Origin of the sequence: Pseudomonas sp. 09C 129 (assembly GCF_002843625.1) — a bacterium.
GTDB lineage: Bacteria > Pseudomonadota > Gammaproteobacteria > Pseudomonadales > Pseudomonadaceae > Aquipseudomonas > Aquipseudomonas chlororaphis.
This window is the reverse complement of record NZ_CP025261.1, coordinates 279,544-391,855: the sequence shown is the minus strand read 5'-3', so window position 1 is coordinate 391,855 and position 112,312 is coordinate 279,544. Positions and strand designations below refer to the sequence as shown.

Here is a 112,312-nt window from a genome sequence, read left to right as displayed (position 1 = left end):
CGTGCTGCTCGGCGTGTTGCCGGCGCTGGTGGCCCTGGAGTTCCTGCTGCGCGCGGTCTTGTCGTTATTCAGCCCGCGTCGCGCGCAACTGGAGCCGCGCATGCTGGCCCACAGCGTGGTAGCCGATCTGCTGCGCTGGCCGCCGCAACCCTTGCTGGCCTTGCAGCACGAATTGCACAACCGTTTCGGCATCGACCTGCGGCAGATCTGGGCCTTCACTTATATGCGCCGCGCGTTCCTGCCGGTGCTGCTGGTGGTGCTCGGGGTGGGCTGGCTGCTCACCGGCCTGCATGAAGTGCCGTTGCAGGGGCGGGGCATTTATGAGCGTTTCGGCAAGCCGGTGGCGGTCTTTGGCCCGGGTTTGCATGCGGGCCTGCCGTGGCCGCTGGGCCGGGTGCTGAGTGTCGAGAACGGCGTGGTGCACGAACTGGCCACCAGCGTCGGCGAAGCGCCCGGCGTGATCGAACCGGCCTCCGCCGAAGGGCCGCCCCCACTGGTAGCCAACCGCTTGTGGGATGCCAGCCATGTCAACGACAAGTCCCAGGTGATTGCCAGCGGCGCCGCCGACAAGCAGAGCTTCCAGATCGTCAACATGGACGTGCGCTTCGTCTATCGCATCGGCCTGAGCGATCAGGCGGCGCTGGCGGCGACTTACAACAGCGCCGATATTCCGATGCTGATCCGCAGCACCGCCAGCCGCATCCTGGTCCACGACTTCGCCTCGCGTACCCTCGACGGCCTGCTGGGCGAAGACCGTACCAACCTGGCCGAGGATATCGGCCGCGCGGTGCAGGCCGACCTGGAGAAACTCGACAGCGGGGTGGAGATCCTCGCCACCGTGGTCGAGGCCATTCACCCGCCGGCCGGCGCCGCCAATGCCTATCACGGCGTCCAGGCTGCGCAGATCGGCGCCCAGGCGCTGATCTCCCGCGAGCGCGGCGCGGCCAGCGAGCAGACCAACCAGGCACAGTTGCAGGCCAGCATCGCCCGCGATCAGGCCCAGGCCACGGCCCATGAAGTGCAGGCCACGGCGCAAGCGGCCGACCTGCGGTTCAGCGCCGAGCAAAAGGCCTATGCCAGCGCCGGCCAGGCATTCGTGCTGGAGCAGTATTTGAGCCAGCTGAGCCAGGGCCTGCGCAACGCCAAGTTGCTGGTGCTCGATCATCGCCTGGGCGGCGCCAACGCACCGACCCTCGACCTGCGTACATTCACTTTGCCGACCGAGCCTTCGGTACCGGGTAACACCGCTCAGCCAGGAGCCGTCCATTGAGCCAGTCCCATTCCCACGATCATCAGGATCACGCCGGCCACGATCACGGCCACGGCGGCCATCACGGACACCATCATCACCACCACGGCGCGCCGGAAGAGGCGGGGCCCTTTCCCTGGCGGCGCATGGCCTGGGCGCTGTTGCTGGTGTTGTTCGCCGTCGCCGCGGCAAGCCTGGTGCAAGTGCGCTCCGGCGAAGCCACGGTGATTACCCGTTTCGGCAACCCGGCGCGGGTGCTGCTGGAGCCGGGCCTCGGCTGGCGCTGGCCGGCACCGTTCGAGGCGGCGATCCCGGTGGACCTGCGCCTGCGCACCACCTCCAGCGGTTTGCAGGATGTCGGCACCCGCGACGGTCTGCGCATCATCGTCCAGGCCTATGTGGCGTGGCAGGTGCAGGGCGATACGGACAACGTGAAACGCTTTATGCGCGCGGTGCAGAACCAGCCGGATGAAGCGGCGCGGCAGATCCGCACCTTTGTCGGCTCGGCCCTGGAAACCACCGCCAGCAGTTTTGACCTGGCCAATCTGGTGAACACCGATGCCAGCAAGGTGCGCATCGCCGACTTCGAAGCCCAGTTGCGTAAACAGATCGAGCAACAGTTGCTGAGCACTTACGGCGTGCGGGTGCTGCAAGTCGGTGTCGAGCGCCTGACCCTACCCTCGGTGACCCTGACCGCCACCGTCGACCGCATGCGCGCCGAGCGTGAAACCATCGCCACCGAACGCACGGCCATCGGCAAGCGCGAAGCGGCGCAAATCCGTTCCGCCGCCGAGCGCGATGCGCGCATCGTTCAGGCCGATGCCACGGTGAAAGCCGCGGACATCGAAGCGCAATCGCGGGTGCAGGCGGCGGAGATTTACGGTCGCGCCTACGCCGGTTCGCCGCAGCTGTACAACCTGCTGCGTTCGCTAGACACCTTGGGCACTGTGGTGACCCCAGGCACCAAGCTGATTCTGCGCACCGATGCCGCGCCGTTCCGGGTGCTGGTGGACGGGCCGCCGACACTCGGCAATAAAGCCGCCGGGTCGCAACCATGAGTTTGGTTCCACGTGGAACACATGAACTTGGCAGCCCATGGATTCAGGCCGGTCGCCTGGCGTTTCTCGCCCTGTATGCGGTGACCGTGCTGGCAGCCCTGGCCTGGGCGTTTTCCAATGTGCGGCAGATCGATCCGCAAAATCGCGCGGTGGTCCTGCATTTCGGCGCCCTGGATCGCATCCAGAACGCCGGCTTGTTACTGGCCTGGCCGCAGCCGTTCGAACAGGTGGTGCTGTTGCCCGCCGCAGACCGGGTGATCGAACGCCGGGTGGAAAGCCTGCTGCGTTCCGATGCGGCCTTAAAGGGTGACAAGGTGGCCAGTTTCGCCGTGCCCCTGAGCGATGCCCTGGCCGGTTCCGGTTATCTGCTGACCGGCGACGCCGGGGTGGTGCAGCTGGATGTGCGGGTGTTCTACAAGGTCACCGAGCCTTATGCCTTTGTATTGCAGGATGAGCATGTGTTGCCGGCGCTGGATCGACTGGTGACCCGCAGTGCCCTGGCCCTGACCGCCGCCCGCGATCTGGACACCATTCTGGTGGCGCGTCCGGAACTGATCGGGGCCGACAACCAGGCCGCCGAGCGTCGCGAACGGCTGCGTGGTGATCTGGTGCAAGGCATCAACCAGCGGCTGGCGGATCTGGCGGCGACCGGGCAGGGGATCGGTATCGAAGTGACCCGGGTCGACGTCCAGTCCAGTTTGCCGGGGCCCGCGGTCAGCGCTTTCAACGCGGTGCTGACCGCCAGCCAGCAAGCCGACAAGGCGGTGGCCAACGCCCGCACCGAAGCCGAAAAACTCACGCAAACCGCCAACGAACAGGCCGACCGCACCTTGCAGGTGGCGCACGCCCAGGCCGGTGAGCGCCTGGCCAAGGCCCAGGCCGATACCGCGACCATCCAGAGCCTGGCCCAGGCGCAACGCAACGGCACCGACCCGGAAATGCTCTTGCGTATCTACCGTGAGCGCTTGCCGAAGATCCTTGGGCAGGCCGGCTCGGTGACCACGATCAATCCCCAAGACGATTCCCGCCTGATCATTCAGGGAGCCCAACCATGACTGTTCACACCCATGCCGCCGCGCCGGCGAGCATGCTCACCTCTGCCGAACAACGTAGCGCCGCGCGTCAGCTGACCCTGGCCATGCTCGCGTTGGGGCTGCTCGGCCTGGGCCTGGTCTGGCGCTGGCTGGCCCCGGAGCAGACCGGCGTCAGCCAGTTGCTGCTGGGGTTCGCTTCGTTGCTGGTGGCGCTGCCGGTGATGCGTTCGGCCTGGTACAGCCTGCGTTACCCGAGCCTGCATGGCATCACCGACCAGTTGATCGCCCTGGCCATGCTCGGCGCCTGGGCCACCGGCGACCTGCTGACCGCGGCGCTGTTGCCGATCATCATGATCTTCGGCCACGTGCTGGAAGAGCGCAGCGTGATCGGCTCCCAGGAAGCCATTCATGCCCTGGGCCGCTTGACCCGCAGCCATGCGCGACGGGTGCAGGCCGACGGCAGCATTCTGGAAGTGGACAACGCCACGCTCAAGGCTGGCGATGTCGTCGAAGTGCGCGCCGGCGATCGGGTGCCCGCCGATGGTTTGGTGCTCTCCGGACAGGCCAGCCTCGACACCGCACCGATCACTGGCGAGTCGGTGCCGCTGGAGGCCGATGTCGGCATGCAGGTGTTCGGCGGGGCGATCAACCTCGACGGCCTGTTGCGCCTGGAAGTGACCCGCACCGGCCACGAATCGACCCTGGGCAAGGTCATCGCGCTGATGCAAAGCGCCGAGCGTTCCAAGCCGCCGATCACCCGTTTGCTCGAACGTTACGCCGGCAGTTACATGGTGCTGGTATTGCTGCTGGCGGCGGTGACCTGGTTCATCACCCACGATGCCCAGGCGATGCTCGCGGTGCTGGTGGCGGCCTGCCCCTGTGCCCTGGTGCTGTCCGCGCCGGCCACGGCGATTGCCGGGATCGCCGTGGCGGCGCGGCACGGCATCCTGATTCGCAGTTCGGCGTTCCTCGAGGAGCTCGCGGACCTGACCTCGCTGGTGGTGGACAAGACCGGCACCCTGACCTTCGGCACCTTGCGCCTGCAATCGATCGACAGCCCGCGGGAAGATCGCCAGGCCTTGCTGAACCTGGCGGCCAGCCTCGGTTCGGCCAGCAGCCACCCGGTCAGCCGCGCGCTGGCCGGCCTGGTGGCCCAGGAGCATTTCCTGGTGCTGTCGGATATTCGCGAGCGCCAGGGGCTGGGAGTGGTGGCGCAGACCGAACAGGGCGAGGCCGCCCTGGGGCGTCCCGAGTTGTTCGGCCAGCTCGGCATCGCCACCACGGCAGTGCCCGAACATGACGGACCGATTGCCGGGCTGGCGCTGAACGGCGAATTTCTCGCCTGGCTGTTGCTGGCCGACAGCGTCAAGCCGGAAGCGCGGTTTGCCCTCGACGAGCTGCGAGAACTGGGGCTGGGCCGCCAGTTGTTGCTGACCGGCGACCGCCAGAGCGTGGCCGACAGCCTGGCGCGGGATGTCGGCATCGGCGATGTCGAAGCCCAGGCGCTACCAGAAGACAAGCTCAAGCGCGTGCTGGGGGAAATCGACAGCGGTTTCCGGCCGATGGTGGTGGGCGACGGGATCAACGATTCCCTGGCGCTCAAGGCTGGCGTGGTCGGTGTGGCCATGGGCGCGGGTGGGGCGGACATTGCCCTGGCGTCGGCCGATATCGTGCTGATCGGCAGCGACCTGCGGCGTCTCGGTACCTGTGTGCGCCTGAGTCGCCAGTGCCGCCAGACCCTGCAGGTCAATGTGATCATCGGCCTGGGCTGGACCCTGGCCATCGTCGCCTTTGCCGCGTTCGGCTGGCTCGGCGCGGCGGGGGCGATGATCGCGGCGGTACTGCATAACCTCAGCACCTTGCTGGTGCTGGGCAATGCCGGGCGCTTGCTGCGTTTCCAGGAGCCATTGCTCAAGTTGTAGGGGCGTGGGCCGGGGCGGAAAAGCGCGGGTTTGAGCGTCTGGAGCTAGAATTAAACCAGGTCGAACTGTGCGCCCGTCTGGCGGTCATCTGTGAAGAGGGCCCAGCTTCCGGGACGGTCGGCTGGCTGTTCAGCAGGGATTGTTGCACTGCCGGCACTGATGAATTTCAGCTATCAGATCGATAGCCTGCTAATTTTTCAGTATGGTCTAACCTCACTCAGACGTCTGAAACAAGGGGGATAATCCATGCTCGCGCAACTTCCACCGGCCTTACAGAATCTGCAACTACCACTACGCCTGCGACTCTGGGATGGCCATGAGTTCAACCTGGGGCCGGCGCCCAGCGTCACTATTGTGGTCAAGGACCCGCAACTGGTCACCCAGCTCGCCCATCCCACTCTCAACTCGCTGGGAGCGGCGTTCGTCGAGGGCAAACTTGAGCTGGAAGGCTCTATCAGCGAAGTCATCCGGGTTTGCGACGAGCTGAGCCAAGCGCTGCTGGACGGCGAGGAAGAAGTGCTGCCAGTACGTTCCCTGCACGACAAGGCCACCGATGCGGCCGCCATCTCCTACCACTACGACCTTTCCAACGACTTCTACCAGCTGTGGCTCGACAGCGACATGGCCTATTCCTGCGCCTATTTCGAGACCGGCAGTGAGAGCCTGGAACAGGCCCAACAGGCCAAATTTCGCCACCTGTGCCGCAAGCTGCGCTTGCAGCCTGGTGAATATCTGCTGGATGTCGGTTGCGGCTGGGGCGGGCTGGCGCGGTACGCGGCGCGAGAATTCGGGGCCAAGGTCTTCGGTATCACCCTGAGCAAGGAACAACTGGCGCTGGCCAGGGAGCGGGTGATCGCCGAAGGCTTGCAGGACCTGGTGGAACTGCAATTGCTGGACTACCGCGACCTGCCCCAGGACGGCCGCTTCGACAAGGTGGTGAGCGTCGGCATGTTCGAGCACGTGGGCCACGCCAACCTGGCGCAGTACTGCAAGACACTGTTCGGCGCGGTGCGCGAAGGCGGCCTGGTGATGAACCACGGAATCACCGCCAAGCACACCGATGGACGTCCCGTGGGCCGTGGAGCCGGCGACTTTATCGAGAAGTATGTGTTCCCCAATGGCGAGCTGCCGCACCTGGCGATGATCTCGGCCGAGATCAGCGAAGCGGGGCTGGAGATCGTCGACGTGGAAAGCCTGCGCCTGCATTACGCCCGCACCCTGGACCACTGGAGTGAGCGTCTGGAAGACAACCTGGAAGCCGCCTCCCGGCTGGTGCCGGAACAGGTCTTGCGCATCTGGCGCCTGTACCTGGCCGGCTGTGCCTACGCCTTCGCCCGCGGCTGGATCAACCTGCACCAGATTCTCGCGGTCAAGGCTCACGCCGATGGCAGTCATGAGCTGCCCTGGACCCGCGACGACCTGTATTACTCGTGAAGCGCCGACGCTAGAGAATCGGTGAAATAAGCCGGGCGACCCGCATACCAAGCTGTTGCAGGCGGTGGGTTTCCCGGCTTTCTTCTTTGGCGATTTCGCGGGAACGCTCGAAGTCGAGGTTGAGCATATGTTCCACCTCCCTGGCGAAGGCTTCGTCCACGGTCAGCAACATCACCTCGAAATTCAGGCGGAACGAGCGGTTGTCCAGGTTGGCGCTGCCGATCGCGCTGATTTCGCTGTCGATCAGCACCACTTTCTGGTGCAGGAAACCCGGCTGATAACGGAACACCCGCACCCCGGCGCGTACGGCTTCGAAGGCGTACAGGCTGGACGCCGCGTAGACGATCCGGTGGTCCGCGCGCGACGGCAGGAGGATTCGCACATCCACCCCGCGCAGGGCAGCCAGGCGCAAGGCGGCGAACACGGCCTCGTCGGGAACGAAATAGGGGCTGGTGATCCACACCCGTTCGGTCGCCGCGTGGATGGCTTCGACGAAGAACAGCGAGCAGGTTTCATAAGGGTCCGCCGGGCCGCTGGCCAGCACCTGGCACAGCACGCCGTCATCGGGGTAGGTGTCCGGCAGGATCAACGGCGGCAATTGCCGCGAGGCCCAGAACCAGTCTTCGGCGAAGGATTCCTGCAGGCAGGCCACCACCGGACCGCTGACCGAAACATGGGTATCGCGCCAAGGCGCCAACGGCGGTTTTTTCCCCAGGTATTCGTCGCCCACGTTATGCCCGCCGACAAACCCCAGCAGGCCATCCACCACCACTATCTTGCGGTGATTGCGAAAGTTGATCTGGAAGCGGTTGAGCCAGCCGCTGCGGGTGGCGAAGGCATGCACCTGGATGCCGGCATCGCGCAGTGACTGCACATAGGCGTGGGGCAGGGAATGGCTGCCGATGCGGTCGTAGAGCAGGTGGATCGCCACGCCTTCGCCAGCCTTTTTCAGCAGCAGCGCTTGCAGGCGTCGGCCAAGGTCGTCGTCGTGGATGATGAAGAACTGGATCAGCACCGCCGTGCGGGCACGTTCGATGGCCTGGAAAATCGCGGCGAAGGTGGCATCGCCGTTGACCAGCAGTTGTACATGGTTGCTGGCCAGGCAGGGCATGCGACCCAGCTTGGGCATGGCCCGCAGCGAGGTGTAGGCGGCGGAGGCGCGGGCGCTCAGGGCCTCCTCGATCCAGGGGCGCCAGTTCAGCTCGTTGATCGCCTTGCGCATCTCCAGGTTGGCCTGGCGCCGGGCCTTGATATAGGCATCGAAGGTGCTGCGGCCGAACACCAGATAAGGGATAAGGGTCAGGTACGGCATGAACAACAGCGACAGGGCCCAGGCGATGGAGCCTTGGGCGGTCCTGACGGTCAGCACGGCGTGGATGGCGGCGATCAGGCCGAGAAAGTGCAGGGTGGCAATCAGATAGCCAAAAATATGTGGGCCAAAATAATCCATGGGGACAGCCTTGCTCCTGAAGATTCAATGCTGGGGTCCGTATGAAAAGCGGCGTGCCGGGCGCCTTCGGCGCTACGTGCAAACAGGCGCGACCTTGCTCGCCAACTCTTCGTTGCAGACCCTAACAGACCATGTTCGAGCATGATTGTCGCTAATTAATTCGCCATGCAACGCCGCTGCATTTTTGGCGTCTAACGGCCACTACTGTCTAGGAGTCATTCGATGAAGCTTCGTCTACTGGGTTTGGCCATGGCCGCCGTTGTCTCGCTTCCGCTGGCCGCGCAGGCCCAGATGCTGCAACCGGGCCTGTGGGAACTGACCACCAGCAACATGAAAGTCGATGACCAGAGCCTGCCGGACCTGTCGTTGATTCTCGGTCAGTTGCAACAACAGCTGACGCCCGAGCAACGGGCGCAGTTGGAGAAGCAGGGCGTGACCATGGGCGGCAAGGGCATCCGCGTGTGCCTGACGCCGGAGCAGGTGAAGTCCGACACCATCCCGCTGCAGGACCCGCAATCGGGTTGCCGCCAGGAGGTCACCGACCGCACCTCCAACCAGTGGAAGTTCCGCTTCAGCTGCCCGAAAGCCCAGGGCTCGGGCGTGGCGAAATTCCTCAGCGATCGTGAGTTCACCACCAACGTCATCGGTACCTTCAATGCCACCGGCTTCCAGCAGAAGGGCAGCATGGACACCCGTGCGGTGTGGCTGGGGCAGGATTGCGGGACGGTCAAGCCAAGAGCCTAAGAGCATCGCGAGCAAGCTCGCTCCTACAGGGGATCGTATTAAACCTGTAGGAGCGAGCTTGCTCGCGATGGCGTCTGTCGCTACAACTCTATCCGCAAGCGCTCCACCACCTCGCTCACCGCCCACCGCCCCAGGTCCTCGCCATGGCGGCTGCGCAAGCTGACAAATCCCCCGTCCTTTTCCTTGTCGCCCACCACCAGCAGGTACGGCACCTTTTGCAGGCTGTGCTCGCGGATCTTGTAGCTGATCTTCTCGTTGCGCAGGTCGGCGCTGGCTCGCAGGCCCTGGCGTGACAGGCTGTCGGCCACCGACCGGGCATAGTCCGCCTGACCTTCGCTGATGTTGATCACCACCGCCTGCCGCGGCGCCAGCCAGCAGGGCAGGGCGCCGCTGTAATGCTCGATGAGGATGCCGATAAAACGCTCCAGGGAACCGAACAGCGCGCGATGCAGCATCACCGGGCGCTGGCGTTCGCCGTGCTCGTCGATGTAGCTGATATCGAAACGTTCCGGCAGGTTGAGATCGACCTGCAGGGTGCCGCATTGCCAGTCGCGGCCGATGGCGTCGCGCAGCACGAACTCCAGTTTCGGGCCGTAGAACGCGCCTTCGCCAGGGTTGATCCGGTAGTCGATCGCCATCGTTTCCAGGGCGCCGGACAAGGCGCCTTCCAGCTGGTCCCACAGCGCGTCGCTGCCGATGCGATGGGCCGGCCGGGTGGAGAGCTTGACCGCGACGTCGTGGAAGCCGAAGTCGCGATAGATGTCGAACACCAGGGCGATGGTGCTCGCGCATTCCGCCTGCATCTGCGCCGGGGTGCAGAAGATGTGCGCGTCGTCCTGGGTGAAGTGGCGCACCCGCAGCAACCCGTGCAACGCACCGGAGGGCTCGTAGCGATGCACCTTGCCGAACTCGGCGATGCGCAGCGGCAGGTCGCGGTAGCTTTTCAGGCCACGACTGAAGATCGACACCGCGCCGGGGCAGTTCATCGGCTTGAGGGCGAACACCCGCTGGTCTTCGGTGGTGGTGCTGAACATGTGGTCGCGGTAGTTCTGCCAGTGCCCGGAGGTTTCCCAGAGGCTGCGGTCCATCACGTCCGGGGTGTTCACTTCCTGATAGCCGGCCTGGTCCTGGCGCCGGCGCATGTAGCCGATCAGTTGCTGGAACAGGGTCCAGCCCTTGGCGTGCCAGAACACCGAGCCCGGCGCGCAGTCGTCGAAGTGGAACAGGTCCAGTTGCTGTCCGAGCTTGCGGTGGTCGCGCTTGCCGGCTTCTTCCAGGCGGGTCAGGTAGTCCTTGAGGTCTTTCTGGGTGGCCCAGCAGGTGCCGTAGATCCGTTGCAGCGGGGCGTTCCTGGCATCGCCGCGCCAGTAGGCGCCAGCGACCTTGGTCAGCTTGAACGCCTGGAGGATGCCGGTGAACGGCACGTGGGGGCCACGGCACAGGTCTTCGAAATCGCCCTGGCGGTACAGCGACAGCACCTGGTCCTGCGGGATGTCGCGGATCAGCTCGGCCTTGTAGTACTCGCCCAGGCTGGCGAAGTATTCCTGGGCGTCGTCACGGCTCAGCTCGCGCCGGCGTACCGCGTGGTTGGTCGCGGCCAGGCGGGTCATGCGCGCTTCGATGCGCTGCAGGTCGTCGGGGGTAAAGGGCCGTTCATAGGCGAAGTCGTAAAAGAAGCCGTCCTCGATCACCGGGCCGATGGTGACCTGGGCCGAGGGGTACAACTCCTTCACCGCCATGGCCAAAAGGTGCGCGCAGGAGTGGCGCAGGATCTCCAGGCCCTCGGGCTCGCGGGCGGTGACGATGCTGACCCGGGCATCGCCCTCGAGCATAAAGGAGCAATCCACCAGTCGATCGTTCACCCGGCCGGCGACCGCCGCCCTGGCCAGGCCGAGGCCGATGCTCGCGGCCACCTCGTACACGGAAAGCGGCTGGTCGTACTCACGTTGTGAGCCGTCGGGCAGGGTGATGTGAATCATCGGGTGTTCCTTGGTGTTCCAGGGGAGGGTTCAGGGGAAGGGATCAGCGGGTAAAACGCAGCGGTAAACCCTGGCAGTTGTCGTACAGGCGCCCGGCGTGCCAGGCCAGCTGCCCCGATACCAGGGTGGTAGCAACGCTGTGCCGGAAACGCTGTTCGGCGAAGGGCGTCCAGCCGCACTGGGCGAGGATCGGCTGCCGGGCCACGGCGAGGCCCTCGGGCTCGGGCCTGATCAGCACCAGGTCGGCCCAGTAGCCTTCGCGCAGGTAGCCGCGATCGGGAATGGCGAACAGGTCGGCGACCCGGTGGCTGGTTTTCTCCACCAGGGTGGTGATGGGCAGCACGCCATCGGCCACCAGTTCCAGCAGGGCGGGCAGGGCGTGTTGCACCAGCGGCAGCCCGGAAGGCGCCTGGCGGTAGGGCAGCTGTTTCTGTGCCCAGGTGTGCGGCGCGTGATCGCTGCCGATCACATCCAGGCGGTTGCCGAGCAAGGCCTGGCGCAGGGCGTCGCGGTCGGCGCGGGTCTTGATCGCCGGGTTGCATTTGATCAGGTGCCTGAGGCGCGCGTAATCACGGTCGTCGAACAGCAGGTGGTGCAGGCAGACTTCGGCGGTGATGCGCTTTTGCGCCAGGGGCTGGTCTTCGAACAGTTCCAGTTCGCGGGCAGTGGTCAGGTGCAAGACATGCAGGCGAGTGCCGTGACGCCTGGCCAGATCCACGGCCAGCGACGAGGAGCGATAGCAGGCTTCGGCATCGCGGATCAGCGGGTGGGCCACGGCGGGAATCGCTTCGCCGAAACGCTCCTGCATGCGCCGCTCGTTGGCCTGGATGCTGGGCGTGTGTTCGCAGTGCGCCAGGAGAATGGTCGGCACCTCGGCGAACAACCGCTCCAGGACCTGCGGATCGTCCACCAGCATGTTGCCGGTGGAGGCGCCCATGAACACTTTGACCCCGGCCACCCGACACGGATCGAGGGCGGCGACGGTGTCGAGGTTGTCGCGGCTGACGCCGAAGTGAAAGCCATAGTTGGCCACCGAGTGGATCGCCGCCCGGCGTTTCTTGTCCTCCAGCGCGGCCAGGGTCAGGGTTGCGGGCTGGGTGTTGGGCATGTCCATGAAACTGGTGATGCCACCCGCCACGGCCGCCCGCGACTCGCTGTGGAAGCTGCCTTTCTCCGGCGCGCCGGGATCGCGGAAATGCACCTGGTCGTCGATCATGCCCGGCAGCAGCCACTGGCCCTGGGCGTCGATCTCGGTGCGGGCATTCTCGCCTTCGATGCTGCTGGCGATCTTGACGATGCGCCCATGGTCCACCAGCAGGTCGGCGTCGAACTCGCGTCCTTCATTGACCAGTCGGGCGTTGTGAATCAGCACGCTGTTCATGTTCAGAACTCGTTCTGCAGGGCTTTGTAACCGCGCACCAGATCGACGTTGGTGCGCGCCACGTCTTCGGAAAACTCCGAGGCGCTGACGCTGACCGGCGGGAACTGCGAGAGGTCGGTATTGGGCCCGATACGGGTGGTGGAGGGCACGTAGAAGCCTTGCGGCAGGTCGCGGCCATCGACCACCGAGTTGTGTCGCACCACGCTGCCATTGCCGACCGCGCAGTTGAACAGCACGCTGTTGAAGCCGATGAAGACCCGGTCGCCGACCGTGCACGGGCCATGGACGATCGAGCGGTGGGCGATGGAGGTGAACTCGCCGATGGTCACCGCCGCGCCGGATTTGGAGTGGATCACCACGCCGTCCTGGATGTTCGAATTGGCGCCGATGACGATCGGGTCCATGGCGCCTTGCTCGTTGACTTCGTCGGCGCGGATCACCGCGTAGGGGCCGACGAATACGTTCTCGCCGATCACCACCTTGCCGCAGATGATGGCGGTCTTGTCGACATAGGCCGACTCGGCGATGACCGGCAGATCGCCGGAGGGGTTCTTGCGAATCATGCTGGGGTTTCCTGTAGCGGCGCGCTGATGACCTGCACCGCGCCGTCGCGAATGGCGTTGTAGAAACAGTTGGGGCGCCCGGTGTGGCAGGCCGGACCTTGCTGGTCCACCAGCAGCAGGACGGCGTCGCCGTCGCAGTCCAGGCGCGCTTCGAGCAGGCGCTGGCGGTGCCCCGAGCTTTCGCCCTTGCGCCACAGTTGCCGGCGCGAGCGCGACCAGTAGCAGACCTGCCCGCTGGCCAGGGTCTCGGCCAGCGCCTTGCGGTTCATCCAGGCCAGCATCAGCACCTCGCCGCTGTCGTGCTGTTGGGCGATGGCGGCGATCAGGCCGTCGGCATTCCATGGCAGCGCATCGAGCACTCCGGTGAGCGGCCAAACGCTGCCCAGGGGCGCGCTTTCCAGATCGAGCATCGACAGTGGAGGGCGCTTGTTCATGGCTGGCTCAGGGCGTCGTACAGGGTGTTCAGGTTGTATTCGAACAACCCGGTGAAAGTGCTGGCTGGCCCCTTGGCGGCGAGGGCGTCGGAGTACAGGGTGCCGCCGATGTGGGCGCCGCTTTCGTCGGCGATCTGCTTGAGCAGGCGCGCGTCCTTGATGTTTTCCATGAACACCGCCTTGACCTTGGCGTTGCGGATCTGGGTGATCAGCGCCGCGACTTCGGCGGCCGAGGGTTCGCGCTCGGTGGACAGACCCTGCGGGGCCATGAAGTCGATGCCGTAGGCCTGCCCCAGGTAACCGAAGGCGTCGTGGGAGGTGACGATCTTGCGATTGCCCGGCGGCAGCGCGCCGAACTTGGCCTTGGCTTCGGCCAGCAGCGCGTAGATTCGTTTCAGGTAGGCCTGACTGTTGCGCTGGTAGTCGGCCTGGTTCGCCGGGTCGGCGGCCACCAGCGCCTTGGTGATGTTGCCCACATAGAGTTCGGCGTTCGCCAGGTTGTGCCAGGCGTGCGGGTCGGGCACGGTCTCGCCATCCTCATCCAGCGAGCGCGGAATCACCCCGCGACTGGCGGTGATCACCGTGGCCCGGGTGCCGGTGCTGGCCACCAGGCGATCCAGCCAGGGTTCGAAACCCAGGCCATTCTTGATGATCAACCGGGCCTTGAGCAGGGCCTTGGCATCGTCCGGTGTCGGTTCGTAGGTGTGGGCGTCGGCGTCCGGGCCGACCATGTCGGTGATCTGGATGTGCTCGCCGCCGACCTGGCGGGTGATGTCGGCGAGGATGCTGAAGCTGGTGACCACGGCGAGTTTGTCCGCGGCCTGGGCGGGCGACAACGACAACGGCAGCAACAGACTGAAGAGCACGAGTAGGGCGCGCATCGGGGAACACCTCATGGGGATGTGAGCAAAGGCGGGCGGCGCAGCAGACCGTGCACCGGACCGAACACCACGGACAGCAGGTACAGACCGCCCGCCACCAGGACGATGGCCGGACCGCTGGGCAGCGAGTAGTGGAACGACAGCAACAGGCCGAGCCATACCGAGAGGCAACCGAGCAGCGCGGCAATGCCGATCAGCACCGGCAGGCGCCGACTCCAGAAGCGCGAGGCGGCGGCCGGCAGCATCATCAGGCCGACCACCATCAAGGCGCCGATGGCCTGGAAACCGATCACCAGGTTCAGCACCACCAGGGTCAGGAACAGGCCGTGGGCGAGGGGGCCAAGGCGGCTGACGCTGTTGAGGAACAGTGGGTCGAGGGTGTCCAGCAGCAACGCTTTGTAGATCAGCGCCATGGCCAGCAGGCTGAATCCGGAGACCCAGAGCATGCCCTCCAGGGTCGGTCCATCCACCGCCAGGGCCGAGCCGAACAGCAGGTGCAGCAGGTCCAGGCGTTTGCCGGCGAGGCCGAGAATCAGCACGCCGCTGGCCAGGGAAATCGGGTAGATCGCGGCCAGGCTGGCGTCCTCGCGCAAGCCGGTGCGCCGGGTAATCCAGGCGGCCAGGCCGGCCATGCCGAGTCCGGCGCCAAGGCCGCCGAGCGTCAGTGCCGGCAGGCTCAGCCCGGCGAACCAGAAGCCCAGCGCCGCGCCGGGGAGGATGCCGTGGGCCACGGCGTCGCCGATCAGGCTCATGCGCCGCAGGATCAGGAACACCCCCAACGGTGCGGTGCTGCATGCCAGCGCCAGGCCGCCGAGCAATGCCCGGCGCATGAACACGAACTCGTGGAAGGGCTGCCAGAGCTGGGCGGCGGCGAGCATCAGGCCACCTGCATCTGAATGGGCTGGACGATCAGTTCATCGCTGCTGCCGAACCGGCAACCGCTGGCCTTGATCAGCAGGGTCTGGGGGATGTGCTGGCGCACGGCGGCGAGGTCATGGCAGACCACGATTTGCGTGCGACCTTGCTGCTGCCAGGTGTGGATGTGTTTCCACAGCAGGGCCTGGCCCAGTTCGTCCAGGGCGGCGTGGGGTTCGTCCAGCAGCAACAGCGGGGCATCGGCGAGGTTCAGGCGGGCGAGCAGGGCACGCTGCAATTCGCCGCCGGACAAGGCCATCAACGGGCGTTGTTCCAGGCCACTCAGGCACCAGTCTGCGAGCACCTGCTGCAAACGTCCGGCACGCTGTTGCGCGCTTTGCCGATCGCCCCAGAAACCGGCGGCTACCAATTCCTGCAGGGTGATGGGGAACTGCCGGTCGAGGTACTGCTGCTGCGGCAGAAAGGACAGGCCGCCACGGCGAGGGACCTGCAACTTGATCTTCCCGGCCAAGGGCTTTTGCAGGCCGGCGATGACTTTCAGCAGGCTGCTTTTGCCCGAGCCGTTGGCGCCGATGATGGCGGTCAGGCTGCCGGGCTCCAGCTCAAGGTCGAGTGCTGGCGTCAGCGGTTGGCCGGGCGCGCCCCAACGTAGCGATTGCAGGCTGATCATGCGAGCTCCCACTTCCAGCGGCTCTCGGCCACGGCGTCATGGGCGTGCAGGCTTTCGGCGTGCACCACGCGCACCTGGAAGGCGCGGATGCCTGGCGAACGTTGCAAGGCGAGGTTCAGGCGGCGCGCGGCGTCTTCGCAGAACATCAGGTTTTGCCCGTTGGCCAGGGCGAAGGCTTGTTCGTCGGCGCGTTTCACCGCGGTTTGCACGGCGGTGCCGAGGGCGGCTTCGGCGTCGTTGATCGCCGCCATCAACGGCAACTCGTCGAGAAAGTCATCCAGGCGCAAGTGCAATTGCGCGGTGCTGCGCTGGCTGTGGGGCGTGGCGACTATGCCTTTCGAGGAACCGAGCCAGGTCAGGATGTCTTCATGGTGCAGCGCCCGGTTGGCGAAATCATCGATGAATTGCTGCTGAATCAGCTGCCTGGAAAGTGCGGCTGAACAGGGGCACGTCGAGGAATAATGCACTTCGATTTTTAGTTCCACGTGGAACATTGCGTTTTTCAGGTGCGCTTCGATGCTCACCGGATAGGTTTTCCAGCCGGCCAACGGACTGATCAAGGCCGGGCGTTTCAGCAGCAGATCGGCATGAATTCGCAGGTAGGCACTGCTGGACAGACCGTCGTGGCTGTCGAGAAAACGTTGCAGTACCTGGCGCATCAGGGCTGGGGTGAGGTTTTCCTGTTCGAGCATTTCCAGTGCCAGATACAGGCGCGACATATGAATGCCGCGGGCTTCGCCGTCGTCGAGGCTGACGCCGGCATCCGCTGTTGCGCCAATCCGCTGGCCATCAAACAACACAGGTAAGGCAATGCCACACATGCCCACCCACTCAAGGGGCAGGGCCTGGCGTGCGGCCTGCGCGGCGATATCCGGCAGAGTCAGCGCATTCATGAGCAGGTCCATCGTTGGAAACAATTCGCCATGTTATATTATAACAATGCAGTCGATGAAACCTTTTTCCTGAACGTTTTTTCACCAAGCCTTTCGAGTACGGATGCTCCTCAATCTGCGGTGTAAGTCATGCACAGACGTCAGTTGCTCAACCTGCTGTTGGCCAGCGCGGCCTTGGTTCTGCCTTTGGGGGTATCCGCCACCCAGATTCGCAACCTGCGTTTATGGAACTCGGCCGACAAGCTGCGCCTGGTGCTCGATCTGAGTGGGCCGGTGCACTACAAGACCTTCTCTCTCAGCGCGCCGGAACGGCTGATCATCGACCTTCGCGGCGCGCAGTTCAGTGGCGATTTCAGCCAACTGGCCCTGGACAACACGCCGATTCGCTCGATCCGTTCCGGGCACTTTGGCCAGGGCGATACGCGGATCGTCCTCGACCTGGCCGAGCCGCTGCGGCTCGACAGCTTTTTGCTGCCACCCCAGGACGGTCAGGGCCACCGCCTGGTGCTCGATCTGAGCAACGCCAGCCGCGTCCCGCAGCAGATCGCGGCGGTCGCCGCTCCCGCTTTGCCGCGTGAAACACCGGCGGACCGGGCGCATCCCAAGCGCGACATCATCGTTGTGGTCGACCCGGGTCACGGCGGCAAGGACCCGGGGGCGGTCGGCGCCCGTGGCGAACGGGAGAAGGATGTGGTGCTGGCGATCGCCCAGCTGCTGGCCAAGCGGCTGAAGCGTGAGAAGGGCTTCGATGTGAAGCTGGTGCGCAACGACGATTTCTTCGTGCCGCTGCGCAAGCGGGTGGAGATCGCTCGCAAGCACAAGGCCGACATGTTTATCTCGGTGCATGCCGATGCGGCGCCACGCCTGACGGCGTCCGGGGCTTCGGTTTACGCGCTGTCGGAAGGTGGTGCGACCTCGGCCACCGCACGCTTCATGGCGCAGCGGGAGAACGGCGCCGACCTGCTGGGCGCCACCAGCCTGCTCAACCTGAAAGACAAGGACCCGATGCTCGCCGGGGTGATTCTCGACATGTCGATGAACGCGACCATCGCCGCCAGCCTGCAGTTGGGCGGTACCGTATTGGGCAGCCTGGCGGGCATCACCACCCTGCACCAGAAGCGCGTGGAACAGGCCGGTTTCGCGGTGCTCAAGTCCCCCGACGTGCCCTCGATCCTGGTGGAGACGGGTTTCATCTCCAACAGCCGCGACAGCCAGCGCCTGGTCACCGCGCGGCACCAGCAGGCGATTGCCGATGGGCTGTTCGCGGGCTTGCAGAGCTACTTCCAGAAGAACCCGCCGGTGAACAGCTACATGGCCTGGTTGCAGGAACAGAAAAAAGCCCAGGCCTGACGCGGCTCAGCCTGCTTCTGTAGGAGCACAGCTTGCGTGCGATGAAGACGCTGCGGTGTATCAGCTATACCGCGTAAGCGTCCATCGCGGGCAAGCCTCGCTCCTACAAAATGCTTTGCTCAGCAGCCGCTGATCCGGCTGCAAGTGAACTTGCCGCTGCTGCCGCCGGAGCTGGAAAAACGGTTGCGGGTGGTCCAGCCGACGCGCTGGCTGTAGCCGACCCAGGCCTCGCCGTCGGAGGCCAGGCCGGTAAAGAAGGTCAGTTGGCCGTAACGGCTGTTGGTCTGCGCCCAATAACGTTTGCCGGCGACTTCGAAACCCCGCAGATAGGTAGTACTGCCCGCGGCCGCGACGCTGTAGGCGTTGCCTTCGGCATCCACGCAGGCCAGCAGGTTGGCGCTACGGGTGCAGGTGGCCAGGGCGCTGGGCACTTGCGCGATGGCGGTGTCCGCGACCAGCAGGGACAGGCTCAGCAGCGTGTATTTCAAGGCGTGGCGCATGGGGTTTCTCGGCTGGGGAGGCTCAAGCATCCCGCCCTTCGTCGCGGGCGGCAAGAGAGGGTTGGCTTATTTGTATTGTTATACTATAACATTAAATAAAGCCTGACCCGTGACCCACCATGACTGAACGCCCGATGACCGAAGCGCAACTTCTCGCCCAGCCCGAGGCGGACTACATGAACGACGTCCAGCAGGCCTATTTCCGTGAGCTGCTGCTGGCGCAGCGCGTCGAGCTGCAAGAACGCATCGATGGCGAGTTCGAGGTGCTGCGCGAGCAGGAGCCCCACAGCGACCTCGCCGATATCGGCAGCGCCGAAGAGCAGCGTCAGTGGCAACTGCGCCTGCTGGAGCGGGAAAAGAAGCTGCTGGACAAGATCGACGAAGCCCTCGAACGCCTGGCCCGTGGCGAGTACGGCTGGTGCCGCGAAACCGGCGAGGCCATTGGCCTCAGGCGCCTGCTGCTGCGCCCCACCGCCACCCTGTGTATCGAAGCCAAAGAACGCCAAGAGCTGCGCGAACGCCATCAACGGGCGATCTGACCCAGCCACCCAGCCCCGATGAGGATCACCTGATGACCGACCGTCTTCCCGTTACCGTGCTGTCCGGCTTTCTCGGCGCCGGCAAAAGCACGCTGCTCAACTACGTTCTGCGCAACCGCGACAACCTGCGGGTGGCGGTGATCGTCAACGACATGAGCGAAATCAACATCGACGGCAGCGAAGTGCAGCGCGATGTCAGCCTCAACCGCGCCGAAGAAAAACTGGTCGAAATGAGCAACGGCTGCATCTGCTGCACCCTGCGCGAAGACCTGCTGGAAGAGGTTGGCAAACTGGCCAGGGACGGGCGTTTCGATTACCTGCTGATCGAGTCCACCGGCATTTCCGAGCCGCTGCCGGTGGCCGAGACCTTCACCTTTCGCGACGAAGCGGGGCAGAGCCTGGCCGACATCGCGCGGCTGGATACCATGGTCACCGTGGTCGACGGCATGAACTTCCTGCTCGATTACCAGGCCGCGGAAAGCCTGGCGTCCCGCGGCGAAACCCTGGGCGAGGAAGACGAGCGCTCGATCACCGATCTGTTGATCGAACAGATCGAGTTCGCCGACGTGATCCTGATCAGCAAGATCGACCTGATCGGCAGCGACGAGCGCCAGGAACTGATCGCCATCCTCGAACGCCTCAATTCCCAGGCGGAAATCATCCCCATGGTGATGGGCGAAGTGCCGCTGGCGAAGATCCTCAACACCGGTCGTTTCGACTTCGAGCGCGCTGCCCAGGCGCCGGGCTGGCTGCAAGAGCTGCGCGGCGAGCACGTGCCGGAAACCGAAGAATATGGCATCGCCTCCAGCGCCTATCGGGCGCGCCGACCTTTCCATCCACAGCGCTTTTTCGACTTCATCAACCGCCCCTGGAGCAACGGCAAGTTGCTGCGTTCCAAGGGCTTTTTCTGGCTCGCCAGCAAGCACCAGGAGGCCGGCAGCTGGTCCCAGGCGGGGGGGCTGATGCGTCATGGTTTCGCCGGACGCTGGTGGCGTTTCGTGCCGAAGCAACACTGGCCGCAGGATGCGGAAAGCACCGCGGCGATCATGCAGAACTGGACCGCCGCCACCGGCGACTGCCGCCAGGAACTGGTGTTCATCGGCCAGAACATCGACTTCGCCCGGCTCACCGCCGAGCTCGACGATTGCCTGCTGACGGACGACGAAATGGCCCTGGGCACGGAAGGCTGGCGCCTGATGCGCGACCCGTTCGGCCCCTGGCATGAAGAGGCCGCCGCCTGATGCTCTACCAACCACTGTCCCCTGTGGGAGCGCACCTGCTTGCGAAGCCGCTCCTGCGGCCAACCCTGCAAAAACCGATACGCCGCGAGGCTTGCGGCCCGGCCCCTATCGTCCTCGCCGAGGTGCTGGACGACGAGGTCAACCTGGCCCTGTGGCAGCGCCAGTTGCCGGCGCATATCGCCGATTTCGGTGCCTTGCTGCTGTCGCTGAACGAGCCGCTGGCCGAGTCGCTGTCGCTGGAACTCGACACCGAGGACGCCGAGCCGAACCTGCGCGGCCTGGCTTCTGGCTTCAGCGATCTGCAGGGCTACGATGGCTTTATCGCCGATGTCGCCTGGCTGGTCAGCGCCTTTGCCTGCCTGCTGGGCGCCAAGCGCGTCGGCCTGCGCCTGCGGGTGCTGGATAAGGCCATGTGCCCGCGTTTTCATGTCGACCATGTGCCGGTACGGCTGATCACCACCTATGCCGGCGCCGGTAGCCAATGGCTGCGCGAGGGCGCGATGGATCGTCGGCAACTGGGCCAGGCCGAGGCCGAACCCACGGATGCCGCGCTGATCCAGCAGATGGCCAGCGGCGAGGTGGCCCTGTTCAAGGGTGAGAAATGGCTGGGCAACGAGGGTTTCGGCCTGATCCACCGCTCGCCGCAACCGGCCCCCGGCGAGCGCCGGCTGATCCTCACCCTGGACTGGCTCGGCTGACCCTGTAGCTGCCGCAGGCTGCGATCGGCTCCGCAGGAGACGTGCTCTTGAGGCCCTCGGAAGGCGCTGCGCGCCTTATCGCAGCCTGCGGCAGCGGCTACGGGAATTTCGCTGCCGCGGGTTAGCGCGTAGGATCAATCACCTCCTTTCCGAGCGTTCCCCCCCATGCTGCACAACATCCCCACCCACGTCATCGCCGGTCCCCTCGGCGCGGGCAAGACCAGCCTGATCCAGCACCTGTTGGCGCAGCGTCCGGCCAATGAGCGCTGGGCGGTGCTGATCAACGAGTTCGGCCAGATCGGCCTGGACGCGGCGCTGCTGGCCCGGGACGAGGACGGTATCGCCCTGGGCGAAGTGGCCGGCGGCTGCCTGTGCTGTGTCAACGGCGCGCCGTTCCAGGTGGGCCTGGGGCGCCTGCTGCGCAAGGCCCGGCCCGACCGTCTGTTTATCGAACCTTCCGGCCTGGGGCACCCGGCGCAACTGCTCCAGCAATTGCGCGAGGCGCCCTGGCAAAAGGTCCTGGCCGTGCAACCTTGCGTGCTGGTCCTCGATGCCCAGGCGCTGGCGGCCGGCAAGCCGCTGCCGCAGGCCCAACAGGAGGCGCTGCCCAGTGCCGGCCTGTTGCTGCTGAACAAGGACGAAGGGCTCGACGCGGCGCAGCGTCAGGGCATTCTCGAGCAGTTGCCGGCCTGTCCGCTGCTCTGGACTACCCGCGGGACCTTGGCGCTGGAGCGCTTGCCTGGCGTGGAGGCTCGCGCGGGGGCTGCCATTGAGGCCTTCGAAGTACCCAAGGGATTGGCGCAGCTGCCGGCGATCTGGACCGATCCGGCCCGGCCCATCTGCCTGAGCCAGGCCCAGGAGGGCGGCTGGAGCATCGGTTGGCGCTGGCACCCGAGCCGGGTGTTCGAGGTCGGGCACGTCGAGCAATGGCTGGCGAGCCTTGATTGGCGCCGGGCCAAGCTGGTGATCCACGGTGCGCAGGGCTGGGTCTCGGGCAACGCCCTGGATAACGCCGCGCTGGACTGGCAAGCCAGCGAGTGGCGCCGCGATTCACGTATCGAGTTGATCTTCAGCGAGCCGCAGGACGTGGCCACCCTGCAACAGTCCCTGGCCCAGTGCTGCCAATAATCCAACCCCTGCTTCTGTAGGAGCGGCCGGTCGACGCTCGATTGCCCGCGAAAAAATCGTCAACGATGACGCGTTTTGCCAGGAAAAATCGCCGCTTCGCGGCTATCACGGGCAAGCCTCGCTCCTACAGGAGTGCATAGGCGGTTGGCCTTACTTGCTGCGTCCTTCGCGCCATTGGCTCAGTTCGATCACTTCGGCGCTGTGTGTCGGCACGGGTGGCGGCGCGGGCGTTGCAATCGGGTAGGGCGCCAGCTCGATCTGCGCGCTGTGGGCGCCGAACTGGGTGATGGTCCCTGCATGGCGGGTTTCGCCGGTGACGGTGAATTCGAAGGTGTAGATCCGGGCCAGGCGCCGGCGACCACTGGCGTCCCTGACGAAACCGATGCGCTTCAACGCCACGTTGCCATCCAGCAGCTCGATATCGAGCCGCGCGCAATGCTGCTTGACCCTCTCCAGCGCCCGCTCGCGCAGGCCGTGGTTGTGCCATAGCCAGGCGGCGCCGGTCGCCAGCAGCATCAGCACGAAAATGTTTCCAAGGGTCAGCATGAGGTGCGCTCCAACGAAGTCGCACCAGCTTAACTGCGTCTTCGGTCTGTCGTACAGGTTGCGTTTAGTCGCATACTGCGCGGCTCGAATTTCAATCGTTTTACGGAATGACCCGAATGAAACGTACGCCTCATCTGCTTGCGATCCAGTCCCATGTGGTCTTCGGCCATGCCGGCAACAGCGCCGCGGTGTTTCCCATGCAGCGGGTCGGGGTGAATGTCTGGCCGCTCAATACGGTGCAGTTCTCCAACCACACGCAATACGGCCAGTGGGCCGGCGAGGTGCTGTCGCCGCACCAGATCCCGGAGCTGGTGGAAGGCATTGCCGCCATCGGCGAACTGGGTAACTGCGACGCGGTGCTGTCCGGCTACCTGGGCAGCGCGGCGCAGGGGCGGGCGATCCTCGGTGGCGTGGCGCGGATCAAGGCGACCAACCCCAAGGCCCTGTACCTGTGCGACCCGGTGATGGGCCACCCGGAAAAGGGTTGCAGCGTGCCCCAGGAGGTCAGCGACTTCCTGTTGGAAGAGGCGGCGGCCGTGGCGGATTTCCTCTGCCCCAACCAACTGGAGCTGGACAGTTTCGCCGGGCGCAAGCCGCAGTCGCTGTTCGACTGCCTGGCCATGGCCCGGGCGCTGCTGGCGCGTGGTCCGAAAGCGGTGCTGGTCAAGCATCTGGATTACCCGGGCAAGCTGCCGGACGGCTTCGAGATGTTGCTGGTGACCGCCGAAGGCAGCTGGCACCTGCGTCGTCCGCTGCTGGCATTCCCGCGTCAGCCGGTGGGTGTGGGCGACCTGACTTCGGGCCTGTTCCTGGCCCGGGTGCTGCTGGGCGACAGCCTGGTGGCGGCGTTCGAGTTCACCGCCGCGGCGGTCCATGAAGTGCTGCTGGAAACCCAGGCCTGCGCCAGTTACGAACTGCAACTGATACGGGCCCAGGACCGGATCACCCATCCACGGGTGCGGTTCGAGGCGGTACCGATCGAGCTGTAACTAACGGGTTGCGCGGGGGCTTATCGCCAACAGGCTCGCTCGGCAGAAGCGAGCCTGTCTCGGACGATCAGGCGTCGGCCTTGATTTCCTGATAGCGCTTTTCCAGCTCCTGGCGGATCTGCCGGCGTTGCTGGGCCTGCATGAAGCGGCGCTTGTCTTCGCTGGTTTGCGGTTGCAGTGGCGGCACGGCGGCGGGTTTGCGCTGGTCGTCCACGGCCACCATGGTGAAGAAGCAACTGTTGGTGTGGCGCACCGAGCGCTCGCGGATGTTCTCGGTGACCACCTTGATACCGACCTCCATCGAGGTGTTGCCGGTGTAGTTGACCGAGGCCAGGAAGGTCACCAGTTCGCCGACGTGGATCGGCTCGCGGAAGATCACCTGGTCCACCGACAGGGTCACCACATAACGGCCGGCATAACGGCTGGCGCAGGCGTAGGCGACTTCATCGAGGTACTTGAGCAGGGTGCCGCCGTGGACATTGCCTGAGAAGTTGGCCATGTCAGGGGTCATCAATACCGTCATCGACAGCTGGGCGTTTCCGGGTTCCATAGCACACTCACGGGTTAAGGCAGGGGTTGCGGGGCGCACCTCTGCGGGTGCTTGGTCAGCGTTTCAAACCATCGATAACGGGACGCTGCGCCCGCGATCGCCGTCACGCGGCGATCTATCTGTTTCCATATATTGCACCGCCTTTCTGGCACAAGTCGCGATGTTAACCTTCAAAAGCCCGTCCCAAGGGCTTTTCCCGCTGGCCGGCAGGCTGCGCAACGCCCCCGCGCCGCCCGCAAGAACACGACCCCAAGGAGCCCCACGCCATGCATGCCATCAGCTTTATTCAGGACCTGGCAGTGATCATGCTGGTCGCAGGCGTGGTGACCATTCTCTTCCACCGGCTCAAGCAGCCGGTGGTCCTCGGCTATATCGTCGCCGGCTTCATCATCGGCCCGCACACCCCGCCGTTCGGCCTGATCCACGACGAAGACACGATCAAGACCCTGGCCGAGCTGGGGGTGATTTTCCTGATGTTCTGCCTGGGCCTGGAGTTCAGCCTGCGCAAGCTGTTCAAGGTCGGCGCCACGGCCTTTATCGCGGCGTTCATGGAAATCGTGCTGATGATCTGGATCGGCTACGAGATCGGCCGCTGGTTCGGCTGGAACACCATGGACTCGCTGTTCCTCGGCGCGATCCTGGCGATTTCCTCGACCACCATCATCGTCAAGGCGCTCAACGACCTGAAGATGAAGAACCAGCGCTTCGCCCAGCTGATCTTCGGTGTGCTGATCGTCGAAGACATCCTCGGCATCGGTATCATCGCCTTGCTCTCGAGCATCGCGGTCAGCGGCACCGTCAGTTCCGGGGAAGTGTTCTCCACCGTCGGCAAGCTCTCGCTGTTCATGATCGTCGCCCTGGTCATCGGCATCCTGCTGGTCCCGCGGCTGCTGGCCTACGTGGCCAGGTTCGAAAGCAACGAGATGCTGCTGATTACCGTGCTGGGGCTGTGCTTCGGCTTCTGCCTGCTGGTGGTCAAGCTGGAGTACAGCATGGTGCTCGGCGCCTTCCTGATTGGCGCGATCATGGCCGAGTCGCGGCAATTGCTGAAGATCGAGCGCCTGATCGAGCCGGTACGCGACATGTTCAGCGCCATCTTCTTCGTCGCCATCGGCCTGATGATCGACCCGCAGATCCTCCTGCAATACGCCTGGCCGATCGCGGTGATCACCGTCGCCGTGGTGCTGGGCAAGATGCTGTCCTGCGGCCTGGGCGCCTTTATCGCCGGCAACGATGGCCGCACCTCGCTGCGGGTCGGCATGGGCCTGTCACAGATCGGCGAGTTCTCCTTCATCATCGCGGCGCTGGGCATGACCCTGCAGGTCACCAGCGACTTTCTCTACCCGGTGGCGGTCGCCGTATCGGCCATTACCACCTTGCTCACGCCTTACCTGATCCGCGCCGCCGACCCGCTGTCGCTGAAGCTCGCCGCCGTGATGCCGACCCGCCTGAGCCGGGTGCTGGGCATGTACGGCGAATGGTTGCGCAGTATCCAGCCCCATGGCGAGGGGGCGCTGCTGGCGTCGATGATCCGGCGGATCCTGTTGCAGGTCGGGGTCAATCTGGCGCTGGTGGTGGCGATCTTCTTCTCCGGCGGTTATTTCGCCGCGCGCATTGGCGAATACCTGCAGGACTGGATCAGTGATCCGAGCTGGCAGAAGGCATTGATCTGGGGCGGGGCGCTGCTGCTGTCGCTGCCGTTCCTGATCGCCGCCTATCGCAAGCTCAAGGCCCTGTCGATGCTGCTGGCGGAGATGGGGGTGAAGCCGGAAATGGCCGGGCGTCACACCCAGCGCGTGCGCCGGGTGATCGCCGAGGTGATTCCGGTGCTGTCGCTGCTGGTGATCTTCCTGCTGCTGGCGGCGCTGTCTTCGAGCATCCTGCCGACCACCGAGTTGCTGGTGCTGATTGCGGTGGTGACGGCGGCGGTGGCCGCGCTGCTGTGGCGCTGGTTCATCCGCGTGCACACCCGCATGCAGGTGGCCTTGCTGGATACCCTGGATAACCACAAGGAAGACAATGGGCACTAATTGCCCGGTGATGCACAACTCAGCGGTTGGTCGCGCCAGTGTCGCCAGGCTTCGACCCAGCCCTGGTCGTGGGTGACCCCGGGCAGGCTGACGGATTGTACGCAGAAGGCTTTCGTCCCCAGCGCCTGTCGGTAGGCGGGGTAGAGGCTGGCAGGCACGCTGCGGTCGGCCTGGCCGAGCAGATGCCGTTGCGCTACCAGGGCCAGCTTGGGAGCCTGGTCCAGCGGCTCGAGGGCGCCGTGCAACGGGCTCAGCCCCAGCGTACTGACCCATAGCCGAGGGCTCAGGTTGCCGGCCAGGGTTTGCACCTGGGCAATATCGTCTCGCCGCGCGGCCAGCAACAGGGCCAGTGCCGCGCCACCTGAATAGCCGATCAGCTCGAAATCCTGATTGCCATAACGCAGCTTGAGGCGGTCGAGGGCCTGGTCGAGGCTGCGCAGTACCGCTGGGGAAAAGCGCTGGTCGGTCCAGATGGCCGCCGTGCAGTCGGCCGCGCTGACGAATTGGCAGGGGCGGGCCAGATAGACGCTGGGACGGGGATCGCTCAGCGCCAGTTGCACCATCAGCAGGTGCTGCGGACTGGGGTCGAGGCTGGGTTGGCGGGCTGTCGCCCAGGCATGGCCGTCGCCTTCAAGGTAGATGCGCAGGCGGGGTTGTTTGAATAAGTGCAGGGGCAGGCTGCTGGCGAGCGGGAAGGGTGAAGTGGGCAGGACTTCGACCTGATGGGCGTACTGCGTGCTCAGGTTTTGCAACTGAGCCATGGGCGACTGACAACCCGCCAGCAGGCTGCTGGCGAGTAGTGTCAATGCAGCGATCGACCGGGTGGCGCGACCGCTTGTGAACGTCATGCAACGGGTGGCAGTCGATCCATGCGCCTGCGCCCGCGGGGCGAAACCGCGCAAGGCCGATCAGCTTTCCAGCCAGACGTCCCGCGCCCAGTGCCATACCGATTCCCAGGATTCTTCGGTGATCAGCTCTTCTTCGCCGGACCACAGCACCACGGTGCCGTCTTCCTCGACGCAGTAGTAGTCGTCACCGTCCTGGCAGATCGGGATCAGCTCGCGCGGCACCCCCATGTCCCAGGCGGTGGCGGCCACTTCCGGCAGGTAGGTGTGGGACTGCGGGTCGGTCACGGTGACCGGCTCCAGGCTGCCGTAGACGACATCGCTCACGGTCAACAGGAACTCTTTGAAGACGAACGGGATATTGATGAACAGCTGTTCTTCGATTTCCACCAGCAGGTCTTCATCCGGCAGTTCCAGGGGAACGGGTACCGGTTCGTTTGCTTCACGGAGTTGCTCGATGACTTCTTCCACGGCCTGGGTCCTCTTAGCTCTATGGCGCGGTTTAATAGACGGCGGTTTATACAGTAGCTCGCTATAAGTGCAATCGTGAAATGCAAAACCCCGACCTGAGCCGGGGTTTTGCGATTACCGATGTGACACTGGAGAGAATCAGCCGTTCTGGCGGATACCTGCAACCAGCCAAGGCTGATTTTCGCCCTGGGCGCGCTCCATGTTCCAGCTTTCGCTGAACACTTCGCCCTGGTCGAAACGCGAGGTCTTCGACACGCCGGTGAAGGTCAGGGTTGCGATGGTCTTGTCGGCGCGGTCGTCGACGCCTTCCAGTTGCACATTGAGGTTGTCAATGTAGGTCGACTGGAAGCCGTCGCCCAGATCGGCACGTTCCTGCTTCAGGAATTGCAGCATCTGCGGGGTCACGAACTCGGCGATCTTGTCCATTTCGTTGGCGTCCCAGTGTTGCTGCAGGGACTGGAAGTGGTTGCGCGCGGCTTCGACGAAACGCTCTTCGTTGAACCAGGCTGGCGCGTTGATTACCGGACGGGCCGCGGCGGCAGGTGCAGCCGAACCACCGAAGATCGAACCGGAGGCAGGTTTTGGCTCGAAGGCTTCACGCTGCATCGGTGCGTGACCGGCTGGAGCGTACTGCTCCTGCTGCTTGCGACGACGGGCGGCGATAAAGCGGAAGACCAGGAAGGCGATGACCGCCATGATCAGGATGTCGAAGATCTGCATGCCCTGGAAGCCGTCGCCCATGAACATGGAGGCCAGCAAGCCGCCTGCGGCGATACCGGCCAATGGGCCGAGCCAGCGCGAAGCGCCGCTGGCCTTGGTGGCAGCGCCCGCGGCACCGGCAGCGCCGGCGGTCGCGGCAGTGGAACCCATGCCGGAAGAGGACGGAGCCATCTGGCTGGTCTGGTGGGTCGGCGCGGCGCCAGCGCTTTTGCCGCCACCGAAGCGCTTGGCGTTGGCGTCGAGGCTCATCGTCAGGCCGATGCACAACGCCATGGCGATGCTAAGAAAACGTTTCATAAAGGGAATTCCCATTTGTGGATGGCACGCGCGCCATGTTGCACAGGTGAAGTGTCACTGGCTAGCGGCAGAGTGTTTCGGGCTTTTGCCTGACAGCCACGGTTCAGCTTGGGTCGAGGCAAGTGGGCCCTGTACAGGTTTGTCCGTTGGGCGGATGCAACGGCTCAGTGGCCGGTCAGCCCGATTTCGCCCCATGCCGCGGGGCATGCTTCTGGTTCAGAAGCATCGCCCCGGCATGGCGAAGGAGGTCAAGGCGTCAGATGGCTTCGAGCTTGGCGTAGCCGAGCATCAGCCACTTGCTGCCTTCGCTGAAGTTCACCTGGACCCGGGCCTGGGCGCCGGCGCCTTCGAAGTTGAGGATCACGCCGTCGCCGAATACCGAGTGGCGTACCGCCTGGCCGAGGCTGAGGCCGGTGTCCGGGATCTCGCTGCCGCCGAACAGGCTGCTGGTGCTCTGCGACTGGCCACCGCCGAACGGACGGCTGACGCTGTTGGACAGGCGCACTTCCTGGATCAGCCCCTTCGGTACCTCCCGTACGAAACGCGACACCTTGTTGTAGGTCTCGCTCCCATACAGGCGTCGGGTTTCGGCGTAGGTCATCACCAGGTTCTGCATCGCCCGGGTGATGCCGACGTAGGCCAGGCGACGTTCCTCTTCAAGGCGGCCGGGCTCTTCCAGGCTCATCTTGTGCGGGAACAGGCCTTCTTCCATGCCCACCAGGAACACGTAAGGGAATTCCAGGCCCTTGGCGCTGTGCAGGGTCATCAGCTGGATGCTGTCTTCGTGCTCGTCGGCCTGGGTGTCGCCGGCTTCCAGCGAAGCGTGGCCGAGGAAGGCCGCCAGCGGCGTCAGTTCCTGGTCTTCTTCGGTGTGCTCGAAGTTGCGCGCGGCGCTGACCAGTTCCTCGAGGTTTTCTACCCGGGCCTGGCCTTTCTCGCCTTTTTCCGCTTCGTGGTAGGCGATCAGGCCGGACTGCTCGATAACGGTCTGGGTCATCAGGTGCAACGGCATCTCGGCGGTTTTCGCCGCCAGGTGCTCGATCAGCTCCATGAAGGCGCCCAGGGCACCGGCGGCGCGCCCGGTCACGCCTTTATTGGCCACCAGCTGGCGCATCGCTTCCCACATCGACACATGGCTGTGGCGCGCGTGTTCGCGAATCGCTTCGACGGTCTTTTCGCCAATGCCGCGGGTCGGCACGTTGATCACCCGCTCCAGGGCCGCATCGTTGCCGCGACCTTCGAGCAGGCGCATGTAGGCCATGGCGTTCTTGATTTCGGCGCGTTCGAAGAAGCGCTGGCCGCCGTAGATGCGGTACGGAATGCGCTCGCGCAGCAGCGCTTCTTCCAGCACCCGCGACTGGGCGTTGGAGCGATAGAGGATGGCGATATCGCTGCGGGCCAGGCCGGTTTTCAGGGCGCTTTCGATGGTTTCCACCACGTAGCGCGCTTCATCGTGTTCGTTGAAGGCGGCGTACAGGTTGATCGCTTCGCCTTCGCCGCCGTCGGTCCACAGCTCCTTGCCCAAGCGCCCGGTGTTATTGGCGATCAGGGCGTTGGCGGCCTTGAGGATGCCGGCGGTGGAGCGGTAGTTCTGCTCCAGGCGGATCACTTCGGTGTCCGGGAAGTCTTCGGAGTACTGGTGAATGTTCTCGATCTTCGCGCCGCGCCAGCCGTAGATCGACTGGTCGTCGTCGCCCACCACCATCAGGCTGTCGCCGCCCTTGGCCAGCAGGCGCAACCAGGCGTACTGCACGGCGTTGGTGTCCTGGAATTCGTCCACCAGCACGTGGCGGAAACGCTTCTGGTAGTGCGCCAGCAGGCCCGGGTGGTCGCGCCACAGGTCCAGGGCACGCAGCAGCAGCTCGGAGAAGTCGATGACCCCGGCGCGCTGGCAGGCGGCCTCGTAGGCTTCGTAGATGCCGCGCATGGTGGCCAGAAACAGGTCGCCGCTGGCTTGAATGTGTTGCGGACGCAGGCCTTCGTCCTTCTGCCCGTTGATGAACCACTGGGCCTGCCGGGCCGGCCAGCGCTGCTCGTCCAGGCCGAGGTCGCGGATCACGCGCTTGACCAGGCGTTGCTGGTCGTCGCTGTCGAGGATCTGGAAGGTCTGGCTCAGGCCGGCTTCTTGCCAGTGCGCCCGCAGCAGGCGGTGCGCCAGGCCGTGGAAGGTACCGACCCACATGCCGGCCGGGTTGATACCCATCAACTGCTCGATGCGCTGGCGCATCTCGGCAGCGGCCTTGTTGGTGAAGGTCACCGACAGGATGGAGTGGGGCGAGGCGTTCTCGACCTGGATCAACCAGGCGATACGGTGCACCAGCACTCGGGTTTTACCGGAGCCAGCACCGGCCAGGACCAACTGACGACCCAAGGAGGCGGCTACGGCCTGGCGTTGGGCATCGTTGAGGGAGTTCAGCAGAAGGGAGAGATCATCGCGCATCGGGGCATTCTAGGGGGCTGGCGCACACCGGGCAAACCAAGCTTTGGTTTAGCCGATAAAAGAACGCCGGGGACGACCGGTCGGTCACGGGCTGCAGCCGTTGGCCGGGCTTGGCTGGAGGAATTTCGCAGGGATCGGCGCTCGCGCGGATTTGCCGATTTTATGATTCCAGGCAGTTTGGTCCGGGCGGTTGCTTGTGTATGCTCCGGCGACGTTTCGGGCTCAATCATTATAAGAACACTGCCTATGACACTCAGCACTGGCCCGTCCGGACCCTCCGTGGAGCCTCGGGTTGTTCGCAAGCAATACGCCATGGAGATGGCGGTAGAGCGCACGCGCCTGCTTTATCAGGGCTCCCTGTTGCCCACCCTGTTCATGCTGCTCAACGGCCTGGTCTGCGCCTGGCTGCTGTGGAGCCCCGAGCGTTATTGGCTGGTCAGCGTGTGGATGGTCTGGTTGCTGGCCCTGGTCGCCCTGCGGGTGATCCAGGTGGCGGCGTTCGACTCGGCGATTCCCAGCCGCCAGGCGCAACCGGTCTGGCGCCGCATGTTCCTGCTCGGCTCCGCCGTCAGCGGCCTGACCCTGGCCTGCGCCGGCATCGCCCTGATGCCCACCGACAATTTCCTGCAGCAGGCCTGGGTCTTCGGCCTGATCGGCGCGGCGATCCTCTCGGCCAGCGTGGCCTACGCGGTCAGCCTGCCGGCCTTCCTGTCCTTTACCTTGCCCTGCCTGTTGCCGGCGATCGGCTACCTGTTCTGGGGCGGCGACGAGCAGCAGCGCGGCTGGGGCTGGCTGGGGTTGATCCTGCTGGTGTCGCTGAGCGTGGTGGCCTGGCAGGTCAACCGCCTGATCCAGATGGGCTTGCTGCGGCGTTTCCAGAACCAGGCCCTGATCGAACATCTGCAGCAGGCGCAGAGCCGCAGCGAACAGCTCAACAGCGAGCTGCTGCGGGAGGTCGAGCAGCGTCGCCGCGCCGAAGAGCAATTGCGCGAAGCCCAGGTCGGCCTGGAAAGCCGGGTGGCCCAGCGCAGCCTCGAGCTGGATGCGGCCAACCAGGCCCTGAGCAAGAGCGAAGCGCGCCTGGCCCTGGCCCTCAAGGCCAGCCAGCTGGGGCTGTGGGACTGGAACTTGCAGACCGACGAGGTCCATCACAGCCATATCAAGGAGCTGTTCGGCCTGGAGCCGGAGTTCGTGCGGGCGATGCTCAGCCACCTCAAGCCGCTGCTGCATCCCGAAGACCTGCCGCTGCTCAAGCGCGCGCTGGTGGAGCACCTGAAGGGGCGCACCGAGGATTACCTGGTGGAATATCGCGTGCGGCATGCCGATGGCCACTGGGTCTGGATCGAGGACCGTGGCCGCGCCGTGGAGCGCGGCCCAGGCGGGCGGGTGTTGCGCATGGTCGGCACCCGGCGCGATATCAGCGCCAGCAAGCAACAGGAAGAGCAGCGTCGCCTGGCGGCGATGGTGTTCGAGGCGGCCAGCGAGGGCATCGTGATCCTCGACCCCGATTACGTGCTGCTGGCGGTCAATCAGGCGTTCAGCCGGGTTACCGGTTACCAGATCGAGGACATGCTCGGGCGCAATGTGGTCGACCTGCCGTGCAGCCGCGACGCACGGCGGCACTTTCCGGTGATTCATCAAGCCCTCGAACAGCACGGCAGCTGGCAGGGCGAACTGGTGGAGGCGCGCAAGAACGGCGAGCTGTACCCGCAGTGGCTGCAATTGAACGTGGTGCGCGATACGCGGGGAAAGGTCAGCCATATTGTGGGCTTCTTCGCCGATCTGTCGGCGCGGCGCGAATCCGAAGAGCGCATGCGCTACCTGACCCATTACGACGAGCTCACCGGCCTGGCCAACCGTTCGCTGTTTCGCGAACGCTTGCGCGAAGCCCATCAACGGATGCGCCAGGGCGGCCGCAGCCTGGCCCTGGTGCATATCAACCTGGACCGTTTCAAGCTGCTCAACGACAGCCTGGGCCACGACATCGCCGACCAGCTGTTGCAGAAAATGGCGCGGCGGCTGGTCAACGCGCTGCCGGAAGCCGACACCATTGCCCGCTTGTCCGGCGATGAGTTCGCGGTGCTGTTCGATGCCTATGGCAGCCTGTCGAGCCTGACCCGGGTGGCCACCCGCTTGTCGGCGAAGCTGCGTTTGCCGATCACCGTGGAAGGCCATGAGCTGGTGGTCAGCGCTTCCATGGGCATCAGCATGTTGCCCGACAGCGCGCGGGAAATTCCGGCGCTGATCAGCCAGTCGAACATCGCCATGCAACACGCCAAGCACCTGGGCGGCAACAACTTCCAGTTCTACACCGCCAGCCTGCAAGCCAGCACCCTGGAGCGCCTGCAACTGGAGAACCAGCTGCGCAAGGCGGTCGAGGAGCATCAGCTGAAGGTGTTCTACCAGCCGAAACTGTGCCTCGCCACCGGCCGCCTGAACGCCGCCGAAGCCCTGGTGCGCTGGGACCATCCCGACCTGGGCCGGGTGCCGCCGGGGGACTTTATCGGCCTGGCGGAAGAGATCGGGCTGATCGGCCCGATCGGCGAATTCGTCTTGCGCCAGGCCTGCTGGCAAGCCTGCGAGTGGCAGCGCCAGGGGCTGCCGGCGATTCGGGTCTCGGTGAACCTGTCGGTGCATCAACTGCGCCAGGGCAAGCTGGTCAGCCAGGTGCGCAGCGTGCTGGAAGAGACCGGGCTGGCGCCGCACTTCCTCGAGCTGGAGCTGACCGAAAGCCATCTGCTCGACAGCGTCGAACACATCGTTTCCACCTTCCAGCAGCTGCGTGACCTGGGGGTGAAGCTGGCCATCGACGACTTCGGCACCGGTTATTCCTCGCTGAGCTACCTCAAGCGGATTCCGGTGGACTACGTGAAGATCGACCAGGCATTCATCCGCGGCCTGAGCGAAGGCAGCGCCGACGCGGCGATCACCCGGGCGATCATCGCCATGGCCCACGGGCTGTCGCTGAAGGTGGTGGCCGAAGGGGTGGAGCATCCGGAGCAGCTGGCATTTCTCAAGGAGCAGAAATGCGATGAGGTGCAGGGCTACCTGATCAGTCGGCCGGTGGAAGCCGAGGGGCTTGCGGCGCTGTTGCGGGCCGAGACCCTGTAGCCGCTGCCGCAGGCTGCGATCGGCTGCGCAGCGGCCACAAAAGGCCAGGAGTATCTGAAGTTTTTACGAATACCGGCTGCCCGGCTCCAGCAGCTACAAAGAGCAGGCAAGGCTAAAACAGTGGGGCGCAAAGGTGATTCAGTTACGCATTGAGCAGGCAAAAAGCGAATTCATGTAGTATAACTACAAAATTGCTACATCCTTGGGCGTCTGCCCCATAACAATGAGTCCAGCCCTTTGAATCTGTTGCAGCACATTGCCCAATCACGCCATCTCTTGCGCAAGTCGGAGCTCAAGGTCGCCGATCATGTGCTGCTCGACCCTGCGGCTGTGATGCACAGTTCCATGGCCGACCTGGCCCACAGCGTGGGTATCAGCGAGCCGACCATCGTGCGCTTCTGCCGCGCCATCGGTTGCTCGGGGTTCCAGGACCTGAAGCTCAAGCTGGCCCAGAGCCTGGCCGCCGGGGCGAGCTTCGGCCAGTTCGCGATTCATGAAGACGACTCGGTCGCCGACTACAGCCTGAAAATCTTCGACACCACCCTGCACACCCTGATGGAGGTTCGCGAGAAGCTCGATCCGGTGGAGTTGCAACGGGCTGTGACCCTCATGTCCCAGGCCCAGCGCGTGGAATTCTACGGCTTCGGCGCCTCGGGTGCGGTGGCGGCGGACGCCCAGCACAAATTCTTCCGCCTGCTGCTGACCGCGGCGGCCTATTCCGACCCGCATATGCAGGCGATGTCGGCGGTGACCCTCAAGCCCACCGACGTGGCGATCTGCATTTCCCAGTCCGGGCGTTCCAAGGACCTGCTGATCACCGCCAACCTGGTGCGTGAAAGCGGCGCCTCGCTGATCACCCTGTGCCCGAGCCAGACGCCGCTGGCCGAGCTGTCGACCGTCAACCTGGCGATCGACGTGCACGAAGACACCGAAATCTACACCCCGCTGACCTCGCGCATCGCCCACCTGGTGGTGATCGACGTGCTGGCGATGGGCGTGGCCATGGCCCGCGGCCCGAGCCTGGTCAACCACCTCAAGAGCGTCAAGCGCAGCCTTCGCAGCCTGCGCCTGTCGCCCAAGTCGGTAAAAGCCCTGGACGACTGAGCTGCCGGCAGCGCCTGGGTGATCATCCGGGCTAGGGCAGCGCGGCGTCGTCCTGATCCTGGTCATCGAGGTCGTCCGGCTTCACTTCCATCAGGGTGCCCGCCGCGTTTTCGCTGAGGCAGCGCGCCCGGCTCAGGGCCGCGTTGTCCGGCTTGAAATCCAGCAGCCTTTCCGCGGCCAGCAATTGCTCGTCGGCCTCCTCGAGCCGTACCAGTTCCTCGCCATAACCTTCGTAGCAAGTGTCGTCGTCCGACAGATCGTCGATGCGCCGCTGCTTGGCGCTCAGGTTGGCGTGGATCCTTTCCAGCAGATCCTGGTGCTCGGCGATCTCATCGATGATTTCATCGACTTCATCGGGGTCGGCCGCCGCGTCAGGTGCCGGCTCCTGGCTTTGACTGGCAGCGAGGGTGTCCTCCTTGTCTGGGCTGAAGACCGTGGGTTGCCCGGCAGGTGCTTCGCCGGGGAATTTTTCGTGTTCGGGTGTGGCCATGGTGACGCTCTCCAAAAGGAAACAGGAATGGGTTTGTCCAGCTGAGTGTTGCGAGGGCGATAATAGAGAGCGGGCATTTTCCGGTTGACCGGAAATCCGAGGAGGCGGTGTCCATTTTTCAAGGAGCGACAGTCGATGGTCAGGATTCCAGCGTATTTTGAAGTCTTCGAGGTGTTGTGCTGGGGAGCAGGACTGGTGACTTCCACTGCTGATGGCTTTTCCGGGCTCAGGTCCTATGAGGCTAAGCAGAAGCTGTACTTCAGGAAAAACAATGAAGTGGAGCAGGGGCTGCTGCCGGACCTGCTCAGGTACCTGGTGCAGGATGACAAGGCGCTGGCCAGTACGCTCCAGCACTATCTGAGTCAGTACGAGCATATCTTCTCGATATTGAGGTCACGCCCGATCATCACTTACCAGGATTACGCAACGGGAATAGCCCGGTTTCTGGATATCTGGGTACTGCCGCAGCTGGCCGTGCTTCTGCATCGGTTGAGCGGCAAGCTTTCTCCTCAAACGACGCTCCATCATTTCCACGCACTGCTGGTCAGCCACGGTGCCAGCGGTATACGAGCGGCTGCGGTAAAGGCCTATATAAAAAGCCTGGTTCCAGCCACGGTAGAAGCTCCGGATTTTTTCTATGCCCTGGACAAGGTCAGCGATAAATCCCATAAGAAAATCTCCACGATCAACGCTGAAGTCGAAGGCCTGAGGGCAGAGATTTCATCCAGCAAGCTGACCGCAGCAGAGCAGCAGGAGCTGCTGGACACCGTTCGTTGCGCCTATACGGCGGCGACCGCGCTGAGTCGTTTTTCCGAGATGTATGGCTCTGCCCGAATGGACTCGAAGGTCACCCTGGTAGAACGTTTTCGTTACCACTACGAAGCATTCTGCGGGCACCGCGAGCCCGATCGATTGGCTACTTCGCATATCGGGCTGTTCGATGGCTTCATTGCTTCCGGATTGCCGGATGCCAGTGGAAATGGCCATCTTGAGCGCCAGTTCGCTATCTTTTCCCAGCAAGTCGGCGCACGGTCAGTGGAGGCGTTCGAACCCTTGTACCAGCTTGTTCTGGCCACTGAAGAGGAGTACAGGGACCCCGTGGCGATCGAGCAGGCATTCTCGAAGCTGGAGCAGCATCCGGATTACCGGCTGTTCGAGGCCTTTGCGTGGCAGGCGCGTGCCGTCTTGGCATTGGAGAATGGCGAGACTGCCCGGTCCCTGGCGTTTTATCGAAACGTCTTGCCGTACTCGGACAAACAGCAGTTGGGGCATTTGGGGTTCTATGCTGCGTCTTATGTTATTGCGCTCGAGATTTCGCAGGAAAAAACCTTGCCCCACGGATGCCTGAACCCCTTGATCAACAAAAGAATTGAATCTGAACGACAACTCAGTGAGCTGCATGTGGCCCTGCCTACGGTTTTCACTCCATTCAGTGAGCCGCCTGAATGGTCGGCCCCGGTGCAAGCGGTGTTTTCCTCGATCAGGGAGTTCAACAACGATATGTTGGAGCTGACGCGAACTCCCCTGGAGAACCTGTGCAATCCCCTGAAAAAGCTCAACGAGTTCATGGGAGAGTTCTTCAGTTTGCTGGCGTCGGGAAGCGATGAGGCCCAGTTCGGCAAGCTGATCTGCAAGGCCATCAAGGGCAAGGACCGGGGGCGCTCGGTGCTGAGTATGCATACCGCGACGCCTTATGAAGTCTTGCGGGATGAAATCCTGTACGCGCAAACACTGTTCGGTGGCCTCAAGCTGTACTTTCGGCTGAACCCGCACTTGCGTTCCTATCATGAGTTGTCGGATGCCCAGAAGAAAGTCATCTTGAAGGCCTTGAGCCCGGATCGTTACCGGCATGACTCGCAGCAGGTCCGTTGATCATTGCCGGGCAGCCGCAAGCTTCATCGTTCTGTTACCCCAGTGACGTACAACTGTCATCGAGGTGGCGCATCTTGTACTCCCGTACTCGCATTGGGAGACTCGAAATGGCCCGGCCTTACGAAGAGAGCAACAGCGCAGTCAAGACCCGTCGTCAACAGGAAGACCAGCGCCGCATGGAATTTCGCCGCGCGATCGAACATCGCTGTGAGCTGCGCCGTCTGCAGCAGGAAATCAACGACTACCCCGAGCTGGACGCCGTCAATTACTGGCAGGCAGCCTCGGCAGCTTCCCGTCAAAACGTTCAACAAGCCCGCTGATCTGCACCCGTTCGCTGCGGATAAACCCCAGGAACGCATGCGCTACCGGTGACAGGCGTTTAGCCTTGGCCTGCACCAGGCACCAGCTGCGATACAACGGCAGCTCTTCGACCGGCAACTCGACGAGTCCCCCGGTCGCCAACTCAAGGTTCAGGGCGTGGCGCGTCAACAGCGCCACGCCCAGACCCGCCAGCACACACTCGCGCTGAGCCTCGGCCGACGACACTTCCAGGGTCTGGGTGAAGTGCACGCGCTTTTCCTTGAAATATTCCTCGCAGGCCAGGCGCGTGCCCGAACCCTGTTCGCGCACCAGCAGGTTGTAGGGTTCCAGGTCCTGCAGGCGCAGCGGCCCGAGGTGGCACAGCGGATGGTCGGGCGGCGCCACGGCGACGATCGGGTTATTGAGGAACGGCAGGAATTCCAGGCCCATGTCCTGCGGGACCATGGACATGATCACCAGGTCGTCGCGGTTGTCCGAGAGGCGGCGGATCACTTGGCCCCGATTGACCACCGTCAGTTGCAGGTTGACCTCCGGGTGCTGGCGCTTGAAGGCGGCGAACAGGTGCGGCACGAAGTACTTGGCGCTGGATTCCACCGCCAGTTTCAGCTGGCCCTGCAAGGAGCCCTGCATGTCCGACAGTTGCATGTCGAGGTTTTCCAGGCGCCCGAAGATGTCGCGGCTGGCCCGCTGCAGCGCCTCGGCGGCTTCGGTCATATAGAGCTTCTTGCCGACGTAATCGAACAGGGGCTGGCCGATCAGCTCTTCCAGCTGGCGAATCTGCAGGCTGACGGCGGGCTGGGTCAGGGACATTTCGTCGGCCGCCCGGCTGTAGGAGCGCAGATCGCAGACCTCATTGAAAATCTGCAATTGGCGTAATGTCATACGCATCAAGGACTTACGCATTATCTAAGGTCTCGCGCCGAGGGCTGTCGGATCAACTATAAGTCTTTGCTTATGAGCGACCCAATAATTATTGATTTTTGTTAATTCATCGACAGGAATAGTGTGGGCCTGCGACTGGCTTGAAACATTTGGTCACGCGCCGACCCGGTCGAGGGTCTGTACGAAAAGTAGGCGAGCGAAGGTCAGGCAAGGCAAAAACAGGCGAGGAAGCGGAGTTTAGGGACCTAAATGAGCATTCCGAGCCTGTTTTTAACGCAGCATGGCCGAGCGCAGCCACTTTTCGTACAGACCCAGCGGGTTGTTTGTTCCAACGGCTCAAGGGTACCTCCAAGTGATAAAAAAGATCCTGATCGCCAACCGTGGTGAGATTGCCGTACGAATCGTGCGTGCCTGCGCCGAGATGGGCATTCGCTCGGTCGCGATCTTCTCCGACGCCGATCGCCATGCCCTGCATGTGAAGCGCGCGGATGAAGCCCACAGCATCGGTGCCGAACCCCTGGCCGGCTACCTGAACCCGCGCAAGCTGGTGAACCTGGCCGTGGAAACCGGCTGCGACGCGCTGCACCCCGGCTACGGCTTCCTTTCGGAAAACGCCGAGCTGGCGGAGATCTGCGCCGAACGTGGGATCAAATTCATCGGTCCATCGGCTGAAGTGATTCGCCGCATGGGCGACAAGACCGAAGCCCGCCGCAGCATGATCAAGGCAGGCGTGCCGGTCACCCCGGGCACCGAAGGCAACGTCGCCGATATCCATGAAGCCCTGAGCGAAGGCGACCGCATCGGTTACCCGGTGATGCTCAAGGCCACTTCCGGCGGCGGCGGCCGCGGCATTCGCCGCTGCAACAGCCGCGACGAACTGGAACAGGCGTTTCCACGGGTGATTTCCGAGGCGACCAAGGCGTTCGGTTCCGCCGAAGTGTTCCTGGAAAAGTGCATCGTCAATCCCAAGCACATCGAGGCGCAGATCCTCGGCGACAGCTTTGGCAACGTGGTGCACCTGTTCGAGCGCGACTGCTCGATTCAGCGCCGCAACCAGAAGCTGATCGAGATCGCCCCCAGCCCGCAACTGACCCCGGAACAGCGCGCCTACATCGGCGACCTGTCGGTGCGCGCGGCCAAGGCCGTGGGCTACGAGAACGCCGGTACCGTGGAGTTCCTGCTCGCCGACGGCGAGGTGTACTTCATGGAGATGAACACCCGGGTGCAGGTGGAACACACCATCACCGAAGAAATCACCGGCATCGACATCGTTCGCGAGCAGATCCGCATCGCTTCCGGCCTGCCGCTGTCGGTGAAGCAGGAAGACATCCACCACCGTGGTTTCGCCCTGCAGTTCCGGATCAACGCCGAAGACCCGAAGAACAACTTCCTGCCGAGCTTCGGCAAGATCACCCGTTACTACGCGCCCGGCGGCCCCGGCGTGCGGACCGACACGGCGATCTACACCGGCTACACCATTCCGCCGTTCTACGACTCCATGTGCCTGAAGCTGGTGGTCTGGGCCCTGACCTGGGAAGAAGCGATGGACCGTGGCTTGCGCGCCCTGGACGACATGCGTCTGCAAGGGGTCAAGACCACCGCCGCCTATTACCAGGAAATCCTGCGTAACCCGGAATTCCGTAGCGGCCAGTTCAACACCAGTTTTGTGGAAAGCCACCCTGAGCTGACCAACTACTCGATCAAGCGCAAACCCGAAGAGCTGGCCCTGGCCATCGCCGCCGCCATCGCCGCCCACGCAGGCCTTTGAATGCAGCGGCAAGCTGTGAGCGGCAAGCTGCAAGTAGAAGCAGATCGGCTTTTTCTTGCGGCTTGTAGCTTGAAGCTTGTCGCTATGAGGAGATAAGAATGTCCAAGAAGATCTTTGTTACTGACACCATCCTGCGCGACGCCCACCAATCGCTGCTGGCGACCCGCATGCGCACCGAAGACATGCTGCCGATCTGCGACAAGCTCGACAAAGTCGGCTACTGGTCGCTGGAAGTCTGGGGCGGCGCGACCTTCGACGCCTGCGTGCGCTTCCTCAAGGAAGACCCGTGGGAGCGCCTGCGCAAACTGCGCGCCGCGCTGCCCAACACCCGCCTGCAAATGCTCCTGCGCGGGCAGAACCTGCTGGGCTACCGCCATTACAGCGACGACGTGGTCAAGGCCTTCGTCGCCAAGGCGGCGGTCAACGGCATCGACGTGTTCCGCATCTTCGACGCCATGAACGACGTGCGTAACCTGCGGGTGGCCATCGAAGCGGTGAAAGCCGCCGGCAAGCACGCCCAGGGCACCATCGCCTACACCACCAGCCCGGTGCACACCATCGAGGCGTTCGTGGCCCAGGCCAAGCAGATGGAATCCATGGGTTGCGACTCCGTGGCGATCAAGGACATGGCCGGCCTGCTGACCCCTTACGCCACTGGCGAACTGGTCAAGGCGCTGAAGGCCGAGCAATCGCTGCCGGTGTTCGTCCACTCCCATGACACCGCCGGCCTGGCCGCGATGTGCCAGCTCAAGGCTATCGAGAACGGCGCCGACCATATCGACACCGCGATCTCCAGCTTCGCCTGGGGCACCAGCCACCCGGGCACCGAGTCGATGGTCGCCGCCCTCAAAGGCAGCGAATTCGACACTGGCCTGGACCTGGAACTGCTGCAGGAGATCGGCCTGTACTTCTATGCTGTGCGCAAGAAGTACCACCAGTTCGAAAGCGAATTCACCGCGGTCGACACCCGGGTGCAGGTCAACCAGGTACCGGGCGGGATGATTTCCAACCTGGCCAACCAGCTCAAGGAGCAGGGCGCCCTGAACCGCATGAACGAAGTGCTGGCGGAGATCCCGCGGGTGCGTCACGACCTCGGCTACCCGCCGCTGGTGACCCCGACTTCGCAGATCGTCGGCACCCAGGCGTTCTTCAACGTGCTGGCCGGCGAGCGCTACAAGACCATCACCAACGAAGTGAAGCTGTACCTGCAAGGCGGCTACGGCAAGGCACCGGGCGAGGTGGACGAGAAGCTGCGGCGCCAGGCCATCGGCAGCGAAGAAGTGATCGACGTGCGCCCGGCCGACCTGCTGAAGCCGGAAATGACCAAGCTGCGCAATGACATCGGCGCCCTGGCCAAATCCGAAGAAGACGTGCTGACCTACGCCATGTTCCCGGACATCGGGCGCAAGTTCCTCGAAGAACGCGAAGCCGGCACCCTGACCCCGGAAGTGCTGCTGCCGATTCCGGAGGCGGGCGGCGTGACCTCGGCCGGCGGCGAAGGCGTACCGACCGAGTTCGTCATCGACGTGCACGGCGAGACCTACCGCGTCGACATCACCGGTGTCGGCGTGAAGGCCGAAGGCAAGCGCCACTTCTACTTGTCCATCGACGGCATGCCGGAAGAAGTGGTGTTCGAGCCGCTCAACGAGTTCGTCGGCGGTGGCAGCAGCAAGCGCAAGCAGGCCAGCGCGCCGGGCCACGTCAGCACCACCATGCCGGGCAACATCGTCGACGTGCTGGTCAAGGAAGGCGACACCGTCAAGGCTGGCCAGGCGGTGCTGATCACCGAAGCCATGAAGATGGAAACCGAAGTCCAGGCGGCCATCGCCGGCAAGGTCACCGCCATCCACGTGGCCAAGGGCGACCGGGTCAATCCGGGCGAAATCCTGATCGAGATCGAAGGCTGATTTTCAATCCTTCATCGGTAACTGTTTACCTCGGGGGGGCTACGGCCTCCCTTTTTTTTGCCTGTTGCCGGGGCGGCGGGGGGCAATGCGCGTGCCGCTACAGGCGGCTTGAGGGATATTTCCAGGCTGGAACGAGCATCATGTGAATGTATTTTAATGCACTTATTTCGTTCTGGATTTTGTATATCTGCATTACAATACACTTAACTGGCTTATGGCTCATTAAAAGTGCACTAAAATGCAGGTAATAAAGTGCTTCGGCTGACGTTGCAGCTCTACTGCGCAGGGGCATGGAACGACGCCATGACCCTGACCTTCGACAGGCCCGAAGAGGGCTTCGCCAGCCCCTGCCGTTTTGGTTATGTCCAGCAGTACCTGGTGGATAACCTGGAGGCTGTCGCCAGCCCGCTGGCCAGGTCGGTCAGTGCGCAGATCCCATTGGGCTGGGAATCGTGGCGGGAAGAACGAGCCCCGGCCTTTCTCTATGACCTTGCCCCGGCGGCAGCGACCGGGCGCTTCCTGCTGCGCCAGATTGGCCACGAGCGGCCGGACGGCATGGGCGTCGAGTTGTTCCTCTTGAGTCGGTCCACTGCGGCGCCCATCGGCAACCTGCGGATCAAGGAGTCGCTGGCGGGCTTGCGCAGGCGTCCGGCGCTGGGGTTTTCCCGGGACCAGGTGATCGCCCTCGATAATCGCTTTCTCGAGTACGCCCACGAGCAGGGCGCGGCGTTCGGCGGTACTGCGAGCATCGGCGGTGAGGCGCCCAAGCTGCTGCTGAGTCAAAACCGCGAGGGCCTGCTGTACCCCGATGCGCTGCTCGACGACGCCTCGGCGGCGTGCCACTGGTGGGTGAAGTTTCCCCGCAACCCGGCCACGCAGAATGACGGCGACATCCTCAGGAGCGAATTCCACTATTACCGGGCGCTGCAACAGTTGGGCATCGATACGCTGCCGGCCGAGGGCCTGGCCCTGGAAGAAGGACCCAGGCCCAGCCTGTGGATGCAGCGCTTCGACCGTCGGGTAACGCCGGCGGGGGTGGAGCGCCTGGCGGTGGAGTCGATCTATTCCCTGGCGGGGCTGGTGGGCCATGGCCAGGGCATGCGGCACACCGAGGTGCTGGGGATCCTCGCCGAACTGTGGCGAGCCACGGGCCAGGAATCGGCGATCCCCGAGCTGGTGGCGGATTACCTGCGCCGGGACCTGCTCAACAAGATCCTCGGCAACTCGGACAATCATGGACGCAACCTCTCGATCATCCGCACCGACAGTCGGGTGCAGCTGGCGCCGATCTACGATCTGGCACCCACGGTCATGGACGATGAGGGCATTACCCGGACCATCAAATGGCCCGGGCGCATGGAAGTGGCGGGTGACGTGGACTGGCGCCTGGTATGCGCGAGCCTGAAGCCGCTGCTCGACCCTGAAGCCGCCCTGACACGCCTGCGGGAGGATGCCGAACGGCTACGGGCCTTGCCGGACCTGTTGCACGCCAGCGGCTTGCCCGACGCCACCCTGAATCATCCGCGCATTCACTTGCGCCACTTGGACCGACGCCTGCAGGAGTGGGGACTGCGATGAGTACAACCCTGGAAGAACGCGGCGCGCTGATCGACAACATCCAGCAGGAGCTGGCGGCCGGCCGCTTGCCGCTTGGCGATGCGGTCAGGCGCCTGCGCAGCGAAGTCACGGGGCTGCATCAGAGCCAGTTCGCCAGGATGTGCCGGATCTCCCTGCGCACCCTGATCCACATCGAACACGGTGACGGCAACCCGACCCTCAAGTCGTTGAACGCGGTGTTCAAGCCCTTCGGTTTGCAGATGGGGGTGCTGGCCGTGCAGAAAACCAGTCGCGCCCGCTCGCTGCTCAGTGATCTCGAGCGCCTGGAAAAGGGGCCGGGTACGCCCGAACCCTCGGCACCTCACTGAGCCTCAGTCGCGCTGGGCGTAAGCCTTGCCGTAATGCCTTTCCATCCGCGCCTGGATCAGTTCCAGGCCGATCGACAGCAACCAGTAGATGATCGCCGCGGTGCTGAGCATTTCGATGTAGCGGTAGCTGGAGCGGCCGTAGGACTGGGCCAGGAACATCACTTCCCAGACGCCCATCACCGAGATCAGCGACGAGTCCTTGAGCATCGAGATGAACTGGTTGGTGGCCGGCGGGATGATGGTGCGCATGGCCTGGGGCAGGGTCACCTGCCAGAAGATCACGCTGTCACTCATGCCCAGGGCCAGGGCCGCCTGGCGTTGGCCGTGGGGCACGCCGAGGATGCCGGCGCGGAAGATTTCGCTGAGGTAGGCGCCGTAGTTCAGCGACAGGGCGATGATCCCCGCGGCGATGGCGCCCGGCACCACGCCCAGTTGCGGCAGGCCGAGGTAGATCAGCAGGATCTGGATCAGCAGCGGCGTGCCGCGAAAGAACGAGGCGTAGAAGCTGGCGATGCCAAAGGCCACGGCGCTTTTCGACAACCGGGCCAGCGCGGTGACGAAGCCCAGCAGCGACGACAGCACGATCGAGCAGAGGCAGAGGAACAGGGTCAGCGCCGCGCCTTGCAGAAACCCGCTGGGGGCCAGGGTCAGGCCGAGCAGGTTGGGCAGCTTGTCGAGGATGATCGAGAACTTCAGGTCGAAGCTCAGGAAGAAACTGGCGAACAGGCCGAACAGCACCGCCCAGGTCAGGTATAGGCGGGCGCGGAAACCGAAGAGGCGTTTGACCCGTGGCCCGGCCAGCGCTTGCGGTGGCCGGGGCGGTTGCGAAAGAGAAGTCATTGGCTGATGTCGGCGCCGATCCATTTCTGCGAGAGCTTGCTCAGGGTGCCGTCCTGCTTCAGCTGGGCGAACACTTCACGGACCTTGGCATGCCACTGGGCGTCGCCTTTTTCGATGGCCACCGAGTTGGGTTCGGCGTACAGCGGCTCGCCGGCGAGCTTGAAACGCGGGTCCTGGGCCAGGCGCGGCTGGGCCGTTACCAGGTTGGTGAGGATCGCGTCCAGGCGCACGCCAGCGCCCAGGCCGAGGTCCTGGAAGGCCACGTTGTCGGTGTCGTACGGGGCGATCTGCACGTTGTCGAACGGGTACTGCAACCGGGTGTCCTCGGCACCCTCGATCACCAGGTTCTTGTTCAGGTAGCTCTCGTAGCTGGAAGCGCTGGTCAGGCCGACCTTCTTGTCGCTCAGGTCCTTGGCGCCGTGGATACGATCGTCCTTGGCGTTGACTACGATCACCGCTGGCGAGGTGTAGTACTGCACCGGAAAGTCGAAGACTTCGGCGCGGGCCTTGCTCGGGGTCATGGAGCAGATGCAGATGTCGTAGCGGCCGCTCCAGCGGCCGGCGGCGATCACGTCCCAGGACGGCGTTTCCAGGCGCAGCTTCACCCCCAGTTTGTCGGCCACGGCCTTGGCCACGTCGACGTCGAAGCCATCGAGCTGGTTCTGATCGTTGAGGAAGGAGAAGGGCGGGTAGCTTTCCATCAGCACGCCGACCAACTCTTTTTTCTGTTCGATACGGTCCAGCGTGGCACCGGCAAAAGCCTGGCTGGAGGCAGCGAGAATCGTCAGGCCCAGGGCCAGCAGCGGTTTGAATTTCATTGGAATCCCGGGCAGAAAAAAGGTTGTTATTAACTGAATGGTGCGTATTAAATAGTTATAAGAGCGACTCAGATAGTGAGTTATTTTCATAAGCATATGAGTAAAGAGCATATGGGCACAGGCAGCAGGGTAATTCTGGATGGCGGCATGGGTCGTGAACTGCAACGCCGCGGGGCGCCGTTCAGGCAGCCCGAGTGGTCGGCGCTGGCCCTGAGCGAAGCGCCGCAGGCAGTGGAAGCGGTGCATGCGGCTTATATCGAGAGCGGTGCCAACGTCATCACCAGCAACAGCTACGCGGTGGTGCCGTTCCACATCGGCGAAGCGCGTTTTGCCGCCGAAGGCCAGGCGCTGGCGGCCTTGGCCGGTGAACTGGCGCGGCGCGCGGTCCAGGCTTCCGGCAAGCCGGTGCGGGTAGCCGGTTCGCTGCCGCCGCTGTTCGGCTCCTATCGCCCGGACCTGTTCGAGGCCGATCGCGCCGCCGAGTTGCTGGCGCCGCTGGTCAACGGCCTGGCTCCGCATGTCGACCTGTGGCTGGCGGAAACCCAGAGCTCCACGGTCGAGGCACGGGCGATCCATGCCGGCCTGCCCAAGGACGGCAAACCCTTCTGGCTATCGTTCACCTTGCACGATGAGAACCCTGACCAGGTGCCACGCCTGCGCTCCGGCGAGCCGGTGGCGGACGCGGCGGCGGTGGCCGCCGAGCTGGGGGTGGAAACCCTGCTGTTCAATTGCAGCCAGCCGGAAGTGATAGGCGCGGCGATCGACGCGGCGCGGGTAACCTTCGAGCGGCTGGGGGTGAAGATCCATATCGGCGCCTATGCCAACGCCTTCCCGCCGCAACCGAAAGAAGCCACGGCCAACGATGGCCTCGACCCGCTGCGCGACGACCTCGACCCGCCGGGTTACCTGCAATGGGCGGCCGACTGGCGGCAACGCGGCGCCAGCCACCTGGGCGGTTGCTGCGGTATCGGGCCGGAGCACATTGCGGTGCTGGCGCAGCAGCTGGCCTAAACCGTGCGACTCCTATATCCCGACCACGCTCGATGCTCTATGTAGCCGCTGCCGAAGGCTGCGATCGAGCGGCACGCTCGCGGGGATCCTGCAACCGCCAAAGACCCTGCGGGTCTATCGCAGGCTGCGCCAGCGGCTACAAGGGCAATGCCGGGCACGATAATGCAGCCGTGCTCATGCTTTGTGTAGCCGTTGCCGAAGGCTGCGATCGAGCGGCACGCTCGGCGGGGATCTTGCTGGCGCCAAAGACCCTGCGGGTCTATCGCAGGCTGCGCCAGCGGCTACAGGGGCAGTGCCGGGCACGATAATGGAGCCGTGTTCCATGCTTTGTGTAGCCGCTGCCGAAGGCTGCGATCGAGCGGCACGCTCGCGGGGATCCTGCAACCGCCAAAGACCCTGCGGGTCTATTGCAGGCTGCGCCAGCGGCTACAGCGGTTTACCCCCGGCACTCCGCCAACCCCTTCAACTGCCCCGAGCCGCTCTGGTTGTCCTCGCTCAACCAGCGCTCGAACCCGGCGCCGACCTTCGGCCACTCGGAATCGAGGATCGAATACCAGGCGGTATCGCGGTTCTGGCCCTTGACCACCATGTGCTGGCGGAACACCCCTTCGAAACTGAAACCCAGGCGCTCGGCCGCATAACGCGAGCGGGCGTTGGCGTTGTTGCACTTCCACTCCAGGCGGCGATAACCGAGGGCGAAGGCTTCCTTGGCCAGCAGGTACACCGCTTCGGTGCTCTTGGGCGAGCGTTGCATGGGCGCGCCGAAGGTGACGTGGCCGATCTCGATGCGGCCCTGGGCCGGGACGATCGACATCAGGCTGAGCAGGCCCTGCACCTGGCCGCTGGCCCGGTCGACCACGCTGAAGAAATACGGGTCGCTGTTGGCCGCATGGTTGTTCAGCCAGTCATTGAAGGCGCTGCGCTCGGTAAAGGGCCCGTAGGGCAGGTAGTCCCACAGCTTGGGGTCGGCGCCCGGGCCCTGGAAGGCGTGCCACAGGTCGTCGGCGTGGCGCGCCGGGTCGAGTTTTTCCAGGCGGATAAAGCGCCCTTCGAGCAGGGTGGTGGACGGCGGCGGTACGCCTTTCCAATCGGCGAGTGAGGTCGGCATGGGTTCTCCTTGAACGCTTAAAGGGCTTTGCGAAATTGAATGAAACCCGGGCGTTCAGCGATCCGCTCGTAGAGCTGGATGGCAGTGGCGTTGGTTTCGTGGGTCAGCCAGTGGACCTTGCAGCAGCCGTCGGCCTTGGCGGTGGCGTAGACGAATTCGATCAGTTGGCGACCGACGCCGGTGCCGCGTTGCTCCGGGACCACCAGCAAGTCCTGCAGGTAGCAGGAGTTCTCGATGCTCCAGTTGGAGCGATGGTAGATGAAATGCACCATGCCCACCGCCTGCTCGCCGTCCCAGGCCAGGGCGGCATGGGTCGGCTCGGCGGGATCGAGGAAGCGCTGCCAGGTGCTGCGGGTGACCGCGTCGGCCAGCTCGGTCTCGTAGAAACGCAGGTAGGCCTGCCACAGCGGCAGCCAGGCTGCGTGGTCAGCGGCGGTGACGGGACGAATCTGGATCTGGCTCATGGCTGCTCCTGGCGCATCAGTTGGGAAATGCTCTGGTCATGGGGATCGGCGCTGGCGGCCAACCCTTCGCGCACGCCGGCGATGTCGGTGGCGGTGCGGTTCTGGCTGAGTTTGCGCTTGCCCTCCAGGCGCTGGATCGGCAGGGCGAAGCCGACGATGGCGCGCAGCATGCTGTCCATGAACTCGGCGGGGGCGTCCTCGAATTTCCAGGGGCTGGCGCGGCCGGCTTCATGCTGGTCGGTCAGGGCGCTGACCACTTCGCGGATGCGCTGCGGATCGTGGAACACCTCGGCCACGCCGTAGGCATGCACGCTCACGTAGTTCCAGGTCGGCACCACTTTGCCGTGCTCGGCCTTGCTCGGGTACAGCGACGGGCTGACGTAGGCTTCGGCGCCCTGGAAGATCAGCAGCGCCTCGGCGCCGCTGGCCAGTTCCTGCCATTGCGGGTTGGCCCTGGCCAGGTGGCCGTAGAGGGTGCCGTACGGGCCCTGGTCCGGGGTGAACGACAGCGGCAGGTGATTGGCCTGCAGGCCGCGCTCCCCGTAGGTCACCAGGGTGGCAAGGCGGGTTTCCCCGATCAGCTGGTGCAGGGTAGGCAGGTCTTCTTCGGCGAAAGCGCGGGGTAGGTACATGGAAAAATATCCTTGGCGAATGGCTGCATCCTAGGCAGGCTATTGGTCTGTTGTAAGAGCCATCTTCAGTCATTTTCATAGGTCCATTGGCGGGTCCATTCAGCCGGCCGGGGGGAGTCCATGAACAGCCCGACATTGCCGCTTTCCTTCAACCCCGCCGGTATCGAGCTGGACCGCGGCCAGGGGCTCAGCCGCCAGCTGTACCAGGCGCTGCGCCAGCGGGTGCTGGACGGCCGGCTGGCCAGCGGCACGCGCCTGCCGGCCAGCCGCGACCTGGCGGCGGCCCTGGAGATTTCCCGCAACAGCGTGGTGCGCGCCTATGACCAGCTGTACGCCGAAGGTTTTATCGAAGGCCGGGTGGGCGATGGCACCTACGTGGCGCAATTGCCCGAGAGCCGGCTACCGATCAAAAAGTCGGCGAGAAATTTATCCACAAAAGTATCCACAGGGTTATCACCAGGCTTACCCACAGGGTTATCCACAAAATGCCTGGATTTGCCTGGGATTACATCCAGTAAAGTTATCCACAGCGAGGCGTTGGAGCGGGTCGAACAGCACCATTTGGCGACTCCGCAAAGCGGTCCGCCACGGGCTTTTCGGGTGGGGATTCCGGCCTTCGATCTGTTTCCGTTCGAGGTCTGGGCCAAGCTGAATGCGGCTTTCTGGCGCAAACCGGATCTGGGCCAGCTGTGTTATGGCGATTCGGCCGGTGAGGAGCGCCTGCGCGGATTGATCGCCGCCTACTTGCGCAGTTCGCGCGGCATGCAATGCAGCGCTGAACAAATTGTGATCACCAGTGGTGCACAACAGGGCATAAGCCTTTGTGCACAGTTGCTGGTGAACCCTGGCGACGGGGTGGCGGTGGAAAACCCCGGCTATCGGGCGGCGGGGCATGCCTTCGCGATTGCCGGCGCGCGCCTGCACGGGGTGGCGGTGGATAACGAGGGCTTCGACTGCGGGGCGCTGGCAGCCCTGAGCGATTGCCGACTGGTCTACGTTACGCCGTCCCATCAGTACCCCACCGGGGTCACCCTGAGCCTGGCCCGGCGCCTGGAACTGCTGGCCTGGGCCGAGCGCAGCAACGGCTGGATCGTCGAGGACGACTATGACGGCGAGTACCGCTACAGCGGCGCGCCGCTGGCCCCCCTGGCGGCGCTCGACCGGCAGGGCCGGGTGCTGTACGTCGGCACTTTCGGCAAGGTCGCGTTCCCGGCCTTGCGCCTGGGTTACCTGGTGCTGCCGCCGGCGCTGGTGCAACCCTTCGCTCAGCGCCGGGCGCTGGATGTGCGCCATTCCGAGGTCAGCACCCAGGCGGTGATGGCCGAGTTCATGGCCGCCGGGCATTTCCAGCGGCATATCCGGCGCATGCGCCGCGCCGCCCTGAGTCGGCGCAATGCCTTGCTGGCCGGCTGGCCTGTGGATATCCCCGGGGTGGGCAAGGTGCCGAACGTGGCGGCGGGCCTGCACCTGACGATCCCGGTGCAGAGCCTGGCGCGGGAGCGCGAACTGGTGGAAAAGGCCGCCGCCGTGGATGTCGAGATCAACGGCCTGAGCAACTACTGGCTGCCGGACTCGCCCCAGCCGGCGGACCAGCGCGCTGGCCTGGTGCTGGGCTTCGCCGCGGTGCCCGAGGCCGATATCGCCTGTGCCCTGGAGCGTCTGCGCCGGGCCTGGGGCGTGTGACGGCTATACTCGCGGCCATTGTCTTTGTCGAGAACCCTTATGAGCCTGACTCTTTCCGCGACGCCCGAACGCAAGTTCGGCGCGCCCTTGTTCGCTTTGATCGTGCTGCTGGCCGGCGCTGTATTCCTGCAGGCCCAGGTCGGCTCGCGCCAGGTGTGGCTGTTGCTGCTGGGCGCGGCCCTGGGCCTGACTCTGTATCACGCCGCCTTCGGTTTCACTTCGGCCTGGCGGGTGTTTATCCGCGATCGTCGCGGCGCCGGCCTGCGGGCGCAGATGGTCATGCTGGCGCTGGCGGTGCTGCTGTTCTTCCCGGCCCTGGGCGCGGGCAGCCTGTTCGGTTCGCCGGTCACGGGGCTGGTGGCGCCGGCCGGGGTCTCGGTGATTGTCGGTGCGTTCATCTTCGGCATCGGCATGCAGCTGGGCGGCGGTTGCGCGTCCGGCACGCTGTTTACCGTGGGCGGCGGTAACGCGCGGATGCTGGTGACCCTGCTGTTTTTCATCTGCGGTTCGCTGATCGCCACCCACCATGTGGACTGGTGGTTCGCCTTGCCGTCGCTGCCGCCGGTGTCCATCGTGCAGCGCTTCGGCGTGGCGCCGGCATTGGGGCTCAGCCTCGGTCTGTTCGCCCTGATCGCCCTGGTTACGGTACGCCTTGAGAAGAGCCGCCACGGCACGCTGGAAGCGCCGGTCGACAGCGCGCACCAGGGCTGGCGCCGCCTGCTGCGCGGGCCCTGGCCGCTGGTGTGGGGCGCGGTCGCCCTGGCCCTGTTGAACTTCGCCACCCTGGCCCTGGCCGGACGGCCCTGGGGCATCACCTCGGCGTTTGCCCTGTGGGGCGCCAAGGTCGCCAGCGGGCTGGGGGTGGATGTCGGCAGCTGGGTGTTCTGGCAGGGCGCGGCGAACGCCAAGGCCCTGGCCGCGCCGGTGTGGCAGGACATCACCAGCGTGATGGATATCGGCATCGTCTTCGGCGCCTTGCTGGCGGCGGGCCTGGCCGGGCGTTTCGCGCCAAGCCTGAAGATTCCCGCGCGCTCGCTGGTGGCGGCGGTGATTGGTGGTTTGCTGCTGGGATACGGTGCGCGCCTGGCCTACGGCTGCAACATCGGCGCCTACTTCAGCGGTATCGCCTCCGGCAGCCTGCACGGCTGGCTGTGGCTGGTAGCGGCCTTTATCGGCAACGGCGTGGGCGTGCGCCTGCGGCCGTGGTTCTTTGCCGAGGAGCGTCAGTCGCAAGGGCTGACGGGCTGCTGAGCTTCCGTAGGCGCGAGGCTTGCCCGCGATGAACGATAACGCGGTGTAGCCGATACACTGCGGCGCCCCTGTCGCGGGCAAGCCTCGCTCCTACGGACGCCGGGTAATCAGGTCCCGGCCTTGATCTTGGTCCAGGCCCGGGTCCGCGCCCGTTCCGCGTCCCGTGGCAGCGGCCGCAAGGTGTACAGCGTGCTCATCGCCGCGTCGGTCGGGTACAGGTTGGGGTTGTTGCGGATCGACGGATCGACCTGCTCGGTGGCGTCCCTGTTCGGGTTCGGGTAGCCGACGAAGTCGCTGACCGGGGCGATCACCTTGGGTTGCAGCAGGTAGTTGATGAAGCGGTAGGCATCGTCCGGGTTCTTCGCGCCTTTGGGGATCGCCAGCATGTCGAACCAGATCGGCGCCCCTTCCTTGGGCAGGCGCATGTCTACTACCACGCCGTTCTTGGCTTCCTTGGCGCGGTTGGCGGCCTGGGAGAAGCTGCCGGAATACCCCACCGCCACGCAGATGTCGCCATTGGCGATGTCGGCCATGTACTTGGACGAGTGGAAGTAGGTGACGTAGGGGCGGATCTTCAGCAGCAGCGCTTCGGCCTTGGCGTAGTCCGCCGGCTGCTTGCTGTTGGGGTCCAGGCCCAGGTGCTGCAGGGCCAGCGGCAGGATCTCCGACGGCGAGTCGAGCAGGGCCACGCCGCACTGCTTGAGCTTGCTGATGTTCTCTTCCTTGAAGATCAGGTCCCAGCTGTCCACCGGCGCGTTCTCGCCGAGGGCGGCCTTGACCTTGGCTGGGTTGAAGCCGATCAGGATGGTGCCGTACATGTAGGGCACGGCGAACTTATTGCCCGGGTCGTTGGCCTCGATCAGCTGCATCAGCTTGGGATCGAGGTGGTTCCAGTTCGGTAGCTTGCTGCGGTCCAGCGGTTGGAACACCCCGGCCTCGATCTGCTTGGCGAGGAACACGTTGGACGGCACCACCACGTCGTAGCCGGAGTTGCCGGTCAGCAGCTTGGCTTCCAGCGCCTCGTTGGTGTCGAAGATGTCGTAGATCAGCTTGACCTGGCTGTTCTCGGCCTTGAAGTCTTCCAGGGCCTTGGGGGTGATGTAGTCGAACCAGTTGTAGACGCGCAGGGTGCGTTCTTCTGCCTGTGCGGCACCGCCCAGCAGCGCCGCGCAGAGCGCGGGCGCAATGTAGCTTTTGAGCCTGTTCATGTGGCGGGTTTCCTTCACTGGGCGCTTTGAAAGCCTTCGAGAACGTTGACGGCGTTGATGCCGATTTCCTCCACCGCGTAGCCGCCTTCCATGACGAACAGCGTCGGCGTGCCCAGGGCGGCGATGCGTTGCCCCATGGCCAGGTAGTCCGGGCTGTCGAGCTTGAACTGCGAGATCGGGTCGTCCTTGAAGGTGTCCACGCCCAGCGATACGACCACTATGTCGGCGCCATAACGGCGGATTTCCTCGCAGGCCTGTTCCAGCGCCGCGCTCCAGCTGTCCCAGCCGCTGCCGGCGGGCAGCGGGTAGTTGAAGTTGAAGCCAACGCCTGCGCCTTCGCCCAGCTCGTCCGCGTAACCCAGGAAGAACGGGAATTCGGCTTCCGGGTGGCCGTGGATCGAGGTGAACAGCACGTCGTTGCGTTCGTAGAAAATCGACTGGGTGCCGTTGCCGTGGTGGTAGTCGACGTCGAGGATCGCGACCTTCTTGTGGCCCTGGTCAAGGAAGGCCTGGGCGGCGATGGCCGCGTTGTTCAGGTAGCAGTAGCCGCCCATCAGGTCGCCGGCGGCATGGTGTCCCGGTGGCCGGCACAGGGCGAAGGCACTGCGCGCGCCGCGCTGGATCACCGCCTGGGCGGTCAGGGCGACTTGCGCGGCGCTGTAGGCCGCCTGCCAGGTGCCGGCGGTGATCGGCGCGCCGCCGTCGAAGCTGTAGTAGCCAAGCTGGCCGTGCAGGCTGGTGGGGATCACGCTGCGCAGGGTGCGCGCCGGCCAGGTGTAGGGCAGCAGGTCGCCGTCGATGCCCTGGGCCGCCCAGCGCTCCCAGGCGCCCTTGAAGAAGTCCAGGTAGGCGCGGCTGTGGATGCGTTCGATGGGCCCCAGGCCGAAGTCCCTGGGCGCCTCGACCGGGCCCAGGTTGCGATACTTCACGCGGTCCAGCACGTGGTCGGCGCGCGACGGCATTTCGAAGCAGGGCATCAGTTGCCCGTCGATCAGTTCGCAGCGGCCGTGGTGCAGGTGGTGATCGTCCGAGTAGATCGTCAGCATTTGTTGTTCTCCGCAGGCTGGTTCGGTGCTCACAGTCTTGCGGCGCCGGGGCTTTTGGAGAACGGCAGGAGCGGCCAAAAGGGGATCGATATGGCCAAAACCTGTGTCCGCAATTCGCCCCTTGAAACAGCACGGCGCCCCATTGCGGGGCGCCAGCGGGGTCAGCTTGCGGGCGGCGCTTGATCGAAGCGCTGCAGCACCTGGAGCATGTCCTCGCGTTTTTTCCGGGTGAGGATACCCAGCAGCAGGGCGCGGCCGTTTTTCTCGCAGCGCTGGCCGGCATTCGGATCGGCGCCTTTCTCCAGCAGCAGGGTGAACATGTCCAGGGTCTCCTGCTGGCTGACAGTGGGGGACTTGTCGTCGGCGGAGGTCTTGTCGGCGACGAACGTCAGCAGGCTCTGGCCGCCGGGTTGCTGGTTGGAGCAGGTGCCGCGACCGTAGTTCAGGTTGAGATTGGCACCGGCTTCGATCAGTTGCCTCATTGCCGCGTAGTTGTTGCCCCAGAACGCCCGGTACAGTGCGGTTTCGTTGTCATCCACGGTCCGCAGTTCGAGGTTCTGCGGGTGTTGCAGCAGCCAGGTGAAGCCTTCGAGGTTGCGCTTCTGCTCGGCCAGTTGCATCAGCGGGGTGTAGCCCCGGCTGTTTTGCTCGTCGATGGCGACGCCGGCTTCCAGCAGGAACTTCAGGCGCCCGCCCTGGTTCAGGTCAGGGCTGTCCTTGAGGTCGCGCTCCATGGCCTGCAGGCCCAGGGTGGTCCATTTGTACTGGCCGCTGGTATGGGCGCCGTGGGCCAGCAGCAGTCGGGCGATCTCCAGGTTTGGCGCGTCCAGGGCGTGCAGCAGGGCACTGCGCCCGTCGTCGGCCATGACTTCGCCACTGACGCCACCGGCCAGCAAGCGCCGGACCTCGGCCGCGTCGCCGGCATCCACGGCGGCCACCAGCGGCCAGAAGCCCTGGCACGCCTGCGGGTTGGCGGACTTCAGGCCCAGGCGCTGCAATACGCGCGGCGGCACGCTCAACTGGCGTTGCAGGCGCAGGCCGCAATACAGCCGATAGCGTTCGATGGCGCGGCCCTGGTGGATGTTGTCCAGCGGCCGTTGTTCGAACTGGGCCCAGTCCAGGTCGGCCAGGTTGAGGTAGGTCGGCATGCGCCCGGGTTCCCGGCGCAACACCTCCAACAGCCAGGGGCGGGCGGTTTTCAGCTGGCCGGCCTCGCTGGTCCAGTAGGCGATGTCGTTGAGCAGGCCCGGGTATTCGCTGCGGTCCTGGGCCATGGTGCGAAAGTCATGGGCGGCGAAGAAGTCTTCCACCTGGCGGATGCCCGGCCCCTTGTCCTTGGCTTTGCGCAGTTGCTCGTGGAGTTCGCGGAACTGGGTCCAGACGTCGTCCGCCGTGGCCGCTGGCGCATAGGCATTGAAGGTGATCGGGCCCGTGCCGCTGCTGAAGGGCCGGAACCACGCAGGAAAGCGCTGCAGGGCGTACAACCACTGTTGCTCGATCTCGCTACCGATCGGTTGCAGCGGCGTGAAGTCCATCTGGGTCAGGTCGCGGCGGTGACTGATGGCCAGCATCGGCTGCTGCGGATAGCGCTGGTCGATCAGCAGATAACGCTGGCTGAGCTGCCAGTCCGGGCTGATGCAATTGAAGCTCAAGGGCGTCAGGCTCAGCCCGACTTCGAGCTGATTGCTCGGCGGCCAGTTGTCCGAGACCTGGATCGGGTCGTCCGGCGAGACGCAGGCTCGCAGTTCCTCGGGGCTGAACAGCGGCAAGGGCGGCGACTTGTAGATGCGCTGCTGGTACTGCGCGTCCTGGTAGGCGTTGAGATAAAACAGCCCGCGGTACTGGCTGAGCACGATCCGCGCCGGCAACTGCTCAAGGCCTGGCAGGGGGAACGGCTTGATCTGCAGGGTGGCGGTTTCCGGTTCGTCCAGGACGATGCCGCGGGAGACTTGCCACCATTTGATCTTGGCCAGGTCCAGGTCGAATGCCTGGACGGCGGGGGCGATGGCGAGCATCAGCAGCGCCAGGCCGCTCGCGCAAAAGCGGATGTGCCTGGCAACGATGCCTGTAAAGAAGTTCACGTTTGCAGTCCCTTGCCGGTATGAAAGGCCGGCAATGTAATGCAATCGGCGGTTTTATGCCGGGGTTTGTGTCAGGGCCGGAACTGGCTCGGGGCGACGCCGCTCCAGCGCACGAAGGCATGGCGGAAGCTCGCGGTTTCGCTGAAGCCCAGGGCTTCGGCGATGCGGTAGATCGGCAGGTCGTCCTCGCAGAGCATCTGCTTGGCTCGCTCGAAGCGCAGCTCGTCGAGCAGTTCCTGATAGCTGCACCCCAGGTCCTTGAGGTGCCGGCGCAGGGTGCGGGCCGAGCAGTTCATCTGTTCGGCCAGGCCTTCCAGGCCCGGCGCGGCGTCCAGTTGCGCCGCCAGCAGCTGGCGGATACGCCCCAGCCACGCCTGGCGCCCGGTGAATTCGGTGTTCTGCTTGCGGCAGCGTTCGGCCATGGCCTGGTGGGTGATGGCGTCCGCCAGGGGCAGCGGCTGTTCGAGCCAGCGCCGGTCGAAGGCGAAGGCATTGCAGGTTGCATCGAATTGCAGCGGGCAGTCGAAGCGCTCGGCATAGCGGCGCTGGTAATCGGGGGCGGGGTAGTCGAAGCGGGCACCGCGCAAGGGCAGCGGATGGCCCAGCAGGTCGTCGCAGATGACCTTCATCGACACCAGGCAGAACTCGATATTGAAGGTCGCCAGCGCCGGGTTCTCGCGGTAATCCGCGGCGGTCAGCCAGATCAGCTCGCCGTCCGCTTCCAGGCTCAGCTCGAAAAGTGTTCCCAACAGCGCCGGATAACGCAGCGCCAGGCGCAAAGCGTCACCTAAGGTGGCACTGGTGAGCAGGGCATAACCGAGCATGCCGTAGCTGGAGACGTGCATGCGCCGGCCCAGCTCCAGGCCGATATCCCGTTGCAGGGCCACGGCGTTGGCGCACACCAGCATTTCCTGGTTGGTGGTGATGCGGGTGTCGGCGCGGCTCAGGTCGGCGGCGTTGATGCCGCTGCCGGCCAGCAGCGCGTCGCTGGGCAGCCCTTGGTCCTTGAAGGTGTTGAGCACCAGCGAGACGGCGTTGAGGGTGGTGAGGTGGGAATGCAGCATGTCCGTTTCCAGCTCGGGGGATGCTGAAAACGGAGCAATTTGTATGCCGCGCTACGTTTCTGCAGGAGCGGCCGGTCGACGTTCGATTGCTCGCGATAGCCGCGCAGCGGCGGTCTATCAGCTACACCGCATCATCGTTGACGTCCTTCGCGGGCAAGCCTCGCTCCTACAGGGGAATTCGGCAGGAGCGAGGGGAGGGATCAGCTCAGCTCGCCGCACAGGTCCAGTTCCACCAGGCGCCGCACTTCGGCGCTGTCCAGGCCGGCGCCCAGCAGGGCGTTGAGCTTGCCGAAGGCCGCTTCGCGGGTCATGCCGCCACCTGACAGTACGCCGACGCCGCGCAGGCGGCTGCCGGCCTCGTAGATGTCCAGCTCCACGCCGCCTTCATGGCATTGGGTGATGGCCACGATCACGATGCCCTGTTCCCGGGCGCGTTGCAGGCTGGCCAGGAACTGCGGGTTATCGCTCGGCCCGGTGCCGCTGCCGAAGCACTCCAGCACCAGCGCCTGGATGCCGCTGCCCAGCAGGGCGTCGAGTTGTTCGGCGGCGATCCCCGGCACCAGCGGCAATACGCCGACCCTGGCCAGTTGCTTGGCCTGGCGGTAATCCAGCTGCGCTGGAATCGACGTCGCCTTGGCTGCGCCGCCCTGGCGCTGCAACGCCGCGAACGGATGACGGCCGAAGCTGCGGATTTTCGCGCAGCGGGTCGGCGCCAGCAGTTCACCGTGGAAGTACAGATGCACGCCCGGCGCCAGGCCCTGGCCGAGGGCGACCAGGGCGCCGCCGAGGTTTTCCCAGGCATCGCTGTCGGTCACCCCGGCCGGCAGCATCGAGCCGGTGAACACCACGCGGGCGGGCAGGCCCAGCAGCTGGAAGCTCATGGCCGCGGCGCTGTAGGCCAGGGTGTCGGTGCCGTGCAGGATCAGCACGCTGTCGCAGCCTTGCACGTCGACCGCATCGACCACGGCTTCGCGCAGGCGCTGCCAGTAGGCGGGGGTCATGTTGGCGCTGTCGATCAGTGGCGCCATCTCGCGAAAGCGCCAGTCGGGCACCACCAGCTCGGGCTGGCTGTGCAGGTAGTCGCGCATCCGCGCCTCGAAACCCGAGGCCGGGGCCAGGCCGTGGGCGCTGGCCTGCATGCCGATGGTGCCGCCGGTGTAGAGCACCATGACGTTCTGCGCGGCAGGATAGGTGTTGGCATTCATTGGGGAGTCTCCGGAACGATGACAGCGTGCGGTCGAGCATGAAGCTGACCGCCGCTTGTGTCACGCCGGGCGCAAGACATGCGCCCGGTTTTTACCCGATCAGCGTTGCGCTGCGGGAATACCTTGCGGCTGAACGTCGGCCTCGGCAGCAACCGACGGGCTGGTCGGCCAGGCCTTCAGGTCCAGGTCCAGATCGGTAAATTTGCTGGAGTCGAACACTGGCTGGCTGACGCCGGCGCGGCGCTGCTCGTCGTAGTCGCGCATCACGCGCAGGCCGACCTTGAACAGCATGGCCAGGGCCACCAGGTTGACGAAGGCCAGGCAGGTCATGGTGATGTCGGCGAAGGCGAACACGGTCGACAGGTCCTGCATCGAACCCCAGACCACCAGCGCCAGCACCAGGCCGCGGAAAGTCATCAGCGCAGTGCGGTTGCGGGTGAGGAACTGCAGGCTGTTCTCGCCCAGGTAGTAGTTGTAGAGGATGCAGGTGAAGACGAACAGCGACAGCGCGACGCTGACGAACATGCGGCCCCAGTCACCGACCACGGCGGCCAGCGAGTTCTGGGTCAGGACGATGCCGTCACCTTCGAAGCCCGGGGTGTAGAAGCCCGACAGCAGGATCAGCAGCGCGGTGCAGGTGCAGATCACGAAGGTGTCGAGGAACACGCTGAAAGCCTGGACCACGCCTTGGGCGCCCGGGTGCTTCACGGCGGCCACGGCGGCGACGTTCGGCGCACTGCCCAGGCCCGCTTCGTTGGCGAATACGCCACGCTTCACGCCCATGACGATGGCGCTGCCGAGCAAGCCGCCGAAGGCCGGGTCGAGACCGAAGGCGCTCTTGAAGATGGTTTCCAGCATGGCTGGGACCTGTTCGATCTGGGTGCCGATCACGTACAGGGTCACGCCGATATAGGCCAGAGTCTTGATCGGTACCAGCAGGTCGGACACCGAGGCGATGCGCTTGATACCGCCGATGAAGGTGATGGCCAGCAGCACCGCCAGGACGATACCGGTGTGTTGTGGGTCGAAGGCAAAGGCGTTCTGCAGCGAGTGGGTCACGGTGTAGGACTGCAGGCCGATGAAGGCGAAGCCGTAGGTGACCAGCAGCAGGATCGAGAACACCACCGCCATGCCTTTGAGCTTCAGGCCGTGCTGGATGTAGTAAGCCGGACCTCCACGGTACAGGCCGTCGCCATCGGCGCGCTTGTAGACCTGGGCCAGGGTACATTCGAAGAAGCTGCTGGACATGCCGACCAGTGCGGTCACCCACATCCAGAACACCGCACCCGGACCACCGAGGGTCACGGCGATGCCGACACCGGCGATGTTGCCTGCACCGACACGGCCGGCAAGGCTGAGCATCAGGGCCTGGAACGAGCTGAGTTGCCCGGCGCTGCCTTTGAGGCTGTCGCGGAACACCGCGAACATGTGGAAGAAATGGCGCAATTGAACGAAACGCGAGCGGATCGTGAAGTAGCTACCGAGCCCGACAATGAGCACGATCAGTACTTTCCCTGAGAGGAAGTCGTTGATGACTTCGAGCATGGAGTATTCCTCGCTGTTTTTTGTAAAGGCAGAAGCTGGGCGGTCCGAAACATCGAGTTACACACCGTCGCGCGGGCAGCACGACAGGTGGGGCGAGTGTTCGTCCCGGTTCCAATTCGCGGGTTGTTATTAGTTCGGGTTTCCCATGGGGTTGAGCCTCGTTACCGACGGCTGTCCATGTGAAGAGGGGGCGCACTATACCGGTGCGCGCGCCCGCCGTCTGCATATAGCGCGTCGAGCCGAGGAACGGCAGGCGGGGAAAGGGGCTGAATCGGTTCTTGCGCAAGCGCCTCGGCACGCTTTATCGCCTCCGTAGGAGCGAAGCTGGCTCGCGATGAACGTCAACGAAAATGCGGTGTGGCTGGCAGAGCGCCGCTTTGCGGCTATCGCGAGCGATCGAGCGTCGACCGGCCGCTCCTACAGAAGATTCCCGTCGCAGACGATACCGGCGACAGCTTTGCGTTTTCGTAGGAGCGAGCCGGTCGACGATCGATTGCCCGCGATGGGGGGCGGCGCGGCCCGGCAGGCCTCAGAAGTAGTAGCCGATATTGACGTTGGTCCGGTAGTACCACTGGTTGCTGCCCACCGAGCTGGTGCTGGTGAAGCCGCTGCCGTTCTCCGCGCCGCCGTAGGGGTTGGCGTTCCGGGCCCAGGTCAGGTCGACCCAGGCCATGATCGGCATGGCCAGGAACTGCGCGCCCACGGTGTACATCTGCGAGTCGTCCCAACCGCTCCGGTCTTTCATCATCCGGCTGTAGTCGTTGTACAGCTTGATCTTCTTCAATTGCCCGAGCTTGGGCGTGTAGATGTCGTAGCCGACGTTGAACGAGGCGATGGTGGCCTTGGAGGCGATCAGGTACGCCGGGGTCAGGCCGTTGCCGCCCATCAGCACCGAATCCTGGCTGACGCCGGTCGGGTTCTGGGGATCGAACTCGTAGCGGATGCCCTGGGTGGTGACGGTCCACGGCCCCTTGCTGATGACCGCGTGCACGCCCGCGGCCCAGTAGTCGCCATCGTCCCTGGTGGTGGCGTTGTAGAGCTGGGCGGTGGCCAGCGAGGCGCCGATCTCGGTCTTCCAGCCATCGCTGTTGAAGGTCCGCGCCACGCGGGCGTTGAATTGGTTGCGCTTCTCGTTGTCCTGGCGCGACTGGGTGAAGGCAATGGCGTTGTTATCGAGGTCGGCGTAACGCCCGACTTCCGGCGAGTAGCGAATATCCGTGGGCAACATGCGCGGGAAGTAGCCGAGCTGCACGTCCCAGTCCTGATCCTTGTAGGTGTATTTGAGGCCCGAGCCTGCGCTCACGCCGTAGCCCATGAAAAACGGGATGTGATAACTCCAGCCGAACTGCGGATAGGGCTCCAGGCCGAAGGGCTTGAACGGCGCCCCCAGTTGCAGGTTGGCGTTGGCGTTGAGCCGGTAGCCGACGAAGCCGCGGTCGATGGAGCGCTTGCCGTCGTCCTGGAACCAGTAGCCGATATCGCTGTAGAGGTTCTTGTAGGTGGCTTGCACATCCAGGCGGAAGGTGTCGAACAGGAACCGGCCGTTATTCTCGGTGGTGTCCCAATGTTCGTCGCGGTAATTGGTGCGCAGCGCGCCGCCGATATCCAGGCTGCTGTCGCCGTCGTCACTGCGCCAGGAAATATGCGGAAAAGGCTTGTTGGCGGCGTTGGCCCGCACGGGGGCGGAAGGAATGGGTTCGACGGCGAAACTTGCGCAACTGACTACCATCAATCCTGCACATAAGACATGACGTTTCATTTTTGACCTCACCTTTAATGCTCGGCGCTACTTGACGATCGGCAACACTTACCCGCTTGCCTGATAAGGCAACTGTGGCGGGAGTGGGTCTTGCCGGATTAAGTGCTGGTTATTGTTGTTTTATCGGTGGAACGCCGTTTGGCCCGTGGATTTACAGGGGGTAGAGCAGGAACTGTGCCAGGCATCCTGCATCTTGGATGTTTATGAAAAGGTTATTGAAAACAATTGTTTATATGGGAAACACAGGCTTCTGTGCAGCCTGTGAAACAGCGGGGAAAGTGGGTAACAAAGTTGCGCGTTATGGGTGCGTCTTTATTGCACGCTGTTAAATAAGCGGGCAGGAAGTTTGTTTTACTGGTGAACAATCAGATGCCTGTCGGTTACAGCGAAAGTTCATTTTTCGCCATAAACCGCGAGCCTAAAAAAGGCCGACATCACTGCCTGTAGCCGCTGCCGAGCCCGCGAGGCGGCGAACGGCACCGCAGGGGCCGCCATCCGGGCGCTGCGGTGTATCAATGGAAGCGCGGTTGGCAGGTTTTGCGGCTGCTGCGCAACCGATCGCAGCCTCGCCGGGCTCGGCAGCGGCTACAGCGGCCGTTTTGCAGTCTTTCAGCGGGTTTGGCGGTACGTAACGGTCGTACAGCCTTTGCCTGGCAACGATTACGTAGCAATTACGTAACCGTTACGTAGCAATTACATAGCGTGCTAGAGGTCCAGCACCAGGCGCCGGCTCTTGCAGCCGGAAACGCAGACCATCATCGATCGGTTGGCCGCCCGTTCGGCCTTGGTCAGCACGCCGTCGCGGTGGTCGATCTCGCCTTCCACCACCCGCGTTTCACAGGAGCCGCAGACCCCTTCGCGACAGCTGTGGTCGATGTCGCAGCCGGCTTCGAGCAGCACATCCAGCAGGCTCAGGCCGGGCTCCACGGACAGGGTCTTGCCGGACTTTTTCAGCTCGACGCTGTAACTGCTCTGGGCGTCTGCGCTGGGCGGCAACTCGGCGGCGGCGAAGCGCTCGATATGGGCATGGGGATAACCCAGGCGCTCGCAGGTGGCTTCGAAGGCATCGAGCATCGGCGTCGGGCCGCAGCAGTAGAAGTGCGTGTCCGCCGGCTGGCCGGCGAGGTAGGCGGCGAGGTCCGGCGGTGCGCCTTTCTCGTCGTTGAAGTGGTAGATCACCCGGGCCTTGAGCCCGCTCAGCTCTTCCACCAGCGCGGCCTCCTGGCGCGAGCGCGCGCAGTAGATCAGCTCGGCGGATTTTCCCAGGGCCAGCAGTTGGCGGAACATGCAGTAGATCGGCGTGATGCCGATGCCACCGGCCACCAGCACGCTGTGGCTGGCGCTCGGTTCCAGTTCGAAGTTGTTGCGCGGCGCGGCGATCGACAGGTGCATGCCGACCCGCAGCTGGCTGTGCACGTATTCCGAGCCGCCGCGGCTGTTGCGGTCGCGCAGGATGCCGACCACATAACGGCCCTGGTCGCTGGGCGAGTTGAGCAGCGAGTAACTGCGCACCAGGCCGTTGGCCAGGTGCAGGTCGATGTGCGAGCCGGCGTCGAACGGCGGGAACACCGTATCGCCCAGGGGCCGCAGCTCGACGCTGATGATGCCTTCGGCTTCGTAGCGCAGGGTGTGGACGCGGGCGGTGAGGAGGGAGGGTTTAGACATCGTTCACCTCTATGACGGTACGCAGGTCGACATCGAGCCGGGCGTCGGCCTCGATCTCGACCCGTAATTCGGGAAACACCAACGCACTGACCGCCACCAGGGTGGAGGTCGGGAACAGCGCCTGCCCGGCAAAGAAATCGCGCCGGGCGCGGCCCACCTGCTCCTTGTCGGCGATGTCGGTGAGGTACACCGTCAGCCGGCAGATATTGCCGATGTGGCCGCCGGCGGCTTCCACCAATGCCTGGATCTTGCCCAGCACCAGCAGGGTCTGGGCGTAGCCATCCAGCGCCGCGCCGGCTTGCGCGGCCTCGCGGCTGGCGGGGTGCGCGGTCATGCCGGACAGCAGCACCTCGCGGCCAATCACCAGGGCATTGGACCAACTGGCGCCGGCCGGCTCGGCCACGGCTGCGCTGCGCACCCGGTGCACGGCCCGGTTCATGGCAACTGCTTCGCTTCGATCAGTTCGAGCTGGGCCTTGGCAGCGTTCTTCAGGTAGCGCCGCAGCCGCACCACGCCCAGGTCGTGCTGGTAGAGGTTTTCGCGCTGGTTGGCGTCCGGCTCCATGAACTCCAGCAGCACCCGGTCCTGCTCCAGCACCGCCCAGTGCCGCGCTTCCAGGCGGTTCTTGTAGAGGAAGCGCCAGGTGTCGCGCTGCCAGCCGGTCAGCGGACGGCAGCGCCAGTGGAACACCGCCGCCAGCGAGCGGCTGCTCGGGGTGTAGCTGCCGATGATGGTGAAGTTGCCGCCCGGGCCGCCGGTTTTCGGGTAGGGAATTTCCAGGCGCAGCCAGTGGCAGCCGTTGTCCATGAACTCGGTCCAGTCGAAGTTCACCCCGCGCTGGCCTTCCTTCTCGAAGAAGAAGCCGTTGTCGGTATCGCGGGTGACGAACTTGGCGGTGGCTTCGCCTTCGCTCATCGAGTGCGACATCTTGTGCAGGTAGGTGCCGTGCATCGGGTCCATGACGTTGTCGAGCACGTAGCGGTAGTCGCCTTTCCACTCGGTGTAGCAGACGAAGCTGCTCCACTCGGGGGACCTCAGCTGCTCCGGCAGCACCAGTTCCGGCGGGGTTTCCAAGTGCGGGTCGGTGGCGTTGAACAGGAAGATCGCGCCGGCGGCTTCGCGGGTGTGGAACATCCGCGTCGGCCGGCTGCCTTCGAGCTTGCAGCCGGGGCTGCCGGGCACCTTGGTCACGGTGCCGTCGCAGCGCACTTCGACCCCGTGGTAAGGGCATTGCAGGCGATCACCCAGCACCGGCCCCTGGGACAGCGGCGCGCCGCGATGCGGGCAATGGTCTTCCAGGGCATGGACGCTGCCATCGTTGTCGCGCCACAGGGCGATCTTGTAGCCCAGGCGGCGCACCGATACCGGCTTCTCGCCCAGCAGGTCCGAGGGCAATACCGGGAACCAGAGGTCCTTGAGGCCATTGGCCAGGTGATTTTCAACAGGGTCGACGGTCAGTTGCGTATTCATCTTGTTATTCCTTCTGCCGGGTCATTCGCCCAGCCGGGCCATCAGGGTTTTATAGGCATCCTCGGTCCACTCGCCGCTGGTCAGCGGGCAGGGCGGCCCGGCCAGGTTGAGGTGGGCGAGCAGCGCCGGCAGCTCGCTCACGCCATTGCCGAAAGCGCGCTCGATGGAATCGCCCAGCAGCTCTTCGAACTGGGTGTTGGGCCGCTTGCGCGCCTGATGGGGTTCGAGGAATCGTTCGTGGGTGTTCATGTCATTGACCTCCGTTGCGTACCCGTTCGCGGATCGTTTCGCGCACCGGGATAAAGTCGTATGTCGGGAAAACCTCAGTGCCGAACACTCCCCAGGCCGAGCGTTCGAGCTCGACGTTGAGGGTCGGCAGCAGGCTCGGCGGCAAGCGCAGGGTGACGATCTGGCCCAGGCCCATGGCCACGGTCCACGACACCAGCTCGACGCCTTGCGGGGGGAAGCGCTCCCACCAGTCCTGCTGCTTCATGTGGCGCTGGATGTCTTCCAGGTTCTTCGATTGGTCGTGCTTGAGCAGCACGGTCACCAGCAATGTCTCGCTCATGTTCAGGCCGCGCTGTCGGTGGGCACGGCCCAGGCGTCATAGCCGTAGACCCAGTCGGCGTTGCCGCCGTCCTTGAGCCACTGGTTGCCCCGCGAGCCGATCTGGATCTGGCTGGTGCGCGCCAGGCGCGCCTGCTGGTAGGCCTGCAAGGCCGCGGCGACCGACGCCGGGCTGTCGAGGTCGTGCAGGTAGCGGGCGAGCACCACCGCGTCCTCGATGGCCTGGCCGGCGCCCTGGGCCATGAACGGCATCATCGGGTGGCAGGCGTCGCCCAGCAGGGTGATCGCGCCCCTGGACCAGAACGGCAGCGGATCGCGTTCGTACAGCGCGGTCTTGAGCACATCGGTGCAGGCGTCGAGCAGGGCGCGGGCGTCCGGGTGGAACGCCCGGTAGTGGCTGCGCAGCTCCTCGGCGTCGCCGGCACTGGTCCAGGACTCCTCGTGCCAGCTGTCCTGGGCGGTAGTGGCGAAGATGAAGATGTCCTTACCCTGGTTCAGCGGGAAGGTGACGATCTGGCTCTGCGGGTTGGGGCCCCACCATTTGGTGAAGGCCTGGATGTTCGGCACCTGGGCCACGCGCTCGGCTGGCACCACCGCGCGGTAGGCCACCACCCCGGTGAAGCGCGGATGTTCTTCGCCGAACAGCGCGTTGCGCACCACCGAGTGGATGCCGTCGGCGCCGATCAAGACATCGCAGCGGTGCTGGCTGCCGTCCTTGAAGTGCAGCGCGATGCCGTCGTCGTCTTGGATCACCCGTTCGGCGCGCTTGGCGAATTGCACCTGCTCCAGCGGGAACACTTCGGCCAGGGCCGCCAGCAGGTCGGCGCGGTGGATGGTCAGTTGCGGCGCGCCGTATTTACGCTCGGCGGCGTCGGCCATTTCCAGGCGCGAGGTTTCTTCGCCGCTGTCCCACATCCGGCTGATGCGATGGGTCGGCCGGGCGGCCGGCAGGCGCACCGCGGCGCCTATGCCCAGGCCGTCCAGCGCGCGCACCGCGTTGGGTGTGAGGTTGATGTCGGCGCCGACCCGCAGGAAGGCTTTCGACTGTTCGAACACGGTGACCCGGTGGCCGGCGCGGTGCAGGGCGATGGCGGCAGTCAGGCCGCCGATACCGGCGCCGGCGATGGCAATGTTCAGGGAAGACATGGACGACTCCTGCTCAGGGTTTCGGTTTGTCGGTGAGGAATTTGCCTTGCGGCGCCTCGACGTTCTGCTGGCGCCGGGTGTGGCCGTCGATGCCGCCGGCGATGGCCCATTCGGCGAACACCGTGGGCCCCGGTTCGAAGGTGCGCGGCTGCCATTCGCCGGTCAGCTGGTCTTCGTCGGCGTAGTACTCCACCAGCGCACCGGCGGGGTTCTTGAAGTACCAGAAGAACGCCGAAGACACCGGGTGCCGCCCCGGGCCGATCTCGGTGGTCCAGCCGCTGCGGGAGATGTGCATGCCGCCGCCGAACACTTCGTGCACGTCGCGCACGGTGAACGCCACGTGGTTGAGCCCGGCCCGCGGCGCCGGCAGTTGCAGCATGAACAGGTCGTGGTGGCCGCCTTCCTCGGCGGTGCGCAAGAACGCCCCGCGGTCCGGATAACGGTCCGAGGCCTGGAAGCCGAAACGCTCGTGGTAGAAGGCTTCGCAGGCGTTCACGTCCTTGACGAAAAACACCACGTGGCCGACTTCGATCGGCGTCGCGCGTTCATAGACCGGCGCCGCCTTGTTGATCCGGCCCTTGGTCTGCCAGGTGTTGTGGCCGCTGCACTCGATGTCGATCTCGCGCTTGCGGGTCACTTGCAGGCGGATCGCCAGGCCGTTGGGATCGGTGCAGCCGATGCGCTCGTCGGTCTCGACAAACCCTGGGTCATGGGCGATGCGCTGGCGGTACAGCGCCAGGTCCGCCGTACTGGCCACGCCCCAGACCACTTCGCGCACGGTGGAGCCGGCCTCGATGGCGGGCGGCAGGCCCGGCTTGTCCAGGTCGGCGAGCACCACACGGCAGCCGTTGAGGGTTTCGAAGATCACCTCGTCGGGCTGCGCGCTGACCTGCTTGAGGCCCCAGTCGCTGAAAAACCGCACGCAGGTGTCCAGATCCTCGACGCCATAGGTGACTTCATCGATGCCTAACACGCTCATAGCGCTACCTCTCGTGGCACACCGGCCCAGGCCAGTGGCTGTTCGTTCATGCCCCAATAGAGGCTCTTCTGTTCCATGTACTGCAGGATGCCCAGGCGGCCTTTTTCGCGGCCCAGGCCGCTGTCGCGCCAGCCGCCGAAGGGCGTGGAGATCGAGAACTGCTTGTAGGTGTTGATCCACACCGTGCCGGCCTGCAGGCGCCGGCCCAGGGCCCAGGCGCGCTTGTAGTCGCGGCTCCAGATCCCGGCCGCGAGGGCGTACAGGCTGTCGTTGGCCTGCTCCAGCAGCTGCGCTTCGTCATCGAAGGGCATGGCCACCAGCACCGGGCCGAAGATTTCTTCCTGGCAGGTCTGCTGGCTGTTGCTCAGGCCTTCGAGGATGGTCGGCGGGTAGAAGTAGCCTTGATCGTAGATGCCGCCGGTTGGGCGCTGGCCGCCGAGCAGCAGGCGGCCGCCCTCGGCCAGCCCGAGGGCCACGTAGCGCTCCACCGATTCGCGATGGCCGGCGCTGATCAGCGGGCCCATCTGGGTGTTTTCGTTGGCCGGGTCGCCGACCCGCAGGTTGGCCGCGGCCGCCACCAGGCGCTGCATGAACGGCTCGTACAAGGCGCGGGCGACGAACAGCCGGGAGCCGGCGATGCAGGCTTCACCCGAGGAACTGAAGATGCCGTACAGCACCCCGGCCACGGCGTGGTCGAGGTCGGCGTCGTCGAGGACGATGGTCGGCGACTTGCCGCCCAGTTCCAGGGACACCGGCATCATCTTGTCGGCGGCGATATGGGCGATGTGCTTGCCGGTGCGGGTGCCGCCGGTGAACGACACGCGCTTGACCAGCGGATGCCGGGTCAGGGCATCGCCGAGCAGCGAACCCTTGCCGGGCAGCACGCTGACCAGGCCCTTGGGCAGGCCGGCTTCTTCGCACAGGCGGGCCAGGCGCAGGGCCAGCAGCGGGGTGATTTCCGCCGGCTTGATCACCACCGCGTTGCCCGCCGCCAGGGCCGGCGCGACCTTCTGCGCCTCGCTGGCGATCGGCGAGTTCCACGGGGTGATCGCAGCGACCACGCCCATTGGCTCATACACGCTCATGCTGACGAAATCGCCGCGCGACGGGGTGATGGTTTCTTCCAGGGTTTCGCAGGCCGCGGCGAAGAACTGGAAGGTGCCGGCGGCGCTGGCCACCAGGGCGCGGGTCTCGTTGATCGGCTTGCCGTTGTCCTGGCGCTGCAATTGCGCAAGCTCTTCGCCGTGCTGGCGGATCAGTTCGGCGATGCGGTAGAGCACGCCGGCCCGCTCGTGGGGTTTGCGCTGGGCCCAGCCGCTGTGCAGGAACGCCTGGTGCGCGCCCTGGATGGCGTCTTCGACATCCTGCAGATCGGCGGCATTGAGCCAGGCCACGGCTTCACCGGTGGCCGGGTAGCGGCTGGCGTAACGCTCGCCGCGGCCCAGGCGCCACTCGCCGGCGATGCAGATGGGTAAAGTCTGTTCGAGAGTCATGGAAGAACCTCAGGTATGGGGGCCAGCGGCAAGCTGCAAGCTTCAAGCTGCAAGAAGAAGCAAGAGCGGTGCGCTTTTACTTGTGGCTTGCCGCTTGAAGCTTGCCGCTGCCCATTCATATCGAAATCGCGTGGGCGTGGTTGCCCAGGGCACGGACCACGCTGTACACGGTCAGCGCCGAGGTCTTGGGGTTGGCCAGCAGCGGCTTGCCGCGCAGGCTCAACTCGAAACCGCCGAAGGCGCCCCGGGCTTCGAAGTGGTGGACGTTTTCCTCGCTGTGGGGGTCGGCGATCAGCGTCACCTGGGTGCGATCCAGGCCGATGCCGGCCAGCGACAGGGTGGCGGCGACGTTGGCGTTCTTCGGGTACAGCCGCGCCGCTTCGCGGGCGCTGCCCTGGAAGATCACCGTGGCCTCGCTGATGCTGTCGAGGTCGCAGGCCTGCTCGCCGGGGGTGTTCTTCCAGGCGCGGGCCGGCTTGCGTCCGGTGTAGTTGACCGAGTCCAGCCCGCCGACCTTGGCCGCCGACAGCGCATCGATGCCGCCGATGGCGCCGGGCAGCAGTTCGATGCGGGTCTGGCCACGTTCGGCGGCGGCTTCCAGGCGCTCCACCAGGCCGACTTCGGACAGCGCGCCGACCGAGACGATCAGGCAGGCGATGCCGCGCTCCAGGGCCGGCAGCACGTGCTCTTCAATGGCCCGGTGGCCGGCGCATTCCACCAGCAGGTCCGGACGGGCGTCGGCCGGCAGCGCGGTGAGTACCTGCGGCGGCTGCTTGAAGCTGGCCAGGCGTTGGCGCACCAGGGTTTCGGAACCCTGGGAGGCGATGACGTAGTCCACGCACAACTGCGGGTCCTGCTCCAGCAGTTCGAGCACGCCGACGCCAATGGCGCCGCAGCCGATCATGGTGATATGCAACATGGCGCGATCCTCAGGCGGTGGCCTTCTGGGCTTTGGTTTCGCTGTTGGGCGGGCCGGCGAACTGGGTGGCGAAGTTGCCGACGCTGAGCATGTCGACTTCCAGCAGGAACGGGCCGGGCTGGCTCAGGGCGCTGTCCACCACCTTGCCGAAGTCCTTGAGGTCGGTGACCAGGCCGTGGCGCAGCCCCAGGGACTCGGCGAGCTTGGTGTAGTCCGGGGTGTGCAGGTCGACGTAGCAATGGCGGCTGCCGTAGACCGCGTCCTGGATATTGCGGATCACCCCGTAGCGCTGGTCGTTCATCAGCAGGATCACCAGGTTGGCGCGCTCCTGGACCAGGGTCGCCAGCTCACCGAGGTTGAGGATGAAACCGCCGTCGCCGGCCAGGGCGAAGACCTTGCGCCCGGGCGCGGTTTCGGCGGCGGCTACGGCCGCGCCGATGCCCATCGCCAGGCCCTGGCCGATGCCGCCACCGAGGGCGTGGACCCCGGCGCGCGGGTGGTAGAGGGTCAGCAGGCGGTTGCCCCAGATGCTGTTGGACAGGGTCACGTCGCGCACCCAGGAGAAGTTGCGGCCGGTGCTGGCCTGCAACTGTTCGACCATCGCCGAGTACGGCCCCAGGTCGGCCACCAGCTGGCTGCGCGATTGCTCGCGGACCGCCTTGAGTTCGGCGAGGAAGTCCGGGTCGGTCTGCAAGCGGCCTTCGAGGCGGTCGGCCAGGCCCTCCAGGGCCAGCGCGGCGTCGCCGCAGATAAACAGTTCGCTGGCGTAGCTGCGGCCTTCGATGGCCGGGTTGGCGTCGATGCGCAGGGTGTTCTGCGGCAACTTCAGGGCGTACTTGAAGGTCTCGTTGCTGCGCAGCCGCGAGCCGGCGATCAGCAGCGCGTCGCAGGTTTGCAGGAACTGCTCGACCCGCTTGTTCTGCGAGAAGGCCCCGAGGCAACGCTCGTCGTCTTCGTTGACCACGCCGCGGCCCTGGGTCGAGGTGATGACGCCCACGCCCATGGCCAGCAGGCGCTTGACCTGCGCCCCGGCATGCCGGGCGCCACCGCCGAGCCAGAGCAGCGGACGCTTGGCCCCGGCCAGGCGTTCGGCGACCAGGTCGAGGGCTTCCGGCGCCGGCACCGCGACCGGGATCGGCAACGGCGACAGGTCGGAGGGCATCGGGATAAAGGTCGACTGGATGTCGATCGGGATTTCCACGCTCACCGGCCCGGTCGGCGCGGTCAGGGCGGTCTGCACCGCCAGCTTCAGGGTGCTGATGGCGGTCTCGACGCTGCGCACGCGGAACGCCGCCTTGGACACCGCCTTGAGCATGTTCAACTGGTCGCGGGCTTCGTGGATGTAGGCCAGTTCCTGGTCGAGGTACGGCGTTTCGATCTGCCCGGTGATGTGCAGCAGCGGCGTGCCGGCGGTCTGCGCTTCGACCATGGCGCCGGCGGCGTTGCCGGCCGCGGTGCCGGTGGAGGTCAGGCACACGCCGAGGCCGCCGGTGGTGCGGGCATAGGCGTCGGCCATGTTGGCGGCGCCGGCTTCGCCGCGGGCCATGACGAAGCGGATATTGCCGCGCACGGCAAAGGCATCGAGGATCGGCATGTTGTGGATCGAGATCACGCCGAACGCGGCCTTGACCTCGCATTGTTCGAGAAAGGCGGTGATGGCAGCGCCCACGGTGACAGTGTTTTCGTTACGCATGGCGGGACAGGCCTCCGGATACATCGATATGGCTGCCTGTGGTGTAAGCCGACAGAGGCGAGGCCAGGAACAGGATCGCGCGGGCCGCTTCCAGCGGCAGGCCCAGGCGCCCCAAGGGAATGTGTTTGCGTTGCGCCAGCTGGGCGGTCCATTGCGCCCAGTCGAGGTCGCGTTCTTCGCGGGCCTCGAAGCGCCGGCGCCATTGCCCGGACTCCACCAGGCCAATGAGGATGCCGTTGACCCGGATGCCCTGCGGGGCGAATTCGGTGGCCATCGAGCGCACCAGGTTCATCACCCCGGCGCGGGCGGCCGAGGTGGCGACCATGTGCGGTTCCGGCTGGCAGGCCAGCAGCGAGTTGACGCAGACGATGGCGGCCTCGCGCTGGCTTTCCAGCTGGGCCTTGAAGGCGCGGACCGGGTTGATCACCGAGAAGAATTTCAGGTTCAGCTCTTCGCTCCAGGCGGCGTCGCTGGTGTCGGCGAAGGTCGAGACCCGGCCTTGCCCGGCGTTGTTGATCAGCACGCTGGCCTCGCCGAGCGCGGCCTGGCTGGCATGGGCGAAGGCGCTGACCGACTCGGCGTCGAGCACGTTGCACACCTGGGCCAGCATCCGGGCCTGGGGGAAGCGCTGGCGCAGGTCGGCTTCGGTGCTGCGCAGGCGCTCGCCGTCGCGTCCGCAGAAGGCCACGGCGGCACCGGCTTCCAGCAGCAGTTCGACGCAGGCCAGGCCGATGCCCGAGGAGCCGCCGGTGACGATCGCGGTGCGACCTTGCAGTTGATAAAGGCTCATCTCAATCCCTCATCAAGGCGGTCACGCGCTGTTGCCCGTCGTGGGCCACGCCGTTGTAGTTGAGCAGGCGCGACAGCTCGTCGGCGCTGCGGCGGACCTGCGACAGCAGTTCCTCGAAATTGACATGGCCGATCTGCGTGGTGGGGATGGTCACGCCCAGGGCGGCGGCGATGCGCCCGCTCTGGTCGCGCACTGGCGCGGCCACCGTGGAGATCGCCGATTCGAAGAAACCTTCGCCGCTGATAAAGCCGCGCTGGCGGTCGGCCTGGACCATGTCGAACAGCTCCAGCACGGTTTTCGGCGTGCTGTGGGAGTACTGCTCCAGATGTTCTTCGGGGTACAGCTCGCGCAGTTCGGCCAGGGACAGGTCTTCCAGGAGGATGCGCCCCAGCACCGTGGCGTGGGCCGGCAGGCGGGTGCCGACGTTGACCGCGTTGGAGAACACCGAGGGCGGCGAGACCTTGGCCACGTAGACGATCGAGCGGCCGTCGCGCACCACCAGGTTGCTCGGGTAGTTGAGGCGGTCGCACAGGCGCGCCAGCAGCGGCTGGCCGAGCTCGGTCAGCTCCAGCGACGCCAGGTATTCGAAGCCCAGGCGCAGCACCGACATGCCGAGGCGGTATTCGTTGCCGCTGCGGGTGACGAAACCCATGGTTTCCAGGGTGGTGAGCAGGCGGAAGATGGTCGAGCGCGGCAGGGCCAGGCGGCGGGCCAGTTCCGGCGCGGTCAGGGTGCGGTTGCGCCGGCTGAACTCGCAGAGCAGCAACAGGCCACGCTCCAGGCCCGGCACTATGTATTTGTCCTGAGCGTCCTTCAGCGGATCGGAGTCGTTCATAGGGTTCTACCTGTCAGGGATTCTTTGATGGCAAAGGCCAGGCGGCCCGCGACCACCAGCGGTTGTTCGATGGGGCTGGCATGGCCCGCGTCGGCGATCAGGTTGAAGCTGGCGCCCAGCGCCTTGGCCAGGATCAGGCAGGTCTCGGCCGGGGTGATGCGGTCGGCTTCGCCGCAATGCACTTCGCAGGGCATGCCGGGTTGGTCGTGGCGCAGCAGGTCGTCGCCGCACAGCAGCTCGATGGCCTGGCGATAACCCGCGGGGTTGAGCCGCGCCATGTTCCAGCGCACCCAGGCCAGGGCCTGCGGCGCGGCGTTGGGCGAGACCATGTGGGCACTGCGTTGTTCGGCCAGGCCGGCGATCCCCAGATGCTCCAGGTTCTCCAGGCGCTGGCGGCGCACCAGCTGGCGCTGCTCGCCGCGTTCCGGGGCGCCATAACCCCGGGCCGGGCTGATCAGTACCAGGCGACTCACCCGGCTCGCCTGTGAACTGCGAGCGAAGGCCAGGGCCGGCAGCGCGCCGAGGGAATGCCCCACCAGCACGCATTCCTCGACGTCCAGGGCATCGAGCATCTGCACCAGGCGGGCGGCGTAGTGCTCGGCCTTGGGCGCGGGGGATTCCAGGGGGCTGGAATCGCCGTAGCCGGGCGCGTCCCAGGCGATGACCCGGGCCTGGGGCGCCAGCTGTCGGGCCACCTCTAGCCAGGACGCCGCCCCGGAACCGATGCCGTGCAGCAGCACGATCGCCGGGCCCGCGCCGCATTCGCGCAGGGCCTGCCGGCCGCCGGCCACGGGCACCAGGCGCTGGGCAAAGTCGCGGGCCAGTCGGGCCTGGAGGTCCGCCGTCGATACGGGTTGAGAGAGGCCTGGCAACATGGGCTTATCCGCGCTTGATCGAGGCCAGAGGGTGCTCTGGCGGATAGGTCGGGGTGATCGGCTTTTTCGCGCCGAGCATCACGCACATCAGCGCGTCTTCGTCGCCGATGTTGATCTCTTCGCGGTACACGCCCGGCGGCACGGAAATCACGTCGCGGTCGGTGAGGATGGTCTCGAAGCGCTCGCCATCCTTTTCCAGCACCACCTTGAGCTTGCCGCGCAGCACGAAAAACACTTCCTCGACGTCGATGTGCAGGTGCGGCGGGCCTTCGTGGCCGGCCGGGATGACCATGGTGGAGAAGGTGAAGTGCTCCGACGCAATGGTGTTCATGTCACTGCTGACGCCGGTGCCGCCGGTGCCGATGTAGCGCATTTGCGCACGGCGGAATTTCGGGTCGTAGTCGGCCTGGAACTTCAGCGCGTCCCAGTCGTACTTGCGCGTCTGGTAGCGGGCGATGCGCGTGTTCATCCAGCTTTCCAGGCTGGCGCCGGCAGGGCGGTCCCAGCTTTTCGGGGTGGCGTTTTGGGCAGATAGATCGGTCATGACAGTCTCCAGATCAAGGCATGACGAACCCGCCGTTGACCGGCAGGGTTTGTCCAGTGATGAAGCGGGCAAGGTCGGACAGCGCGAACAGCACGGCGCCGCTGACGTCTTCGGGCAGTTGCGGGCGCTGGATGGCCCGCTGGTCGTTGTACAAACGGTGGCGTGCCTCGGGCACGTAGGCGGTGGCCTCCACCAGCACCAGGCCGGGGGCGATGGCGTTGACCGTGATGTTGTCGGCGCCCAGCTCGCGGGCCAGGCTGCGGGTCATGGCGATGATCGCGCCCTTGCTGGCGACGTAGGCCAGCAGGTTCGGCGCGCCCCACAGCGGGGTGTCGGAGGCCAGGTTGACGATGGCGCCGTGGCCGCTGGCGCGCAGGGCCGGCAGGCAGGCGGTGGTCATCAGCCAGGTGCCGCGCACGTTGACCTGCATCACCTGGTCCCAGGTGTCGATGCTCAGCTCTTCGCAGCCTTTGCCGCCGGAGTTGGTGATCGAGGCGTTGTTCACCAGGCCGTCGAGGCCGCCGAGCAGGTCCAGGGTGGCGGCGATGCAGGCGTCGATGGAGGCCGGTTGGGCCAGGTCGAGGGTCACGGCCTGGACGTCCAGGCCCTGGGCCCGCAGTTCGCTGGCGGCTTGCTGCACGCGCTCTTGCAGCACGTCGGCGATCACCACCCGGGCACCGGCCCGGCCGATGGCCTGGGCGAAGGCGTAGCCCAGGCCACGGGCGCCGCCGGTGACCAGCACCCGGCGCCCTTCAAGCAGAAGATTCTGGCTGTTCATTATTGGGTGCTCAGCATGGCTTTGGGCATGTAGTGCAGGACGCGTTTTTCCGCCCAGACCACGGCGCCGTAGGCGATCACCCCGATCAGGGTGAGCATGACAATGGCGACGAACACCCCGGCGGTGTTGCCCTGGCCCTCGGCGTCCACCAGCAAGAAGCCCAGGCCCTGGTTGCCGCCGACCAGCTCGCCGACGGTGACGCCGATCACCGCCAGGGTCGAGGCGATGCGCAGGCCGGAGAACAGCGCGGCCATGGCCGAGGGGAACTCCACCAGGCGGAAGATCTGCCAGCGGCTGGCGTTCATGGTGCGCACCAGGTTGATCATGTCCGGATCGACGGTGCGGATCGCCGAGAGCACGTTGATCATCACCGGGAAGAACACGATCAGGATGGCGATCAGGATCTTCGGGTAGATGGTGTAGCCCAGCCACATCACGAACAGCGGCGCGAAGGCGACTTTCGGGGCGATCTGCAGGGCCAGGATGTAGGGCGACAACATGGCTTCGGCGGCGGGCGACAGGCCCAGGGACACGCCGATCACCACCCCCAGCAGGGCGCCGAGGCCGAAGCCGACGATGATCTCCAGCGCGGTGATCAGGGTGTGTTGCAGCAGGCCGCCGCTGTGCCACATCACCAGGCTTTCCTGGGCCACGCGGCTCAGTTGCGGCATGACGAATTCGGGCATGCCGAGCAGGCCCGGGCCCCATTGCCAGAGCACCAGGAACAGGACCAGCAGCGCGGCGCTGCCGAGCATGGAGTTATTCAGGCTTTTCATCGTGTGCGTACCTTGTTGTCCCGGTGGCTCATTGCGCGGCGACCGGGCTGTCGACGAATTGGTTGGTGAACAGGTCCTCGAGCTTGGGCTCCTGGCTGACGATGCCTTCGCTGACGTAGAACTGGCGGACCTTGTCCAGGCGCTGCGGATCGATGTGGCCGAGCACGCGCTGGTTGGCGTAGACATGCTCGACGTAGAGCTTGAAAACCTTCTCCAGCGAGTCTTCCTTGCCGGCGTAGGCCGGCACGGCCTTGGCGAAGGTCACGGCGGCGGCGCGCGGGTCCTGGATAATGTCGCGCATGCCTTGCAGGGTGGCCTGGACCACGCCGCGCACGACCTTGGGCTGGTTCTTGATGGCGTCGTCGGAGGCGAGGATCGCCTGGGCCATGCTTTCGAAAATCTGCGCCTGGGGAATCAGCTTGATCCGCACCCCGGCCTCTTCGGCGTTGACCACCCAGTCCGGCACGCCCGCCATGGCCTGGGCCTTGTCGGCCGAGAACAGCTGCCAGACCCCGGCCGGCCCGGCGGCCTGGATATTCACGTCGGTCTTGCTCAGGCCGGCTTTGCGCAGCGAGGCGAGCAGGGCGTAGTAGGTGGTGTCGGAGTAGGACATCACCGTCATGGTCTTGCCCTTGAGGTCGGTGATGGACTCGATATTTTCCTTGGCGTTGGTGGCGATCATGGTCACCCCGCCGGAGCCCAGCACCGCCACGGCGCGCACCGGAATACCATTGGCCCGGACCACGATCGGCGTGTCGCCGATGGCGCCGCCGAGCAAGGCATTACCGGCACCGATCTGCTTGGCCACGTCGACCCCGCCCTTGGCGGCGATAAAGGTCAGGTTGAGGTCCTGGGCGGCGTAGTAACCCTTCTCCTTGGCGATGATCCAGGGCGCGAAGGCCGGCGAGTTGGGCGGTGCCGGCAGCAGGTAGGTGACGTCGGTCCGGGCCTGGGCCTGGGCCTGGGCCGTGCAGGCCAGGCCGAGGCCCAGGCTGAATGCGCAAAGACGTTGAAACAGAGACTTGAGCATGGGGACTCCTGAATCGGTTGGGGGCCGCGAGGGCGGTGATCAGTGCAGTTCGGTGTCCGCGCCGACTTGCAGCAACTCCATCAGGCGGCCCACCAGCGGGCCGATTTCCGGCAGCTTGCGGCGCTCCAGCGGGTTGTCGCGAAACGGCAGGTCGATGCTGATTTCTTCGATGATGGTGCCGGGGCGGGCGCTCATGACCAGCAACCGGTCGGACATGGCGATGCCTTCGATCAGGTCGTGGGTGATGAACAGGGCGGTCTTCTTTTCGTCGTAGAGCATCCGCGCCATGTCCTGTTGCAGGATCATCTTGGTCTGGGCGTCGAGGGCGGAAAACGGCTCGTCGAGGAACAGCACCTGCGGGTCGATGGCCAGGGTCCGGGCCAGGGCCGCGCGCTGGCGCATGCCGCCGGACAGCTGGAACGGGTAGTGATCGGCGAAGCCCTTGAGGTGGCAACGTTCGAGCAGGTCGTTGGCCACGGTCTGCCGGGTCGCGGCGGGCACGCCCTGGATCTCCAGGCCCAGCTCGACGTTGCGGCGGATGCTGCGCCAGGGCATCAGCAGGTCTTTCTGCAACATGAAGGCGACCTGGCGTACCGGGCCGGTGACCGGTTCGCCGCTGACGAACACTTCGCCTTCGCTGGGGCGATACAGGCCGGAACCCATATTGAGGATGGTGCTCTTGCCACAACCGGAAGGGCCGATGATCGATACCACTTCACCCCGGCGAATCTTGAAGTTCACCTCGCGAATAGCGAATGGCGCTGCGGATTGGCCCTTGGCCGGGAAACATTTGCCGACATTGCGAAATTCAATTTCAGTCGGCTCCAGATCTTCCTTGGGAGCGGGCTTATTCCATTGAGGGGCGACGGCGTACATCTCTTTCACAGCCATTGGGAAGGTACTCTGGTCTGTTTTATAGGTGATACGCCGTTTAGTGCATGAACAATGCCAGTGCTTTATAGCGCGGTGTTTTAGTTTAAAAGTCCTTGTTTATTAATGAGTTGTAGTTATTTAGTTGAAAATGAAACGTTCCATATATGAAACATGGTTTCTTATTTGGCACGAAATTGCACACTGCCCGGGCAAAGCCTGGGAAGTTGCAAGAAGTCGGTGCTTGTTCGGGTAACGCAAAAAGTGGGATAAATCGCTTACTTGTTTTGTATATGAAACAGAGCAAGTAAAAGTTGTCGCTTTATCAGTGGAAGAAAGAGGCCTTGAGGGCGTTTGTGGTCCTCAAGAAAAGTATCTGCAAGCGGGATCAGGCCGGCTCGGGGGTTACCGGGCATGTGCTCAAGAACGGTTGCAGTCCTTGTCGATACTCCTGGGGCGGCATGAGGTCACTGTGTTTGGCGATGCGGCAGGCCAGGCCCTTATGTCAGGTAACGCCCCGGCCATTCGCCGCTCAGGCTGGAAACTGCTGTATATGCTGTTCCACCCACTCGAACAGGCGCTCGTCGAGCAGCGCTCGGTAGCGGTTGTAGGCGCCCTGATGGCTGTTGAAGAGCGGGTCCTGATTGATCCGCGCGGCCAACGCGCTGGGACTGTCGCTCCCGGCATGGCTCGCCCTCAGGTGTTTCTGTCGCTGATCGGCCTGTTCCAGGGTGTCCGCCAGGGCGTCCAGTTGCAGGTGCCTGAATTGGGCGATGACCTGGGGCAGGTGAAAGTGCAGGGCACTGTCAAAGCCTTCCCAGTCCTCAAAGGCCAGCCACTCGTGGAGCACCATGAAGCAGCGCGGCGTCGGTGCCAGTTGTTCCAGTGGCGCGAAGGCCAGCCAGTACTGGCGCGGCAGTTGCTCCTCGGTTTCGATGGCCTGGGCGATCAGGTCCAGGGCCCGGCCCTTGTCTCGGTGATGTTTGCGCAGGATGCGCTGGGTCAGGGTGAAGCGTGCTTCTTCTATAGCGTGCAGGGCAAGGTTCAGGTCGTAGCCGGCGTTGTGCAGGTGTTCGCGGGCTTGCTCGGGAGGCAGGCCGGACTTGTCCACCAGTAACTGCAACAGCTCGGACTTGTAGAGCTCGGCGGCTTGCTGGGGATTGCCCGCGCAGCGGGCCAGCAGGGTTTGGGCGTGGCGCAGGCCGATGGGGATCAGGTTGCGCAGTTGTTGAAGGGCCTGGATGTGCGTCGGGTCCATCGACGGGATGCCTTGGTATTCGTTGCCGGTCGCGGCGGGAGGTCGATTATCTACCCTGATGGCCGGTTGTGCCTGGCCAAAGCCTGGGCGAAGTATCGCGAAGGCCTGGATCTGTAGCCGCTGCCGCAGGCTGCGATCGACCGCGAAGCGGGCGCGGCGGTTTCAAGGGCAGGTAAAGGAACAGGCAAAAAAAAGGGCTTGGAGAAGAATCTCCAAGCCCTCAAAAGGTGAGAGGTGTCTAGTCCCTCGACCTGGTGAGCGGTGCCCTGTGGCCAGGGCGGGCGTTGGTCAGGCTTTGAGCGGGACCAGACGCGGGGCAATCATGTTTTCCGGGCGCAGGATGTCGGCGAGCATGGCGTCGTCGAGCAAGCCTTCTTCGCGCACCAGTTCCAGTACGCCGCGGCCGCTTTCCAGGGCGATGCGGGCGATACGGGTGGCGTTTTCATAGCCGATGTACGGGTTCAGCGCGGTGACCAGGCCGATCGAGTGCTCGACCAGTTCGCGGCAGCGCTGCTCGTTGGCGGTGATGCCGGTGATGCAGTGCTCGCGCAGCATGTCCATGGCGCGTTGCAGCAGGCGGATCGAGTCGAAGATCTTGAACGCGATCAGCGGCTCCATCACGTTCAGTTGCAGCTGGCCGCCTTCGGCCGCGATGGTCAGGGCCAGGTCGTTGCCGATGATCTGGAACGCCACCTGGTTGACCGCTTCCGGGATCACCGGGTTGACCTTGCCGGGCATGATCGAGCTGCCTGGCTGACGCGCTGGCAGGTTGATCTCGTTGATCCCGGTACGCGGGCCGCTGGACAGCAGGCGCAGGTCGTTGCAGATCTTCGACAGCTTGACCGCGGTGCGCTTGAGCATGCCGGAGAACAGCACGAAGGCGCCCATGTCGGAGGTGGCTTCGATCAGGTCGGCGGCCGGTACCAGCGGCTGGCCGCTGATGGTGGCCAGGCGCTGGACGGCCAGGGCCTGGTAACGCGGGTCGGCGTTGATGCCGGTACCGATGGCGGTACCGCCCAGGTTCACTTCGGTCAGCACTTCCGGCGCCAGGGTCTTCAGGCGGGCCAGGTCTTCGCTCAGGGTGGTGGCGAAGGCGCGGAACTCCTGGCCCAGGGTCATCGGCACGGCGTCTTGCAGCTGGGTACGGCCCATCTTCAGGACGTGGCTGAATTCTTCACCCTTGGCGGCGAACGACTGGATCAGGCTGTCGAGGCTGGCCAGCAGCGCGTCGTGGCCCAGCAGCAGACCCAGGCGGATCGCGGTCGGGTAGGCGTCGTTGGTCGACTGCGCCATGTTCACGTCGTTGTTCGGGTGCAGGTACTGGTATTCGCCCTTGCTGTGGCCCATGGCCTCCAGCGCGATGTTGGCGATGACTTCGTTGGCATTCATGTTGGTCGAAGTGCCAGCGCCGCCTTGAATCATGTCCACCACGAACTCTTCGTGGAAGTCGCCGCGGATCAGACGGGCACAGGCTTCGCTGATGGCAGCGTGCTTGGCTTCGCTCAGGTGACCCAGCTCGCGGTTGGCGTCAGCAGCTGCCTGCTTGACCATTGCCAGGGCCACGACCAGTTTTGGGTAGTGCGAAATCGGAACGCCGGAGAGGCGGAAGTTGTTCACCGCTCGCAGGGTCTGGATGCCGTAATACGCTTGAGCAGGTACTTCGAGTACGCCAAGCAGGTCTTTTTCTGTGCGGAAAGATGCAGCGGAGGACATGATAGAAATCATCTCGATATGGACCCGGTCTGTGCCGGAACGCTGCGAATCCTAGGCCTGCGGGAAAATTTGGGCCAATGCTGTTAAACACTGGCCTATGCATAAACGGCATAATGCCCGTGTGACGCCGCTTGCGCGGCAAGCGTGTGACCTAAAATGGTGCGTTCCCCGGGAGGACGTGATGAATCTGGAAAGCAAATGGCTCGAGGACTTCAGTGCCCTGGCCGCCACCCGCAGCTTCTCGCAGGCCGCCGAACGGCGCTTCGTGACCCAGCCGGCTTTCAGCCGGCGGATCCGCAGCCTGGAAGCGGCGCTGGGGCTGACCCTGGTCAACCGCTCGCGCACGCCGATCGAACTGACGGCGGCGGGGCAGCTGTTCCTGGTGACCGCGCGCACGGTGGTCGAGCAACTGGGCGAAGTGCTGCGGCACTTGCATCACCTCGAAGGCGGGCAGGGCGAAGTGATGCAGGTCGCCGCGGCGCACTCCCTGGCCCTGGGTTTCTTCCCGCGCTGGATCGCCCAGTTGCGTAACGAAGGCCTGAACATCGCCACGCGGCTGGTGGCGACCAACGTCGGCGACGCCGTGCATGCCCTGCGCGAAGGCGGCTGCGACCTGATGCTGGCCTTCTATGACCCGGACTCGGCCATGCAGATGGACCCGGAAATCTTTCCTTCACTGCACCTGGGCCAGACCGAGATGCTGCCAGTGTGCGCGGCGGATGCCGCCGGCAAGCCGCTGTTCGACCTGGAAGGCGAGGCCAGCGTGCCGCTGCTGGCGTACAGCGCCGGGGCGTTTCTCGGGCGTTCGGTGAACCAGCTGCTGCGCCAGCGCAACCTGCGGTTCACCACGGTCTATGAAACCGCCATGGCCGACAGCCTCAAGAGCATGGCCCTGGAAGGCCTGGGGATTGCCTGGGTGCCGCACCTGAGCGTGCGCGCCGAACTGGCCCGCGGCGAACTGGTGGTCTGCGGCGGCGCGCAATGGCATGTGCCGCTGGAGATCCGCCTGTACCGCTGCGCCCTGGTGCGCAAGGCCAACGTCCGGCTGCTGTGGCGCAAGCTCGAAGGTGGCGCGGCGCAGGGCACAGGCAACACCTGACCTGTAGCCGCTGCCGAAGGCTGCGCTCGCTCTGGGCGGCACTCCGTCGCAGGGGCCGCAAAACCTGGCGACGCGGTCTGTCTGAAGGAGTGGGAATACCCCCTTTGCGCCGGCTTCGCCGTCGATCGCAGCCTGTGGCAGCGGCTACAGGAATTTGGCAACGATCCTGGCCCATGCTGACTGACCCAAAAGTCAATAAAACCGCCGCTTTGCGCCTGAAACATGGTGTATGACAGATGGTCGGCAAAAGTGCGTTTAATGCACCTTTTTCGGTATACTGCGCGGCCTTCGGCCGGTTCGTCCGGCCATAATTCGCACATTCAAGCCACGCACTCCGCGTGGCTTGTTGTTTTTGACGCGCCCGCGGGCGCCCAGAGAGAAGAGGCACGACGATGAGTGCATTGGTTGGCGTGATCATGGGCTCCAAGTCCGATTGGTCCACCCTTAGCCACACCGCCGATATGCTGGAAAAGCTCGGCATCCCTTACGAGGTGAAAGTGGTCTCTGCCCACCGCACCCCGGACCTGCTGTTCCAGTACGCCACCGATGCCGAAGCGCGTGGCATCGAGGTGATCATCGCCGGTGCCGGTGGCGCGGCCCACCTGCCAGGCATGTGCGCGGCCAAGACCCACCTGCCGGTGCTGGGCGTTCCGGTGCAGTCGTCGATGCTCTCGGGCGTCGACTCGCTGCTCTCCATCGTGCAGATGCCCGCGGGCATTCCGGTCGCCACCCTGGCCATCGGCAAGGCCGGCGCGATCAACGCCGCGCTGCTGTCGGCGAGCATCCTTGGCGCCAAGCATCCGCAATTTCATACTGTGCTGAAAAAATTCCGCGCTGAGCAGACAGACAGCGTCCTGGACAATCCAGACCCACGCATCGCCTGAGGTTTTTGACGATGAAGATCGGTGTAATCGGTGGCGGCCAACTGGGTCGCATGTTGGCTCTGGCGGGCACTCCGCTGGGGATGAACTTCGCTTTCCTCGACCCGGCTCCGGACGCCTGTGCCGCTGCCCTGGGCGAACACCTGCGAGCCGATTACGGCGATCAGGATCACCTGCGCCAGCTGGCTGACGAAGTGGACCTGGTGACCTTCGAGTTCGAAAGCGTGCCGGCGGAAACCGTGGCCTTCCTGTCGCAGTTCGTCCCGGTCTACCCGAGCGCCGAAGCCCTGCGCATCGCCCGAGATCGCTGGTTCGAGAAGAGCATGTTCAAGGACCTGGGGATTCCGACCCCGGCGTTCGCCGACATCCAGTCGCAAGCCGACCTGGAGGCCGCCGTGGCCAGCATCGGCCTGCCGGCCGTGCTGAAAACCCGCACCCTGGGTTACGACGGCAAGGGCCAGAAAGTCCTGCGCAGCCCTGAAGACGTGGTCGGCACTTTCGCCGAGCTGGGCAGCGTGGGGTGCCTGCTGGAGGGCTTCGTGCCGTTCACCGGCGAAGTCTCGCTGATCGCCGTGCGCGCCCGCGATGGTGAAACCCGCTTCTACCCGCTGGTGCACAACACTCACCACAGCGGCATCCTCAAGCTGTCCGTGGCCAGTAGCGATCACCCGCTGCAGGCCCTGGCCGAAGACTATTCCAGCCGCGTGCTCAAGCAGCTGGACTACGTCGGCGTGATGGCGTTCGAGTTCTTTGAAGTCGACGGTGGCCTCAAGGCCAACGAGATCGCGCCACGGGTGCACAACTCCGGGCACTGGACCACCGAAGGCGCCGAGTGCAGCCAGTTCGAGAACCACCTGCGGGCTGTCGCCGGCCTGCCGCTGGGTTCGACCGCCAAGGTCGGCGAGAGCGCGATGATCAACTTCATCGGCGAAGTGCCGGCGGTGGAGAAAGTCATCGCCATCGACGATTGCCATCTGCATCACTACGGCAAGGCCTTCAAGGTCGGGCGCAAGGTCGGTCACGCCAACCTGCGCTGCAAGGACAAGGCAACCCTCGAGGCGCAGATCCTCAAGGTCGAAGCGCTGATCGCCGAATAACTTCCTGAGGCTGCGGTGGAACCAATCGGGGCCGCCGTTCTCTGATGGCAGGATGCCAATGCGCTAACTAGGCTTTGGCATACCTAACTCATACAGAGGGAAATGCCATGGGAATTATTGGAACCATCTTTATCGGCTTGATCGTTGGCCTGCTGGCTCGCTTCCTGAAACCGGGCGATGACAGCATGGGCTGGATCATGACCATCCTGCTCGGTATCGGCGGTTCGCTGGCAGCCACCTACGGCGGCCAGGCCCTGGGCATCTACCAGGCGGGCCAGGGCGCGGGCTTCATCGGCGCGCTGGTTGGCGCGGTCGTGCTGCTGGTGATCTACGGCCTGGTCAAAAAGAACTGATTTAGCGACAAAGCCCTCTCTGCTGCGCAGGTAGAGAGGGCTAGAATGCCCGGCGTTGTCTTGTCCCTTTCTTGCCGAGCTCCTCCATGCGCCGTCTTCTGTTGACTCTTGTTCTGCTGGGCCCGGGCCTGGCCCATGCCGGCGAACTGCCGGAAACCGACTGGCTCGAACTGATGCCCAAGTCGGACCAGAAAGCCCTCGAGCAAATGCCGGAAATCGATCACAACTCCCCCGAAGCCAATGGCACCTTTACCGAAAAGGGCGGCCTGAAGCAGAGCAAGGGGTTGCCGGCGGTGATGTATTCGACCAAGACCGTGCCGGCCATGAACGGCAAGGACATCCGCATCGGCGGTTATCCGGTGCCGCTGGAGTCCGATGCCAAGGGGCGCAGCACGCTGTTTTTCCTCGTGCCTTACCCGGGCGCCTGTATCCATGTGCCGCCACCGCCGCCCAATCAACTGGTGCTGGTGCGTTTCCCCAAGGGCGTGAAGCTGGACGATATCTACACGCCGCTGTGGGTGACCGGCCACCTGAAGGTCGAGACGGTCAGCAACGACCTGGCCGACGCGGCCTATGCGCTGGATGCGCAGAAGGTGCGGGTGGTGCAGGAGTCGGATCTGTAGGACGGCGTTACAGCGCTACGCTGGTAACGCTCACGCCCAGGGTATGACTGGCGCCCGGCGCCAGGGTCACCACGTCATCCATCACGTTGGCGGTCTCGATGCACAGCATGCGTTGCCAGCCATCGTCGGCCATGTCGCTGAACTGCTCGGCGCGAGCGATCCACGGGTTCCAGATCACCGCCGAGCGCGAGCCGTTGCTGGTCAGCTGGATGCGCCGCTCCCAGGCCGGGTCGACGATGCTCAGCTGTGGCGGAGGGTCGAGGTAGATACGGTCGGTTTCGCCGGTGAAATGCAGGTCGCCGGACTGCTGTGCAGTCTTCCAGTCATCCAGGGTCTCGATGTAATTCAGGCCGTCCAACCCTTCGACATGCACCTTGCGCACATCGCTGACCGCGAAGTAGCTGTGCAGCGCCTGGCTGATGGTGACCGTGTCGTCGCCCAGGTTGTGGCTGGTGAGGTTGATGTGCAGTTGCTCATCGAGGCGGATGCTCAGCTTCAGCTCGACCTGGTGCGGCCAGCCTGGCAGCCCGGCTTCGGGGATCGGCAGTTGCAGCTCCACCAGCAGGCTTTCGCCTTCGGCCTGGATGCCCAGCAGTTCCCAGTCGGTGGCGCGGACCAGGCCATGGGCCCCGGCCGGCTCGCTGCCCTGGCGCATGGCCTGGACGCTTTGCGGGTTGCGCGCGAAGTTGCCGAACCACGGCCAGCACACCGGAACGCCGGCGCGGATGCTTTTGCCGGTCTTGAACACGGCCTCGTCGTTGAGCCAGATCAGCGGCGGTTGCCCGGCCAATTGATAGCTGAGGATGTGCGCGCCTTGCTGGGCCACCAGCAGTTCGGCCTGACCGTGGCGGATGCGCCAGCAGTTCAGTTCATCCAGTTTCACCGTTTCAACGTGAGGGGTAGGCATGGTGCTGTTCTCGTTCAAAAGCAGGGCTGCTATGGACCACGTAACAGCCGCCGGGTTTAACCCACGCCGAATTTAACGGGCCCTGGGTGGAACCGAGCGGGTGCGGCCACTGCCGTCGATGGCAACGAACACGAACACCGCCTCGGTGACCTTGCGCCATTCGCTGGACAGCGGATCGTCGCTCCAGACCTCGACCATCATCTGGATCGAGCTGCGACCGATTTCCAGGGTCTGGGTATAAAAGGAAAGCTGCGCGCCGACCGCGACCGGCACCAGGAATGCCATGCGGTCGATGGCGACCGTGGCGACACGCCCGCCGGCCACGCGACTGGCCATGGCGGTCCCCGCCAGGTCCATCTGGGCCACCAGCCAGCCGCCGAAAATATCGCCAAAGCCGTTGGTTTCGCGGGGAAGCGCGGTGATTTGCAAGGCCAGGTCGCCTTGCGGGATCGGATCTTCTTGTTCGAGCTCTATCATGCCGGGGGTGCCTCTGACCCGTGACTCTTCATTGGTACTTCAGGTGAATAGCCGTCTTGAGGAAAAACGATTCAGCCCGAACATACTACGTTCGTCACGTTCTTCGTAAGGCGTACTAAAGGGAAACTCTGCGAAACCGGCTGGCCCAGTCGGCGCCTGGGGCGCCCAGCGGCGTTTTCGCACAGCAACCCTTGCCGGGGCGGCGTTGCTCCAATGCCTGCGAGTATATCGGTCGACAGGCTCGGCGACGACCATCCGGTTCTGATTTTGATTGTCAATTGTGCCCGTCTATGTGCTTTTTCGAACAATTTGCTATCGTGCCGAACCTGCCAGGCCACAACCAGCGCTGTTGCGGCTTCCAGAACCGACTATAAGAGAAGCCCTTGCCATGACCACTGTGCCTTCGAGCGTCGCGCAGCCCGCGCAACCTGCTCGTCCGTTGACCCGCAATGACTACAAGACCCTGTCGCTGTCCGCCCTGGGCGGCGCGCTGGAGTTCTACGACTTCATCATTTTCGTGTTCTTCGCCACGGTGGTCGGCAAGCTGTTCTTCCCCGCGGACATGCCCGAGTGGCTGCGCCTGATGCAGACCTTCGGCATCTTCGCCGCCGGCTATCTGGCCCGGCCCCTGGGCGGGATCGTCATGGCGCACTTCGGCGACCTGCTCGGGCGCAAGAAGATGTTCACCCTGAGCATTTTCATGATGGCGGTGCCGACCCTGATCATGGGCCTGCTGCCGACCTACGCGCAGATCGGCATGTGGGCGCCGATCCTGTTGCTGCTGATGCGGGTGATCCAGGGCGCGGCCATCGGCGGTGAAGTGCCGGGCGCCTGGGTGTTCGTTTCCGAGCATGTGCCGCAGCGGCATATCGGCTACGCCTGCGGCACCCTGACCTCGGGCCTGACGGCCGGCATTCTCCTGGGGTCGCTGGTGGCCACCGCGATCAACAGCATCTATACCCCGGGCGAAGTCGCCGATTACGCCTGGCGGATTCCGTTCCTGCTCGGCGGCGTGTTCGGTCTGTTCTCGGTGTACCTGCGCCGCTGGCTGCACGAAACCCCGGTGTTCGCCGAGCTGCAGCTGCGCAAGGCCCTGGCCGAGGAAGTGCCGCTGCGCGCGGTGCTGCGCGACCACCGCAGCGCGATCATTCTCTCGATGCTGCTGACCTGGCTGCTGTCCGCCGGGATCATCGTGGTGATCCTGATGACCCCGACCGTGCTGCAGACGGTCTATCACTTCACCCCGACCACCGCGTTGCAGGCCAATAGCCTGGCGATCGTGTTCCTGAGCCTGGGGTGCGTGATGTCCGGCGCGCTGGCCGATCGTTTTGGCGCCGGCCGGGTATTCGTGTTCGGCAGCGCGCTGCTGCTGGCGACTTCCTGGACCTTCTACCACAGCCTGCTGGATCACCCGGACTGGCTGTTCCCGCTGTACGCGCTGACCGGCCTGCTGGTGGGCACCATCGGCGCGGTGCCGTATGTGATGGTCAAGGCCTTCCCGGCGGTGGTGCGCTTCAGCGGCCTGTCGTTCTCCTACAACCTGGCCTACGCGATCTTCGGTGGCCTGACGCCGATGGTGGTGACCGCGCTGCTCAAGGAGAGCCCGATGGGCCCGGCCTATTATGTTGCAATTATTTGCAGCATCGGGATCCTGGTCGGCCTGTACCTGTGGAAAAAGGATCGCTGATCCTGTGACCCTGTAGCCGCTGCCGAAGGCTGCGATCGACCCGAAGGGGCGCGAAGGGCCTGCGGCCCTATCGCAGCCTTCGGCAGCGGCTACAAAACGCTCTATAAAGAAAGGCCAGCCTTCCATCGCGAATGCTGGCCTTTCATCTAATTGTCATATTTCAGCCATAGAGTGTTCACACGGCCTACAGATACTTGGCCCGACTTAACACACCCTATCTGCTAGGAGTAAGGCATGAAACTGAAGCGTTTGATGGCGGCAATGACTTTTGTCGCTGCTGGCGTTGCGACTGCCCACGCGGTTGCCGCTGTTGACCCTGCTATCCCGAGCTACACCAAGACCACTGGTGTGTCGGGCAACCTGTCCAGCGTCGGCTCCGATACCCTGGCCAACCTCATGACCCTGTGGGCCGAGCACTACAAAAAAGAATACCCGAACGTAAACATCCAGATTCAGGCCGCTGGCTCCGCCACCGCGCCACCTGCGCTGACCGAAGGCACCTCCAACCTGGGCCCGATGAGCCGCAAGATGAAGGACACCGAACTGGCTGCCTTCGAGCAGAAGTACGGCTACAAGCCAACCGCCATCCCGGTTGCCGTGGACGCCCTGGCCGTGTTCGTGCACAAGGACAACCCGATCCAGCACCTGACCATGGAACAGGTTGATGCGATCTTCTCGTCGACCCGCCTGTGCGGCGCCAAGGCCGACGTCAAGACCTGGGGCGACCTGGGCGTGACCGGCGACCTGGCCAACAAGCCGGTCCAGCTGTTCGGTCGTAACTCGGTATCCGGCACCTACGGCTACTTCAAGGAAGAAGCCCTGTGCAAAGGCGACTACAAGCCTAACGTCAACGAACAGCCTGGTTCGGCTTCGGTGGTCCAGTCCATCAGCTCCTCGCTGAACGGCATCGGCTACTCGGGCATCGGTTACAAGACCGCTAGCGTGAAGACCGTGGCCCTGGCCAAGAAAGGCAGCAGCGACTTCATCGAAGACACCGAAGAAAACGCCCTGAACGGCAAGTACCCGCTGTCCCGCTTCCTGTACGTGTACATCAACAAGGCCCCGAACAAGCCTCTGGCTCCGCTGGAAGCCGAGTTCGTGAAACTGGTTCTGTCGAAACAGGGCCAGGAAGTGGTAGTGAAAGACGGCTACATCCCACTGCCAGCCAAAGTCGCCGCCAAGGCACTGGCTGACCTGGGCCTGCAGGAAGGCGCTGCAGTCGTAAAGAAGTAACACCCTAGGTCCGGGCCTGTCCCGGACCTTGTAGGAGCGAGCTTGCTCGCGACATGATGGCGAGGCCAACGCAGCATCTGTGTCTGGCGGCTCCCATCGCGAGCAAGCTCGCTCCTACACCCCTCAATTTTCGATCCGCTGCCAGCTCTGCTCCGCGGCGGATTTGTTGCGTCACTGCATTGTCATCTTTCTGTCATACAGGATCGCTAGGGTGTGCGCATGAATGATCTGGCCAACTCCACCATGACTCCGACTTCTCCCCCCAAGCGCATTGACTTCAATACGCCTGAGCTGCAACGCAAGCGCCGCATCCGCGCGCTGAAAGATCGCCTGACCCGCTGGTACGTCCTCGTTGGCGGTCTGGCCGTGCTGGCCGCGATCACCCTGATCTTCTTCTTCCTCGCCTATGTCGTGCTGCCCCTGTTCCAGGGCGCCGACCTGACCGCCAAGGACCCGCTGACGCCAGCCTGGATGCAGGACGCCGGCAAGCCGCTGATGTTCTCCCTGGAAGAGCAGAATCAGGTCGGCATGCGGGTTTCCGACAAGGGCCAGGCGCTGTTCTTCGACATCGACAACGGTGCTGAGCTGCGCCGCGTCGACCTGCCGATTCCGGCCGGCACCACTGTGACCGCCATCGGCAAGGATCAGCCGGGCAGCCCGCTGGTGGTGGTTGGCCTGTCCAACGGCCAGGCGCTGGTGTTCCGCCACACCTATAAGGTCAGCTACCCGGAAGGCAAGAAAACCATCTCGCCAGCCATCGAATACCCCTACGGCGAAACCCCGATCGTGCTGAACGAGCAGGGCGGTGCCCTGGAGCACGTCAACCTCAACGCCACCGATTCGGCGCTGGTGGTGGCCGGTTCCAGCGGCGCGCAACTGCACGTGCTGCAGCTGACCCGCGAAGAAAACATGATGACCGGCGAGGTCACCAGCGAGCAGAACCGCATCGAGCTGCCGCAGATGACCGAACCGGTCAAGGCCATGTACATCGACCCGCGCCAGCAGTGGCTGTACGTGATCAACGGGCGTGCCCAGGCCGACGTGTTCAGCCTGCGCGACAAGAGCCTCAACGGTCGCTACAAACTGCTGGAGGATGCCGATGCCGAAGTGACGGCCAGCACCCAGCTGGTGGGCGGTATCTCGCTGATCATCGGCACTTCCAAGGGCGGCCTGGCCCAGTGGTTCATGGCCCGCGACCCGGACGGCGAACTGCGCCTGAAGCAGATCCGCACCTTCCAGATGGGCACCACGCCGATCATCGAAATTACTGCTGAAGAGCGCCGCAAAGGCTTCGTCGCCCTGGACGCCTCGGGCAAGCTCGGCGTGTTCCACAGCACCGCGCACCGCACCCTGCTGGTGGACCAGGTGGTCGAGGGCGAAGGCCTGTTCGGCCTGTCGCCACGGGCCAACCGGGTGATCGTCGAAGCCGGCGGCAAGCTGCAACCGCTGGTGCTCGACAACCCGCACCCGGAAGTGTCCTGGAGCGCGCTGTGGAGCAAGGTCTGGTACGAGAACTACGACGAGCCTAAATACGTCTGGCAATCGACCGCGGCCAACACCGACTTCGAACCCAAGCTGAGCCTTTCGCCACTGACCTTCGGTACGTTGAAGGCAGCGTTCTACGCGATGCTGCTGGCAGCCCCACTGGCGGTGGCCGCGGCGATCTACACCGCTTACTTCATGGCTCCGGGCATGCGCCGCAAGGTCAAACCGGTGATCGAGCTGATGGAAGCGATGCCGACGGTGATCCTCGGCTTCTTCGCCGGCCTGTTCCTCGCGCCTTACGTCGAAGGCCATCTGCCGGGCATCTTCAGCCTGCTGATGCTGCTGCCGATCGGCATCCTGGTGGCCGGTTTCGTCTTCAGCCGCCTGCCTGAGTCGGTGCGCCTCAAGGTGCCGGATGGCTGGGAAAGCGCGATCCTGATCCCGGTGATCATCCTGGTGGGCTGGTTCTCGCTGTACATGAGCCCGTTCATGGAGAACTGGTTCTTCGGCGGCGACATGCGTATGTGGATCTCCCATGACCTGGGCATCACCTACGACCAGCGCAACGCCCTGGTGGTCGGCCTGGCCATGGGGTTTGCGGTGATCCCGAACATCTACTCGATCGCCGAAGACGCCGTGTTCAGCGTGCCGCGCGGCCTGACCCTGGGTTCCCTGGCCCTGGGCGCCACGCCGTGGCAGACCATGACCCGCGTGGTGATCCTCACCGCCAGCCCGGGCATCTTCTCGGCGCTGATGATCGGCATGGGCCGCGCGGTCGGCGAAACCATGATCGTGCTGATGGCCACCGGCAACACCCCAGTCATGGAAATGAACCTGTTCGAAGGCCTGCGCACCCTGGCGGCCAACGTCGCGGTGGAAATGCCGGAGTCGGAAGTCGGCGGCAGCCACTACCGCGTGCTGTTCCTCTCGGCGTTGGTGCTGCTGCTGTTCACCTTCGTCATGAACACCCTCGCCGAGCTGATCCGTCAGCGTCTGCGCAAGAAATACTCGTCGCTTTAAGAAAGGTAGAAGTCTGTGAAACAGAACTCCCTGAATGGATGGTTCAAGAGCGGCGCCCCGGGCGTCTGGATCAGCGGTGGCGCGGTGTCCATCGCGGTCATCATGACTATCGGCCTGTTGGCGGTGATCGCCGTGCGCGGCCTGGGCCACTTCTGGCCGGCGGACCTGGTGCATGCCCACTACGACGTGCCGGGCCAGGCCAACCACCTGGTCATCGGCGAAGTGGTGCAGAAAGAAGAAGTGCCGCGGGCACGCCTCAAGAGCGCCGGCCTGCCGGTGCCGGACGAAGGCCCCGAGTTCATGACCCGCGAGCTGATCAAGGTCGGCAACCGTGACCTGAACGGCAACGACTTCACCTGGATCGTCGGCGACTGGCTGACCAACCAGACCACGCCGCCGGAGCTGATGGCCATCGAGCGGCGCGAGTGGGGCAACTTCTACGGCTACCTGGTCAACGTCAAGCAGGATGGCAAGGTCATCGCCGAAGGCGAAGCGGCCTGGCCGGAACTGCAGGCGCGGATCGAGCGAGTGAACAAGCTGGCGGCCCAGCTCAAGACCCTGGAGAAAGTCGACATCGGCGCGATCAACGCCGGCCTCGAGCGCATCCGCCTGCACGGTCGCAAGCTGGAACTGGACGGCAAGCTCGATGCCGCCGCCCAGGCCGACATGGAAAGCGAACGCGCCGAGCTGAACGCCCGTTACCAGGACGTCGAGGCCCGCCTGAGCGACCTGCACGCGCAGTTCAACCGTGACAGCCTCACCGCCCGCGACGCCAACGGCAAAGAGATCGAGATCAGCCTGGGCAAGGTGGTGCACGCCTACCAGCCGAACGCCATGGGCACCTTCACCAAGCTGGGTTTCTACTTCAGCAAGGTCTGGGAATTCCTCAGCGACGACCCGCGTGAAGCCAACACCGAGGGCGGTATCTTCCCGGCGATCTTCGGTACCGTGATGATGACCCTGATCATGGCGATGATCGTCACCCCGTTCGGCGTGCTGGCGGCGGTGTACCTGCGCGAATACGCCAAGCAGAACACCCTGACCCGGGTGATCCGCATCGCGGTGAACAACCTGGCGGGCGTGCCGGCCATCGTCTACGGCGTGTTCGGCCTGGGCTTCTTCGTCTATGTGCTGGGCGGTTCCCTCGATCGCTTGTTCTTCCCCGAAGCGCTGCCGGCGCCGACCTTCGGTACCCCGGGCCTGCTCTGGGCCTCCCTGACCCTGGCGCTGCTGGCGGTGCCGGTGGTGATCGTGGCCACCGAGGAAGGCCTGGCGCGGATTCCCCGCACCGTGCGTGAAGGTTCCCTGGCCCTGGGCGCGACCAAGGCGGAAACCCTGTGGAAGATCGTGCTGCCAATGGCCAGCCCGGCGATGATGACCGGCATGATCCTCGCGGTGGCCCGCGCCGCCGGTGAAGTGGCGCCGCTGATGCTGGTGGGTGTGGTGAAACTGGCGCCGTCGCTGCCGGTGGACGGCAACTACCCGTACCTGCACCTGGACCAGAAGATCATGCACCTGGGCTTCCATATCTATGACGTCGGCTTCCAGAGCCCCAACGTCGAGGCCGCGCGGCCGCTGGTGTACGCCACGGCGCTGCTGCTGGTGCTGGTGATCGCGACGCTCAACCTGTCGGCAGTGTGGATTCGTAACCACCTGCGCGAGAAATACAAGGCGCTGGATAGCTAAAGCCATTAGCCACAAGCGGCAAGCCACAAGCCGCTTTTGCTCAAACTTGCAGCTTGCAGCTAGAAGCTTGCAGCTACGAACGGAGTGAGATCATGCAACAAGAAGCACATACCCACGGCATCAACATGTCGGCCCTGGGCCGCGACAAGCAGAGCCTGAACCTGGACCAGGAAACCGTGGCCATCGAAGTCCCGGGCCTGAGCCTGTTCTACGGTGAGAAGCAGGCGCTGTTCGACGTCAGCATGAACATTCCGAAGCAGCGCGTGACCGCCTTCATCGGCCCGTCCGGCTGCGGCAAGTCGACCCTGCTGCGTACCTTCAACCGGATGAACGATCTGGTGGACGGCTGCCGCGTGGAAGGCGAGATCAACCTCTACGGCAACAACATCTACCGCAAGGGCGAAGACGTGGCCGAGCTGCGCCGCCGCGTGGGCATGGTGTTCCAGAAGCCCAACCCGTTCCCGAAAACCATCTACGAGAACGTGGTCTACGGCCTGCGCATCCAGGGCATTAACAAGAAGCGCATCCTCGACGAAGCCGTCGAGTGGGCCCTCAAGGGCGCGGCGCTGTGGGACGAGGTCAAGGACCGTCTGCATGAATCGGCACTCGGCCTGTCCGGTGGTCAGCAGCAGCGTCTGGTGATCGCTCGCACCATCGCTGTGGAACCGGAAGTGCTGCTGCTCGACGAACCCTGCTCGGCGCTCGACCCGATCTCCACCTTGAAGGTCGAAGAGCTGATCTACGAACTGAAATCGAAGTTCACCATCGTGATCGTGACCCACAACATGCAACAGGCCGCGCGTGTCTCCGACTACACGGCGTTCATGTACATGGGCAAACTGGTGGAATTCGGCGACACCGATACGCTGTTCACCAATCCGGCGAAGAAGCAGACCGAAGACTACATCACCGGTCGGTATGGCTAGCAGCAGCCGCGAGCCGCAAGCTTCAAGCGGCAAGTGAGAGCGGTTCGAGTACGACACAACATGGCTTGCAGCTTGTAGCTTGCAGCTCACAGCTTTTGCGGAGCACACACATGATTTCTAAGGAAGGCTTGACCCATCACATCTCCCAGCAGTTCAACGCCGAGCTCGAGGAGGTGCGCAGCCACCTCCTGGCGATGGGCGGGCTGGTCGAGAAACAAGTCAACGACGCCGTCACCGCGCTGATCGAAGCCGACTCGGGGCTCGCCCAGCAGGTGCGCGAGATCGACGACCAGATCAACCAGATGGAACGCAACATCGACGAAGAATGCCTGCGCATTCTCGCCCGTCGCCAGCCGGCGGCTTCCGACCTGCGTCTGATCATCAGCATCTCCAAGTCGGTGATCGACCTGGAGCGCATCGGCGACGAATCGACCAAGATCGCCCGTCGCGCCATCCAGCTGTGCGAAGAAGGCGAAGCCCCGCGCGGCTACGTGGAAGTGCGGCATATCGGCGACCAGGTGCGCAACATGGTCCGCGACGCGCTGGATGCCTTTGCCCGCTTCGACGCCGACCTGGCGCTGTCGGTGGCCCAGTACGACAAGATCATCGACCGCGAGTACAAGACCGCGTTGCGCGAGCTGGCCACCTACATGATGGAAGATCCGCGCTCGATCTCGCGCGTTCTGAGCATCATCTGGGTCCTGCGCTCCCTGGAGCGGATCGGCGACCACGCGCGCAACATCTCGGAGCTGGTGATTTACCTGGTGCGCGGCACCGATGTGCGCCATCTGGGCCTGAAGCGGATGAAGGAAGAAGTTGAAGGCACCAGTGCCGAAAGCGCTAATGTTCCGGGTGAAGCTGACGATAAGTAAGGTTGCCCGAGAGAAGCGCCCGGCCCTTTGGCCGGGCGTTTTCGTTTATGGGGATTTAACTTGAAAAGCAGCGCCCGCGAACGAAAAGTCCCGGCGTGACTGAAGAGTTTTGGCAAAGTGCCATCAGTAAAGCGTTATGCTAGCCGGGATTTTTAAAGGGGTGGTCGATGAGTAAGGTAAGTGTGTTGGTGGTGGATGACGCTTCGTTCATTCGTGACCTGGTGAAGAAATGTCTGCGCAACTACTTCCCTGGCATCAAGATCGAGGACGCCATCAACGGTCGTAAAGCCCAGGCCCTGCTGGCCCGTGAAGCCTTCGACCTGGTCCTGTGCGACTGGGAAATGCCGGAAATGTCCGGCCTGGAGCTGCTGACCTGGTGCCGCGGCCAGGAGGCGATGAAGGCCATGCCGTTCATCATGGTCACCAGTCGCGGCGACAAGGAGAACGTGGTGCAGGCGATCCAGGCCGGCGTCTCCGGCTACGTCAGCAAGCCGTTCACCAACGAGCAACTGCTGACCAAGGTCAAGCAGGCGCTGAACAAGGTCGGCAAGCTCGACACCCTGATGAACAGCGCGCCGACCAAGATGAACTCGGCGTTCGGCAATGACTCCCTGAGTGCCCTGACCGGCGGCAAGGCCGAAGTCATCGGCGCCGCGCCGGCGGCTGCGGCGGTCAATCCGTTTGCCAAACCTGCCGTGGTGTCCGCTCCTGCTCCCGCTGCAGCCCCGTCTCGTGGGTTGCTCAACAGTCCTCCGGTGAAGGCGCCGGCTCCTGCCGCCGCTGCGTCTGCTGGTGGTCGTGGCCAGGGGCAGTTACGCCTGCCCAGCGGTACTCAGCAATGCGTGATCAAGGCGCTGAGCATCAAGGAGGCGCTGTTGGTGGTGAAGCGCACCGATACGCTGCCGCAGGTGCTCGACAGCGCCGTGCTGGACCTGGAGCAGGGCGACAATGCCGAAGTGGCGCGCCTGAACGGCTACCTGCATGCGGTGGTGGCCTATGAGCCGAAGCCGGACAGCGAGTGGTTGCAACTGACCTTCCGCTTCGTCGACCAGGATGCGCAGAAACTCGACTACATCTCCCGCCTGATCGCCCGCGGCACGGCGCAGAAGCACTTCGTCCCCGGCGCCTGAGGGGTTCCTGCCCCCCTGTTTCACGGGCAGCCACGCTTGCGTAGGAGCGAGGCTTGCCCGCGATAGCGTCCGCTCTGACGCTGCATTCTCCGGACCGCTGGCCCCCGACCTTTCACATCCCCACACAATCCCTCGATTGCTTCCTTCTGGGCTCAAACCTAGGCTCTGGTTTGTCGCGGCCAATTCCGCGACCGGGTTTGGCGACTCGTGTTAATAGGCGTAACAGCGCCATGTATCATGTCGGGCATTTCGTGTTCGCCGTGTTATGGCGGCTGTGCGTGGGAGACCTTCGGGTCTGCCGGTTTTCCTATTTACCCGGTTCGCCAACCTGCGTACAGCTGCCACCCTATCGTTTGGCGACGATGGCTGACAGCTCCCAAAATAGGAGCGTTATCGATGTCCAAGCCAATTCCCCTCAAGTCCAACACCGGCGACTCCCCCGTTCTACTGATCAACCCGGATGCGTCGCTGGTCGATCTGCAGGCCAGTGCCAGTCTGCGTTTGAATGCGGCGCGAAACCTGCTGCAAACACTTTCCTGTACCACGCTTTTGCATGCTGACGAGGGTGATCTGGGGCGTGTCACTCAGGCGCTGTATCTGTTGCTGGATGATGGTTGTGATGTGTTGCAGGCTGCGCAGAGCAAGGCGTTGGGGGAAAGGGCAGTGGTTTGATGCCGTGTGTCCGATTCTCGGTTTTTTAGGTTGATTTATATCTGTACTGATATAGGTTGTGGTCTGTGCTTTTGGCTTTTCTTGTGCCTGGCCACGCTTTGAAACAACCCGGTCGCGCGCTGTGGCGGTCGGGTTGTTTAACCTCTCTGGGGTCAGTAACGGGAGAGGTTCGATGCCTAGGCACAAGGATGTGGTGTTTGTCGGGAGCGCGCTCCGGGACCTCCGGGCTTTTCCGCTGGATGCGCGAAGGGCCGCGGGTTTTCAGCTGGATCTGTTGCAGCAGGGCGAGCCGCCCTATGACTGTCGGTCGATGAAAACCGTGGGGCCGGGGGTGTTCGAGATCAGGATCAGTGAGGATTCAGGAGCGTTTCGGGTGTTTTACGTGGCCAACCGGCCCGCGGCCATTTATGTGCTGCACGCCATGCGCAAGACCACCCGCAAGACCGAAGCGCGGGACATCGAGCTGGCTCGGGCCAGACTTCAGGAGATAAGTGCACGCCATGACCGATCACATGCATACCGAGCGTTTCGCCAGTGTCTGGGACGCGCTCGAAGGTTCGCCTCAGGAAGCCGCCAATATGCGCCTGCGCTCCAAGCTCATGCTGGAGCTGGGCAAGACCATCAAGGCCTGGGGTGTTTCGCAGAAGGAGGCCGCCAGGCGGCTCAATATCACCCAGCCGCGGCTCAACGACGTGCTCAGCGGCAAGATCAACAAGTTTTCCCTGGATGCGCTGGTCAACCTCTCCGACGCCGCGCACCTGGGGGTCGATATCAGTTTCAGTCCGTCGGCAATGGAACCTCTGGTGCAGGGTTGATTCATACAAAGTCCACGTCGGGCTGCTAGCCTGACTTCAGGCTTTCCTCAGAATCTTGCCCATGTTCATGCACCTGCTGTTTTCCTGCGGTCTGTTGCTGGCTGCCACCTCGGCCATGGCCATGACCATCTACAAGTCCACCGACGCCAACGGCGTGGTGTCCTACAGCGACCGTCCGTCGCCGGGCGCCCAGGTGTTCGTGTTTCGCGATCGCATGGTCGAGCACCTGGAACGCCAGGTGCGTCTGGACGTCGAGAAGAGCTGGGGCGTGGACAGCGTCTTTGTGCGTAACGACCTGTATGCGCCGGTGGAGATCGAGCTGGGGTTTACCGGCCTGAAGAACATCCGCAGTGCCCCCAGGCAGCCGATTCGCCGGGTACTGCCGGCCCGCAGCCGACAGCGCCTGGCACAGCTCACGGCCATGCAGGCGGGCAAGCCGCTGATCTATGTCCCGCAGTTTCGTTACTCCCTGGGCGACCCTGCGGGCGCCGCCCAGGCCTATCGTTACCCGCTGCCCTGGCGTGGCGGCCCCTTTCGCCTGACCCAGGGCGCCAACGGCCGGTACAGCCATTTCGGCCCCAAGAGCCGCTATGCCATGGACATCGCCATGCCCGAGGGCACGCCGATCATCGCGGCGCGTGGCGGGGTGGTGGTGAAGACCGAGAACCGCCAGAGCGGGCGCGGCACCGACCCTTCCGGTAATTTCGTGCGGGTGTTGCACAACGACGGCACCATGGGGGTGTACCTGCACCTCAAGCGCGGCTCGGTAAGCGTGCGTGAAGGCCAGCGGGTCGTGGTGGGCAGCCCGCTGGCGTTGTCGGGCAACACCGGCAACAGCAGTGGCCCGCACCTGCACTTCGTGGTGCAGCGCAATACGGGGCTGGGGCTGGTGTCGATTCCCTATCAGTTCAACCAGCCCATCGGCAGCCTGCCGAATTTCGCGCTGGGCAAAAAGTAGCCGTGTAGCCGCTGCCGAAGGCTGCGATAAGGCCGAAGGCCTTCAGCGATCTCAAGAGCCTGCGCCCGCTTCGTCGGAGTGCCGCCCAGGTCGATCGCAGCCTTCGGCAGCGGCTACAGGGTGATCGGCGGAACAGGTGATAATCGGGGAGGGGATCGCGAGCAATCGAGCCTCGACCGGCTGCTCCTACAGATGAACGCGGTTCATTGTAGGAGTGAGCTTGCTCGCGATGAGGTGTCAGACCGTGCTCAATCGAGCATCAACACCTTGGCCAGGACGATTTTCGGGCCTTTCATCTTCTTGATGATGATGCGCAGGCCTTCGACCTCCATGACCTCTTCTTCTTCCGGTACCCGTTTCAGGGTCTCGTAGACCAGGCCGGCGAGGGTTTCGGCCTCGATATGGTCCAGGTCGATGCCCAGCAGGCGTTCCACCTTGAACAGCGGGGTATCGCCGCGCACCAGCAACTTGCCGGGCTGGTAGGCGAGGATGCCGCGCTCGGCCTTGCGGTGTTCGTCCTGGATATCGCCGACCAGCACTTCCAGCACGTCTTCCATGGTCAGGTAGCCGATGATCTTGCCGTCGGCTTCTTCCACCAGGGCGAAGTGCGAACCGCCTTTACGGAACTGTTCCAGCAGCTGCGACAGCGGCATGTGCCGGGAAACGCGCTCCAGCGGGCGGGTCAGCTCGGCCAGGTTGAACGACTCGGGGATGTGGTCCAGCGCCGCCAGTTCCAGCAGCAGGTCCTTGATGTGCAGCAGGCCGACGAACTCGTTGCGCTCGCTGTCGTAGACCGGGTAGCGGCTGAACTTGTGGCGGCGGAACAGGGCGAGGATCTGCTTCAGCGGCGCGTTGAATTCCACGCTGATCAGGTCTTCCCGGGAGTTGGCCCAGTCCACCACTTCCAGCTCGCCCATTTCCACGGCCGAGGCCAGTACGCGCATGCCCTGGTCGCTGGGGTCCTGGCCCCGGCTGGAGTGCAGGATCAGCTTCAGTTCTTCGCGGCTGTAGTGGTGCTCGTGATGCGGGCCGGGCTCGCCCTGGCCGGCGATGCGCAGGATGGTGTTGGCGCTGGCGTTGAGCAGGTAGATCGCCGGGTACATCAGCCAGTAGAACAGGTACAGCGGCACCGCCGTCCACAGCGACAGCAGCTCGGGCTTGCGGATGGCCCAGGACTTGGGCGCCAGTTCGCCGACCACGATGTGCAGGTAGGAAATGATGAAGAAGGCGGTAAAGAACGACACGCCCTTGACCACTTCCGCCGAATCCACGCCCACGGCGCTGAGCAGCGGCGCCAGCAAATGCGCGAAGGCCGGCTCACCGACCCAGCCCAGGCCAAGGGAGGCCAGGGTGATCCCCAGCTGGCACGCGGAAAGGTAGGCATCCAGCTGGCTGTGTACGGTGCGCAGGATCTGCCCGCGCCAGCCGTTCTTGTGGGCGATGGCCTCGACCCGGGTCGAGCGCAGTTTGACCATGGCGAACTCGGCGGCTACGAAAAAGCCGTTGAGCAGAACCAGGAGCAGTGCAAAAAGAATCATGCCGAAGTCGGCGAAAAGAGACGCGAGGGTAAAACCAGGGGAAGGGTCCATGATGGAGTTTTGCGGGTTCCGTGTATTCGAAAAAGAGAGAAATGCGCGGCGCAATGGCCGGCGCAAGCCAGCCAATGTAGCGGCTGGCAGGGCGATTGCCTAGTGGCGCGTGGCTGTCACCGCTGGTCGGTCAGGGTGTCGGCACGCAATCTTTTCACCTGGGCCGGGGCGAAATGGCAGGTAAAAGTGCTGCCGTGGCCCGGTACGCTGCTGATCTCCAGGCGCGCCCGATGGCGCAGCAGCACATGCTTGACGATGGCCAGGCCCAGGCCAGTGCCGCCGGTGTTGGAGTTGCGGCTGGAGTCGACCCGGTAGAAGCGTTCGGTCAGGCGCGGCAAGTGCTTGCTGTCGATGCCGATCCCCGAATCCTGCACGCTCAGGTGCGCGCCTTGCTCGTCGCCCCACCAGCGGATGCGGATGTTGCCCTCGGCCGGGGTGTATTTCACGGCGTTGAACACCAGGTTGGAAAAGGCGCTGCGCAGTTCCGCTTCGCTGCCCTTGAGCAGGACCTGCGCGTCGGCTTCCAGGGTGATGCGCTGGTTGCGTTCACCGGACAGCGCCTGGGCATCGCTCTTGATCGACTGCAGCAGCACGTCGATCGGCACCGGCTGGTTGTCCGACGGGTAGTCGGTGGCTTCCAGCTTGGCCAACAGCAGCAGGTCGTTGAGCAGGGTCTGCATGCGCCCGCCTTGCTGCTGCATCTGCTGCAGGGCGCGGTTCCAGCGCGGGTTCACTTCCTCGACGTTGTCGAGCAGGGTTTCCAGGTAGCCGCAGATCACCGTCAGCGGCGTGCGCAGCTCGTGGGAGACGTTGGCGATGAAGTCTTTGCGCATCTGTTCCAGCTGGTGGATGCGGGTCACGTCGCGCACCAGCATCAGGTGTTCGTTGTTGCCGTAGCGGGTGATGTACAGCTGGATACGGACCCGGTCATTGGTCGGCGAGGGGATTTCCAGCGGCTCGTTGTAATTGTCCTGCTCGAAATACTCCTTGAAGCGTGGATGGCGCACCAGGTTGGTCACCGGCTGGCCGCTGTCCTGCGGGGTCTTCAGGCCCAGCAGGGTTTCCGCCGCGCGGTTCCACCATTCCAGGTTGCCGTCGCTGTCGAGCATGATCACCGCGTCTTTCAGCGCCGCGGTGGACTCCTGGACCCGGTCGATCACCGCTTGCAGGCGCCCGCGCACCCGTTGGTCGCGGCGTTGCAGGTGGTAGATGCTGTCGAACACCTCGCCCCACAGGCCGTAGCCATCGGGCGGTGCTTCATCGGGTTGGTGCAGGCGCAGCCATTCGTGCAGGCGCAGCAGTTGCTTGAGGGTCCAGGCCAGGTAGATCCCCAGGCCGATGGCCAGGCTCCAGCCGTAGTAACCGCTGATCAGGCCCACCAGCAGGCAGCCGGTGACCAACAGCAGCATGTGGCGAATCAGGGTGCCATGCCAGTTCTGGTTCACTTAACACGCGTCCATGGGAAGTGGAGCAGCTCCAAGCTGCAAGCTTCAAGCTGCAAGTTTTAAAGTGGTCGGCTTCAGCTTGCCGCTTGTGGCTTATGACTTGCCGCTGCTGTTAAGCCTTGGTGGAAAAACGGTAGCCGGTGCCGCGCACGGTTTGTACCAGATTCTCGTAGGCATCGCCCAAGGCTTTGCGCAGGCGGCGGATATGCACGTCGACGGTACGCTCTTCGACATAGACGTTGCCGCCCCAGACCTGGTCCAGCAACTGGCCACGGGTGTAGGCGCGTTCCTGGTGGGTCATGAAAAATTGCAGCAGGCGGTATTCGGTCGGGCCCATCTCGGCCGGTTTGCCGTCGATGGTCACGCGGTGGCTGATCGGGTCCAGCAGCAGGCCGCCGACTTCGATCGGTGCCTCGCCGTCGGTCGGGCCAGCGCGGCGCAGCACGGCCTTGAGGCGCGCGACCAGCTCGCGAGGGGAGAATGGCTTGGTGATGTAGTCGTCGGCGCCGACTTCCAGGCCCTGGATCTTGTTGTCCTCTTCGCCCTTGGCGGTGAGCATGATGATCGGGATGTCACCGGTCAGCTCATCGCGTTTCAGGCGCCGCGCCAGCTCGATGCCGGAGGTGCCGGGCAGCATCCAGTCGAGCAGGATCAGGTCGGGCTTGCGGTCGACGATGATGGCATGGGCCTGCTGGGAGTTCTCCGCCTCCAGGCAGTCGTAGCCGGCCATTTCCAACGCAACGGCGATCATTTCGCGAATGGGCGCTTCGTCGTCAACGATCAGAATGCTCCTGCCAACCATGCTTAATCCTCTTGTCATTTAACTGTCTTGCGCCGCATTAGATAACGGAATTATTGCAGTCGTGTGACAGTATTTTAGGTGCTGGTGCGAGGGCTGCATTCGTGGACTAAGCTTTGGGTCCGAATCCTGACAACCACCAAAGAAGGTTTCCATGACTCAACACACGCAATCCTGGAAAGCCCTGTTGCTGAGCGCTGCGCTGGCCCTGCCGGGGCTGGCGTTCGCTGCGGAACCGGCGATGACCAAAGACGGTATGTTCGTCGACCACAAGGGCATGACCTTGTACACCTTTGCCAAGGACAGTGGCGGCAAGTCCATGTGCAACGACAAGTGCGCCGCCAACTGGCCGCCGCTGATGGCCGCCAGCGGTGACAAGGCGATGGGCGAGTGGACCGTCATCAAGCGTGACGACGGCTCCATGCAGTGGGCCTACGACGGCAAGCCGCTGTACACCTTCGTGATGGACAAGAAAGCCGGTGACATGACCGGCGACGGCAAGATGGATGGCGCCTGGAAAGTGGCCAAGCCTGATTGATCGTAGTGTTTCTTCGCGGGCCAGCCTCGCTCCTACAGAAGCGGTAGGAGTGAGGCTGGCCCGCGATCACGATCTTCAGCGCACCGCGTAATCCACGACTATCCCCAGGAAAATCGCCAACCCCGCCCAGTGGTTATGCAGGAAGGCCTTGAAGCACTTCATCCGGTCGCGATCGCGGGTGTACCAGAACTCCCAGGCAAAACACCCGGCCGCCACCAGCAGGCCCAGGTGGAACCAGATACCCAACTCGAAACGCGCACCCGCCAGCAGCAGGCACACCAGCGCCAGGCCCTGTAGGGTCAGGATGATTACCCGGTCGGCTTCGCCGAACAGGATCGCGGTGGATTTCACCCCGATCTTCAGGTCGTCGTCGCGGTCAGTCATTGCGTAATAGGTGTCATAACCCACGGTCCACAGCAGGTTGGCGATGTACAGCAGCCAGGCGGTGGCCGGCAGCTCGCCGGTCTCGGCGGTAAAGGCCATCGGGATGCCCCAGGAGAACGCTGCGCCCAGCACCACTTGCGGGTAATAGGTGTAACGCTTCATGAAGGGGTAGCTGGCCGCCAGGGCCAGGCCGCCCAGCGACAGCCAGATGGTCGTCGCGTTGGTGCACAGCACCAGCAGGAAGCTGATGAACATCAGCACGGCGAAGAACACCAGGGCTTCCCTGGAGCTGATCTTGCCGCTGACCAGCGGGCGCTGTTCGGTGCGCTTCACATGGCCGTCGACCTTGCGGTCGGCCCAGTCGTTGATCACGCAGCCGCCGGCCCGGGTGAGGGTTACACCAAGGACGAAAATCACGATATTGGCCAGCGATGGCGAGCCTTCGCCGGCAATCCACAGGGCCCAGAGGGTCGGCCAGAGCAGCAGGTAGATGCCGATCGGCTTGTCCATGCGGGTCAGCTGGATAAAGTCCCAGGCGCGTGGATTCAGGTGGTTGAGGGATTTGAGCAGGCTCTGATACATCAGCGGTTCTCCGGCTGGGCGCCGACGGCGCTCCACAGGGACGGCAGGAAGATTTCGGCGACCAGCACGCTCAGGGCTGCGCGATCGAAGCGCGAACGGCGGGCCCAGAGGTCATCGGCCTGCACCTCGTCGGGCAGCCACGGGCGTGGGTAATGGCAGACCTCGATGGGGCGGCGCTGAAAGGCCTGGTCACAGAACAGCAGCTCGCCCAGGGAGCGGCTGCCCAACTCGTCCATGTTCAGCCCGCCATCTTGCAGGGCACTGCGGGCCGCCACGCTGCGGGCGAATACCCAGGCCTGGCCGTGACCGCGCAGATACACCTCGCGTACCCAGCCCTGGCTGCCTGGCTGCAGGTCCAGCGCGGCGCATTCGTCGGCGCGCAGGGGCTGCCAGCCCTCGACCAGCGGCGTCACGCTGAAGCCGTCGTTGGAGAGACGGGTCAGGCGCCGGGTCAGCGAACCTTCATCGAACAGCCAGTCGAGGGTCTGTGCGTCGGGGAGGGGCGTCAGCCGGCTTTGCGAGAGCCAGTCCGGGGTGGAAAATGCAGAGATTGAGTGCGGCACAGTGGGTCATTATTGGCAGCAAATGAGGCCGCGAGCTTAGCATGGTGCCAGGCGATTTTTCCGCAATGGAGCGGCCGCCTGCAGCGAACGTGCTTGCATCCGTCGGTGCTCATCAGTACAAAACGCGCTGGGCCGGACGCGCCCCCTGGCGTCATCCAGAGTCGAGTCATCGACCATCCCGCCGGCAACAGCCTGAGAACCTGAGGAAACGCGTAAATGAAAAAGTGGCAATGTGTGGTCTGCGGCCTGATCTACAACGAAGCCGATGGCTGGCCGGACGACGGAATCTTGCCCGGTACCCGCTGGGAAGACGTGCCTGAAGACTGGCTCTGCCCGGATTGCGGCGTCGGCAAAATGGATTTCGAAATGATCGAAATCGGCTGATCACACCCTGTGATCCCCTGAACCTGAAGGAGTAAGGAATGAACGCACCTGTCGTCATCGTGGGCACCGGGCTGGCCGGCTACAACCTGGCCCGGGAGTTTCGCAAGCTCGATAGCGAAACGCCGCTGCTGCTGATCACCGCCGATGACGGGCGTTCCTATTCCAAGCCGATGCTGTCCACCGGCTTCGGCAAGAACAAGGAAGCCGACGGCCTGAGCATGGCCGAGCCCGGCGCCATGGCCGAGCAATTGAAGGCCGAGGTGCGCACCCATACCCGCATCAGCGGCATCGACCCTGGCCACAAGCGCCTGTGGATGGGTGAAGAGGCGGTGAACTACCGCGACCTGATCCTGGCCTGGGGCGCGGAAACCGTGCGCGTACCGGTGGAGGGCGATGCTGGCGACCTGATCTTCCCGATCAACGACCTGGAAGACTACGCGCGTTTTCGCGCGGCTGCGGCCGGCAAGCGCCGGGTGCTGCTGCTGGGCGCCGGCCTGATCGGCTGCGAGTTCGCCAACGACCTGATCCTCGGCGGTTATGCAGTGGACCTGGTGGCGCCTTGCGAGCAGGTCATGCCGACGTTGCTGCACCCTGCGGCCGCCGCCGCGGTGCAGGCCGGGCTGGAAAGCCTGGGCGCGCGCTTCCATCTGGGGCCGGTACTCAATCGCTTGCAGCGCACGGCGGATGGCCTCGAGGCACATCTGTCCGACGGTGAAGTGATTGCCTGCGATCTGGTGGTGTCGGCGATCGGCCTGCGTCCGCGCATCGACCTGGCCGCCGCCGCGGGGGTGATGGTCAACCGTGGGGTGGTGGTCGACCGGCATCTCAAGACCTCCCACACCAACATTTATGCCTTGGGCGACTGCGCCGAGGTCGATGGGCTGAATCTGTTGTACGTCATGCCCCTCATGAGCTGTGCGCGAGCGCTGGCGCAGACCCTGGCGGGTAACCCGACGGCAGTCAGCTACGGCCCGATGCCGATCACCGTGAAAACCCCGGTCTGCCCGCTGGTGGTTTCGCCACCGCCACGCGGCTTGGAGGGCGTGTGGACAGTCGAAGGGCAGGGCGCCGACATCAAGGCGCTGTGCCGCGATGCAAGCGGCAAACTGCTGGGCTATGCGCTGACCGGGGCCGCGGTCATGGACAAACTGGCCCTGAACAAGGAGCTTCCCGGCTTGTTGGCCTAAATACCGGTCGTTCTGTCGGAATAATCATGTGTTTGCCACTACAAAGGTCGCGCAGAGACTGGCGCCACTCCTAACTGCGTGCCATCCTCACACCCGTCTGCCGCAGAGTAGAGCCTGCGGCGCCTTGGGCGCTGTTCCGGAAGAACAGCACGGACATAACAACAAAAAACCGTCAAAGAGGCTTCACTATGCGTAAACCAGAACTCGCCGCTGCAATTGCTGAAAAAGCGGATCTGACCAAAGAACAAGCCAACCGCGTTCTCAATGCCGTTCTCGAAGAAATCACTGGCGCCCTGCATCGCAAAGACAGCGTCACCCTGGTAGGTTTTGGAACCTTCCTGCAGCGTCACCGTGGCGCCCGTACCGGCAAGAACCCGCAAACCGGTGAGCCGGTGAAGATCAAGGCCAGCAACACCGTAGCCTTCAAGCCAGGCAAATCGCTGAAAGACAGCGTCAATCCATAACTGTTGCGAACTCCCTCGATAGCAGGGAGAACCGTATTGAAAAATGGGCAAGCCGATAATTCGGATGCCCATTTTTTATGGATGGTTGTTCGGCATATAAAGAACGGGAATGCATGCAGCAAGTTTCGCGAGGAACTACATCTGTATTGCTCAAAAAACATACAGACTGTTTGATGGCAAACTATCGTCTTGAGTGCCATCATATTGGTGGCACTTTACAAAGTTAGAGGCGTCCGTGACTGCACTCTTTCATAAAAGTTCAGAATTAGGATTTATTTCCGTACCCGGCACTTTCGATTCTGCCTGGCATTACCCCTTAATCATTGAATCGCTCTCTGGTTTATATCGCGCAAGGCTCTGGCCCGCGGCTTCTGGCGTTGCTGGTTGGAATAGGGATTCAACTGGCTGCCTAGGGGGAAACCCTGCCATATATAAGGCAATCTCTTACGAACAACCGATGACAGTTCGTCTTGTTGTTTGAGGGGATGCTTGCTAGTGGCCATCATACTGATTACGATGCGCGCTCTTGAAAGAGCAGGCTCAATTGGATGAGTACGCTCTTTGATACTGTCAAGCACGCGAAAAATGTCTCGCGGGCGTATAGACCGTAATCTCGAAAAAGGCCATGGATGTCCTACTCAAGTAAACTTTCTGCCCATTACCTCGAACTCGCCAAAGCCTCTGTTTCCAAAGAGAGTTTTGCGGGCGAGGACGTTCGCTTCTCCAGCGAATACGAGGCACTGGAAAGTGAGCTGGGCAAAGCCCAATCCATGCACGAAAGCGGTCAGATCGACTGGCTGAAAATCCTCGAGAACAGTGAAGCGCTGCTGCGTACCCAGTCCAAGGATCTGCGGGTGGCCGCCTGGCTCACCTGGGCCTTGTATCAGCGTGAATCCTTCCCCGGCCTGCTGGCCGGCCTTGGTCTTCTGCAGCACCTGTGCGAACAGCATTGGGCGCAGATCCACCCCGCCAAGCTGCGTACCCGGGCTGCCGCCGTCGGCTGGCTGGTGCCGCGTCTCGAGCAGGTGTTGGGCGAAAACGTCGCGATCAAGGAGCAACTGCCGCTGTTCCGCCGTCTGGTGGAACACCTGGAAGGGCTCGATGCCGCGCTCACCGAGCATCTGGGTGACAACGCGCCCTTGCTGCTGCCGATCTGCCGACGGCTGTCGACCATGGTCCAGCGCGCCGCCGACAATCAGCCAGAACCCGGCGCCGTGGGCGCGGTGGTGGCCCAGGTCAAGCAGGCCGCGACCCAGCTGTTCACGCCTGGCGCTCCGATCGACAACGAGAAGGAAGCGCAGAAGGCCCTGCGTGCGATGCAGGAAAACGCCCGTCCACTGAGCGCCTGGTGGCTCAAGCAGAAGGCCACTGACGTACGCGCCCTACGCCTGAACCGCACCATGCTGTGGTTGCCCATCGATGCCGTCCCGGAGCGCAACGCCGAGCAGATCACTGCGTTGCGCGGGCTGCCGGCCGACAAGCTGAAGACCTACCAGGAGCGTTTTGCCAATGGGCAATACGCCGACCTGTTGGTGGAGCTCGAAGCCAGCCTGGCCAGGGCGCCGTTCTGGTTCGACGGCCAGCGCATGGTCTGGGAATGCCTGCAGGGGCTGAACGCCGACCAGGCGATGCGCGAAGTGGAGTTTCACTTCGCGCTCCTGTTGCAGCGCCTGCCGGGGGTGGTCGAGTTGCGTTTCCACGACGGCGCACCTTTCGCCGACCCGGCCACCCGCGGCTGGATCAGCGCCCACGTCATGCCCCATCTGCAAAGCGCCAGCGCGCCGCGCAAGGTCGAAGCGACCGCCAGCCAGCCAGCCTGGGAAGAAGCCCTCGAAGAGGTCTTGCCGATCCTGCGCAAGGACGGCCTCAAGGCCGCCGTGCAGATCCTCAAGCAAGGCCTGCAGAACGCCCATGGCGGGCGGGTGAGGTTTTTCTGGCAGTTCAGCCTGGCGCGGCTGTGCTTCATGGCCAAGAAATACGAGCTGGCCAAGACCCAGCTCGAAACCCTCGATCAAGAATTACTGAGCTCGGGCCTGCATGCCTGGGAGCCGGATCTTGCGTTGGAAGTGCTGCACCTCCTGCATAGCTGCTGTGAGTTGTTGCCGCAGAACCACGCAGTGCGAGAACGCAAGGAAGAGATTTATCGCAGGCTGTGCCACCTCGACCTCGAAGTGGTACTCGAATAGGCCCCAGGGCCAACAACCGCAAGGAGAAAAGCCATGGCCAAAGAAGGCTCGGTAGCCCCCAAGGAACGCATCAACGTCACCTTCAAACCCGCCACCGGCGGTGCTCAGGAAGAGATTGAACTGCCGTTGAAGCTACTGGCAATCGGTGATTACACCCAGCGCGTGGACGAGCGCAAAGTGGAAGACCGCAAGCCGATCAGCATCGACAAAATGACGTTCGACGAAGTGCTGGCCAAGCAGGAGCTGAGCCTGACGCTGAGCGTGCCTAACCGTCTTCAGGAAGAGGGCGACACCGAAGAGCTGGCGGTCAAGCTGCGCGTCAACTCGATGAAGGACTTCAACCCGGCCAGCCTGGTCGAGCAAGTGCCTGAGCTGAAAAAACTGATGGAACTGCGCGACGCGCTGGTGGCCCTCAAGGGTCCGCTGGGTAACGCCCCTGCATTCCGTAAAGCCATCGAAGGCGTACTCGCCGACGACGAATCGCGCGGTCGTGTACTCGGTGAGCTGGGCCTGAACGCCGCAGCCACCGAAGCCTGAGTCTCTATCAGTCAAGGAAGCCAAACACTATGAGCACTAGTGCAGCACAACAGAAAAGCAACGAGAACGGCGAGTACAGCATTCTCGACAGCATCATCGCCGAAACCCGCCTGACTCCGGACGACGAAGCCTACGACATCGCCAAGCGCGGCGTGTCGGCCTTCATCGAAGAGCTGCTCAAGCCTCAGAACAATGGCGAGCCAGTCAAGAAGGCCATGGTTGACCGCATGATCGCCGAGATCGATGCCAAGCTCAGCCGCCAGATGGACGAAATCCTGCACCACGAAGACTTCCAGTCCCTGGAATCGGCCTGGCGTGGCCTGCAGTTGCTGGTCGACCGCACCAACTTCCGCGAAAACATCAAGATCGAAATCCTCAACGTCTCCAAGCAGGACCTGCTGGACGACTTCGAAGATTCGCCGGAAGTGATGCAGGCCGGCCTGTACAAGCACATCTACACCGCTGAATACGGCCAGTTCGGTGGCCAGCCGGTGGGCGCGATTATCGCCAACTACTTCATGTCGCCAAGCTCGCCAGACGTGAAGCTGATGCAATACGTGTCCAGCGTTGCCTGCATGTCCCACGCGCCGTTCATCGCCGCGGCCGGTCCGAAATTCTTCGGTCTGGAAAGCTTCACCGGCCTGCCGGACCTCAAGGATCTGAAAGATCACTTCGAAGGCCCGCAATTCGCCAAATGGCAGAGCTTCCGCCAGTCGGAAGACTCGCGCTACATCGGCCTGACCGTACCGCGCTTCCTGCTGCGCAACCCGTACGATCCGGAAGAGAACCCGGTCAAATCCTTCGTCTACAAGGAAACCGTTGCCAACAGCCACGAGCATTACCTGTGGGGCAACACCGCGTACGCGTTCGGTACCAAGCTGACCGACAGCTTCGCCAAGTTCCGCTGGTGCCCGAACATCATCGGCCCGCAGAGCGGTGGCGCGGTAGAAGACCTGCCGCTGCACCACTTCGAAAGCATGGGCGAAATCGAAACCAAGATCCCGACCGAGGTTCTGGTCAGCGACCGTCGTGAATACGAACTGGCCGAGGAAGGCTTCATCTCCCTGACCATGCGCAAAGGCAGCGACAACGCGGCGTTCTTCTCCGCAAGCTCGGTGCAGAAGCCGAAGTTCTTCGGCATCAGCGCCGAAGGCAAGGCCGCGGAGCTGAACTACAAGCTCGGCACCCAGCTGCCGTACATGATGATCGTCAACCGCCTGGCTCACTACCTCAAAGTGCTGCAGCGCGAGCAACTCGGTTCGTGGAAAGAACGTACCGACCTCGAGCTGGAACTCAACAAGTGGATCCGCCAGTACGTCGCCGACCAGGAAAACCCGAGCGCCGAAGTGCGTGGCCGTCGTCCGCTGCGCGCCGCGCAGATCATCGTCAGTGATGTGGAAGGTGAGCCGGGCTGGTACCGCGTCAGCCTGAACGTGCGTCCGCACTTCAAGTACATGGGGGCCGATTTCACCCTGTCGCTGGTTGGCAAGCTGGACAAAGAGTAACCAGGAGCTAGGTCATGACCGGATACGGCAGCCTTTTCGAACGCCTGAGTGGCGAGGCCGACAAACGTGTCGGCTGGAGCCGCGAGGTTTCCGCCATGGCGTCGGTGGCTGCCCATCTGGGCAAGATGCTCAGCACCCGTGCGGGCAGCGTGCAGACGCTGTCCGATTACGGGTTGCCCGATCTCAACGACATGCGCCTGAGCCTGCACGACGCCCTGAGCCAGGCCCGCCTGGCCATCGAAAGCTTCATCGAAGCCTACGAGCCGCGTCTGAGCAACGTGCGTGTCGTTTCCCTGCCGCGTGATCACGACCAGCTCAAGCTGGCTTTCAGTATCGAAGGCCTGCTTGAGGTGGACGGGTTCAAGCGCCAGGTCAGTTTTTCCGCGCGCCTGGATGGCAGCGGTCAGGTCAAGGTCAGTTAAGGAGACGAGGATGTCAGGTAAACCCGCAGCACGCGTCAGCGACCCCACCGCCTGCCCGCTCCCCGGCCACGCAACCAACCCGATCGCCGCCGGTTCCGGCGATGTGTTCTTCGATGGCCTCGCGGCCGCCCGCCAGGGCGATGCCTCGGCCTGTGGCGGAGCGATGTCCGGCGGCCTGGCGACCACGGTGCTGATCAACGGCAAGCCGGCGGCCACGGTTGATTCGGTCGGGACTCATGGAAATATCGTTATCGGTGGGTCGGGGACGGTGATTATCGGGAATTCCCACTCGGCGGCGTCGTTTGCTCCTCCATTACCGCTGACTATTCCTGGATTTGATGAGCAGTTTGCGCTGACAGATGAGGCGGGAGCTCCGATTGCCAATCGCCGATATCTGC

Annotated in this window: 104 protein-coding genes and 2 pseudogenes (2 of these 106 running past the window's edge); 49 read left to right on the top strand and 57 right to left on the bottom strand. The window is 64.1% G+C overall.

Annotated elements, in window-relative coordinates:
* The 5 genes from hflK (CXQ81_RS01885) to cfaB form a co-directional block, all read left to right on the top strand.
* Positions 1-1,270, top strand: partial view of a protease modulator HflK gene (gene hflK / locus CXQ81_RS01885; protein WP_101336338.1) — the 3' portion only. The gene continues 698 nt to the left of window position 1, outside the view; 1,270 of the gene's 1,968 nt are visible here — the last part of the coding sequence; its start codon lies off the left edge, out of view; its stop codon occupies positions 1,268-1,270.
* Entirely contained in the window at positions 1,267-2,307 is a 1,041-nt protein-coding gene (gene hflC, locus CXQ81_RS01880) for a protease modulator HflC (RefSeq protein ID WP_101336337.1), read from the top strand. The genes hflK (CXQ81_RS01885) and hflC overlap by 4 nt, the downstream gene beginning before the upstream one ends.
* On the top strand, positions 2,304-3,362 hold the full coding sequence (gene hflK, locus CXQ81_RS01875; RefSeq protein ID WP_101336336.1) for a protease modulator HflK: 1,059 nt from the start codon (positions 2,304-2,306) through the stop codon (positions 3,360-3,362). Before hflC ends, hflK (CXQ81_RS01875) begins: the two co-directional genes overlap by 4 nt.
* On the top strand, positions 3,359-5,263 hold the full coding sequence (locus CXQ81_RS01870) for a cation-translocating P-type ATPase (protein WP_037035049.1): 1,905 nt from the start codon (positions 3,359-3,361) through the stop codon (positions 5,261-5,263). The genes hflK (CXQ81_RS01875) and CXQ81_RS01870 overlap by 4 nt, the downstream gene beginning before the upstream one ends.
* Before the next feature lie 246 nt (positions 5,264-5,509).
* Positions 5,510-6,697, top strand: coding sequence for a C17 cyclopropane fatty acid synthase CfaB (cfaB, locus tag CXQ81_RS01865; protein ID WP_101336335.1), 1,188 nt, complete (start codon positions 5,510-5,512; stop codon positions 6,695-6,697).
* Between the two features lie 10 nt (positions 6,698-6,707).
* Here cfaB and cls read toward each other — a convergent pair whose 3' ends face one another.
* On the bottom strand, positions 6,708-8,147 hold the full coding sequence (gene cls / locus CXQ81_RS01860; RefSeq protein ID WP_101336334.1) for a cardiolipin synthase: 1,440 nt from the start codon (positions 8,145-8,147) through the stop codon (positions 6,708-6,710).
* Between the two features lie 222 nt (positions 8,148-8,369).
* On the opposite strand from cls, the gene CXQ81_RS01855 reads away from it, so the two are divergent.
* Complete coding sequence (locus CXQ81_RS01855) at positions 8,370-8,891, top strand: DUF3617 domain-containing protein (protein WP_007927620.1); 522 nt, start codon at positions 8,370-8,372, stop codon at positions 8,889-8,891.
* A gap of 80 nt (positions 8,892-8,971) precedes the next feature.
* Here CXQ81_RS01855 and thrS read toward each other — a convergent pair whose 3' ends face one another.
* The 8 genes from thrS to folE2 are packed head-to-tail and all read right to left on the bottom strand — an operon-like array spanning position 8,972 to position 16,568.
* Positions 8,972-10,870: a threonine--tRNA ligase gene (thrS, locus tag CXQ81_RS01850; RefSeq protein WP_101336333.1), complete on the bottom strand. Its 1,899-nt coding sequence runs from the start codon at positions 10,868-10,870 to the stop codon at positions 8,972-8,974.
* Between the two features lie 43 nt (positions 10,871-10,913).
* Positions 10,914-12,251 carry a dihydroorotase gene (locus CXQ81_RS01845; RefSeq protein ID WP_101336332.1) on the bottom strand — a complete coding sequence of 446 codons (1,338 nt, stop codon included), beginning with the start codon at positions 12,249-12,251 and terminating at the stop codon, positions 10,914-10,916.
* 2 nt (positions 12,252-12,253) lie between these two features.
* On the bottom strand, positions 12,254-12,814 hold the full coding sequence (locus CXQ81_RS01840; RefSeq protein ID WP_053263163.1) for a carbonate dehydratase: 561 nt from the start codon (positions 12,812-12,814) through the stop codon (positions 12,254-12,256).
* On the bottom strand, positions 12,811-13,248 hold the full coding sequence (gene hisI / locus CXQ81_RS01835) for a phosphoribosyl-AMP cyclohydrolase (RefSeq protein ID WP_009041411.1): 438 nt from the start codon (positions 13,246-13,248) through the stop codon (positions 12,811-12,813). The genes CXQ81_RS01840 and hisI overlap by 4 nt, the downstream gene beginning before the upstream one ends.
* Complete coding sequence (locus CXQ81_RS01830) at positions 13,245-14,129, bottom strand: metal ABC transporter substrate-binding protein (RefSeq protein ID WP_101336331.1); 885 nt, start codon at positions 14,127-14,129, stop codon at positions 13,245-13,247. The genes hisI and CXQ81_RS01830 overlap by 4 nt, the downstream gene beginning before the upstream one ends.
* Positions 14,130-14,140: 11 nt before the next feature.
* Positions 14,141-15,007 carry a metal ABC transporter permease gene (locus CXQ81_RS01825; RefSeq protein ID WP_053263161.1) on the bottom strand — a complete coding sequence of 289 codons (867 nt, stop codon included), beginning with the start codon at positions 15,005-15,007 and terminating at the stop codon, positions 14,141-14,143.
* A complete protein-coding gene (locus tag CXQ81_RS01820) occupies positions 15,007-15,675 on the bottom strand; it encodes a metal ABC transporter ATP-binding protein (protein WP_101336330.1) in 669 nt (222 codons plus the stop codon). Before CXQ81_RS01820 ends, CXQ81_RS01825 begins: the two co-directional genes overlap by 1 nt.
* Positions 15,672-16,568, bottom strand: coding sequence for a GTP cyclohydrolase FolE2 (gene folE2, locus CXQ81_RS01815; RefSeq protein WP_101336329.1), 897 nt, complete (start codon positions 16,566-16,568; stop codon positions 15,672-15,674). The genes CXQ81_RS01820 and folE2 overlap by 4 nt, the downstream gene beginning before the upstream one ends.
* A gap of 129 nt (positions 16,569-16,697) precedes the next feature.
* Here folE2 and CXQ81_RS01810 point away from each other — a divergent pair, with 129 nt between their 5' ends.
* Positions 16,698-17,918 (top strand): N-acetylmuramoyl-L-alanine amidase, encoded by a 1,221-nt coding sequence (locus CXQ81_RS01810; RefSeq protein ID WP_101336328.1) that lies wholly within the window; start codon positions 16,698-16,700, stop codon positions 17,916-17,918.
* 119 nt (positions 17,919-18,037) lie between these two features.
* Here CXQ81_RS01810 and CXQ81_RS01805 read toward each other — a convergent pair whose 3' ends face one another.
* Positions 18,038-18,418 carry a hypothetical protein gene (locus tag CXQ81_RS01805; RefSeq protein WP_007927609.1) on the bottom strand — a complete coding sequence of 127 codons (381 nt, stop codon included), beginning with the start codon at positions 18,416-18,418 and terminating at the stop codon, positions 18,038-18,040.
* 134 nt (positions 18,419-18,552) lie between these two features.
* Between CXQ81_RS01805 and dksA the strand changes: the two genes are divergently transcribed.
* The 4 genes from dksA (at position 18,553) to CXQ81_RS01785 (ending at position 22,024) form a co-directional block, all read left to right on the top strand.
* The gene (gene dksA, locus CXQ81_RS01800; RefSeq protein ID WP_037035045.1) at positions 18,553-18,957 is read left to right on the top strand and encodes an RNA polymerase-binding protein DksA; all 405 of its coding nucleotides are present in this window, start codon (positions 18,553-18,555) and stop codon (positions 18,955-18,957) included.
* 32 nt (positions 18,958-18,989) lie between these two features.
* Positions 18,990-20,198, top strand: coding sequence for a zinc metallochaperone GTPase ZigA (gene zigA, locus CXQ81_RS01795; protein WP_007927607.1), 1,209 nt, complete (start codon positions 18,990-18,992; stop codon positions 20,196-20,198).
* Positions 20,198-20,896: a DUF1826 domain-containing protein gene (locus CXQ81_RS01790; RefSeq protein ID WP_007927606.1), complete on the top strand. Its 699-nt coding sequence runs from the start codon at positions 20,198-20,200 to the stop codon at positions 20,894-20,896. Before zigA ends, CXQ81_RS01790 begins: the two co-directional genes overlap by 1 nt.
* 165 nt (positions 20,897-21,061) lie before the next feature.
* Positions 21,062-22,024 carry a GTP-binding protein gene (locus tag CXQ81_RS01785; protein ID WP_101336327.1) on the top strand — a complete coding sequence of 321 codons (963 nt, stop codon included), beginning with the start codon at positions 21,062-21,064 and terminating at the stop codon, positions 22,022-22,024.
* A gap of 150 nt (positions 22,025-22,174) precedes the next feature.
* Here the strand turns inward: CXQ81_RS01785 and CXQ81_RS01780 are convergent, their stop codons facing one another.
* Entirely contained in the window at positions 22,175-22,570 is a 396-nt protein-coding gene (locus CXQ81_RS01780; RefSeq protein ID WP_007927603.1) for a DUF3301 domain-containing protein, read from the bottom strand.
* A gap of 116 nt (positions 22,571-22,686) precedes the next feature.
* On the opposite strand from CXQ81_RS01780, the gene pdxY reads away from it, so the two are divergent.
* Positions 22,687-23,559 carry a pyridoxal kinase PdxY gene (gene pdxY, locus CXQ81_RS01775; RefSeq protein ID WP_007927602.1) on the top strand — a complete coding sequence of 291 codons (873 nt, stop codon included), beginning with the start codon at positions 22,687-22,689 and terminating at the stop codon, positions 23,557-23,559.
* Between the two features lie 67 nt (positions 23,560-23,626).
* On the opposite strand, the gene CXQ81_RS01770 is transcribed toward pdxY, so the two are convergent.
* Entirely contained in the window at positions 23,627-24,109 is a 483-nt protein-coding gene (locus tag CXQ81_RS01770) for an acyl-CoA thioesterase (protein ID WP_007927601.1), read from the bottom strand.
* A gap of 266 nt (positions 24,110-24,375) precedes the next feature.
* Here CXQ81_RS01770 and CXQ81_RS01765 point away from each other — a divergent pair, with 266 nt between their 5' ends.
* The gene (locus CXQ81_RS01765) at positions 24,376-26,139 is read left to right on the top strand and encodes a cation:proton antiporter (protein WP_009041400.1); all 1,764 of its coding nucleotides are present in this window, start codon (positions 24,376-24,378) and stop codon (positions 26,137-26,139) included.
* On the opposite strand, the gene CXQ81_RS01760 is transcribed toward CXQ81_RS01765, so the two are convergent.
* The 4 genes from CXQ81_RS01760 to uvrD all read right to left on the bottom strand — a co-directional run bounded on the left by CXQ81_RS01760 (position 26,136) and on the right by uvrD (position 30,912).
* Entirely contained in the window at positions 26,136-26,900 is a 765-nt protein-coding gene (locus CXQ81_RS01760) for an alpha/beta hydrolase (protein WP_256593448.1), read from the bottom strand. The genes CXQ81_RS01765 and CXQ81_RS01760 overlap by 4 nt on opposite strands.
* A 147-nt stretch (positions 26,901-27,047) precedes the next feature.
* Positions 27,048-27,455, bottom strand: a complete 408-nt coding sequence (locus CXQ81_RS01755; RefSeq protein ID WP_007927598.1) for an SMI1/KNR4 family protein — start codon at positions 27,453-27,455, stop codon at positions 27,048-27,050.
* Between the two features lie 138 nt (positions 27,456-27,593).
* Positions 27,594-28,472, bottom strand: a complete 879-nt coding sequence (locus CXQ81_RS01750) for a Tim44 domain-containing protein (RefSeq protein ID WP_007927597.1) — start codon at positions 28,470-28,472, stop codon at positions 27,594-27,596.
* Positions 28,473-28,728: 256 nt separating this feature from the next.
* Complete coding sequence (gene uvrD / locus CXQ81_RS01745; RefSeq protein WP_007927596.1) at positions 28,729-30,912, bottom strand: DNA helicase II; 2,184 nt, start codon at positions 30,910-30,912, stop codon at positions 28,729-28,731.
* A 246-nt stretch (positions 30,913-31,158) separates the two neighbouring features.
* Here uvrD and CXQ81_RS01740 point away from each other — a divergent pair, with 246 nt between their 5' ends.
* Together CXQ81_RS01740 and hexR are read left to right on the top strand one after the other, a co-directional pair.
* A complete protein-coding gene (locus CXQ81_RS01740) occupies positions 31,159-34,023 on the top strand; it encodes an EAL domain-containing protein (protein WP_101336325.1) in 2,865 nt (954 codons plus the stop codon).
* Between the two features lie 237 nt (positions 34,024-34,260).
* Entirely contained in the window at positions 34,261-35,127 is an 867-nt protein-coding gene (hexR, locus tag CXQ81_RS01735) for a transcriptional regulator HexR (protein WP_007927594.1), read from the top strand.
* 31 nt (positions 35,128-35,158) lie between these two features.
* On the opposite strand, the gene CXQ81_RS01730 is transcribed toward hexR, so the two are convergent.
* Positions 35,159-35,617 carry a hypothetical protein gene (locus CXQ81_RS01730; protein ID WP_101336324.1) on the bottom strand — a complete coding sequence of 153 codons (459 nt, stop codon included), beginning with the start codon at positions 35,615-35,617 and terminating at the stop codon, positions 35,159-35,161.
* Positions 35,618-35,752: 135 nt separating this feature from the next.
* Here CXQ81_RS01730 and CXQ81_RS01725 point away from each other — a divergent pair, with 135 nt between their 5' ends.
* Both CXQ81_RS01725 and CXQ81_RS01720 read left to right on the top strand, forming a co-directional pair.
* Complete coding sequence (locus CXQ81_RS01725) at positions 35,753-37,489, top strand: hypothetical protein (protein WP_101336323.1); 1,737 nt, start codon at positions 35,753-35,755, stop codon at positions 37,487-37,489.
* A gap of 107 nt (positions 37,490-37,596) precedes the next feature.
* A complete protein-coding gene (locus CXQ81_RS01720) occupies positions 37,597-37,809 on the top strand; it encodes a PA3496 family putative envelope integrity protein (RefSeq protein WP_101336322.1) in 213 nt (70 codons plus the stop codon).
* Here the strand turns inward: CXQ81_RS01720 and CXQ81_RS01715 are convergent.
* On the bottom strand, positions 37,751-38,713 hold the full coding sequence (locus CXQ81_RS01715; protein ID WP_028683627.1) for a LysR family transcriptional regulator: 963 nt from the start codon (positions 38,711-38,713) through the stop codon (positions 37,751-37,753). The two genes, CXQ81_RS01720 and CXQ81_RS01715, sit on opposite strands and share 59 nt — an antisense overlap.
* Before the next feature lie 331 nt (positions 38,714-39,044).
* Here CXQ81_RS01715 and CXQ81_RS01710 point away from each other — a divergent pair, with 331 nt between their 5' ends.
* The 4 genes and pseudogenes from CXQ81_RS01710 to CXQ81_RS01695 form a co-directional block, all read left to right on the top strand.
* Positions 39,045-40,460: an acetyl-CoA carboxylase biotin carboxylase subunit gene (locus CXQ81_RS01710; RefSeq protein WP_062824193.1), complete on the top strand. Its 1,416-nt coding sequence runs from the start codon at positions 39,045-39,047 to the stop codon at positions 40,458-40,460.
* A gap of 98 nt (positions 40,461-40,558) precedes the next feature.
* Complete coding sequence (gene oadA, locus CXQ81_RS01705) at positions 40,559-42,367, top strand: sodium-extruding oxaloacetate decarboxylase subunit alpha (protein WP_101336321.1); 1,809 nt, start codon at positions 40,559-40,561, stop codon at positions 42,365-42,367.
* A gap of 303 nt (positions 42,368-42,670) precedes the next feature.
* Positions 42,671-43,945 (top strand): type II toxin-antitoxin system HipA family toxin, encoded by a 1,275-nt coding sequence (locus CXQ81_RS01700; RefSeq protein ID WP_101336320.1) that lies wholly within the window; start codon positions 42,671-42,673, stop codon positions 43,943-43,945.
* A pseudogene (locus CXQ81_RS01695) lies at positions 43,942-44,208 on the top strand (helix-turn-helix domain-containing protein); the annotation flags it as partial. The gene CXQ81_RS01700 and the pseudogene CXQ81_RS01695, both read left to right, overlap by 4 nt.
* A gap of 87 nt (positions 44,209-44,295) precedes the next feature.
* Here CXQ81_RS01695 and CXQ81_RS01690 read toward each other — a convergent pair.
* Together CXQ81_RS01690 and CXQ81_RS01685 are read right to left on the bottom strand one after the other, a co-directional pair.
* Positions 44,296-45,132 carry an amino acid ABC transporter permease gene (locus CXQ81_RS01690; RefSeq protein WP_101336318.1) on the bottom strand — a complete coding sequence of 279 codons (837 nt, stop codon included), beginning with the start codon at positions 45,130-45,132 and terminating at the stop codon, positions 44,296-44,298.
* A complete protein-coding gene (locus CXQ81_RS01685) occupies positions 45,129-45,950 on the bottom strand; it encodes an ABC transporter substrate-binding protein (RefSeq protein WP_101336317.1) in 822 nt (273 codons plus the stop codon). Before CXQ81_RS01685 ends, CXQ81_RS01690 begins: the two co-directional genes overlap by 4 nt.
* A gap of 111 nt (positions 45,951-46,061) precedes the next feature.
* On the opposite strand from CXQ81_RS01685, the gene CXQ81_RS01680 reads away from it, so the two are divergent.
* On the top strand, positions 46,062-46,961 hold the full coding sequence (locus tag CXQ81_RS01680) for a homocysteine S-methyltransferase family protein (RefSeq protein ID WP_101336316.1): 900 nt from the start codon (positions 46,062-46,064) through the stop codon (positions 46,959-46,961).
* Positions 46,962-47,397: 436 nt separating this feature from the next.
* Here CXQ81_RS01680 and CXQ81_RS01675 read toward each other — a convergent pair whose 3' ends face one another.
* Genes CXQ81_RS01675 through CXQ81_RS01665 form a run of 3 tightly spaced genes read right to left on the bottom strand, consistent with a single transcriptional unit; the run spans position 47,398 to position 49,165 of the window.
* Positions 47,398-48,069 (bottom strand): GNAT family N-acetyltransferase, encoded by a 672-nt coding sequence (locus CXQ81_RS01675; protein ID WP_085532737.1) that lies wholly within the window; start codon positions 48,067-48,069, stop codon positions 47,398-47,400.
* 17 nt (positions 48,070-48,086) lie between these two features.
* Positions 48,087-48,533, bottom strand: a complete 447-nt coding sequence (locus tag CXQ81_RS01670; RefSeq protein WP_007927568.1) for a GNAT family N-acetyltransferase — start codon at positions 48,531-48,533, stop codon at positions 48,087-48,089.
* A complete protein-coding gene (locus tag CXQ81_RS01665) occupies positions 48,530-49,165 on the bottom strand; it encodes an FMN-binding negative transcriptional regulator (protein WP_101336315.1) in 636 nt (211 codons plus the stop codon). The genes CXQ81_RS01670 and CXQ81_RS01665 overlap by 4 nt, the downstream gene beginning before the upstream one ends.
* A gap of 120 nt (positions 49,166-49,285) precedes the next feature.
* Here CXQ81_RS01665 and CXQ81_RS01660 point away from each other — a divergent pair, with 120 nt between their 5' ends.
* Complete coding sequence (locus tag CXQ81_RS01660) at positions 49,286-50,848, top strand: PLP-dependent aminotransferase family protein (protein ID WP_101336314.1); 1,563 nt, start codon at positions 49,286-49,288, stop codon at positions 50,846-50,848.
* A gap of 39 nt (positions 50,849-50,887) precedes the next feature.
* The gene (locus CXQ81_RS01655) at positions 50,888-52,099 is read left to right on the top strand and encodes a YeeE/YedE family protein (RefSeq protein WP_101336313.1); all 1,212 of its coding nucleotides are present in this window, start codon (positions 50,888-50,890) and stop codon (positions 52,097-52,099) included.
* Positions 52,100-52,206: 107 nt separating this feature from the next.
* Here the strand turns inward: CXQ81_RS01655 and CXQ81_RS01650 are convergent, their stop codons facing one another.
* The 27 genes from CXQ81_RS01650 to aspA form a co-directional block, all read right to left on the bottom strand.
* Positions 52,207-53,307 carry a polyamine ABC transporter substrate-binding protein gene (locus tag CXQ81_RS01650; RefSeq protein WP_101336312.1) on the bottom strand — a complete coding sequence of 367 codons (1,101 nt, stop codon included), beginning with the start codon at positions 53,305-53,307 and terminating at the stop codon, positions 52,207-52,209.
* A 14-nt stretch (positions 53,308-53,321) separates the two neighbouring features.
* Positions 53,322-54,353, bottom strand: coding sequence for a histone deacetylase family protein (locus tag CXQ81_RS01645; protein ID WP_101336311.1), 1,032 nt, complete (start codon positions 54,351-54,353; stop codon positions 53,322-53,324).
* A 161-nt stretch (positions 54,354-54,514) separates the two neighbouring features.
* On the bottom strand, positions 54,515-56,434 hold the full coding sequence (locus tag CXQ81_RS01640; RefSeq protein ID WP_101336310.1) for an ankyrin repeat domain-containing protein: 1,920 nt from the start codon (positions 56,432-56,434) through the stop codon (positions 54,515-54,517).
* A gap of 71 nt (positions 56,435-56,505) precedes the next feature.
* Positions 56,506-57,498: an AraC family transcriptional regulator gene (locus CXQ81_RS01635; protein WP_101336309.1), complete on the bottom strand. Its 993-nt coding sequence runs from the start codon at positions 57,496-57,498 to the stop codon at positions 56,506-56,508.
* Between the two features lie 200 nt (positions 57,499-57,698).
* Positions 57,699-58,703, bottom strand: a complete 1,005-nt coding sequence (locus tag CXQ81_RS01630; protein ID WP_101336308.1) for an asparaginase — start codon at positions 58,701-58,703, stop codon at positions 57,699-57,701.
* 99 nt (positions 58,704-58,802) lie between these two features.
* A complete protein-coding gene (locus CXQ81_RS01625) occupies positions 58,803-60,248 on the bottom strand; it encodes a sodium:alanine symporter family protein (protein ID WP_101336307.1) in 1,446 nt (481 codons plus the stop codon).
* Positions 60,249-60,777: 529 nt separating this feature from the next.
* The gene (locus CXQ81_RS01620; RefSeq protein WP_101336306.1) at positions 60,778-62,007 is read right to left on the bottom strand and encodes a hypothetical protein; all 1,230 of its coding nucleotides are present in this window, start codon (positions 62,005-62,007) and stop codon (positions 60,778-60,780) included.
* A gap of 705 nt (positions 62,008-62,712) precedes the next feature.
* A complete protein-coding gene (locus CXQ81_RS01615; RefSeq protein WP_085532761.1) occupies positions 62,713-63,672 on the bottom strand; it encodes a PDR/VanB family oxidoreductase in 960 nt (319 codons plus the stop codon).
* Positions 63,665-64,111 (bottom strand): Rid family hydrolase, encoded by a 447-nt coding sequence (locus CXQ81_RS01610; protein ID WP_101336305.1) that lies wholly within the window; start codon positions 64,109-64,111, stop codon positions 63,665-63,667. The genes CXQ81_RS01615 and CXQ81_RS01610 overlap by 8 nt, the downstream gene beginning before the upstream one ends.
* Positions 64,108-65,142, bottom strand: a complete 1,035-nt coding sequence (locus CXQ81_RS01605; protein ID WP_101336304.1) for an aromatic ring-hydroxylating dioxygenase subunit alpha — start codon at positions 65,140-65,142, stop codon at positions 64,108-64,110. The genes CXQ81_RS01610 and CXQ81_RS01605 overlap by 4 nt, the downstream gene beginning before the upstream one ends.
* Before the next feature lie 21 nt (positions 65,143-65,163).
* The gene (locus tag CXQ81_RS01600; RefSeq protein ID WP_007928486.1) at positions 65,164-65,391 is read right to left on the bottom strand and encodes a recombinase-like helix-turn-helix domain-containing protein; all 228 of its coding nucleotides are present in this window, start codon (positions 65,389-65,391) and stop codon (positions 65,164-65,166) included.
* Position 65,392: 1 nt separating this feature from the next.
* Positions 65,393-65,710: a hypothetical protein gene (locus CXQ81_RS01595; RefSeq protein WP_007928488.1), complete on the bottom strand. Its 318-nt coding sequence runs from the start codon at positions 65,708-65,710 to the stop codon at positions 65,393-65,395.
* Between the two features lie 2 nt (positions 65,711-65,712).
* Positions 65,713-66,855: an FAD-dependent monooxygenase gene (locus tag CXQ81_RS01590; RefSeq protein ID WP_101336303.1), complete on the bottom strand. Its 1,143-nt coding sequence runs from the start codon at positions 66,853-66,855 to the stop codon at positions 65,713-65,715.
* 13 nt (positions 66,856-66,868) lie between these two features.
* A complete protein-coding gene (locus CXQ81_RS01585) occupies positions 66,869-67,834 on the bottom strand; it encodes a VOC family protein (protein WP_101336302.1) in 966 nt (321 codons plus the stop codon).
* Positions 67,831-69,327 carry an aldehyde dehydrogenase gene (locus CXQ81_RS01580; RefSeq protein ID WP_101336301.1) on the bottom strand — a complete coding sequence of 499 codons (1,497 nt, stop codon included), beginning with the start codon at positions 69,325-69,327 and terminating at the stop codon, positions 67,831-67,833. The genes CXQ81_RS01585 and CXQ81_RS01580 overlap by 4 nt, the downstream gene beginning before the upstream one ends.
* Before the next feature lie 115 nt (positions 69,328-69,442).
* Positions 69,443-70,246, bottom strand: coding sequence for an aspartate dehydrogenase (locus CXQ81_RS01575; RefSeq protein WP_101336300.1), 804 nt, complete (start codon positions 70,244-70,246; stop codon positions 69,443-69,445).
* Positions 70,247-70,256: 10 nt separating this feature from the next.
* Positions 70,257-71,939, bottom strand: a complete 1,683-nt coding sequence (locus tag CXQ81_RS01570) for a thiamine pyrophosphate-binding protein (RefSeq protein WP_101339364.1) — start codon at positions 71,937-71,939, stop codon at positions 70,257-70,259.
* Positions 71,932-72,729, bottom strand: a complete 798-nt coding sequence (locus CXQ81_RS01565; RefSeq protein ID WP_101336299.1) for an SDR family oxidoreductase — start codon at positions 72,727-72,729, stop codon at positions 71,932-71,934. Before CXQ81_RS01565 ends, CXQ81_RS01570 begins: the two co-directional genes overlap by 8 nt.
* Before the next feature lies 1 nt (position 72,730).
* Entirely contained in the window at positions 72,731-73,564 is an 834-nt protein-coding gene (locus CXQ81_RS01560; protein ID WP_007928502.1) for an IclR family transcriptional regulator, read from the bottom strand.
* Complete coding sequence (locus CXQ81_RS01555) at positions 73,561-74,439, bottom strand: alpha/beta fold hydrolase (protein WP_101336298.1); 879 nt, start codon at positions 74,437-74,439, stop codon at positions 73,561-73,563. Before CXQ81_RS01555 ends, CXQ81_RS01560 begins: the two co-directional genes overlap by 4 nt.
* 4 nt (positions 74,440-74,443) lie before the next feature.
* A complete protein-coding gene (locus tag CXQ81_RS01550) occupies positions 74,444-74,983 on the bottom strand; it encodes a cupin domain-containing protein (RefSeq protein ID WP_007928504.1) in 540 nt (179 codons plus the stop codon).
* Positions 74,984-74,996: 13 nt separating this feature from the next.
* Positions 74,997-75,761: an SDR family oxidoreductase gene (locus tag CXQ81_RS01545; protein WP_101336297.1), complete on the bottom strand. Its 765-nt coding sequence runs from the start codon at positions 75,759-75,761 to the stop codon at positions 74,997-74,999.
* Positions 75,761-76,537 (bottom strand): ABC transporter permease, encoded by a 777-nt coding sequence (locus CXQ81_RS01540; protein WP_007928506.1) that lies wholly within the window; start codon positions 76,535-76,537, stop codon positions 75,761-75,763. Before CXQ81_RS01540 ends, CXQ81_RS01545 begins: the two co-directional genes overlap by 1 nt.
* 28 nt (positions 76,538-76,565) lie before the next feature.
* Positions 76,566-77,567 (bottom strand): ABC transporter substrate-binding protein, encoded by a 1,002-nt coding sequence (locus CXQ81_RS01535; RefSeq protein WP_101336296.1) that lies wholly within the window; start codon positions 77,565-77,567, stop codon positions 76,566-76,568.
* 39 nt (positions 77,568-77,606) lie between these two features.
* Positions 77,607-78,443, bottom strand: coding sequence for an ABC transporter ATP-binding protein (locus CXQ81_RS01530; RefSeq protein ID WP_052034491.1), 837 nt, complete (start codon positions 78,441-78,443; stop codon positions 77,607-77,609).
* Between the two features lie 526 nt (positions 78,444-78,969).
* Entirely contained in the window at positions 78,970-79,695 is a 726-nt protein-coding gene (locus CXQ81_RS01525) for a hypothetical protein (protein ID WP_101336295.1), read from the bottom strand.
* Between the two features lie 288 nt (positions 79,696-79,983).
* Positions 79,984-81,408: an aspartate ammonia-lyase gene (aspA, locus tag CXQ81_RS01520; RefSeq protein ID WP_007928510.1), complete on the bottom strand. Its 1,425-nt coding sequence runs from the start codon at positions 81,406-81,408 to the stop codon at positions 79,984-79,986.
* Positions 81,409-81,589: 181 nt separating this feature from the next.
* On the opposite strand from aspA, the gene CXQ81_RS01515 reads away from it, so the two are divergent.
* The 5 genes from CXQ81_RS01515 to CXQ81_RS01495 all read left to right on the top strand — a co-directional run bounded on the left by CXQ81_RS01515 (position 81,590) and on the right by CXQ81_RS01495 (position 85,461).
* Positions 81,590-82,507 carry a LysR substrate-binding domain-containing protein gene (locus tag CXQ81_RS01515; protein ID WP_009041373.1) on the top strand — a complete coding sequence of 306 codons (918 nt, stop codon included), beginning with the start codon at positions 81,590-81,592 and terminating at the stop codon, positions 82,505-82,507.
* 392 nt (positions 82,508-82,899) lie between these two features.
* The gene (gene purE, locus CXQ81_RS01510) at positions 82,900-83,391 is read left to right on the top strand and encodes a 5-(carboxyamino)imidazole ribonucleotide mutase (RefSeq protein WP_007928512.1); all 492 of its coding nucleotides are present in this window, start codon (positions 82,900-82,902) and stop codon (positions 83,389-83,391) included.
* A gap of 11 nt (positions 83,392-83,402) precedes the next feature.
* On the top strand, positions 83,403-84,485 hold the full coding sequence (locus tag CXQ81_RS01505) for a 5-(carboxyamino)imidazole ribonucleotide synthase (RefSeq protein ID WP_007928513.1): 1,083 nt from the start codon (positions 83,403-83,405) through the stop codon (positions 84,483-84,485).
* 107 nt (positions 84,486-84,592) lie between these two features.
* Positions 84,593-84,838, top strand: a complete 246-nt coding sequence (locus tag CXQ81_RS01500) for a GlsB/YeaQ/YmgE family stress response membrane protein (protein ID WP_007928514.1) — start codon at positions 84,593-84,595, stop codon at positions 84,836-84,838.
* An 86-nt stretch (positions 84,839-84,924) separates the two neighbouring features.
* Complete coding sequence (locus CXQ81_RS01495; protein ID WP_101336294.1) at positions 84,925-85,461, top strand: DUF3299 domain-containing protein; 537 nt, start codon at positions 84,925-84,927, stop codon at positions 85,459-85,461.
* Between the two features lie 7 nt (positions 85,462-85,468).
* Here the strand turns inward: CXQ81_RS01495 and CXQ81_RS01490 are convergent, their stop codons facing one another.
* Both CXQ81_RS01490 and CXQ81_RS01485 read right to left on the bottom strand, forming a co-directional pair.
* Positions 85,469-86,368 (bottom strand): D-hexose-6-phosphate mutarotase, encoded by a 900-nt coding sequence (locus tag CXQ81_RS01490; RefSeq protein WP_101336293.1) that lies wholly within the window; start codon positions 86,366-86,368, stop codon positions 85,469-85,471.
* A 72-nt stretch (positions 86,369-86,440) separates the two neighbouring features.
* Positions 86,441-86,845, bottom strand: coding sequence for an acyl-CoA thioesterase (locus CXQ81_RS01485; protein ID WP_003229628.1), 405 nt, complete (start codon positions 86,843-86,845; stop codon positions 86,441-86,443).
* 388 nt (positions 86,846-87,233) lie between these two features.
* Here CXQ81_RS01485 and CXQ81_RS01480 point away from each other — a divergent pair, with 388 nt between their 5' ends.
* From CXQ81_RS01480 to CXQ81_RS01430, 11 genes and pseudogenes are all read left to right on the top strand, one after another.
* Positions 87,234-88,532 carry an MFS transporter gene (locus CXQ81_RS01480; protein WP_101336292.1) on the top strand — a complete coding sequence of 433 codons (1,299 nt, stop codon included), beginning with the start codon at positions 87,234-87,236 and terminating at the stop codon, positions 88,530-88,532.
* Positions 88,533-88,766: 234 nt separating this feature from the next.
* Complete coding sequence (locus CXQ81_RS01475) at positions 88,767-89,765, top strand: phosphate ABC transporter substrate-binding protein PstS family protein (RefSeq protein ID WP_007928520.1); 999 nt, start codon at positions 88,767-88,769, stop codon at positions 89,763-89,765.
* Between the two features lie 219 nt (positions 89,766-89,984).
* The gene (locus CXQ81_RS01470) at positions 89,985-92,270 is read left to right on the top strand and encodes an ABC transporter permease subunit (RefSeq protein WP_009041368.1); all 2,286 of its coding nucleotides are present in this window, start codon (positions 89,985-89,987) and stop codon (positions 92,268-92,270) included.
* A 15-nt stretch (positions 92,271-92,285) separates the two neighbouring features.
* A complete protein-coding gene (pstA, locus tag CXQ81_RS01465) occupies positions 92,286-93,956 on the top strand; it encodes a phosphate ABC transporter permease PstA (RefSeq protein WP_007928524.1) in 1,671 nt (556 codons plus the stop codon).
* A gap of 92 nt (positions 93,957-94,048) precedes the next feature.
* Positions 94,049-94,882, top strand: a complete 834-nt coding sequence (pstB, locus tag CXQ81_RS01460) for a phosphate ABC transporter ATP-binding protein PstB (protein WP_007928526.1) — start codon at positions 94,049-94,051, stop codon at positions 94,880-94,882.
* 110 nt (positions 94,883-94,992) lie between these two features.
* On the top strand, positions 94,993-95,754 hold the full coding sequence (gene phoU, locus CXQ81_RS01455) for a phosphate signaling complex protein PhoU (RefSeq protein WP_007928528.1): 762 nt from the start codon (positions 94,993-94,995) through the stop codon (positions 95,752-95,754).
* A gap of 167 nt (positions 95,755-95,921) precedes the next feature.
* Positions 95,922-96,884, top strand: coding sequence for a response regulator (locus CXQ81_RS01450; RefSeq protein ID WP_053263131.1), 963 nt, complete (start codon positions 95,922-95,924; stop codon positions 96,882-96,884).
* 396 nt (positions 96,885-97,280) lie between these two features.
* Positions 97,281-97,556, top strand: coding sequence for a hypothetical protein (locus CXQ81_RS01445; RefSeq protein ID WP_101336291.1), 276 nt, complete (start codon positions 97,281-97,283; stop codon positions 97,554-97,556).
* Positions 97,557-97,728: 172 nt separating this feature from the next.
* A pseudogene (locus CXQ81_RS01440) lies at positions 97,729-98,049 on the top strand (type II toxin-antitoxin system RelE/ParE family toxin); the annotation flags it as partial.
* A gap of 7 nt (positions 98,050-98,056) precedes the next feature.
* Positions 98,057-98,371, top strand: a complete 315-nt coding sequence (locus tag CXQ81_RS01435) for a helix-turn-helix domain-containing protein (protein ID WP_037004383.1) — start codon at positions 98,057-98,059, stop codon at positions 98,369-98,371.
* 61 nt (positions 98,372-98,432) lie between these two features.
* On the top strand, positions 98,433-99,329 hold the full coding sequence (locus CXQ81_RS01430; RefSeq protein ID WP_007928535.1) for a peptidoglycan DD-metalloendopeptidase family protein: 897 nt from the start codon (positions 98,433-98,435) through the stop codon (positions 99,327-99,329).
* A gap of 248 nt (positions 99,330-99,577) precedes the next feature.
* On the opposite strand, the gene CXQ81_RS01425 is transcribed toward CXQ81_RS01430, so the two are convergent.
* The 3 genes from CXQ81_RS01425 to phoB all read right to left on the bottom strand — a co-directional run bounded on the left by CXQ81_RS01425 (position 99,578) and on the right by phoB (position 103,165).
* Positions 99,578-100,918: a hemolysin family protein gene (locus CXQ81_RS01425; protein ID WP_007930300.1), complete on the bottom strand. Its 1,341-nt coding sequence runs from the start codon at positions 100,916-100,918 to the stop codon at positions 99,578-99,580.
* 116 nt (positions 100,919-101,034) lie between these two features.
* Positions 101,035-102,327, bottom strand: coding sequence for a phosphate regulon sensor histidine kinase PhoR (gene phoR, locus CXQ81_RS01420; protein ID WP_219735118.1), 1,293 nt, complete (start codon positions 102,325-102,327; stop codon positions 101,035-101,037).
* Between the two features lie 148 nt (positions 102,328-102,475).
* Positions 102,476-103,165, bottom strand: coding sequence for a phosphate regulon transcriptional regulator PhoB (gene phoB, locus CXQ81_RS01415; RefSeq protein WP_007896474.1), 690 nt, complete (start codon positions 103,163-103,165; stop codon positions 102,476-102,478).
* A 151-nt stretch (positions 103,166-103,316) separates the two neighbouring features.
* Between phoB and CXQ81_RS01410 the strand changes: the two genes are divergently transcribed.
* Complete coding sequence (locus tag CXQ81_RS01410; protein WP_007930297.1) at positions 103,317-103,700, top strand: hypothetical protein; 384 nt, start codon at positions 103,317-103,319, stop codon at positions 103,698-103,700.
* Positions 103,701-103,775: 75 nt separating this feature from the next.
* On the opposite strand, the gene ubiA is transcribed toward CXQ81_RS01410, so the two are convergent.
* Positions 103,776-104,666, bottom strand: coding sequence for a 4-hydroxybenzoate octaprenyltransferase (gene ubiA, locus CXQ81_RS01405; RefSeq protein WP_101336289.1), 891 nt, complete (start codon positions 104,664-104,666; stop codon positions 103,776-103,778).
* Entirely contained in the window at positions 104,666-105,229 is a 564-nt protein-coding gene (locus CXQ81_RS01400; RefSeq protein ID WP_101336288.1) for a chorismate lyase, read from the bottom strand. Before CXQ81_RS01400 ends, ubiA begins: the two co-directional genes overlap by 1 nt.
* 216 nt (positions 105,230-105,445) lie before the next feature.
* Between CXQ81_RS01400 and CXQ81_RS01395 the strand changes: the two genes are divergently transcribed.
* The 8 genes from CXQ81_RS01395 to CXQ81_RS01360 all read left to right on the top strand — a co-directional run.
* Entirely contained in the window at positions 105,446-105,613 is a 168-nt protein-coding gene (locus tag CXQ81_RS01395) for a rubredoxin (RefSeq protein WP_007930291.1), read from the top strand.
* 38 nt (positions 105,614-105,651) lie between these two features.
* Positions 105,652-106,800 (top strand): NAD(P)/FAD-dependent oxidoreductase, encoded by a 1,149-nt coding sequence (locus CXQ81_RS01390; RefSeq protein ID WP_101336287.1) that lies wholly within the window; start codon positions 105,652-105,654, stop codon positions 106,798-106,800.
* Between the two features lie 188 nt (positions 106,801-106,988).
* Positions 106,989-107,264, top strand: a complete 276-nt coding sequence (locus tag CXQ81_RS01385) for an HU family DNA-binding protein (protein WP_003213368.1) — start codon at positions 106,989-106,991, stop codon at positions 107,262-107,264.
* A 629-nt stretch (positions 107,265-107,893) separates the two neighbouring features.
* Positions 107,894-109,450 (top strand): type VI secretion system protein TssA, encoded by a 1,557-nt coding sequence (gene tssA / locus CXQ81_RS01380; protein WP_101336286.1) that lies wholly within the window; start codon positions 107,894-107,896, stop codon positions 109,448-109,450.
* 33 nt (positions 109,451-109,483) lie between these two features.
* Positions 109,484-109,987: a type VI secretion system contractile sheath small subunit gene (gene tssB / locus CXQ81_RS01375; RefSeq protein WP_007930286.1), complete on the top strand. Its 504-nt coding sequence runs from the start codon at positions 109,484-109,486 to the stop codon at positions 109,985-109,987.
* A 29-nt stretch (positions 109,988-110,016) separates the two neighbouring features.
* Positions 110,017-111,492, top strand: a complete 1,476-nt coding sequence (gene tssC, locus CXQ81_RS01370) for a type VI secretion system contractile sheath large subunit (protein ID WP_053263125.1) — start codon at positions 110,017-110,019, stop codon at positions 111,490-111,492.
* 14 nt (positions 111,493-111,506) lie between these two features.
* The gene (gene tssE, locus CXQ81_RS01365) at positions 111,507-111,914 is read left to right on the top strand and encodes a type VI secretion system baseplate subunit TssE (protein WP_087087493.1); all 408 of its coding nucleotides are present in this window, start codon (positions 111,507-111,509) and stop codon (positions 111,912-111,914) included.
* A 10-nt stretch (positions 111,915-111,924) separates the two neighbouring features.
* Positions 111,925-112,312 carry the 5' portion of a PAAR domain-containing protein gene (locus tag CXQ81_RS01360; protein ID WP_087087495.1) on the top strand. The gene runs 119 nt beyond the window's last position, so only the first 388 of its 507 coding nucleotides appear in the window; it begins with the start codon at positions 111,925-111,927; its stop codon lies beyond the right edge, outside the window.

Coding starts and splice junctions, on each gene's coding strand:
- CXQ81_RS01595 (WP_007928488.1), bottom strand. CDS start 65,710: ATGAGCGAGACATTGCTGGTGACCGTGCTGCTCAAGCACGACCAATCG.
- phoB (WP_007896474.1), bottom strand. CDS start 103,165: ATGGTTGGCAGGAGCATTCTGATCGTTGACGACGAAGCGCCCATTCGC.
- tssE (WP_087087493.1), top strand. CDS start 111,507: ATGACCGGATACGGCAGCCTTTTCGAACGCCTGAGTGGCGAGGCCGAC.
- CXQ81_RS01620 (WP_101336306.1), bottom strand. CDS start 62,007: ATGAAACGTCATGTCTTATGTGCAGGATTGATGGTAGTCAGTTGCGCA.
- CXQ81_RS01655 (WP_101336313.1), top strand. CDS start 50,888: ATGAGCCTGACTCTTTCCGCGACGCCCGAACGCAAGTTCGGCGCGCCC.
- dksA (WP_037035045.1), top strand. CDS start 18,553: ATGACCGAAGCGCAACTTCTCGCCCAGCCCGAGGCGGACTACATGAAC.
- folE2 (WP_101336329.1), bottom strand. CDS start 16,568: ATGAATGCGCTGACTCTGCCGGATATCGCCGCGCAGGCCGCACGCCAG.
- CXQ81_RS01805 (WP_007927609.1), bottom strand. CDS start 18,418: ATGCGCCACGCCTTGAAATACACGCTGCTGAGCCTGTCCCTGCTGGTC.
- CXQ81_RS01700 (WP_101336320.1), top strand. CDS start 42,671: ATGACCCTGACCTTCGACAGGCCCGAAGAGGGCTTCGCCAGCCCCTGC.
- CXQ81_RS01515 (WP_009041373.1), top strand. CDS start 81,590: ATGAATCTGGAAAGCAAATGGCTCGAGGACTTCAGTGCCCTGGCCGCC.
- CXQ81_RS01390 (WP_101336287.1), top strand. CDS start 105,652: ATGAACGCACCTGTCGTCATCGTGGGCACCGGGCTGGCCGGCTACAAC.
- CXQ81_RS01780 (WP_007927603.1), bottom strand. CDS start 22,570: ATGCTGACCCTTGGAAACATTTTCGTGCTGATGCTGCTGGCGACCGGC.
- CXQ81_RS01505 (WP_007928513.1), top strand. CDS start 83,403: ATGAAGATCGGTGTAATCGGTGGCGGCCAACTGGGTCGCATGTTGGCT.
- CXQ81_RS01425 (WP_007930300.1), bottom strand. CDS start 100,918: ATGGACCCTTCCCCTGGTTTTACCCTCGCGTCTCTTTTCGCCGACTTC.
- thrS (WP_101336333.1), bottom strand. CDS start 10,870: ATGATTCACATCACCCTGCCCGACGGCTCACAACGTGAGTACGACCAG.
- CXQ81_RS01575 (WP_101336300.1), bottom strand. CDS start 70,246: ATGTTGCATATCACCATGATCGGCTGCGGCGCCATTGGCGTCGGCGTG.
- phoR (WP_219735118.1), bottom strand. CDS start 102,327: ATGCTGCTGTTGGTCACCGGCTGCCTGCTGGTGGGCCTGATCAGCGGT.
- CXQ81_RS01525 (WP_101336295.1), bottom strand. CDS start 79,695: ATGGACCCGACGCACATCCAGGCCCTTCAACAACTGCGCAACCTGATC.
- aspA (WP_007928510.1), bottom strand. CDS start 81,408: ATGTCCTCCGCTGCATCTTTCCGCACAGAAAAAGACCTGCTTGGCGTA.
- CXQ81_RS01680 (WP_101336316.1), top strand. CDS start 46,062: ATGGGCACAGGCAGCAGGGTAATTCTGGATGGCGGCATGGGTCGTGAA.
- CXQ81_RS01820 (WP_101336330.1), bottom strand. CDS start 15,675: ATGATCAGCCTGCAATCGCTACGTTGGGGCGCGCCCGGCCAACCGCTG.
- phoU (WP_007928528.1), top strand. CDS start 94,993: ATGATTTCTAAGGAAGGCTTGACCCATCACATCTCCCAGCAGTTCAAC.
- CXQ81_RS01560 (WP_007928502.1), bottom strand. CDS start 73,564: ATGAACGACTCCGATCCGCTGAAGGACGCTCAGGACAAATACATAGTG.
- CXQ81_RS01540 (WP_007928506.1), bottom strand. CDS start 76,537: ATGAAAAGCCTGAATAACTCCATGCTCGGCAGCGCCGCGCTGCTGGTC.
- CXQ81_RS01635 (WP_101336309.1), bottom strand. CDS start 57,498: ATGCTGCATTCCCACCTCACCACCCTCAACGCCGTCTCGCTGGTGCTC.
- CXQ81_RS01535 (WP_101336296.1), bottom strand. CDS start 77,567: ATGCTCAAGTCTCTGTTTCAACGTCTTTGCGCATTCAGCCTGGGCCTC.
- CXQ81_RS01690 (WP_101336318.1), bottom strand. CDS start 45,132: ATGACTTCTCTTTCGCAACCGCCCCGGCCACCGCAAGCGCTGGCCGGG.
- pdxY (WP_007927602.1), top strand. CDS start 22,687: ATGAAACGTACGCCTCATCTGCTTGCGATCCAGTCCCATGTGGTCTTC.
- pstB (WP_007928526.1), top strand. CDS start 94,049: ATGCAACAAGAAGCACATACCCACGGCATCAACATGTCGGCCCTGGGC.
- tssC (WP_053263125.1), top strand. CDS start 110,017: ATGAGCACTAGTGCAGCACAACAGAAAAGCAACGAGAACGGCGAGTAC.
- CXQ81_RS01760 (WP_256593448.1), bottom strand. CDS start 26,900: ATGGCTCAGTTGCAAAACCTGAGCACGCAGTACGCCCATCAGGTCGAA.
- CXQ81_RS01720 (WP_101336322.1), top strand. CDS start 37,597: ATGGCCCGGCCTTACGAAGAGAGCAACAGCGCAGTCAAGACCCGTCGT.
- cfaB (WP_101336335.1), top strand. CDS start 5,510: ATGCTCGCGCAACTTCCACCGGCCTTACAGAATCTGCAACTACCACTA.
- CXQ81_RS01870 (WP_037035049.1), top strand. CDS start 3,359: ATGACTGTTCACACCCATGCCGCCGCGCCGGCGAGCATGCTCACCTCT.
- CXQ81_RS01625 (WP_101336307.1), bottom strand. CDS start 60,248: ATGCTCGAAGTCATCAACGACTTCCTCTCAGGGAAAGTACTGATCGTG.
- CXQ81_RS01615 (WP_085532761.1), bottom strand. CDS start 63,672: ATGTCTAAACCCTCCCTCCTCACCGCCCGCGTCCACACCCTGCGCTAC.
- CXQ81_RS01855 (WP_007927620.1), top strand. CDS start 8,370: ATGAAGCTTCGTCTACTGGGTTTGGCCATGGCCGCCGTTGTCTCGCTT.
- CXQ81_RS01645 (WP_101336311.1), bottom strand. CDS start 54,353: ATGCTGACGATCTACTCGGACGATCACCACCTGCACCACGGCCGCTGC.
- CXQ81_RS01490 (WP_101336293.1), bottom strand. CDS start 86,368: ATGCCTACCCCTCACGTTGAAACGGTGAAACTGGATGAACTGAACTGC.
- CXQ81_RS01530 (WP_052034491.1), bottom strand. CDS start 78,443: ATGTACGCCGTCGCCCCTCAATGGAATAAGCCCGCTCCCAAGGAAGAT.
- CXQ81_RS01790 (WP_007927606.1), top strand. CDS start 20,198: ATGCTCTACCAACCACTGTCCCCTGTGGGAGCGCACCTGCTTGCGAAG.
- CXQ81_RS01770 (WP_007927601.1), bottom strand. CDS start 24,109: ATGGAACCCGGAAACGCCCAGCTGTCGATGACGGTATTGATGACCCCT.
- tssB (WP_007930286.1), top strand. CDS start 109,484: ATGGCCAAAGAAGGCTCGGTAGCCCCCAAGGAACGCATCAACGTCACC.
- CXQ81_RS01480 (WP_101336292.1), top strand. CDS start 87,234: ATGACCACTGTGCCTTCGAGCGTCGCGCAGCCCGCGCAACCTGCTCGT.
- CXQ81_RS01545 (WP_101336297.1), bottom strand. CDS start 75,761: ATGAACAGCCAGAATCTTCTGCTTGAAGGGCGCCGGGTGCTGGTCACC.
- CXQ81_RS01660 (WP_101336314.1), top strand. CDS start 49,286: ATGAACAGCCCGACATTGCCGCTTTCCTTCAACCCCGCCGGTATCGAG.
- CXQ81_RS01395 (WP_007930291.1), top strand. CDS start 105,446: ATGAAAAAGTGGCAATGTGTGGTCTGCGGCCTGATCTACAACGAAGCC.
- CXQ81_RS01570 (WP_101339364.1), bottom strand. CDS start 71,939: ATGCGTAACGAAAACACTGTCACCGTGGGCGCTGCCATCACCGCCTTT.
- CXQ81_RS01410 (WP_007930297.1), top strand. CDS start 103,317: ATGACTCAACACACGCAATCCTGGAAAGCCCTGTTGCTGAGCGCTGCG.
- CXQ81_RS01580 (WP_101336301.1), bottom strand. CDS start 69,327: ATGACTCTCGAACAGACTTTACCCATCTGCATCGCCGGCGAGTGGCGC.
- CXQ81_RS01475 (WP_007928520.1), top strand. CDS start 88,767: ATGAAACTGAAGCGTTTGATGGCGGCAATGACTTTTGTCGCTGCTGGC.
- cls (WP_101336334.1), bottom strand. CDS start 8,147: ATGGATTATTTTGGCCCACATATTTTTGGCTATCTGATTGCCACCCTG.
- purE (WP_007928512.1), top strand. CDS start 82,900: ATGAGTGCATTGGTTGGCGTGATCATGGGCTCCAAGTCCGATTGGTCC.
- CXQ81_RS01750 (WP_007927597.1), bottom strand. CDS start 28,472: ATGAAACGTTTTCTTAGCATCGCCATGGCGTTGTGCATCGGCCTGACG.
- CXQ81_RS01810 (WP_101336328.1), top strand. CDS start 16,698: ATGCACAGACGTCAGTTGCTCAACCTGCTGTTGGCCAGCGCGGCCTTG.
- CXQ81_RS01445 (WP_101336291.1), top strand. CDS start 97,281: ATGTCCAAGCCAATTCCCCTCAAGTCCAACACCGGCGACTCCCCCGTT.
- CXQ81_RS01555 (WP_101336298.1), bottom strand. CDS start 74,439: ATGTTGCCAGGCCTCTCTCAACCCGTATCGACGGCGGACCTCCAGGCC.
- CXQ81_RS01585 (WP_101336302.1), bottom strand. CDS start 67,834: ATGAGCGTGTTAGGCATCGATGAAGTCACCTATGGCGTCGAGGATCTG.
- CXQ81_RS01385 (WP_003213368.1), top strand. CDS start 106,989: ATGCGTAAACCAGAACTCGCCGCTGCAATTGCTGAAAAAGCGGATCTG.
- CXQ81_RS01435 (WP_037004383.1), top strand. CDS start 98,057: ATGACCGATCACATGCATACCGAGCGTTTCGCCAGTGTCTGGGACGCG.
- CXQ81_RS01450 (WP_053263131.1), top strand. CDS start 95,922: ATGAGTAAGGTAAGTGTGTTGGTGGTGGATGACGCTTCGTTCATTCGT.
- CXQ81_RS01665 (WP_101336315.1), bottom strand. CDS start 49,165: ATGTACCTACCCCGCGCTTTCGCCGAAGAAGACCTGCCTACCCTGCAC.
- CXQ81_RS01590 (WP_101336303.1), bottom strand. CDS start 66,855: ATGTCTTCCCTGAACATTGCCATCGCCGGCGCCGGTATCGGCGGCCTG.
- hflK (WP_101336336.1), top strand. CDS start 2,304: ATGAGTTTGGTTCCACGTGGAACACATGAACTTGGCAGCCCATGGATT.
- CXQ81_RS01430 (WP_007928535.1), top strand. CDS start 98,433: ATGTTCATGCACCTGCTGTTTTCCTGCGGTCTGTTGCTGGCTGCCACC.
- CXQ81_RS01765 (WP_009041400.1), top strand. CDS start 24,376: ATGCATGCCATCAGCTTTATTCAGGACCTGGCAGTGATCATGCTGGTC.
- CXQ81_RS01725 (WP_101336323.1), top strand. CDS start 35,753: ATGGTCAGGATTCCAGCGTATTTTGAAGTCTTCGAGGTGTTGTGCTGG.
- CXQ81_RS01715 (WP_028683627.1), bottom strand. CDS start 38,713: ATGCGTAAGTCCTTGATGCGTATGACATTACGCCAATTGCAGATTTTC.
- CXQ81_RS01825 (WP_053263161.1), bottom strand. CDS start 15,007: ATGCTCGCCGCCGCCCAGCTCTGGCAGCCCTTCCACGAGTTCGTGTTC.
- CXQ81_RS01845 (WP_101336332.1), bottom strand. CDS start 12,251: ATGAACAGCGTGCTGATTCACAACGCCCGACTGGTCAATGAAGGACGC.
- CXQ81_RS01675 (WP_085532737.1), bottom strand. CDS start 48,069: ATGCCGACCTCACTCGCCGATTGGAAAGGCGTACCGCCGCCGTCCACC.
- oadA (WP_101336321.1), top strand. CDS start 40,559: ATGTCCAAGAAGATCTTTGTTACTGACACCATCCTGCGCGACGCCCAC.
- CXQ81_RS01740 (WP_101336325.1), top strand. CDS start 31,159: ATGACACTCAGCACTGGCCCGTCCGGACCCTCCGTGGAGCCTCGGGTT.
- CXQ81_RS01730 (WP_101336324.1), bottom strand. CDS start 35,617: ATGGCCACACCCGAACACGAAAAATTCCCCGGCGAAGCACCTGCCGGG.
- CXQ81_RS01830 (WP_101336331.1), bottom strand. CDS start 14,129: ATGCGCGCCCTACTCGTGCTCTTCAGTCTGTTGCTGCCGTTGTCGTTG.
- CXQ81_RS01495 (WP_101336294.1), top strand. CDS start 84,925: ATGCGCCGTCTTCTGTTGACTCTTGTTCTGCTGGGCCCGGGCCTGGCC.
- CXQ81_RS01650 (WP_101336312.1), bottom strand. CDS start 53,307: ATGAACAGGCTCAAAAGCTACATTGCGCCCGCGCTCTGCGCGGCGCTG.
- CXQ81_RS01685 (WP_101336317.1), bottom strand. CDS start 45,950: ATGAAATTCAAACCGCTGCTGGCCCTGGGCCTGACGATTCTCGCTGCC.
- CXQ81_RS01550 (WP_007928504.1), bottom strand. CDS start 74,983: ATGACCGATCTATCTGCCCAAAACGCCACCCCGAAAAGCTGGGACCGC.
- CXQ81_RS01605 (WP_101336304.1), bottom strand. CDS start 65,142: ATGAATACGCAACTGACCGTCGACCCTGTTGAAAATCACCTGGCCAAT.
- ubiA (WP_101336289.1), bottom strand. CDS start 104,666: ATGTATCAGAGCCTGCTCAAATCCCTCAACCACCTGAATCCACGCGCC.
- zigA (WP_007927607.1), top strand. CDS start 18,990: ATGACCGACCGTCTTCCCGTTACCGTGCTGTCCGGCTTTCTCGGCGCC.
- uvrD (WP_007927596.1), bottom strand. CDS start 30,912: ATGCGCGATGATCTCTCCCTTCTGCTGAACTCCCTCAACGATGCCCAA.
- CXQ81_RS01485 (WP_003229628.1), bottom strand. CDS start 86,845: ATGATAGAGCTCGAACAAGAAGATCCGATCCCGCAAGGCGACCTGGCC.
- CXQ81_RS01470 (WP_009041368.1), top strand. CDS start 89,985: ATGAATGATCTGGCCAACTCCACCATGACTCCGACTTCTCCCCCCAAG.
- CXQ81_RS01670 (WP_007927568.1), bottom strand. CDS start 48,533: ATGAGCCAGATCCAGATTCGTCCCGTCACCGCCGCTGACCACGCAGCC.
- CXQ81_RS01500 (WP_007928514.1), top strand. CDS start 84,593: ATGGGAATTATTGGAACCATCTTTATCGGCTTGATCGTTGGCCTGCTG.
- hisI (WP_009041411.1), bottom strand. CDS start 13,248: ATGAACAAGCGCCCTCCACTGTCGATGCTCGATCTGGAAAGCGCGCCC.
- CXQ81_RS01785 (WP_101336327.1), top strand. CDS start 21,062: ATGCTGCACAACATCCCCACCCACGTCATCGCCGGTCCCCTCGGCGCG.
- CXQ81_RS01600 (WP_007928486.1), bottom strand. CDS start 65,391: ATGAACACCCACGAACGATTCCTCGAACCCCATCAGGCGCGCAAGCGG.
- tssA (WP_101336286.1), top strand. CDS start 107,894: ATGTCCTACTCAAGTAAACTTTCTGCCCATTACCTCGAACTCGCCAAA.
- CXQ81_RS01610 (WP_101336305.1), bottom strand. CDS start 64,111: ATGAACCGGGCCGTGCACCGGGTGCGCAGCGCAGCCGTGGCCGAGCCG.
- CXQ81_RS01630 (WP_101336308.1), bottom strand. CDS start 58,703: ATGAATGCCAACACCTATCCTGCCGCGCAGAACGTCATGGTGCTCTAC.
- CXQ81_RS01565 (WP_101336299.1), bottom strand. CDS start 72,729: ATGAGCCTTTATCAACTGCAAGGTCGCACCGCGATCGTCACCGGCGGC.
- CXQ81_RS01840 (WP_053263163.1), bottom strand. CDS start 12,814: ATGATTCGCAAGAACCCCTCCGGCGATCTGCCGGTCATCGCCGAGTCG.